Source organism: Dyella sp. LX-66 (assembly GCF_018599165.1).
Taxonomy (GTDB): Bacteria; Pseudomonadota; Gammaproteobacteria; order Xanthomonadales; family Rhodanobacteraceae; genus Dyella_D; species Dyella_D marensis.
Genome location: NZ_JAHFVJ010000004.1, coordinates 57,672 through 173,014 on the forward strand (window position 1 = coordinate 57,672; position 115,343 = coordinate 173,014).

General features: G+C 66.7%; 79 protein-coding genes (2 of these 79 cut by a window edge). 30 read left to right on the forward strand and 49 right to left on the reverse strand.

The genetic code is table 11. The features are described 5' to 3' along the window. The 5 genes from KK141_RS09420 to KK141_RS09440 form a co-directional block, all read left to right on the forward strand. Window positions 1-847 carry the final stretch of an IlvD/Edd family dehydratase gene (locus tag KK141_RS09420; protein WP_214570637.1) on the forward strand. Its footprint begins 878 nt before the window's first position, so only the last 847 of its 1,725 coding nucleotides appear in the window; its start codon lies beyond the left edge, outside the window; its stop codon occupies window positions 845-847. Window positions 848-1,266: 419 nt separating this feature from the next. After that, window positions 1,267-3,237 (forward strand): DUF6055 domain-containing protein, encoded by a 1,971-nt coding sequence (locus KK141_RS09425; protein ID WP_214570636.1) that lies wholly within the window; start codon window positions 1,267-1,269, stop codon window positions 3,235-3,237. 391 nt (window positions 3,238-3,628) lie between these two features. Next, window positions 3,629-4,753, forward strand: coding sequence for a glycoside hydrolase family 5 protein (locus KK141_RS09430; RefSeq protein WP_214570635.1), 1,125 nt, complete (start codon window positions 3,629-3,631; stop codon window positions 4,751-4,753). A gap of 191 nt (window positions 4,754-4,944) precedes the next feature. Then, window positions 4,945-5,424 (forward strand): VOC family protein, encoded by a 480-nt coding sequence (locus KK141_RS09435; RefSeq protein WP_214570634.1) that lies wholly within the window; start codon window positions 4,945-4,947, stop codon window positions 5,422-5,424. 43 nt (window positions 5,425-5,467) lie between these two features. Next, window positions 5,468-7,513 (forward strand): M13 family metallopeptidase, encoded by a 2,046-nt coding sequence (locus KK141_RS09440; protein ID WP_214570633.1) that lies wholly within the window; start codon window positions 5,468-5,470, stop codon window positions 7,511-7,513. A 63-nt stretch (window positions 7,514-7,576) separates the two neighbouring features. Here the strand turns inward: KK141_RS09440 and KK141_RS09445 are convergent, their stop codons facing one another. Next, a complete protein-coding gene (locus tag KK141_RS09445) occupies window positions 7,577-7,972 on the reverse strand; it encodes a RidA family protein (protein ID WP_214570632.1) in 396 nt (131 codons plus the stop codon). On the opposite strand from KK141_RS09445, the gene KK141_RS09450 reads away from it, so the two are divergent. Further along, on the forward strand, window positions 7,962-8,129 hold the full coding sequence (locus tag KK141_RS09450) for a hypothetical protein (protein WP_214570631.1): 168 nt from the start codon (window positions 7,962-7,964) through the stop codon (window positions 8,127-8,129). The two genes, KK141_RS09445 and KK141_RS09450, sit on opposite strands and share 11 nt — an antisense overlap. Before the next feature lie 45 nt (window positions 8,130-8,174). On the opposite strand, the gene KK141_RS09455 is transcribed toward KK141_RS09450, so the two are convergent. Continuing rightward, window positions 8,175-8,753 carry a TetR/AcrR family transcriptional regulator gene (locus tag KK141_RS09455; RefSeq protein WP_250901664.1) on the reverse strand — a complete coding sequence of 193 codons (579 nt, stop codon included), beginning with the start codon at window positions 8,751-8,753 and terminating at the stop codon, window positions 8,175-8,177. A 122-nt stretch (window positions 8,754-8,875) separates the two neighbouring features. Between KK141_RS09455 and KK141_RS09460 the strand changes: the two genes are divergently transcribed. The 3 genes from KK141_RS09460 to KK141_RS09470 all read left to right on the forward strand — a co-directional run bounded on the left by KK141_RS09460 (window position 8,876) and on the right by KK141_RS09470 (window position 12,347). Then, window positions 8,876-9,427 (forward strand): hypothetical protein, encoded by a 552-nt coding sequence (locus KK141_RS09460; RefSeq protein WP_214570629.1) that lies wholly within the window; start codon window positions 8,876-8,878, stop codon window positions 9,425-9,427. A gap of 478 nt (window positions 9,428-9,905) precedes the next feature. Next, window positions 9,906-11,186: an SGNH/GDSL hydrolase family protein gene (locus KK141_RS09465; RefSeq protein ID WP_214570628.1), complete on the forward strand. Its 1,281-nt coding sequence runs from the start codon at window positions 9,906-9,908 to the stop codon at window positions 11,184-11,186. Between the two features lie 102 nt (window positions 11,187-11,288). Next, the gene (locus tag KK141_RS09470) at window positions 11,289-12,347 is read left to right on the forward strand and encodes a sialidase family protein (protein ID WP_250901665.1); all 1,059 of its coding nucleotides are present in this window, start codon (window positions 11,289-11,291) and stop codon (window positions 12,345-12,347) included. 78 nt (window positions 12,348-12,425) lie between these two features. Here the strand turns inward: KK141_RS09470 and KK141_RS09475 are convergent, their stop codons facing one another. Then, a complete protein-coding gene (locus KK141_RS09475) occupies window positions 12,426-14,528 on the reverse strand; it encodes a CBM35 domain-containing protein (RefSeq protein WP_214587340.1) in 2,103 nt (700 codons plus the stop codon). Window positions 14,529-15,022: 494 nt separating this feature from the next. Here KK141_RS09475 and KK141_RS09480 point away from each other — a divergent pair, with 494 nt between their 5' ends. Then, on the forward strand, window positions 15,023-17,452 hold the full coding sequence (locus tag KK141_RS09480) for a glycoside hydrolase N-terminal domain-containing protein (protein ID WP_214570626.1): 2,430 nt from the start codon (window positions 15,023-15,025) through the stop codon (window positions 17,450-17,452). Between the two features lie 262 nt (window positions 17,453-17,714). Beyond that, entirely contained in the window at window positions 17,715-20,597 is a 2,883-nt protein-coding gene (locus tag KK141_RS09485) for a TonB-dependent receptor (protein WP_214570625.1), read from the forward strand. Window positions 20,598-20,674: 77 nt separating this feature from the next. On the opposite strand, the gene KK141_RS09490 is transcribed toward KK141_RS09485, so the two are convergent. Beyond that, window positions 20,675-21,451, reverse strand: coding sequence for a FadR/GntR family transcriptional regulator (locus KK141_RS09490; RefSeq protein ID WP_214570624.1), 777 nt, complete (start codon window positions 21,449-21,451; stop codon window positions 20,675-20,677). 91 nt (window positions 21,452-21,542) lie between these two features. After that, complete coding sequence (locus tag KK141_RS09495; RefSeq protein WP_250901666.1) at window positions 21,543-22,301, reverse strand: FadR/GntR family transcriptional regulator; 759 nt, start codon at window positions 22,299-22,301, stop codon at window positions 21,543-21,545. A 149-nt stretch (window positions 22,302-22,450) separates the two neighbouring features. Here KK141_RS09495 and KK141_RS09500 point away from each other — a divergent pair, with 149 nt between their 5' ends. Beyond that, a complete protein-coding gene (locus tag KK141_RS09500; RefSeq protein ID WP_214570623.1) occupies window positions 22,451-23,371 on the forward strand; it encodes an aldose 1-epimerase in 921 nt (306 codons plus the stop codon). Window positions 23,372-23,390: 19 nt separating this feature from the next. Next, a complete protein-coding gene (locus KK141_RS09505) occupies window positions 23,391-24,203 on the forward strand; it encodes an SDR family oxidoreductase (RefSeq protein WP_214570622.1) in 813 nt (270 codons plus the stop codon). A 12-nt stretch (window positions 24,204-24,215) separates the two neighbouring features. Here KK141_RS09505 and KK141_RS09510 read toward each other — a convergent pair whose 3' ends face one another. Further along, the gene (locus KK141_RS09510; RefSeq protein WP_214570621.1) at window positions 24,216-25,649 is read right to left on the reverse strand and encodes a sugar porter family MFS transporter; all 1,434 of its coding nucleotides are present in this window, start codon (window positions 25,647-25,649) and stop codon (window positions 24,216-24,218) included. Between the two features lie 156 nt (window positions 25,650-25,805). Between KK141_RS09510 and KK141_RS09515 the strand changes: the two genes are divergently transcribed. After that, a complete protein-coding gene (locus KK141_RS09515; protein ID WP_214570620.1) occupies window positions 25,806-28,049 on the forward strand; it encodes an alpha-galactosidase in 2,244 nt (747 codons plus the stop codon). A gap of 104 nt (window positions 28,050-28,153) precedes the next feature. On the opposite strand, the gene KK141_RS09520 is transcribed toward KK141_RS09515, so the two are convergent. Next, complete coding sequence (locus KK141_RS09520; RefSeq protein WP_214570619.1) at window positions 28,154-29,602, reverse strand: discoidin domain-containing protein; 1,449 nt, start codon at window positions 29,600-29,602, stop codon at window positions 28,154-28,156. A 501-nt stretch (window positions 29,603-30,103) separates the two neighbouring features. Between KK141_RS09520 and KK141_RS09525 the strand changes: the two genes are divergently transcribed. Further along, window positions 30,104-30,919, forward strand: a complete 816-nt coding sequence (locus KK141_RS09525; protein WP_214570618.1) for a nuclear transport factor 2 family protein — start codon at window positions 30,104-30,106, stop codon at window positions 30,917-30,919. 22 nt (window positions 30,920-30,941) lie between these two features. On the opposite strand, the gene KK141_RS09530 is transcribed toward KK141_RS09525, so the two are convergent. The 3 genes from KK141_RS09530 to KK141_RS09540 form a co-directional block, all read right to left on the reverse strand. Further along, window positions 30,942-31,700 (reverse strand): GNAT family N-acetyltransferase, encoded by a 759-nt coding sequence (locus tag KK141_RS09530; RefSeq protein ID WP_214570617.1) that lies wholly within the window; start codon window positions 31,698-31,700, stop codon window positions 30,942-30,944. A gap of 29 nt (window positions 31,701-31,729) precedes the next feature. Then, window positions 31,730-32,278 (reverse strand): hypothetical protein, encoded by a 549-nt coding sequence (locus tag KK141_RS09535; RefSeq protein ID WP_250901667.1) that lies wholly within the window; start codon window positions 32,276-32,278, stop codon window positions 31,730-31,732. A 504-nt stretch (window positions 32,279-32,782) separates the two neighbouring features. Further along, complete coding sequence (locus KK141_RS09540; protein ID WP_214570616.1) at window positions 32,783-33,391, reverse strand: ABATE domain-containing protein; 609 nt, start codon at window positions 33,389-33,391, stop codon at window positions 32,783-32,785. 93 nt (window positions 33,392-33,484) lie between these two features. On the opposite strand from KK141_RS09540, the gene KK141_RS09545 reads away from it, so the two are divergent. Continuing rightward, window positions 33,485-34,792: a glycoside hydrolase family 2 gene (locus KK141_RS09545; RefSeq protein ID WP_250901668.1), complete on the forward strand. Its 1,308-nt coding sequence runs from the start codon at window positions 33,485-33,487 to the stop codon at window positions 34,790-34,792. 60 nt (window positions 34,793-34,852) lie between these two features. Here KK141_RS09545 and KK141_RS22945 read toward each other — a convergent pair whose 3' ends face one another. The 4 genes from KK141_RS22945 to KK141_RS09585 are packed head-to-tail and all read right to left on the reverse strand — an operon-like array spanning window position 34,853 to window position 49,206. After that, window positions 34,853-44,719, reverse strand: a complete 9,867-nt coding sequence (locus KK141_RS22945) for a calcium-binding protein (protein WP_284733868.1) — start codon at window positions 44,717-44,719, stop codon at window positions 34,853-34,855. A gap of 58 nt (window positions 44,720-44,777) precedes the next feature. Next, window positions 44,778-45,542 carry a hypothetical protein gene (locus tag KK141_RS09575; protein ID WP_214570615.1) on the reverse strand — a complete coding sequence of 255 codons (765 nt, stop codon included), beginning with the start codon at window positions 45,540-45,542 and terminating at the stop codon, window positions 44,778-44,780. 53 nt (window positions 45,543-45,595) lie between these two features. Further along, window positions 45,596-46,993 (reverse strand): HlyD family type I secretion periplasmic adaptor subunit, encoded by a 1,398-nt coding sequence (locus tag KK141_RS09580; protein ID WP_250901669.1) that lies wholly within the window; start codon window positions 46,991-46,993, stop codon window positions 45,596-45,598. Window positions 46,994-47,013: 20 nt separating this feature from the next. Beyond that, window positions 47,014-49,206, reverse strand: a complete 2,193-nt coding sequence (locus tag KK141_RS09585; RefSeq protein WP_214570613.1) for a type I secretion system permease/ATPase — start codon at window positions 49,204-49,206, stop codon at window positions 47,014-47,016. A 327-nt stretch (window positions 49,207-49,533) separates the two neighbouring features. On the opposite strand from KK141_RS09585, the gene KK141_RS09590 reads away from it, so the two are divergent. Further along, window positions 49,534-51,330, forward strand: coding sequence for an alkaline phosphatase family protein (locus KK141_RS09590; protein ID WP_214570612.1), 1,797 nt, complete (start codon window positions 49,534-49,536; stop codon window positions 51,328-51,330). A 250-nt stretch (window positions 51,331-51,580) separates the two neighbouring features. Then, window positions 51,581-52,438: a DoxX family membrane protein gene (locus tag KK141_RS09595; protein ID WP_214570611.1), complete on the forward strand. Its 858-nt coding sequence runs from the start codon at window positions 51,581-51,583 to the stop codon at window positions 52,436-52,438. A 15-nt stretch (window positions 52,439-52,453) separates the two neighbouring features. On the opposite strand, the gene KK141_RS09600 is transcribed toward KK141_RS09595, so the two are convergent. From KK141_RS09600 to KK141_RS09745, 30 genes are all read right to left on the reverse strand, one after another. Then, complete coding sequence (locus tag KK141_RS09600) at window positions 52,454-54,043, reverse strand: DUF6519 domain-containing protein (protein WP_214570610.1); 1,590 nt, start codon at window positions 54,041-54,043, stop codon at window positions 52,454-52,456. Window positions 54,044-54,053: 10 nt separating this feature from the next. Beyond that, entirely contained in the window at window positions 54,054-56,291 is a 2,238-nt protein-coding gene (locus KK141_RS09605; RefSeq protein ID WP_214570609.1) for a hypothetical protein, read from the reverse strand. After that, window positions 56,288-59,443 carry a putative baseplate assembly protein gene (locus tag KK141_RS09610; protein WP_214570608.1) on the reverse strand — a complete coding sequence of 1,052 codons (3,156 nt, stop codon included), beginning with the start codon at window positions 59,441-59,443 and terminating at the stop codon, window positions 56,288-56,290. Before KK141_RS09610 ends, KK141_RS09605 begins: the two co-directional genes overlap by 4 nt. Further along, window positions 59,440-62,238, reverse strand: coding sequence for a putative baseplate assembly protein (locus KK141_RS09615; RefSeq protein ID WP_214570607.1), 2,799 nt, complete (start codon window positions 62,236-62,238; stop codon window positions 59,440-59,442). Before KK141_RS09615 ends, KK141_RS09610 begins: the two co-directional genes overlap by 4 nt. Further along, on the reverse strand, window positions 62,235-62,606 hold the full coding sequence (locus tag KK141_RS09620; protein WP_208399911.1) for a GPW/gp25 family protein: 372 nt from the start codon (window positions 62,604-62,606) through the stop codon (window positions 62,235-62,237). The genes KK141_RS09615 and KK141_RS09620 overlap by 4 nt, the downstream gene beginning before the upstream one ends. A 7-nt stretch (window positions 62,607-62,613) precedes the next feature. Beyond that, a complete protein-coding gene (locus KK141_RS09625) occupies window positions 62,614-62,937 on the reverse strand; it encodes a hypothetical protein (RefSeq protein ID WP_167258215.1) in 324 nt (107 codons plus the stop codon). 11 nt (window positions 62,938-62,948) lie between these two features. Further along, the gene (locus KK141_RS09630; protein WP_167258217.1) at window positions 62,949-63,455 is read right to left on the reverse strand and encodes a phage baseplate assembly protein V; all 507 of its coding nucleotides are present in this window, start codon (window positions 63,453-63,455) and stop codon (window positions 62,949-62,951) included. Further along, window positions 63,452-64,588, reverse strand: coding sequence for a hypothetical protein (locus KK141_RS09635; RefSeq protein ID WP_214570606.1), 1,137 nt, complete (start codon window positions 64,586-64,588; stop codon window positions 63,452-63,454). Before KK141_RS09635 ends, KK141_RS09630 begins: the two co-directional genes overlap by 4 nt. Continuing rightward, on the reverse strand, window positions 64,581-64,901 hold the full coding sequence (locus tag KK141_RS09640) for a LysM domain-containing protein (RefSeq protein WP_214570605.1): 321 nt from the start codon (window positions 64,899-64,901) through the stop codon (window positions 64,581-64,583). Before KK141_RS09640 ends, KK141_RS09635 begins: the two co-directional genes overlap by 8 nt. Beyond that, complete coding sequence (locus KK141_RS09645) at window positions 64,901-65,560, reverse strand: hypothetical protein (RefSeq protein ID WP_167258223.1); 660 nt, start codon at window positions 65,558-65,560, stop codon at window positions 64,901-64,903. Before KK141_RS09645 ends, KK141_RS09640 begins: the two co-directional genes overlap by 1 nt. Then, the gene (locus tag KK141_RS09650; RefSeq protein ID WP_214570604.1) at window positions 65,557-66,312 is read right to left on the reverse strand and encodes a CHAP domain-containing protein; all 756 of its coding nucleotides are present in this window, start codon (window positions 66,310-66,312) and stop codon (window positions 65,557-65,559) included. The genes KK141_RS09645 and KK141_RS09650 overlap by 4 nt, the downstream gene beginning before the upstream one ends. Window positions 66,313-66,364: 52 nt before the next feature. Further along, window positions 66,365-67,450 (reverse strand): DUF4157 domain-containing protein, encoded by a 1,086-nt coding sequence (locus KK141_RS09655; RefSeq protein WP_214570603.1) that lies wholly within the window; start codon window positions 67,448-67,450, stop codon window positions 66,365-66,367. Then, window positions 67,447-68,031, reverse strand: a complete 585-nt coding sequence (locus KK141_RS09660; RefSeq protein ID WP_214570602.1) for a hypothetical protein — start codon at window positions 68,029-68,031, stop codon at window positions 67,447-67,449. Before KK141_RS09660 ends, KK141_RS09655 begins: the two co-directional genes overlap by 4 nt. A gap of 27 nt (window positions 68,032-68,058) precedes the next feature. Then, window positions 68,059-69,366, reverse strand: a complete 1,308-nt coding sequence (locus tag KK141_RS09665; RefSeq protein WP_214570601.1) for a DUF4157 domain-containing protein — start codon at window positions 69,364-69,366, stop codon at window positions 68,059-68,061. Window positions 69,367-69,379: 13 nt separating this feature from the next. Then, on the reverse strand, window positions 69,380-71,224 hold the full coding sequence (locus tag KK141_RS09670; protein ID WP_214570600.1) for a DUF4157 domain-containing protein: 1,845 nt from the start codon (window positions 71,222-71,224) through the stop codon (window positions 69,380-69,382). 5 nt (window positions 71,225-71,229) lie between these two features. Then, on the reverse strand, window positions 71,230-72,711 hold the full coding sequence (locus KK141_RS09675) for a DUF4157 domain-containing protein (RefSeq protein WP_250901670.1): 1,482 nt from the start codon (window positions 72,709-72,711) through the stop codon (window positions 71,230-71,232). Beyond that, window positions 72,704-72,997: a hypothetical protein gene (locus tag KK141_RS09680; protein ID WP_214570599.1), complete on the reverse strand. Its 294-nt coding sequence runs from the start codon at window positions 72,995-72,997 to the stop codon at window positions 72,704-72,706. Before KK141_RS09680 ends, KK141_RS09675 begins: the two co-directional genes overlap by 8 nt. After that, window positions 72,994-75,150 carry an AAA family ATPase gene (locus KK141_RS09685; RefSeq protein ID WP_214570598.1) on the reverse strand — a complete coding sequence of 719 codons (2,157 nt, stop codon included), beginning with the start codon at window positions 75,148-75,150 and terminating at the stop codon, window positions 72,994-72,996. Before KK141_RS09685 ends, KK141_RS09680 begins: the two co-directional genes overlap by 4 nt. After that, a complete protein-coding gene (locus KK141_RS09690) occupies window positions 75,147-76,391 on the reverse strand; it encodes a DUF4255 domain-containing protein (RefSeq protein WP_214570597.1) in 1,245 nt (414 codons plus the stop codon). Before KK141_RS09690 ends, KK141_RS09685 begins: the two co-directional genes overlap by 4 nt. Beyond that, window positions 76,388-77,125, reverse strand: coding sequence for a hypothetical protein (locus KK141_RS09695; RefSeq protein ID WP_214570596.1), 738 nt, complete (start codon window positions 77,123-77,125; stop codon window positions 76,388-76,390). The genes KK141_RS09690 and KK141_RS09695 overlap by 4 nt, the downstream gene beginning before the upstream one ends. Beyond that, window positions 77,122-77,868: a hypothetical protein gene (locus tag KK141_RS09700; RefSeq protein WP_214570595.1), complete on the reverse strand. Its 747-nt coding sequence runs from the start codon at window positions 77,866-77,868 to the stop codon at window positions 77,122-77,124. The genes KK141_RS09695 and KK141_RS09700 overlap by 4 nt, the downstream gene beginning before the upstream one ends. Window positions 77,869-77,872: 4 nt before the next feature. Then, window positions 77,873-78,400 (reverse strand): phage tail protein, encoded by a 528-nt coding sequence (locus KK141_RS09705; RefSeq protein WP_167258246.1) that lies wholly within the window; start codon window positions 78,398-78,400, stop codon window positions 77,873-77,875. A 10-nt stretch (window positions 78,401-78,410) separates the two neighbouring features. Beyond that, window positions 78,411-80,045: a phage tail sheath subtilisin-like domain-containing protein gene (locus KK141_RS09710; protein WP_214570594.1), complete on the reverse strand. Its 1,635-nt coding sequence runs from the start codon at window positions 80,043-80,045 to the stop codon at window positions 78,411-78,413. A 34-nt stretch (window positions 80,046-80,079) separates the two neighbouring features. Further along, on the reverse strand, window positions 80,080-80,346 hold the full coding sequence (locus KK141_RS09715) for a hypothetical protein (protein ID WP_214570593.1): 267 nt from the start codon (window positions 80,344-80,346) through the stop codon (window positions 80,080-80,082). Window positions 80,347-80,523: 177 nt separating this feature from the next. After that, window positions 80,524-81,510 carry a sigma-54 dependent transcriptional regulator gene (locus tag KK141_RS09720; protein ID WP_250901671.1) on the reverse strand — a complete coding sequence of 329 codons (987 nt, stop codon included), beginning with the start codon at window positions 81,508-81,510 and terminating at the stop codon, window positions 80,524-80,526. 324 nt (window positions 81,511-81,834) lie between these two features. Continuing rightward, window positions 81,835-82,803, reverse strand: coding sequence for an alpha/beta hydrolase (locus KK141_RS09725; RefSeq protein WP_214570592.1), 969 nt, complete (start codon window positions 82,801-82,803; stop codon window positions 81,835-81,837). Between the two features lie 53 nt (window positions 82,804-82,856). Further along, complete coding sequence (locus KK141_RS09730; protein ID WP_214570591.1) at window positions 82,857-83,330, reverse strand: cupin domain-containing protein; 474 nt, start codon at window positions 83,328-83,330, stop codon at window positions 82,857-82,859. Between the two features lie 59 nt (window positions 83,331-83,389). Beyond that, the gene (locus KK141_RS09735; RefSeq protein WP_214570590.1) at window positions 83,390-85,258 is read right to left on the reverse strand and encodes a sugar-binding domain-containing protein; all 1,869 of its coding nucleotides are present in this window, start codon (window positions 85,256-85,258) and stop codon (window positions 83,390-83,392) included. A 42-nt stretch (window positions 85,259-85,300) separates the two neighbouring features. Continuing rightward, a complete protein-coding gene (locus KK141_RS09740) occupies window positions 85,301-86,170 on the reverse strand; it encodes a ribonuclease H-like domain-containing protein (protein WP_214570589.1) in 870 nt (289 codons plus the stop codon). After that, complete coding sequence (locus KK141_RS09745; protein ID WP_214570588.1) at window positions 86,167-88,575, reverse strand: DEAD/DEAH box helicase; 2,409 nt, start codon at window positions 88,573-88,575, stop codon at window positions 86,167-86,169. Before KK141_RS09745 ends, KK141_RS09740 begins: the two co-directional genes overlap by 4 nt. Before the next feature lie 275 nt (window positions 88,576-88,850). Between KK141_RS09745 and KK141_RS09750 the strand changes: the two genes are divergently transcribed. From KK141_RS09750 to KK141_RS09760, 3 genes are all read left to right on the forward strand, one after another. Further along, window positions 88,851-89,312, forward strand: coding sequence for a RidA family protein (locus KK141_RS09750; RefSeq protein WP_214570587.1), 462 nt, complete (start codon window positions 88,851-88,853; stop codon window positions 89,310-89,312). A gap of 86 nt (window positions 89,313-89,398) precedes the next feature. Further along, on the forward strand, window positions 89,399-90,334 hold the full coding sequence (locus KK141_RS09755) for a GlxA family transcriptional regulator (RefSeq protein ID WP_214570586.1): 936 nt from the start codon (window positions 89,399-89,401) through the stop codon (window positions 90,332-90,334). Window positions 90,335-90,468: 134 nt separating this feature from the next. After that, the gene (locus KK141_RS09760; RefSeq protein ID WP_214570585.1) at window positions 90,469-91,440 is read left to right on the forward strand and encodes a VOC family protein; all 972 of its coding nucleotides are present in this window, start codon (window positions 90,469-90,471) and stop codon (window positions 91,438-91,440) included. A gap of 55 nt (window positions 91,441-91,495) precedes the next feature. Here KK141_RS09760 and KK141_RS09765 read toward each other — a convergent pair whose 3' ends face one another. Together KK141_RS09765 and KK141_RS09770 are read right to left on the reverse strand one after the other, a co-directional pair. Continuing rightward, a complete protein-coding gene (locus tag KK141_RS09765) occupies window positions 91,496-92,785 on the reverse strand; it encodes a DUF4034 domain-containing protein (protein WP_214570584.1) in 1,290 nt (429 codons plus the stop codon). Between the two features lie 316 nt (window positions 92,786-93,101). After that, entirely contained in the window at window positions 93,102-94,406 is a 1,305-nt protein-coding gene (locus tag KK141_RS09770) for a DUF4034 domain-containing protein (protein WP_214570583.1), read from the reverse strand. 207 nt (window positions 94,407-94,613) lie between these two features. Between KK141_RS09770 and KK141_RS09775 the strand changes: the two genes are divergently transcribed. Further along, window positions 94,614-95,078: a hypothetical protein gene (locus tag KK141_RS09775; protein WP_214570582.1), complete on the forward strand. Its 465-nt coding sequence runs from the start codon at window positions 94,614-94,616 to the stop codon at window positions 95,076-95,078. An 86-nt stretch (window positions 95,079-95,164) separates the two neighbouring features. Here the strand turns inward: KK141_RS09775 and KK141_RS09780 are convergent, their stop codons facing one another. Next, the gene (locus tag KK141_RS09780; protein ID WP_214570581.1) at window positions 95,165-98,287 is read right to left on the reverse strand and encodes a TonB-dependent receptor; all 3,123 of its coding nucleotides are present in this window, start codon (window positions 98,285-98,287) and stop codon (window positions 95,165-95,167) included. Between the two features lie 72 nt (window positions 98,288-98,359). Between KK141_RS09780 and KK141_RS09785 the strand changes: the two genes are divergently transcribed. From KK141_RS09785 to KK141_RS09795, 3 genes are read left to right on the forward strand one after another with little or no spacing between them, the layout of a single operon-like run. Further along, window positions 98,360-98,857 (forward strand): hypothetical protein, encoded by a 498-nt coding sequence (locus KK141_RS09785; RefSeq protein ID WP_214570580.1) that lies wholly within the window; start codon window positions 98,360-98,362, stop codon window positions 98,855-98,857. Continuing rightward, entirely contained in the window at window positions 98,827-99,540 is a 714-nt protein-coding gene (locus tag KK141_RS09790) for a response regulator (protein WP_345777565.1), read from the forward strand. Before KK141_RS09785 ends, KK141_RS09790 begins: the two co-directional genes overlap by 31 nt. Continuing rightward, a complete protein-coding gene (locus tag KK141_RS09795) occupies window positions 99,525-100,691 on the forward strand; it encodes an ATP-binding protein (protein ID WP_214570578.1) in 1,167 nt (388 codons plus the stop codon). Before KK141_RS09790 ends, KK141_RS09795 begins: the two co-directional genes overlap by 16 nt. A 9-nt stretch (window positions 100,692-100,700) precedes the next feature. Here the strand turns inward: KK141_RS09795 and KK141_RS09800 are convergent, their stop codons facing one another. Together KK141_RS09800 and KK141_RS09805 are read right to left on the reverse strand one after the other, a co-directional pair. Further along, entirely contained in the window at window positions 100,701-101,729 is a 1,029-nt protein-coding gene (locus tag KK141_RS09800) for a sterol desaturase family protein (RefSeq protein ID WP_214570577.1), read from the reverse strand. Between the two features lie 93 nt (window positions 101,730-101,822). Continuing rightward, window positions 101,823-102,731, reverse strand: coding sequence for a PD40 domain-containing protein (locus KK141_RS09805; RefSeq protein WP_214570576.1), 909 nt, complete (start codon window positions 102,729-102,731; stop codon window positions 101,823-101,825). 966 nt (window positions 102,732-103,697) lie between these two features. Between KK141_RS09805 and KK141_RS09810 the strand changes: the two genes are divergently transcribed. The 5 genes in view from KK141_RS09810 to KK141_RS09830 are tightly spaced (at most 11 nt apart) and all read left to right on the forward strand, a layout consistent with a single transcriptional unit that may run on beyond the window. After that, complete coding sequence (locus KK141_RS09810) at window positions 103,698-104,075, forward strand: hypothetical protein (protein WP_214570575.1); 378 nt, start codon at window positions 103,698-103,700, stop codon at window positions 104,073-104,075. A gap of 7 nt (window positions 104,076-104,082) precedes the next feature. After that, window positions 104,083-104,580 (forward strand): hypothetical protein, encoded by a 498-nt coding sequence (locus tag KK141_RS09815; RefSeq protein WP_214570574.1) that lies wholly within the window; start codon window positions 104,083-104,085, stop codon window positions 104,578-104,580. Window positions 104,581-104,582: 2 nt separating this feature from the next. Further along, entirely contained in the window at window positions 104,583-108,221 is a 3,639-nt protein-coding gene (locus tag KK141_RS09820) for a hypothetical protein (RefSeq protein ID WP_214570573.1), read from the forward strand. After that, window positions 108,218-109,639 carry an endonuclease/exonuclease/phosphatase family protein gene (locus KK141_RS09825; protein ID WP_214570572.1) on the forward strand — a complete coding sequence of 474 codons (1,422 nt, stop codon included), beginning with the start codon at window positions 108,218-108,220 and terminating at the stop codon, window positions 109,637-109,639. The genes KK141_RS09820 and KK141_RS09825 overlap by 4 nt, the downstream gene beginning before the upstream one ends. Before the next feature lie 11 nt (window positions 109,640-109,650). Further along, a protein-coding gene (locus KK141_RS09830; protein WP_214570571.1) for a LysM peptidoglycan-binding domain-containing protein crosses the window boundary here: on the forward strand, window positions 109,651-115,343 show its 5' portion. The gene runs 4,576 nt beyond the window's last position; the window shows 5,693 of its 10,269 coding nt (coding positions 1-5,693); the start codon lies at window positions 109,651-109,653; its stop codon lies beyond the right edge, outside the window.

Sequence of the window (115,343 nt, forward strand, 5' to 3'; positions counted from 1 at the left end):
CCTGGACGACTGGGACCGGCTCGGCTCCCACCTGCCCTGCCTGGTCAACCTCAAGCCGTCGGGCGAATACCTGATGGAAGATTTCTACTACGCCGGCGGCCTGCCCGCAGTGCTGCGCGAGATCGCCCCGCACCTGGATCTGAGCGTGCCGACCGCGAACGGCCGCACGCTGGGCGAGAACATCGCCAACGCGCCGTGCTGGAACCGCGACGTGATCCGTCCGATCGAGGAACCGCTCAAGCCCGAGGCCGGCATCGCCGTGCTGCGCGGCAACCTGGCGCCGCACGGCGCGGTGATCAAGCCTTCCGCCGCCTCGCCGCAGCTGCTGCAGCATCGCGGCCGCGCGGTGGTGTTCGAGAACATCGACGACTTCAAGGCGCGCATCGACGACGAGGCGCTGGATATCGACGAAACCTGCGTGATGGTGCTGAAGAACTGCGGCCCGCGCGGCTACCCCGGCATGGCCGAGGTGGGCAACATGCCCTTGCCGCCCAAGCTGCTGCGCCGCGGCGTCACCGACATCGTGCGCATTTCCGATGCGCGCATGAGCGGCACCGCCTATGGCACCGTAGTGCTGCACGTCTCGCCCGAGGCCGCCGCCGGCGGCAACCTGGCGCTGGTGCGCGATGGCGATTTCATCGAACTGGACGTGCCCGGCCGGCGCCTGCACCTGGATCTGAGCGACGACGAACTGGCGCAGCGGCGTGCCGCATGGAAAGCGCCGCCGGCGCCCGAGCGCGGCTGGACGAAGCTCTACGTCGACCATGTGCAGCAGGCCCATCTCGGCGCCGACCTGGACATCCTGGTCGGCGGCAGCGGATCGGATGTGGCGGGCGACTCGCACTGAAGGCACCGGCGCGTACCGCGCCTTGCCGGATGCACGCCCGCGTTCTTCCTGGGGAAAGTCAGCAGCACGGTGAAGTGTGTCGCGGTTCCGGCCGGCGCTGTGCGCCGTCCGGAGGCGGTCGTGTGCGTGGCCTCACGACTCGCAAAGTCCGCGGCGCGCGGCCTGTGGCTGGCCCCAAATGACATACGGCTTCAGGCCTGGGAGCACTCAGGCTTTCGCGAATCAGGGGGAACACCGCGTCGTCATAGGGCCACATCATGAAGATGAAAACGGTACTGGCAGGACACCAGCTGTTTGAAAAAATCGTTGCAGCCATGACGCTCGACCCGTCATCGGCTTCCACGCACGAGACGATATCCGCGCACGCAGCGCACGCGCCAAGGCAGCCCGGATGGAAGCTGGGTGCGCTGGCCGCCGCCATGCTCGCATCGACCGCCGCCGTGCACGCCGCTACGCCGTCATGGGTGACGGTGGCGCGCGAGGGCCAGTCGTTCACCGTCAGCGGCACCAGCCAGGTCCGCTACGGCCTGGACACACACTGGGTCACCCGCAGCATCAGCGGCACGGCCCAGTGCACCAATGCCTACTTCGGCACCGATCCCTACCGCGGGCAGGTGAAGCAGTGCCAGGTGCCGAGCGCAACGCCGTCCGACACGGTGGACAACGGCACCACCGGCACCACCTGGCCGAACACCGGCGGCAGCAAGCCGGCCACCGTGAGCGGCACCTGGATCGCCGGCGGCCCGTCGCCGGATCACGCCGATTTCCGGCTGGTGAAAGAGTCGCCGCACTTCGCTTTCTATTCGAACGAAGCCATCTCCGACGCCGACCTGGCGGCCGCTGCCGACACGCTCGAGAACACCGTGTGGCACAACATGTTCGATGCCAACCTGTACATGCCGGAGCCGTTTCACGACACCGCCACCAAGATCAAGCCGTCCATCCATATCAGCTCGTCGTTCGGGCTGACCGGCGGCGGCTGGGATGCGGACCACGTCGGCATGTGGATCGGCCCTGGCACCCTGCTGGACCATTGGGGGCTGACGCACGAATTCACCCACGCCTGGCAGTTCTGGACCGGCTCGCACGGCGGCCTCGGCTGTCCGGACTCCGACACCTGCGGCTGGATCGCCGAAAGCCACGCCAACTACACCGCGCACCAGTTGCCCGAATACACCGCCAACCCGCACTGCACGGAGATGCTCGCCAACGTCTCCTATCTGTATCTGGGTTCGTCGCGCGAGCGCTACTGCAACTGGCAGTTCATGGAGTTCCTCAAGGACAAGTACGGCGCGGCGGCCACCACGGCGATCTACACGACCGGCGGCGTCGACCCGTTCACCAACCTCATGAGCTCGCGTGGATGGACGCTGGCCCAGCTCAACGATTTCTTCGGTGATTGGGCGATGCACAACGTGACCTGGGACTACAAGGTCTCGGCGGCCGGGTTTCGCAGTTCCTACGGCAACATTGTGGCGACCGACAAGGCCGAGCGCACGCACCGCCTGATGCCGATGGAAGCCCTGGACGCGGACTGGGCCAGCAACCATCGCTTCGTGTCGCCGTTCTACGGCGCACCGCAACGCTTCGGCTACAACATCGTGCGGCTCTACCCGACGGCCGGCGCAGGCACGGTGACGGTCAAGTTCCGCGGCGTCGACCAGCCGGGCTCGAATGCCGATTTCCGCTGGGGCCTGGTGGCCACCGATGCGCAGTTCACCACCTCGCGCTACAGCCAGCTGCATCGCGGCCTGGACGACCAGCTGACCTTCAAGGTCAATCCCGGTGAGCCGCTGTTCCTGGTGGTCACGGCGACGCCGTCGGTGTACCAGACCATCGTGGCCGAGCAGGCCTACGGAACGATCTGGCGCTACCCGTACATGATCGAGCTGGCCAATGCCTGGCCGCAGGGTTTCCAGAACGGCCAGCGCGACGCCTGCTCCGGCGGCCTGGTGCGCCACTCCAATGGCGGCGGCTGCGTGCCGCAGGGCACGCCCACGTCGGTGTATGTCGGCCCCTACGCCACGGTGATGCTGGGTACCCACGTGAGCGGCACGGCGCGCATCGAGGACGAGGCGGTCGTCGCCAACGGCACGGTCAGCGGCGGCATCGTCGGCGGCTTGAGCGTGATCGGCGAAACCGGCAGCGACTGGGGCAACAACAGCTTCTCGGTGTCTGGCTCAGCGCAGGTGCGCACCACGCACTATCCCCTGGGTTTCTTCGAGAGCGGCCAGGGCGCCTCGGGCAGCGTGAATCTGCTCGGCGACGTGGAATATCGCGGCGTGGGCCTGAATCTGCAGTCGGGTAATCGCTCGGGTTTCGTGGATGCCGATTCCACGGTCGGGACCAGTTCCGATATCAACACCCGGGCGCAGATCCAGTGGCGTTGAAAGGACGGCCCGTCCCTGGCGGGGCGGGCCATCGACCGGCAGGCCCGTAGTTCGAGTGAGTTGCAAGCAAGGCTCAACCTGGCGGCGCTTGCCGCCAGGTTTGCCGATACGCGCGGCCGCGTCCTGGATAAACGGACACCGGCATGCGGCGACTGCAAATGAATAAACATCAAGCGCCCCCGCCGATTTCGTAATTGCGCCGCGCGCGCGGCCTTCCCAGCATGCATGGCCGGCGAGTACGGCGATCGCCGTGCGCCGGACAGAACGCTTCTGTCCCCATCCACTGAGAGGGTTTCCCCATATGCATAGACGCCATTGGTCCGTTGCCCGAAACCAAGTTCTTTCAGCTGTCCGCTACCTGTCGACGAGAAGCCGGCCGAAGTTCCGGGCGATGCCCGCGCTGCTGCTGGCCGCCGGCTTGTCGTTGCTCCCGATCGGCGGACAGGCACAGCTGGCGAATCCCACTTACGGCTGGAACCTCGGCAATACGCTGGAGGCGACCTGGTCGGGCGCGGTGATGCCCACGCAGAAGCTGATCAACAACGTCGCGGCCGCCGGCTTCAACACCATTCGCATTCCCTGCGCGTGGGATCACAACGCCGATCCGAATACGCATGTGATCAATGCCTCTTACATGGCCACGGTGACGCAGGTCGTGCAATGGGCGCAGGCGGCCAATCTCACCGTGATCATCAACGATCATTGGGACGGCGGCTGGTTCGAGAATTCGAACTTCAACAGCTTCGACTCCAATATCAATGCGAAGCTGGTGTCCTACTGGACGCAGATCGCCAACAACTTCAAGGGCTACAACTCGAAACTGCTGTTCGCCGTGGCCAACGAACCGCAGGTTTCCTCGCAGGCACAGACCGCGGTGCTGATGCAGTACTACCAGAACTTCGTCAATGCGGTTCGCGCGACCGGGGGCAACAACAGCACGCGCTGGCTGGTGCTGCAGGGGCCGGGCGGCGGGAATATCGACAACACGCATGACTGGGTCACCACGCTGCCCTCCGATCCGGCCAAGCATCTGGCCTTCGAAGTGCATTACTACGCGCCTTATCAATATGCGCTGATGACCGCCGACGCCAACTGGGGTTCGATGTGGTACTTCTGGGGCAAGAATTACCATTCCTCGACGCTGACGACGCGCAATGCGACGTCCTCCAATGAGGAGTCCTATGTGACGGCGGAGCTGCAGAAAATGAGCTCGCAGTTCACCAGCAAAGGCATCCCCGTACTGCTGGGCGAGTTCGGCGCCATTCGCCGCACCGGCACGGCGGGCCTTTCGGGCAACGACCTCAATCTGCATCTCGCGTCGCGGACGTATTTCGACAAGAACGTGGTCAGCCAGGCCAACAGTCTCGGCATCCGACCGGTGTATTGGGACGATAGCAATAATGGCTCCGGCAATAATGCCTTCGGGATTTTCAATCGCTCCACCGGGGTGCTGACCCGCCCCGACGATGCGCGCGCCTTGACGGGCGGCGCGGCGCTGCCGCCAACCGGAGGCTGATGCCCGCGGGGCGTGATGGCCGATCGCGCCCCGCTCCTGCGCTGGAATCAGGCAGTTACGTCGATTTAAATCTCCTGGCCGCCGTCGGTATCGCCCGTTATCGGGCGATGTCGATTCGCGCGGTCTTCGTTCGTCGCATACAAGGGAGCGCGTACGCTTGCCTTGCATCGACCCGAACCAGGAGATATCCCATGAACAGCAAGAACACCATCTGCCTTTGGTATGACGGCACCGCCCTTGAGGCCGCCACCTTCTACGCCAAGACCTTCCCGGACAGCGCCGTGGGCGCGGTGCACCACGCGCCGGGCGATTATCCGGACGGCAAGCAAGGCAATGTGCTGACGGTGGAATTCACGGTCATGGGCATTCCCTGCCTGGGCTTGAATGGCGGGCCGATGTTCAAGCACAACGAGGCGTTCTCGTTCCAGGTCGCCACCGACGACCAGGCCGAAACCGACCGCCTGTGGAACGCGATCATCGATAACGATGGCAGCCCCAGTGCCTGCGGCTGGTGCAAGGACAAATGGGGCCTTTCCTGGCAGATCACCCCGCGCGCGCTGGTGGCCGCCATTACCGATGCCGATTCTGCCGCGGCCAAGCGTGCGTTCGACGCGATGATGGACATGACGAAGATCGATATCGCCGCCATCGAGGCTGCACGGCGCGGCTGAGGCGCGCTGCTGCAGAGCCGGTCCTCACCTCCAAGGAATACGCATGCCCTACCCGCGCCGCCTGGCTCCTGCCCTCCTGTCCGTGGCAGGGGCCGTTTTCGCCGCATCGATAGCCGCCGCTGAAATACCGTCATTCGATACGGCCGAACTGGACCGCTCGGCAGCGCCCTGCGTGGATTTCGACCGCTTCGTCAATGCGCGCTGGCTGGCGGCTCATCCGATTCCGCCGGACCAGGTGCGCTGGGGCGTGTTCGACCAGCTCACGCTGGAAAGCCTGCGCGTGCAGCACGATATCGCCGAGCGGGCGGCCGGCGCATCGGCTTCGGCGGGTGGCGATGTCGCTGCGCGGCAGATCGGCCTGCTCTACCGTTCGGGCATGGATACCGCGGCGATCGAGCGGGCCGGTCTCGCGCCGCTGCAATCCACGGTCGACGCCATCGCCAAACTGAAAACACCCGAGGATACGGCGGCCTTCCTGGCACGTGCGGCGGCGGACGGCCAGCCGTTCGCTTTCGCCTTCGACGTGCAGGGCGATTTTCGCGATACGCGGCGGCAGATCGGAGCGGCATCGCCCGCGGCGCTGGGTTTGCCTAACCGCGATTACTACGTCGATACGCGCTATGCGCGGGAGCGCCAGGCCTATCGCGACTACATGGTCCGCCTGTTCCGCCTGGCGGGCGATGCCGCACCGGATCGGGCCGCGGACGATGCGCTTGCGCTGGAAGCCGCGCTCGCGAAAGTGACGCTCTCGCCGGAGCAAGCCCGCCAGCCGGTCCATCAGTTCCACGCCATGCGTGCGGCCGAAGCGGATCGTCTTACGCCGCACTTCCGCTGGGCGCCGTTCCTCACGGCGCAAGGCTTGTCGGCGACGGCCGAATTCTCGCTGGCGCCGCCATCGTTCTTTGCCGGCTTCGATCGCCTGCTCGCCACCGCGCCGCCGGCGCAATGGCGCGCGTATCTGCGTTTCCACCTGCTGGACGATGCCGCACCTTATCTCGCACAGGCATTCCAGGAGGCCGCCTTCGATTTCCACGGCCGCGCGCTTACCGGCCAGCAGCAGGACAAGCCGCGCTGGCAGCGCGTGCTCGGCACCGTCAATGCGCAGATGGGCGAGCCGATGGGACAGCTCTATGTCGCACGCACGTTTTCTCCCGAGGCCAGGCAGCGCGCGCAAGTGCTGGTCACGCGCCTGCTGGCGGCGCTCAAGGCGCGCATCGAGGCGCTGGACTGGATGAGCGGCGCCACCAAGACGCGCGCCCTGGCCAAATGGCAGGCCTTCGTGCCGAAGGTCGGGTATCCGGATCGTTGGCGCGACTGGTCCGGCCTTGAGCTGTCTGCGGATGGCTACTACGCCAATGTGCGTGCGCTTGCGCGCTTCAATCACCGCGATGCGATGGCGCGGATCGGCAAGCCGACGGACCGCACCCGCTGGAGCGTCTTGCCGCAGACGGTGGATGCGTTCTATCGCGCGGAGGACAACAGCATCACGTTCCCGGCCGCGATACTGCAGCCGCCGTTCTTCTACGCCGACGGCGACGACGCCATCAACTACGGCGGCATCGGCGCCGCCATCGGCCATGAAGCCACGCATGGCTTCGACGACGCGGGCCGCCAGTTCGATGGACAAGGCAACCAGGCCGATTGGTGGACGGCCGAAGACAATGCGCATTTCAATCAGCGCGCCGATGCGCTGGTGCGCCAGTTCAACGCGTATGCGCCATTGCCGAACCATCCCGACGTGCATATCAATGGCCGCCTCACCCTGGGCGAGAACATCGCGGACCTCGGCGGCGTACATATCGCTTACGACGCACTGCAGGCCGCGCTCAAGGCCGACCCCGCGGAGGCCCGCCGCCGTATCGACGGCTATACCCAGGACCAGCGTTTCTTCCTGGCCTTTGCGCGGATATGGCGCGCCCGCATGCGCGAGCAGCAGACCCTGGTGTATCTGGCCAGCAATCCGCATGCGCCGCCGCACGAGCGCATCGTCGGCACGCTCGGCAATGTGCCGGCGTTTGCGCAGGCGTTTCAGTGCAAGGCGGCGGATGCCATGCTGCGGCCGGCGAAGGAGCAGGTGCGGATCTGGTAACGAAGAAGGCCGCGCCATGGTGGCGCGGCCTTCATGGGAGCCCAGGCTTTCGAGCGCCTCGGGTCAATCAATGACCGCGTAGGCATCCACCTCGATCAGATAGCCAGGCGACAAGGACGTCACGCCGAGCAGCACGTCCGCCGGCTTGTGATCCCCGAACAGTGTCTGCCGGGCTGCTTCGATAATCGGCAGGCATTCGTCGCGGTTGTAATTGACGACGTAGATGGTGATTTTCGTGACCTGCCGCGGCTCCGCGCCGGCAGCGGCAAGTGCGCGGCCGAGATTGGCGAATACCTGGCGGGCCTGGACGGCAAGATCGCCAGGGCCGACCAGTTTGCCGTCGATGTCTTCGGGCTCCTGGCCGGAAACGAAGACCAGCTTGCTGCCCGTCGCGACGACGACCTGGGTGTAGGTCTGCGGCGCCGGTAGTCCCTGGGGATTGATGCAGGTGAGCGTCATCGATTACGCCTCTTGGCTGTGGGAGCGGGAATCATGGCAAGGCATGGCCAGCGCCTTTCCCCGAGCGGCAGGCATGATTGCCCGGGTCGCGCTTCATGCCGTCTTGGATGGCCTGCATTTTCTGCTGTGGGCGCGCCGGCACGGTTTCAAGCGCTGACGCATTAATGCGGCCGCATTAATGCGGCACGGATCTGCGCTGTGCTTAACGCGCGACAGGTGGCGCGAGCCGCTTCAATGCTCCAGCCACGATGTCGCTGAAGACTTTCGCATCGCCATAGGCTCGCGCCGCCAACATGGCGCCATACACCATGGCCATGAATGCCTCGGCCTCCTGGCGCGCCGATCCCTGCAGCTGGAAGCGGCCCAATTGCGCGCCGCGGGTCATTACCAGCTCCAGCCAGTTGGACAGATCGCGGAAGTGCGCGCGCACTTCCTGGGCGAGATCCGCCGGCAGCGTCGGCAATTCGCTGGCGAGCATGCCGGCCACGCAGAACGGCGCGGATGCATCGGCGATGCATTTCTCCCAGTAGCCGGTGTACATGCGCAGCTGCGCATCGGGATCGAAGGCGCCGTCATCGAGGCGGCGCGTCTGCTCCACGATGACGGCGCGGGATTGCTCCACCACGGCTTTGGCCAGGTCGGACTTGGCGGGGAAATGGTGATGGATGCTGGCTTTGCGCATCTGCACCTCGTCGGCGACGTCGGCGTAGCTGAAGCCGTTGTAGCCGCGGGTCTGGATCAGGTGGCGGGCGGAATCGATCAGTTTTTGCTGGGTATTCATGTTTGGCATTCTACCACTAGGTAGGTCGGCCTGGCTCAATCACTGGCTTTCTATCGCTCCCTTGACACGGAAATCTACCTACTAGTAGGTTGTAACAACCTTCTCCGTGGACAATCCCTTCCATGCGCTCCCTCCGCAACTTCTATTTCCTCCGCGCCATCGCCGCCTTTGCGTGGGTGGCCCTGGCCTTCCTTTTGGCCGCCGCTCCAGTCCCTGTCGTCGGCACCCTGCTGGTGATCTATCCCGCCTGGGATGCGCTCGCCAACATGATCGACGCCCGCCGCAGCGGAGGACTCCAGGTCAACCCCGGGCAGAAATTCAATGCAGTTACCAGCATCGTCACCGCGGTGTGCATGGCGGTGGCCTTCGCCCTGCATGGCAATGGGGGTGGTGTGCTGGTGTTCGGCGTATGGGCGCTGCTCGCCGGCCTCTTCCAGCTGGCGGTCGGCATTCGGCGGCGCAAGCTCGGTGGCCAGGTCTTCATGATGATCAGCGGCACGCAGTCGGCCCTGGCCGGCGTGTTCTTCGCCGTCAAATCATTCGGAGCGGCACCTACGATTGCCCAGCTGGCTCCCTATGCCGCATTCGGCGGCGTGTATTTCCTGCTGTCGGCGCTCTGGCTCACGTTCAAGCACAAGCGCACGGATGCCGCGGTGGATACACCCGCCCGCTGACCTCCGCATCGTGACGAACTACACGCGCCGCCTGCGGGCGGCGCGCGAACAAGCTGCGCGGCCCGCGGGTATCGAACCGGCAAGGCTGGCGAAGAAAGCCTGATCGCATTGGCGATTATCCATTCGCCACAACCGCCTTAATGCATTTATGAAATAGCCTTCCTCATTAGAGGAATGATTTTCTCCATTGCGCAAGTTGTGGCGGAAATCTTTTTCCTGCCAATAAATGCGGCACTATTCGCATGAGCGATAAAAGGTGACCGCCATCGCAGGATTAAAATCAAGGTGCGCCATTAGCGCATAAATGCCGCGCGCCATAACAGAATCACCACGCGCCAGGCGATAGAAACGCCAGCGCCCCACAAGCAACAAAGAATGCTTTCCGTATAACCGCCCATCTCGATCGGGCGGATGGGGAGCTTCTGTCCGCGCCCTGCCCTCATCAACACACGTGCAAATCACCATGGGAGAAATGGTTATGAGCAAGCGCGTATTTCAGAGCGGCGTTCGCATCGTCCATCTGTTTGGAAAAACCATTGCCGGCGTAGCGCTGGCAGTGCTTTTGTCAGCAGCCTGCGTTCAACCGCCGTGGTTCGCGACCTGGTATGCCGCGCCGCAGGACTACAACATCCTGTTCCCCGGCACCACCGTTCCGCCGTTGTCGATCTCGAATCAGTCCATCCGCCAGATCGTGCACACCTCACACGGTGGAAACCTGATCCGCATCAAGCTCACCAATTACTTCGGAACCACACCCGTCACCTTCGGCGAAGCCCGCGTTGCCCGCAGCACCGGCAATGGCGGCATCGACCTTGCCACCGATCAGATGCTCCGCTTCGACGGCCGGCGCAGCTTGACGCTCGGGCCCGGCGAGGAACGCTGGAGCGACCCCGTCAGCCTGCCGTTTCCCACCCATGCGGATCTGGCGATCAGCCTGTTCGTGCCGCTGAACACGCCCGTCGTCACCACCCACACCATCGGCATGCAGACCAATTACCTTGCAGCGGGTAACCAGGCCGCCGCCGCGACCATGGGCAATGCCACCGCCACGGGCAAGTACTACTGGCTCAGCGAGGTGGATGTGTCGACGGCCGGCAACCCGGGCGTCACCGACCTGGCGGCGCACCCGTACAAGGTGGTGGTGGCCTTCGGCGATTCGATCACCGACGGTTACGGCTCCACCCCCGACACCAACCGCCGCTGGCCCAACGATCTCGATAACCGCGTGCAGGCCGCGGCGCATAGCCTGGGCCGCGCGAGCGTGGTCAATGCCGCCATCGCCGGCAATCGCTGGATCTACGATGGCGTCGGCCCCGCGGCGGTCACCCGCTTCGCCCACGACGTGGCCGGCGTTTCCGGCGCGACCCACGTAATGATCCTGCTGGGCATCAACGATATCGGCATCGGCGAACTCTATCCGCCGCAGAACGTTTCCGCCGACCAGATCATCGCCGCCATGCAGGCCACCATCGCGCAGGCGAAGGCCAGCCATATCAAGATCTACCTGGCGACGATTACGCCGTACAACGGCGCTTCGTACTACGACGCCGCAGGAGAAATGAAACGCGAGGCCGTCAATGCCTTCGTGCGCTCCGCGAACGGCGCCGACGGCGTGCTCGATTTCGACAGTATCGTGCGCGACCCGGCCAACCCCACGACGCTGCTGCCGGCTTTCGACAGCGGCGACCATCTGCATCCCAATGACGTGGGATACCAGGCCATGGCGAACTCCATCGATCTTGGCGTACTGGAAGACTGAGTTGCGGATTTCATAACCGCAACTGCTGTTTTGCGTAATGCAGCGCAAGCCCGCGTGGCGTTTCATGAGGAAGATGCCGGATGCACGGCGGGAGCAGACCTCATGCATTACACCATGCGAGCCGCGCTGCTGATTTCCTGGCTTGCGCTATCGGGAGGGCTGGCGGCAGAAAAGGCCGGCCCTTCTCCGCCGGCCGCCGTTCGCATCAGCGAATTCGTCGGAGCCAGCCAGGCGACGCCGCAAAGCCATGCGGCAACCCTCGTGGAGACGCCCTCCGGGCTGGTCGCCGCGTGGTTCGGCGGCAAGCAGGAGCGGGATCCTGGCGTGGGCATCTGGGTGGCGCGGCAACGCGCCAGGGAATGGTCGGCGCCAGCCGAAGTCGCCGATGGCGTGCAGGCTGATGGAACGCGTCTTCCAACCTGGAATCCGGTGCTGTTCCGCAGCCGCACCGGCACGCTGATGCTGTTCTATAAAGTGGGCCCCGATCCGCAGCACTGGTGGGGCATGCTCAAGACTTCCCGTGACGACGGCATGCACTGGTCGGCGGCGCGACGGCTTCCCGTAGGTGTGCTGGGGCCGATCAAGAACAAGCCTGTGCAGCTGGCCGACGGCGCCATCGTCAGCCCGTCCAGCACGGAGGGCGATCATTGGACCGTGCATTTCGAGCGCTCCACCGACGACGGCGCCACCTGGCGGATCGTCACGCCTCCGATCGGTACGCAACCCATCGAAGCGATCCAGCCAGCGCTGCTGGTCCATCGCGGCGGCGAACTGCAGGCCATCGGGCGCAGCAGGCAGGACAGGATCTTCAGCACCCGGTCCCGCGACGGAGGCCGCAGCTGGTCGCCGATGCGCCTGCTGGACTTGCCCAATCCCAACTCGGGTGTGGACGCCGTGGTTCTCGCTGACGGTCGCTCGCTGATTGTCTACAACCCCACCTTGCACGGCGCGCAATGGTGGGATGGCCGCGGCCAGCTATCGGTGGCGGTTTCCGATGATGGCGAGCATTGGCGCAGGGTACTTGATCTGGAAAACACGCCAGGCGCCGAGTTCTCCTATCCGGCGGTCATTCAAACCGCGGATGGGCTGGTTCATATCGCCTATACCTGGAAGCGGCAGCGGATCAGGCATGTCGTGATCGATCCACGGAAACTCGATTGAGCTGGATTCACTGCAGCCACACGCGGCGAGGGCCTGCGCCATAGCGCCTACCCTCGCTCATGGCCATGCGCTTTGCGATCAGCGCGGGCACATCCGGCTCACCGCCCCATCCGACGGTGCCACCACGATGCGGTCGAGATCCGGCCCATAGCCGGTGGCATTACCCAGCTGGATCGTATTGGTTCCCGCCTTCAATGCCACGCGAAGCAGCGTCGGCCGCGGATCGTCGAACGTGCTTCCATCCAGGGTCAGCGAAACCGGCGCGGCGTTATTGACCGCAACCGTCAGCCCGCGCGGCCCGTTGGTCGCATAGTCGATTTCGAGCTGGTAATTGCCTGCCGTGGGAACGGTGACATTCGAGAACGTCACCGTATTGGCCGGGCCATTGCCGACATTGCCGGCCTTGGACAAGCCCGAAGCGTAATTGCTGAAACCCGCGGTGACGGTTCCGCCCAGGCTGGCCTGCTCGGCTTCGTACGTGGTTGCCTGCGGCAGCACGGCGTCGCCGGTTCCGCTGATGACGATGCGGTCCAGGTCCGGCGCATAGCTGGTCGGATTGCCGAACTGGATGCTGTTGTATCCCGCCTTCAGGCAAACCGGCAGCGTGGTGCTGGAGGGAATGGAAAAGCTGCCGCCGCCGGAATTGAGCGTCTGGTAAGCGCCGCCATTAACCGTATACAGATAGGAACGCAGGGCAAAGGTCATCGAATCGACCTGCATCAGGTAAACGCCCGCCTTGCGCACATAGACATTCTGGAACGTCACCGTGTTGTTCGTGCCCAGGCCAAGACCACCCACCTTCTTGCCCGCCGAGCAGCCTGAGCAATCGGCGATGGACGCACTGCCCGCCAGCGTGGCGGAGGTGGCGGCGTAACTGGTGGAAGGCGTGGGCGGCGCATGGCCGACCCGCGCCGAGACTTTCAGCAGCCGCACGCCGTGGCCATCCAGCACGGTGGAAAATGCGCTCGCCGGTGCGCCCACCTCGGCCCTGGCCCACAGATCGCGCACCTGCCGCACGCCATCGAGCCCGATTTGCCGCCACGGCAAGGTGACCACCGCCGGCGTCGCATTCATATTGAACAAGGCGACGTAGTAGTTGCCATCGCCGAGATCGGAAACCCATACCGGCAGGTCGCCGCCAAGCACCTGCGTGGCCGGCTTGCCGGATTGGTCCACGGCCAGCACTTCATCCGCCGTGGCCAGCTGCTTGCCGAACGCGTCGATCCTGGTCAGGTCGCCGCCCAGATAGATCGGCGCATTGGCCATCGCCCACAAGGTCATGGCGGAGCGCTTTTCGGCATGCGACAGGCCATCGAGTTCGCCATCGCCGATATCGAGCGAGTCCAGGTCGTTCCAGCCCAGCGCGGGACTGGTGGCGCGCTGCCAGCCGGGCAGATCGCGGAAGCGCTTGTAGATGCGCGACCAGTCCGTCAGCGTGGCGCAGCGGCTTTCGCACTCGACGTCGTCGTCGATGCGGCGCGCGTTGGAAAACTGCTGCCATACGCCGAGATAATCCTGGTCGATTTCCCACGAGACCGTCAGCCACATGGGACGGCCGCTGTTCGCGATCGCCTTGGACCAGGCCGCGACATCGGCGCGGTTGTCGATGCGCAGGTCATCGCTGTACGAGCCGGGCGTCACCGCATCGAGCTTGATGAAATCGACGCCCCACGAAGCGAACAGCGCGACCACGGAATCGATATAGGCCTGCGCGCCGGGTTTGGTGAAATCGATCTTGTAATGGTACGGCGACGTGCCGGGGCCGCCGAAGGCATTGCCGGCGGTATACGGCACCGTGAGGATGTCCTGGATGTGGTACGGCGTGCCGAGAATCGGAGAGTTGGCCGTGACGGCGGGTTCCTCCACTCCGGGTATCCAGTAAATACCGGCCTTCTGGCCGTTCTGGTGGATATGGTCGATCAGCGCCTTGATGTCGGGAAACAGGACGGGGTCCGCAATGGGCCGGCCGTTCGCATCGAAGCCGCCATGCCAGCCCGAATCCATATTGATGTAGTTGTAGCCGTGCGCCTGCAACCCTGAGCTGAGCAGCGCGTCGGATTGCGTGATGACATTGGCCTGGGTAAGAAAGTTGGGATCGAGCGTCTGCTGACTGAAACTGCTCCAGCCCAGATAGGGACGCTGCGCCACGCCGTTGACTTGCGCGCTGGCGCTGGCCGCCATGGCAAACATGCCCAATGCGATGGCACTGCGCGACAACAGGCCACGCCCCTGCCGGCGACCTGCCGCTGTTTCTTGCCCGGATCGCGAATGCTTACTGCCGTTAGAGACAAAGGTATTCATGAACTGGCGACGCTCCCTTCATGGGTTAGAGGACAGCCGCGCCTGACGGGCAGGCGCAAGCCATGCCCGGGCGGACCGCGTAGGTGTACTCATGGATAGAAGGCGCGCCGGCGGCGCGCCTTCCAGGCATGCCCTGCACTCTCTGGAGTCAATCAACAGCCAAGCACCACCGATGAGGGCTAACGGACAGCTGCGTCCTCATCGGTGCAAACGCTGAAACAGGCCATAAAGCCCTGGACCCGCGCAATTGTCATATAATATAACCTATGCCCGCATCGCCGCCGGCGTCAAGGGCGGATGAGTGAAATACGGGCCGTCATCGCAAACTCGATGACGCGGGGATGGATGGCCAAAGACATGGGATGCGATTGCTCATGACCATCAAGCTCGACACCGATCCGCAGCATGCCGCACCAGAACAGGCGGCTCGCCGGCGTTTTCTGAAGATGACCGGCACCATGGCGGCGCTGCTATCCCTGCTAAGCGCACCGGGCATGGCCACTGCAGCGAGTTCGGCAGCCAAGTCGCGGCGCATGCGCGCGCCTTCGCTTCGCGGCCCCACACTGTGGTACCGCACTCCCGCGTCCGAACAGAATGTCATCCAGGAGGGAACTCCGATCGGCAACGGACGCATGGGCGCACTGGTGGGCGGCGACCCTGCACGGGATTTCCTGTACCTCACCGACAGCTCCATGTGGCTGGGCGGATCGAACGGCACCCTCGACGCAGAGGGGCAATTTCCTTACGAGGCGGAAAACTTCGGCAGCTTCACCATGCTGTCCAAGCTCTTTATCGAAGTGCGCGGGCACGAACTACCGGGCATTGCCGACTATCGGCGCGAACTGGATCTCGCCCATGGCTATCTGCGGATTTCCTATCGCAAGGATGGCATCCGCTATCTGCGCGAAATATTCGCCAGCCATCCGGACGACGTCATCGTCGTACGCCTCTCGCAAAGCGGCGGCGGTGCCTGGTCGGGTGCCATCCAGCTGCAGGGCACGCATGGCGAGACCGCGCAGTTGTCGCCGGAGACGGCAAGCAGCCATTTCACCGGCGCGCTCCACAACGGCCTGGCCTATGCAGCCAGCGTCAAAGCTATCGGCTCGCCCGGTTCGGTGTCGGCCGAAAACGGCACCCTGCATTTTACCGGCTGCGATGCGCTGACCATCCTGTACTGCGGAGGCACCAATTACACGCCGGATGCCGCGAAGGGCTATCTCGATACCTCGATCGACTGCCTTGCATGGGTGAGGCAGAAACTCGAAGCGGCGGCCGCACACACGGCAGATGCCCTTCTGCATACCCATATGGCCGACTACGCCGCCCTGTACGACGCCATGCAGATCGACCTCGGCGCCTCGACGCCAGCACAACGCGCATCGGATACGTGGACGCGGCTGCAGGCACGCGCGAAACCTGGCGCCGCTCCGGACCCCGAACTGGAAGCGGCGTATCTGCAATTCGGCCGCTATCTGACGATCGCAGGATCGCGCGACAGGCTGCCCACCAGCCTGCAAGGACTGTGGCTGAGCGACAACGCGCCCGAATGGATGGGCGACTATCACAACGACATCAACATCCAGATGAACTACTGGCTGCCGGATCGCGCCGGCCTGCCCGGCTGCTTCGATGCGCTGGCGAACTATTGCCTGTCGCAGCACGCGTCGTGGAGCGCCATCACGCAGCGGCATTTCAACGACCCGCGCAATGGCTTCCGCAATACCTCCGGCAAGCTAGCCGGATGGACGGTGGCCATCTCCACCAATATTTTCGGCGGCAACGGCTGGTGGTGGCATCCCGCCGGCAGCGCCTGGCTGTGCAACAGCCTGTGGCAGCACTATCAATACACGCTGCAGCGGGATTACCTGGTCCGTATCTACCCCCTGCTCAAAGGTGCGTGCGAGTTCTGGGAGGCACGCTTGCTCACGGTGCGCATTCCCGATCCCGCCACAGGGAAAGAGCGCGAGGTATTGATCGACGACAGCGACTGGTCGCCGGAGCATGGGCCAAAGGATGCGAAAGGCATTACCTATGCGCAGGAACTGGTCTGGGATCTGTTCGCCAACTATCGGGAAGCAGCAGAGATTCTCGACACGGATGCGCAGTACAGCGCGGTGATCGGCGAATTACAGGCAAAGCTCTATCTGCCGGAGGTCAGCAGCGAGAACGGCTGGCTGCAAGAGTGGATGTCGCCGCATAGCCTCGGCGAGCCGGGGCATCGCCACCTGTCGCCGCTGATCGGTTTCTTTCCCGGCGATCGCATCAGCTTGGACAAAAGCCCGCCCGCGCTGATCGAGGGCGTGACCCGCCTGCTCGATGCACGCGGCATGACCAGCTACGGCTGGGCCTGTGCCTGGCGCGCCACCTGCTGGGCGCGCCTGAAGCAGGCCGAACGCGCTTACCAGCTGATACTCAACAATCTTGCGCCATGGCAGATCCGCGGGAACGGCACGGCGATGAACCTGTTCGACATCTACCAGCTGACGCCGCATAAGAGCATTTTTCAGATCGACGCGAATTTCGGCACGCCCACGGCCATGCTGGAAATGCTGCTGTATTCCCGCCCCGGCAGGATCGAACTGCTGCCTGCCCTGCCCCATGCATGGTCGGCCGCGGGCGAAGTCACCGGCATCGGAGCGCGCAATGGATTCGTCGTGGATATGCGCTGGAAAGATGGCGCCGTCACCCGCGCCACGGTGCACAGCATCGGTGGCGCAAGAACGCAGCTGAAGTTCGGCGCGCATGTCTGCGAGATTTCGCTGCGCGCCGGCGAATCGATCACGGTCACGCCGGATTCGATCTGAACTCGTCGCACCAGCCATGTTGCAACGCAGCTTGATCTCGCGGCACGCCTGCCGGAGAGTCGCCATAAATCTTATTGTAAGATAATAAGATTCTGGGGCTGGGATCATCACGCACGAAACCAATCGGTCGACGACCGATGTGCGCTTCTCTGCCCCCGTTTTGAGTACAGCCGCAGTCATGGCGGCGCGCCCTGCATCACGGCGCAGTCAGGCTCGGCGAACGACTGGCTTCAGCAACTCATCTACTCATTGGGGATAGGGAATGCAGCGACACATCCTGACCAGCTCGATCCATCAAGCCTTGTTCGCCCTTTCCGGCATCGCCTGCATGGCCACCGGATTTGCCGTTCATGCGCAAGATGCGGCACCTCCCGCCGGCACCGCGCCTGCGCCCGCGCCCGCGCAGGCCCAGCAGGGCACGGATGCGGCCCCGGCGGACGGCAAGAAGAACGTCACCCAGCTCAGCGCGATCAGCGTCACCGGCCAGCTCGCCGCGATCCGCCGCGCCCAGGCTATCAAGCAGGATGCGGTCAATGTCGTCGACTCGATCTCGGCGGAAGAAACCGGCAAGTTCCCCGATCCCAACGTGGCCGACGCGCTGCAGCGCGTGCCCGGCGTATCGGTCAATCGCAGCGGCGGCGAATCCAGCCAGATTGCCGTGCGCGGCTTCGGCCCCGAGTTTGTGGCGGTGACGATCAACAATCGCCCGATGGCCACGGCCTCCGGTTCGCGCGCCTTCAATTTCGACGTGCTGCCTTCGGAAATCATCAGCGTCGCCCAGGTCAACAAGACTTCGTCGGCGGATATCCCGGAGCTCGACATCGGCGGCGTGGTCAATATCCAGACCGCGCGTCCCCTGGATTTCCACGGCTTCCATGGCGCGTGGAGCGCCGCGGGCGTCAACAGCAACCTGACCGGCGACTGGGAAGGCAAGACCACGCCCAAGGCCTCGGGCGTGTTCGGCTGGACCAATGCGGACCACACCTTCGGCTGGGTCGCCTCGGCCACGTATTACAAGCGCAAGGACACCCAGCTCAATACCCAGGCCAACTCCTGGTACGTCAACCAGGACATTTCCACGTCGACCGGCGCCAATGACACCCACGTCGCGGTGCCGGAAACCCTGGCCAGCAACATCATCGACGAAACGCGTACGCGCAAGGGCCTCAGCGGCGCCATCGACTGGAAGCCGATCGACCGGCTGACCGTGCAGTTCGACACCTTGTACTCCAGCTACAAGGTCGACCCGCTGGAGCACGAGTTCGGCGAGTACGGCAACACGGGCGATATCAAGTCGATCACCACCGACGGCAATGGCACGGCGCTCAACTTCGTGCGCAACGGCTCCGGCCCCAACGTCATGGCGAACGACTACGTCATGTCGTACAACCCGAGCTACGAGAAGAGCACGCAGAACGGCCTGAACCTCGGCTTCGATATCGACGAATCGACCAAGCTCAGTCTCGATATCTCCAATTCCAAGGCCTGGAACAAGCAAAGCCCGAACGGCTACTTCCTGGTGATCGGCACCAAGAATTTCGGCACCAATCCGACCTGGACCAACAACGGCGACAGCCAGCCGCCGACGTATTCGAACATCCTTTCCACGACCAATATGGGCACCTTGAGCGCGCACTGCTGCAATGCGGGTTCGGGGAACAATGTCACCAACCAGGTCAATAACTACGAGCTCAAACTGAGCAAGAGCTTCAAGGATGGCGTGCTTTCCCAGTTGGAGTTCGGCGGGCAGGTCACCAACAATTCGGTGAAGTCGATCAGCTGGGGCACGCCGAACGGTATTCTGTGCAACGCCTACTGCGGTTATGTCGTGAACGTTCCGGCCGATGCCGTGGGCGCTTACATCTATACGGCGCCCGACAAGATCAGGGGCGTTTCCTCGCCGGGCATGCCGGCACAGTGGATTCAGTACGACCCGCGCGCCTATCTGGCCTGGCTCACCACGCCGGCGGCCTACAACCAGATCACCGATCCCGCCAAGCGCGCCGCGCTGCTGGCCGGACTCGCCGCCAATGGCGGCACCTTCAATGCCGCGCCCAATCCGGGCAGCTACAACAAGGTGACCGAGAACGCGAAGTCGTTCTTCGCCAAGGCGGTGTTCGAAGGCTCGATGTGGGAGAAGCCCTGGGCGCTGGATGTCGGCGTGCGCTACCTCGACATCAATTCCACGTCCACGGCCGTCAACCAGCCTCCGATCAGCTATTACGTGGACCCGAACGACACCAGCAACGGCCAGGTCACCTACGGGCCGCTGGCGCCGCAGTCGGCCAAGGGCGGCTATCACAAGTGGCTGCCGTCGCTGAACTTCAAGCTCAGCCTGCTCGACAACCTGGTCTACCGCTTCTCCGCCTCCAAGACGCTGACCCCGCCCGAGCTCAGCAACCTTTACTACAACAAGAGCTTCGGCACGCGGCCGAACTCGCTGACCATCTCGCAAGGCAATCCGCAGCTCCAGCCTTACACGTCGCGCAACTTCGACATGGGCCTGGAGTGGTATATCGATGACGCCAGCTATATCGCGGTGGAAGGCTTCTACAAGAAGGTCAGCAACTTCAGCACGCTGGTAAGCACGCCGGTGCCGTACCTGACCAACCAGAATACGGGGCAGCCCTTCATCTGGTCGCTCACCCAGCCGATCAACCTGAATTCGTCGAACATCTACGGCGAAGAGCTCACCGTCAATTACCAGTTCACCCACGTGCTGCCGGATCCGTTCGACGGCCTGGGCGTGGCGTTCAACTACACCCACGTGTCCAGCAGCACCTCGCTGAGTCCCGGCGTGATTGCCACCTCGGGCAAGTTCGCCGTGCCCGGCATCGGCAATTCGGCCAACTTCAGTACGTATTATGAAAAGGGCCCCGTGCAGGTGCGCCTGGCCTACAACTGGCGCGGCTCGTACCTGGAGAGCATCTCGTATGGTTCAGGCGCGCAGCCGGCGACCCGCACTTCGTATGGCCAGCTGGACCTGAGCGCGAGCTATGAGCTCAACAAGCACCTCTCGGTGTTCCTGTCGGGCACCAACCTGACCCACCAGCACCTTTACGACTACTCGGTCTATCCGAACCGCTTCCTTTATGCCGAAGCGGATGGCACGGTGTACACGGTGGGTGTGCGCGGCACGTTCTGACCTGCCTGCTCCGGTACCCGCACGACGAAGACGCCAGCGCGATGCTGGCGTCTTCTTTTATGGAGCCTGCCGGTGGTTTAGCGAGCGCGCTTCGCGGCGGCGCTACGGGTCTTGCCGCGCGCCTTCTTCTGCACGTCGTCTTCGTGCGCGATCAGCGTACCAACCTCCGCGATGATGGCTTTCATCGCCGCGCTGGCGCGCGCTTCGTCGCGGTCCTTGATGGCATCGAATACACGCCGGTGCGCAGGGATACTGGCCGTATGCCCCTTGATGCGATTGGTCACGCGGATGGATATTTTCAGCGCGGTGGTAATCAGCTCGTCCAGCTGCGCATAGAAGGGATTATCCGTCGCGTACAGCACGGCCACATGAAAGGCGACGTCGGCCTCCAGGTGGTCGTCCTTGCCCTGCCCCGCGTCCACCATGCGCTGCAGCCCTTGCTCGATGGCGTTCAAGGCGGCCGGCGTCGCATGCCTTGCCGCAAGCGCGGCCGCCTCCGGCTCCAGGCCCAGGCGCATCTCGGTGAAATGGCGCAGCAGATCGTGCGAAAACTTTTTCTCCAGCATCCAGCGCAGGACGTCCGGATCGAGCAGGCTCCAGCGCTCCGGCGGCTGCGCGGTGATGCCGCTGCGCGGCCTGGCCTGGAGCATGCCCTTGGCGGTGAGCATTTTCACGGCTTCGCGGGTAACGCTGCGGCTGGTCTGGAACAGCTGCGAGATTTCGGCTTCGGTGGGGAAGCTGCCGGAGTCGAATTTGCCGGCCACGATCGCCTGCCCCAATTGCTCCAGCACCTGCTCCGTCAGGGTAAGGCGGCGGCCGCGGCGCGAACGATCGAACTTCGTGCTGATCTCCATGCCGGCGAGGCTAGCAACGCGAATAGCGCTTTACAATGAGGGCGATATGAAAACCCGGGCCGCCGGGATCATGGAACGCGCGGCTCCCGCATCAGCCGCGGGCCGAACTGGCCTTCTGCATATTGGTGCGCGATTCCTCGACCATCGTCAGCATCGCGCGGCGGGCCGCATCGGGCTCGCTGCGGCGGATCGCATCGAGCACCTCGCCGTGCAGCGGCAGTGCGTCCTTGAAGTTCTTGGCGGTGCGCGCGGACAGCACGAAGAACGTGGCGAGCGCGCTCTCGATCACCGAGAACAGCGACACCATCAGCTCGTTATTGGTGGCGCTCAGTACCGCCTCATGGAAGGCCAGGTCGGCGTCGGTCCAGGCATCGAGATCGACGGCGGCCTCCATCGCCGCATAAGCCTCCTCGATGGACTGCAGCTGCTCATAGCTGCGGTATTTCGCGGCGGCGGCAGCGGCCGAAGGCTCGATCACTTCGCGCATGTCGGCCAGCTTGCGTACGAAATCCTCGGTCGGCATCAGTTCGCAGCGCCAGGCCAGGATGTCCGCATCGAGCTGATGCCAGGCGCGCGCATCGCGCACGCGGGTGCCGACCTTGGGGCGCGATTCCACCAACCCTTTGGCGGACAGCACCTTCATCCCTTCGCGCAGTGCGGTGCGGCTTACCCGCAGTTCTTCCGCCAGCAGTTCCTCGCGCGGCAGCAGCTCGCCGGGTTTGATGCCGCCTTCGATGATGCGCCGGCCGAGTTCATGCACGACATGACCATACAGGCTGCGCGAAGAGGTAATGGAGGCCGAGGGGCGGCGCATCGGGATCCGCGGGGACGGAGCGGAACGTTTAGTCATGAGGTGCGCCTCTGCGCGTCGGCAAATCCAATTGTCACACAAGAAACTTTATCGCAAAGCCTTCAATGCGTGGAAGTTGATTTAATAATCATACAAAATACCGGTCGCACTGGCGACCCGTGCGACGACGGCATCCATAGAGACGCGACATGATCGAATTGAACGGCACGGCGCTGACGGCAGGCATCTGTCCTTCGTTCGGTGGCGGCATGGCTTATCTGGACGCCCTGGTCGATGGCGCCAGGATTTCGTTGCTGCGGCCGCTGCGGCCGCCGGCCATGTCGGCGGCGACATTCGAGCCGAACCGGCTGGCCTGCTATCCGCTGGTGCCGTGGAGCAACCGCATCGACCACGGCGGTTTCGAGATCGAAGGCTCACGCATCGCGCTGCCGCGGAACCGCGATGACGACGCCTACCCGATCCACGGCACCGGCTGGCAGCGCGCCTGGCGAATCGAACGGCAGACCATGGAAGAGACGCTGCTCGCGCTGGATGACGCGACGCCGGGCGCCTATGCCTACGAGGCGCAGCAGCGCTACATGCTGCGCGGCGACACCCTGCGCGTGGCGCTGGTAGTGCGCAACGCCGGTGAGGCCGCGTTACCGTTCGGGCTGGGCTTGCATCCGTTCTTTCTGCATCACGGCGACGTGCGCCTGCGCGCCGCGGCAACGCAGGTGTGGCTCAACGATGGCCATTCGCCGATTCCGACCGAACGCGCAGCCGTGCCGCCGGCCTGGGATTTCCGCGATAGCCGCAGCTTGCCGCACGAGGAACTCAACCACTGCTTCGTCGGCTGGGATGGCCATGCGACCATCGAGTGGCCCGGCCTTGGCCTGGCACTGGATATTGCCGCCGACATGGACGCCTTCATTCTCTACACTCCGCCGGCCACCGACTTCTTTTGCTTCGAGCCGGTCGACCACGCTATCGACGCCGTGCATCGCCCGGGTGGCGCATGTGCCAACGGCATGACACGGTTGGCGCCTGGCGAGCAGCTGGCCCGGCATTTTGCCTTCCGCGTGCGCTCGCTGGCGGTCACCGCTGCGCCGCTTTCTCCTTTCGCTCCTTGACGCCGCGAGGCCGTTATCCATGAACGCAAGCGCCCACGATTTCAACGCCACCGGCGCGCCGCGCCTGCAAGGCAAGCGCGCCCTGATCACCGGCGCGGGCAGCGGCATCGGCAGCGCCATCGCCGAGTTGTTCGCGCGCGAAGGCGCGGATCTCGCGCTGCTCGATCTCACCGCAGCGCCCGCACAGGCGGTTGGCGAGCAGCTGGCACAGGCGGCCGGGCGCCACGTGATCGCGGTAGGCGCGGATGTCTCCTCGCCAACCCAAGTGGAGTCCGCGTTCGCGCAGGCGCTCGATGCCTTGGGCGGACTGGACATCCTGATCAACTGCGCCGGCGTCAACGTCTTCGGCGATCCGCTGCACACCAGCGAGCAGGATTGGCGGCGCTGTCTCGATACCAATCTTGCGGGTGCATGGCATTGCATTCGCGCAGCGCTGCCGTCGATGCTCGCCGCGGGCTATGGCCATATCGTCAATATCGCCTCGGTCCACGGACACAAGATCATCCCAGGCGCCTTCCCCTACCCCGTCGCCAAGCACGGCTTGATCGGGCTCACCCGCTCCCTGGGCATCGAATATGCGGCGCGCGGCATTCGCGTGAACTCGATTTCGCCGGGACTGATCATGACGCCCGCGGCCGAGCGCTATTTCCAGTCCTGCCCCGATCCGGAAGCAGAGCGGCGCCGCCAGGCCGAGTTACTTCCGTGCAAGCGCATCGGCCGCGCGGAGGAAGTCGCCTATGCGGCGCTATTCCTTGCCAGCGATGAAGCCCGCTTCATCAACGCCACCGATCTGCTGATCGACGGCGGACGCAGCCAGATCTATCACGACTGAGCGCGCACCGGCTCAGTCGCCCCGGCCGGTCAATCGCGCTTCCATCGCCTCCAGCGGCACACCGGCGGTTTCCGGCACACGCCGCAGGATAAATACGAAGCCGGCCGTGCAGATCAGTCCATACGTCCAGAAACTGCCGGCCGCGCCCAGGCGCGCATTGAGCCAGGGGAAGGTGTAGGTCAGCACGAAGCACGCCGTCCACAGCGAGAACACACCCAGCGAGACGGCTTGCGCGCGGATACGGTCGGGGAATATCTCCGCCAGCAAGACCCAGGTCACCGGCGCCAGCGTGGTGGCGTACACCGCGATCGCCGCGAGCACGAGCAGCAGCACCGGCAAGCCCATCACATGCGCGGCGTAGGCGCCGCCGATCAGTGCATAGATCACCGCCAGCGCGCCCGCGCCCACCAGCATCAGCCGGCGGCGCCCCCAACTGTCGACCAGCTGCAAGGCAAGCACGGTAAACACCAGGTTCACCGCACCGGTGGCGACGATGGATTTGAGCGCATCGTTCACGTCGAACCCGGCCGACGCGAAAATATCCTGCGCATAGTTGAAGATCACATTGATGCCGCACCATTGCTGGAACACCGCCAGCACCACGCCGATCACCAGGATCGGCCGCAATTCCGGCGCCCATAGCGAACTACGGCCGGCACCGACCTTGCGGTAATCGTGCGCCGCACGGATCGCGGCCAATACGTCGCGTGCGTAGTCCGCACCGCCGATACGTTCCAGCACGGATGCGGCCTGCGCGTCGCGGCCTCGGCGGCTCAGCCAGCGCGGCGATTCGGGAATGGTCAGCGCAAGCAGCAGGAACAGCACCGCGGGCACGCCGCCGGACAGGAACATCCAGCGCCAGCCATGCTGCACGTTCCACGACTGCAGCAGCGCCGCGGCATCCATGTGCGGCGGCACCGGGCGCGCGATCCACAGATTCACCATCTGCGCGAGCAGCACGCCGATCACGATGGTCAGCTGGTTGACGGCCACCAGGCGGCCGCGGCTCGCGGCCGGACTCACCTCGGCGATGTACATCGGCGACAGCCCCGAGGCCAGGCCGATGCCAAGGCCGCCGACGATGCGGAACGCTGCAAACGCGAATGCACCGTTTGCCATCGCGGCGCCGATCGCGCTGGCCACGAACAGGATCGAGGCCACGATCAAGGCGGGACGCCGGCCATAGCGGTCGGCCAGCATGCCCGCACACATCGCGCCGGCGATGCAGCCGACCAGGGCCGAACTCATCAGCCATCCCGACATCGCCGGATCGTGCACGCCGAAGTAAGCCTCGTAGAACGGCTTGGCGCCACCGATCACTACCCAGTCGTAGCCGAACAGCAGGCCGCCGAGCGCCGCCACCAGGCAGATCAGCCACAGGTAACGGGTGGGCGCGGCGGTGGCGTGCTCGGGCAGCGCTCCCGGCGTCGAGAAATCACTATGCATGAGGCATCGGTTCCGCGGTTGGGGCGCGCGGTAAATTGTCATACAAGTAGACGGGATGCAAATGCGCCCCAAGGCTTTCGTGCTGCGGAGCGCCTTGAGAATTATCATACAATATGCTTGCATCCCGGTTCGACTCGGATCGGGGACCGGCGGGTGATGCGATATTCCATCGGCAAGGTGTACGGCGCGGCGCTGGTGCTGGGTTTACTGCTCGGCGCTGCCGCACCTGTTGCAGCAAAGGCGGCAAACACCGCGCCGACGATCCGCTACGACGCGACGCGCAAGCTGTTCCGCATCGACGCGGCACAAGTCACCTACGCCTTCGGCGTCGATCCCGACGGCATGCTGCAGACGGTCTACTGGGGCTCGCGGCTCGCCGCCAACGACCCGCTGGGTCCGGCCCGCGTTTCTCCTGGCCACGCCTCATTCGATTCGCCCGGCAGCACCTCGCCGCAGGAATACGCCGGCTGGGGCGGACGCATCACCATCCAGCCGGATCTCAAGGCGCATTTCGCCGACGGCAACCGCGACCTGGTGCTCCATTACGCCAGCCATCGCATCGACGGCGACGCACTGGAAGTGGAGCTGCGCGACATCCGCCTCGACGTATCGGTGCGGCTGCGCTACACCGCCGATGCGGCCACCGGCATCATCGGCCGCTCCGCGCGCATCGAGAACCATACCGCGCAGGCGATGACCGTCGACGAAGCCTCCGCCGCCAGCTGGAACCTGCCGGCCGGCGACAACTATTCGCTGCGCTACCTCACCGGCGCCTGGGCGCGCGAATGGCGCCTGCAGACTCGCGCGATCGTGCCGGGCGCCATCGACATCGGCAGCCGCCGCGGCAGCACCGGCGACCAGAACAACCCGTGGTTCGCCATCGAGCGCGGCGGCCAATGGGACGAGGAGCACGGCGACGTATGGTTTGGCGCGCTCGCCTGGAGCGGCTCCTGGCGCATGCGCATCGACCAGGACGTGCTGCACCAGGTGCGCATCACCGGCGGTTTCAATCCCTTCGACTTCGCTTATCGGCTCGCACCGGGGCAATCGCTGCAGACGCCGGTGTTCTACGCGGGCTATACGGCTGGCGGTGCCGGCGAGGCATCGCGGCTGATGCATCGCTTCGAGATCAATTCCGTGCTGCCCGCACGCGCCGAAACCAAGTTGCGTCCGGTGCTCTACAACTCCTGGGAAGCCACCGAGTTCAAGGTCGACGAAGCCGGCCAGGAAAAACTGGCCGAGGCTGCGGCCAAACTCGGCGTGGAACGCTTCGTGATCGACGACGGCTGGTTCGGCGCACGCAACAGCGACCACGCAGGCCTGGGCGACTGGACCGTCAACCGCGACAAGTTTCCCCATGGCCTCACGCCGCTGATCGGCAAGGTGCACGGCCTGGGCATGAGCTTCGGCCTGTGGGTGGAGCCGGAGATGATCAATCCCGACAGCGACCTGTATCGCGCCCACCCGGACTGGGCGCTGCATTTCGACGGCCGCCCGCGCAGCGAAGGCCGCAACCAGCTCGTGCTCAACCTGGCGCGCAAGGACGTGGCCGACTACGTCTACGGCGTGCTCGACCGCCTGCTGTCGGAAAACGATATCCAGTTCCTCAAGTGGGATTACAACCGCAACTGGACCGAGCCGGGTTGGCCGGAAGTGGCGCCCGAGGAGCAGCAGAAGGTCTACGTCGCCTTCGTCGACAACCTGTACGACATCATCCGCCGCCTGCGCGCGCGGCATCCCGGCGTGGAAATCGAATCCTGCTCCGGCGGCGGTGCGCGCGTGGACCTGGGCATCATGGGCCTGACCGACGAGGTGTGGCCGTCGGACAACACCGATCCATCCGATCGCCTGTCGATCCAGGACGGCTTTACCTACGCCTACGCGCCCGGCGTGATGATGGCCTGGGTCACCGGCTCGCCGAACTGGGTGAACCAGCGCAGCAGCTCGCTGGATTTCCGCTTCCTGTCTTCGATGCAGGGCGGATTGGGCATCGGCGCGAATATCCTCGAATGGACGCCGGAAGAAAACGCCACGGCGCAGCGCTACGTGGCCGAATACAAGCGCATCCGCGCCACCGTGCAGCGCGGCCTGCTGTACCGCCTGCTGTCGCCGCGCGACGACTCGCCGCGCTCGGCCACCGAGTCGGTAGCGGCCGACGGCAGCCAGGCCGTGCTGTTCGCGTTCCAGCGGCAAGGCCATGAAGCGGAGGCCTACCCTGCCCTGCGCCTGCGCGGGCTGGATCCGAAGGCGCGCTATCGCTACCGCCTGATCCACGGCGAAACCGTGGAAGGCACCCCGGCCGAAGCCAGTGGCGCGTATTGGATGAACCAGGGTATCGAGCTGAAAATCCGCGGCGACCTGCAGGCGGCAGGAGTGGTGTTCGAACGGACAGGAAGCTGATGGCCCGAAGCCAGGGCAAAGCATCATGCAGCCGGTCTGCAGGCCATCATCCGCATGGTAAGGGCGCCGGCCCGTATGGCACGGGCCGGCGCTTTTTCAGCCGATCAATGCTCGATCAGGCTGAGGCTGGTGCGGTAATACGAATCGCTGGTGTAAGGCGACTTGCGCCCGATCCCCAGCGACACCGACACATTCTGCCCCGCCGTCAGATTGCTTAGCGGGAAATAATGCGTGGCGATAATCCCGCCCGGGCACCAGTTGCGCGGATTGCTGCTGGTGTTGTTCTGGAAGATGCCCGGATTGCCGTCGGGGCTGTACTGCGCCAGATCCGAGCAGTTCACCGCGGTATTGAGGCTGCCCACCTGGGTGCCGTTGACGGAAACGGTGACCGTGGTGTTCGAGTATTCCTCGCCGCCGTTGGACGAACCATAAGCACCGATCACCAGGGCCACGTCGCCGCTCTTGTGCGCGACGCTCTGCGTGGTAGTGCTGGCACTGACCTGGTTGGTGGTCTGGTTGGAGCCGGACAGCATGGTGTCGATATGGCGGTCCATCACGGTCTGCGTCTGCGACGACACCAGGTCCAGCGAATAGGTGAAACCCACCGCCTTGAAGTCCGTGCTCAGCCCGCTGTGCGAATCGCAGGGGTCGCCGCCATAAGGATTGGAGCCGCTGCCGATGCCCACCCAGATATCGCGGTCCGGATCCGACATGGCGTCGGCATACGAGGACAGGTCGCCGTCGTTGTAGACATAGGTGGCCTTGGTGCCGCGCCAGTAATCGCTGAAGGGCGTGATGAAGTCCTGCAAGGTGATGCGCGGCGTGGTGGCGACCGGGGCCTGGCCCTTGGGCATGCTGATATAGAACACGGTGCCGATACGGTCGTAGTTGTCGCACTGCGCGTGATAGGTCACCCGCGCGCGCAGGTCGTCGCCGATCAGCGCCTTCTCCGTATCGCTCAGCTTGCGCGCGAATTCGGTGCCGCGGTTCCACATCAATACGCCGGATGGCGGCGTGTAACCGGCCGGGTCGGTGCTGGTGTAGATGCCGTACATCGGAATGTGATCGAACACCGCGACCGATCCACCCGGCTGCGTGCCGTTGCCATTGACCTGGAACTCGTAGATGCGCGCGGCCGTATCGGTGTTCTGCGTCGGCGTGGTGATGTTGAGCTTTGCGTAGCGCGCGGTGGACGGCGTGATCGTATGCGTGCTGGTATTGGCGGTGTTGTTGCTCACCGTGACCACCGTGAACCAGTTCTGGCCATCCTGCGACAGCTGGATATTGAAAGCCTTGGTGTTGTAGGTGCTCGATTCGCCGCCCGCGCCGGCATGGGCGATGGTGAAACTGTCGACGGTAACCAGCGCGCCCAGATCCACCTGCAGCCAGCGGCTGGAGGCCTGCGTGCAGAACTTGTCGTAGTTGCCGAGGTTGGTGCTGCCATTCACCGCGCGCTGCGGGCCTTCGGTGCTGCCGCACGGAGTCGAGCCCGTGGCCAGATGATTGAGCGCGAGATTGACATCGGCGGCTGAGGCCGAGGATGCGGACGACATCCAAATCATGGCGACGGCTACCGCCAGCAAGCTATAGCGATATGGCAGGCGCCGGTGCGTGACGCTTTGATTCGAGCGACGGACTTCAGGCATGCGATTGACGAACATCTCGATTTCCCTCGATGTGGGTGCCGACAGCGCGGCACGATCATTCCCCTGGCTTACGCCCGCTCCGCGGGCGACCTAACGAAATGCAATCAAGAGCTGCGCCGGTCACGCCCGCGTGGGCGTGACCGGTCATGCGTACCGCTACTTTTTCCCCGCCGGGCCGCCGATGGGCGAAGCCGCTGGCGCCGTGAATGTTCACTCGCGAACGGATAGTTCATATTTACTTGGATCGAGGCAAGTTGCGCTGCGATAGGAGAATTTCCTATTTGTCGGACGATGTGGGGCGCGCGCCGCCATGGCCACAAAATTTGTTTGGCCATCCGCGGAAAAGATTCGACTTACCCGCTCGCCGTGGCGAATGCAGACTGCCCCGCATTGCCACGGAGCCTCTTTATGCAGTCCCTTGTCTCGCTTTTTATCTGGGCGGCCGTCGCTAGCTCTTCCGCCGCTGCGGTTTCGAATCCATCCGCTGATGAAGCCGCGATCCGTGGTGCTGTCGACGATTATTTCCGCGCCAATGACGAAAGACGGCCCGAGCTGCTCTATCAGGCGTTCCAACCCAGCCTGGTGATGTACAGCGTGAAGCCGGACGGCTCATTGACCGGGCTGGATCTGGGGCGATGGGCGGCGAGGCTTGCCGCGGCGTCAACCGTGAAACCCGCGCAGAAGCGCAGCATCGAGTGGCTCGAAGTGCACGGCGATGCCGCGAGCGCGGAGACGCTGAGCGTCTTTGAAGACCATCAGTTCCGCGATTTTCTTTCCCTGCTCAAAGTGCAAGGCCGCTGGCGCATCGTGGGAAAGGTCTATGTGAGCCAGCCCGCCGGCACCGCCGCAGCCGAAAATCCATCCGATGTCCAGGCGGTGCGCGCCCTTATCGAAGCCCAGTTCCAGGCCATGGACCGCCAGGATGGCCAGCGCCTCGCCCCGCTGTACGACCCTCGCGCACTCAGCTACTCCGTCACCCGCGGCGAGCTGGTCGCGGTGGCCATGGGCGAATGGGTGGGCCGCTTCGACGAAGCCGCGGCGCGCAAGGAGTTTCCGCAAGGCGTGGTGCGCACGATCGACCGGGTGGTCGTGCGCGGCGATGTGGCGTGGGCGCGATTCAGCCATCGCATGGGCAAGCGCGTGGTGGTGGACAACGCGCTTTTCGCTAAGGTGCATGAAAAATGGCAGGCCGTGAACTTGACCTATGTCGTAACCGCTCAGTAATGCCGAGGCATCACGCCGGCCATCATAAGGGCATTGCCTGGGCGAGGTCCGGGATCGTCGCCGCAGCGAAAGGCGCAACGACTTTCCAGCCCAGGCTTTCATACAAGCCACGGCCATCCTCCGTCGCCACCAGGAGCTGAGGCGTGGCGCCGGATGTGACCGCCGATCCGAGCGCGCTCATCACGGCGTTGCCCAACCCTTTCCGCCGATGATCCGGCGAGGTTTCGATGCGGTCGTAGATAAAGACCTCCTCCGTCTCCGCCGCGCAGCCGCCGGCGGCCAGGCTTCCATCCGGGGCGATAATCGCGGCGCGGATCAGCGCACCCACACGATGGAGTTCCAGCCCGTATCCATCCGGCAAGGCCCTGCTGGCGCCGCCGAACACCGTGGCCTTCATGAAGTAATTCGCCGGCTGAATCTCCCAGCGCGCAGGCAGCACGCCGCGCAGCTGGCGATCGGTCCCGCACAGTTTCAGAAAATGGCGCGGCGCGACGATGTCAGCGCCAAGCTCGCGCAGCCCTTCGCACAGCTGCGGAAAGACCCAGCGCTTCGTTTCCTTTTCGGAGTGAGTGTCCACCCGGAATCCGCCGCGGTCGTGCACCGGCGGTGGGGACTGCCTTGCGATGGAGTGCGCGGCCTGCCACGCAAAAACCAGTTCCGGCTCGATGCCGGTATTGCCTGCCCTCAGTCTCATGCACCGTTTGCTCATGGCGACGTCGAGGCAAGCGTCTCGCTCCGCCGTCTCGCGGATTGAGATCGGAACATCGGAAAGACGCGCCATGCCATGGCATGGCGCGCCAACCACCAGGCTTACTTCTGGTCGGCCCCGAACTTCGCGCTCACGCCGCCGTTGAACGGCGTCGGATCGCTGGTGACCAGGCAGTTGTAATCCTTGCCCTCGTTGAGCACCAGGATCGAGGACTTCGCGCCCTTGAAGTCCGTGCCCATGGAATACAGCACATAGGTATCCGGCATCGCCGTCGGACGGAACGCACCGAACGCGTACTGCCCTTCGATGCCCAGCGGCGCCAGCTTGATGGTAAGCATCACCGGCTTGGTGGCCACCGGGGACGGCAGCATCGACGAGGCGCTCATGATCAGCGACTGCGGGTCGACCGAGTAATGCGTGGTGACGGTAATGCCCAGATAGCGGGAAGTGGGCGACGACACCTGCTTGCGGCAGGCGGCGACGTCTTCCGGCTTCGGGTCGATCTGACCGGTCTGCAGCGTCGCGAAGACGTGGGTCAGCTTGACCTTGGCCGTGCCGGTGACCGGCGCCGCGAAAGCCGCACCCGCGGCGGTCAGCGACAGCGCGCCGCAAGCCAGCAGGTAAGCGAGGCGATTATTTTTAATGCGCATATGGGCTATTTCCTTGTTGTTGAAATGCTGTTGTCGGCTCTATTTCGATGATATTCGAGCGATCGCAGGCCCAGTGCACCGACAGTCTCATTTGCCCGCCTGCCCGCTTTTGCACAAAGCAGACATCCGCAGCCGATCGGACTTCCCCCGATCGCCGCAAAAGCACGATGAAAACACGCCGACGCAGAGCCGGAGTCAGGCCAGCCAATGGAAACGCCAAACGGACGCCGGACGATCCGGCGGCCATGATGCATTGCAGAAAGTGGCCGATCCTGGCCGATGAAAATGAGTTCCTGGATTCCCCGAAAAACGGCGGGACGCTATCACGCAACTATGTATAAATGGCGTGAATAATCGAGCGGGCGATAACGCCCAATCCCGAAAGAATCCAATGGCAAAAAAGCCTCATAAATGACCCGCCCAATAACCATCGCGGCGACCTGGCAGCTTGCCGGTCAAAATCGCAAAACTTCTCAATATGCCGGTCTGGCGAATCGCACCCGGCTAACTCCGGCGATACCGCCCCATCTTGAATTCCGTGCCGCAGGTTTCCATCGCGCACCAGCGCCTGCGCTGGTTCTTGCTGGTATCGAAGAACAGCCAGCCGCAGGTGGTCGTGTTATCGCAACGGCGCAGCTGCGCCACCGACGGCCCGCTGAGCAGATCCAAGGCATCCAGCGCGATGCGCTGCAGCGGCAGCAGCACATCGCAGGCATCGCTGCGCCAATGCATCCTGCCGTCGGCGCCGAGCACCTGATTGGCCCAGGCGCGATGCAGCCACTGGTCGACGCCCTGCACCGCCTCGTCCGCCGGCACTACGCCATCGATCCGCGCCGCCAGCAGCACATGCAGGTGATCGCGCAACGGCCGCAGCTTGCGCATCAAGGCAGCGCGCAGCCCGGCGCCGGCCGGTGCGGCGATGTTCTCTCCGGAGCGAATGGCGCCGGCACGCAGGCACCATTGGATAAAGCGCTCCGGATCGGCGATGTAATCCTCCGCCGGCACCGCATAGCGGTCGTGGATGGTATTGACGAAATCCAGGCACAGCCGCCCCCCGTCCAGCCGGACGGCGGCGACCGGACGCGGTTGCGGAACACTGTTTTCGATCGGCATGCGGCGCTGCGGTCTCTTGCGGCAAGAACTTGACGTTACCGTCTAAATTAGTTTAGACAGTAGCCCGCCTTGGGGTCAATCCGGAGAGTGCAGATGGGCAGTGCCACCGCGTCCAACGAGTCCACCACCGCTCGTGCAACACGCCGCACGCTGGTGGTCTGGATCGTCATCGCCAGCCTGCTCGCACTGATCGGCACCACGGCGGTTATCGCCATCGGCGGCCAACCCGACCCTGCCGAAGTGCGCGCCGCCTCCCCCTTGCTCGGCGGCCCATGGCGGTTCCATCTGGGCGACGATCCACGCTGGGCCGGCGCCGATATCGACGACAGCGCCTGGGAGACCATGGACCTCAGCGCGCCGGCAAGCAGCATCGATGGCGATGTCGGCCTGCCCAATTATGTGCGCGGCTGGATGGCGCACGGCCACCCCGGCTATCAAGGCTATGCCTGGTACCGGCGCACCGTGGCGGTGCCGGCAGGAAACCGCGCCTGGGACATCGTCGGCCCTACCCTCGTCGAAGACGGCTACGAGCTGTATTGGAACGGCAAGCTGCTCGGCGGTTCGGGACAGATCGGCGCATCGCCCAGGGTCGTCGGCACGCGGCCGCTGATCTTTGCGCTTCCCGCCGATGCTGCAGGCACCCAGGACGTGCTTGCCATCCGCACCTTCATGCAACCGGGCAACGATGCCAGCGCCGAAAGCGGCGGTATCCACGTGGCGCCGACGCTGGCGCCGCGTCCGGAGAGCCAGGCGCTGTACCGCGCGGAATGGTGGCGCAGCATCGCCGGCTATATCGTCGAAGCAGTCGAGCCGCTGGCGATGTTCGCGCTGATCGGCTTGGCGCTGGCGATCCGCAGGCGCAGCAGCCATCAGGCTTTCATCGCATTCATCGGCATCGCGCTCGCGCTTTCGGGCGTGAAGCGCCTGGACAACGCGATCGTCTCGTGGACCGACCTGATGAGCCTGCCCACTTACGCATGGCTGTCCAAGGTGCTGTGGATGCCGCTCAGCCTCGCCGCGTGGGCGCTGGCCTGGAATCGCTGGAATGCACGCGCGTCGCGCGCCATCGATGGCGCCATTGCTCTGCTTACTCTCGTCGGCATCGCGGGCGCACTGATGAAACTCCCCTTGATGACGCACATCTTCCGGCTCGGCGTACTCGCCCTGTTCGCAGTGATCGCCGAGCGCATGATCCGCAGCGGCCCGATGCGCAACCTGGCCATCGCCACGCTCGCCACCATCCTCGTCTCGCAATACGCCGGCGAACTGGGCTCGCTCGGTGTGCCGACCATCTGGTTCCCGTTCGGCATCGGCGTGACGCTGACGCAATACGTCTATGCCCTGGCGATACCGCTGCTCGCCGTGCTGATCGTGCGGACGCTGCAACCCAGGAACGGCTGACGATAGAAAACAACAAGGCGCCCAGGTCTCCCTGGGCGCCTTGCCGTCAACGCCAGGCCATCAGCCCAGCGCGGCGTGCCTGGACAGCGACTGCGGACTGCTGACCAGCGCCGGCATCTGCGACAGATCCAGCGGCGCCTCCGGCAGCAGGCCCACGCCACCGTCCTCACCGCCGAACTGCGCCATCGCCTGCACCAGCTGATCCAGCGCCGCCGGAGCCTGCCAGGTCTGCGCCACATCGGTTGCCTCGAGGCTGGCGGCCTTGAAGCCGGTCGATGCCGGCGTGAACCCGGTAGGCAGCGGTTTCAGCAGCGCACCGATCGCCGAAGCGGGAATGCCATTGCCATCCGCCGGTTGCACATAGGCAATCGCCTTGTCGCCACCCAGGAAGTGGTTCTGCACCCGCACCTGCTGGTTGGAATCGCCATCGACCAGCACGATCAGATCGTCGCCGCTGCGGTGGAAGCTGAGCCGCGAGCGGTTGACGCCGTCGAAGATCAGCCAGTCGGTGCCGCCGCCGGCGTTGTCGATCACGTCCTTGCCGTTGGCCGCGCGGTAGACGTACTGGTCGTCGCCCGCGCCACCCTGCAGGTAGTCGTTGCCATCCTCGCCCACCAGGGTGTCGTTGCCGTTGCCGCCGACCAGGATGTCGTTGCCCGAACCGCTGAACGAGCCGTTGCCGCCGGAGAGGTAATCGTCGCCGTCGCCGCCGACCAGCTTGTCGTCGCCGCCCATGCCGAACAGCGTGTCGTTGCCGCCCAGGCCCTTGATCAGGTCGCGCGCGGAATTGCCGACCAGCTGTTCGCCCGCCGCGGTGCCGGTGACGGTGCGGGTGTAGTCGGCATCGTTGCCCGGCTCGCCCGGCGTACTGCCGCCACCGCCCGGATTGGTGCCGCCGCCCGGGTTGCCGCCCGTGCCTACCAGGGCGTTGATGGCCGCCGTATCGAGCATCGAGCCGGAAGCCGGCTGCACGTAGTCGAGCGCGGCATCGCCGCCGAGGAAGTGGCCGGTGACCGTCACCGTCTTGTTCGCGTCGCCGCCCACGGTGATCACCAGGTCGTCGCCCGAACGGGTGAACGTCAGTTGCGCGGCGGTGATGCCGTTGTTGAAGAAGACGCCGTCGAAACCGCCGCCGGTGTTGTCGATCACGTCCTTGCCGCCGCCATAGACGTACTTGTCGTCGCCGGCGCCGCCGATCAGCGTGTTGTTGCCGTCCTCGCCGTTGAGCTGGTCGTTGCCGATGCCGCCTTCCAGGCGGTCGTCGCCGGAACCTGAGCCGCTGCCATTGCCGCCGGCGAGATAGTCGTCGCCATCGCCGCCCTGCAAGGTGTCGTTGCCACCCATGCCGAACAGCGTGTCGTTGCCGCCGAGGCCGCGCACCAGGTCCTTGCCGCTGCTGCCCACCAGCTGCTCGCCCGCGGCGGTGCCGTCGATCACCTGGTCGTACTGGCCGCCCGTGCTGCCGCCGGCCACGATCTGGTTGATCTCCGCGGTGGTCAGCGAGAAGCCGCCATCGGGCTGCACGTAGTCGATCGCCGCATCGCCGCCCAGGAAGTGATTAGTGACGCGCACGGCAGGCGTGGCGCCGCCGCTGACGAAGATCAGCAGGTCGTTGCCGTCGCGGCTGAAGCTCAGCTTGTCGCGCGTGATGCCATTGGTGAAGAACACGCCGTCATTACCGCCGCCGGTGTTGTCCACCACGTCGGAACCGGAGGACGCATCGAACACGTACTTGTCGTCGCCCGTGCCGCCGACCAGGGTGTCGTTGCCCGCGCCCGCCACCATGGTGTCGTTGCCGCCCATGCCGTAGAGCTTGTTGTCGGCGCCGTTGCCGGCGATGTAGTTGTCCAGCTCGTTGCCGGTGCCGTCGATGGCGGCGGTGCCCATCAGGAACAGGTTCTCGACGTTGGCGGCCAGGGTGGCGCTGACGGTGGCCTGCACCTGGTCGGCGCCGCCGCCGGCCGCTTCCACCACCACGTCGTTGGCGTCGTCCACGATATAGATGTCGTTGCCGGCGCCGCCTTCCAGGCGGTCCGCGCCTTCCTCGCCGTCGAGATAGTCGTTGCCGTTGCCGCCGTACAGCTGGTCGGTGCCGGTGCCGCCCCACATCGCATCGTCGCCGTCCAGGCCGTACAGCACGTCGTCGCCGTCGAGGCCGGCCAGCTTGTTGGCGCCCGCGTTGCCGGTGATGACGTTGTCCAGGCCGTTGCCGTTGCCGGTCTGGATGCCGGCGGCCAGCAGCAGCTTGTCCACGTTGGCGGCCAGGATCAGGTTGGTCTCGTAGCGGCGCTCGACGGTGTCGATGCCTTCGTCCGCGTTCTCACGCACGCGGTCGCCGCTGGATTCCTCGATGTAGTAGTCGTCGCCCAGTCCGCCGGCCAGCGTGTCGTTGCCCAGCCCGCCCTCGAGGCGGTTGTTGCCGTCGTTGCCGACCAGCAGGTTGTCCTGGTCGTTGCCCAGCCCGTCGATATCGGCACTGCCGGTCAGCACCAGGTTTTCCAGCGTGGCGCCGAGCGTGTAGCTGATCGAGGACTCGACCGTATCGTTGCCTTCGTCCTCCAGCTCCACGATGACGTCGCCGGCCTGGTCCACCACATAAGTGTCGTTGCCCAGGCCGCCGGTCATGGTGTCGGCGCCCGCGCCGCCGTCGAGGCGGTTGTCCTGCGCATTGCCGACCAGGTCGTTGTCGCCGGCATTGCCGGTGCCGTCGGCAGCCCAGCCCTCCTGTGTGAGCACCAGCTTCTCGATGTTGTCCGACAGCACGTAGCTGCTGCTGGCATACACCACGTCGTGGCCCTCGCCGGCCAGCTCGACGATCACGTCGTCCGTGGCATCCACGAAGTAGGTGTCGTCGCCGGTGCCGCCACGCAGGGCGTCGCTGCCCCAGCCGCCGTCGAGCTGGTCGTCGCCCGCGCCGCCGATCAGGGTGTCGTTGCCGCCGTTGCCGTACAGCGTGTCGTTGCCGTCGCCGCCGTCGAGCCGGTTGTCGCTGCCGTTGCCGGTGAGCGTGTTGTCCAGCGCGTTGCCGGTACCGTCGATGGCGGCGACGCCGGTGAGCTCCAGGCGCTCGACGTTCGCCGACAGCGCATGCGTGACGCTGCTGCGGACCAGGTCGTCGCCGCCATTGGCCTGCTCGGTCACCGTGTCGCCGGCATCGTCGACGATATAGATGTCGTCGCCCGCGCCACCGGCCAGGCGATCCTGTCCGGCACCGCCATCGAGCAGGTCGTTGCCGTCGCCGCCGTCGATGGCGTCGTTGCCGGCCTCGCCCAGCAGCGTGTCGTTGCCCGCGCCGCCGCTCAGCGTGTCGTCGCCCGCACCGGCATACACCGTGTCGTCGCCATCCAGCGCGTCGATGCGGTTGGCCAGGGTGTTGCCGTAGATGACGTCGGCCAGCGCGCTGCCCTTGACCGCTTCCACGTCCAGCAGGGCCGGCGTGAGGTTCCAGGTGCCGCCGCCGATCTCGATGCGCAGGTCGCGGCTGGCGACGCCAGTCTGCGCGTCGAAGTACTGCTCCAGGCGAAGGCTGTCGCCGGCGGCGTTGGCAAAGCGGATCACCAGCGCGCTGCCGTCGCGGCGCATGATCAGGTCGCCCTGGTTGATGCCCTGCAGGGCCAGGATGTTGAGGCCGTCGGCATCGACGATGACGTCGTTGCCGTCGCCCGCCGCATAGACATAGCGGTCGTCGCCCAGGCCGCCGCGCAGCGAGTCCGTGCCGCGGCCGCCGTTGAGCGTGTCGTTGCCCTGGCCGCCGTCGAGGCTGTCGTCGCCCGCGCCGCCGGACAGGCTGTCGTCGCCCGCTTCGCCGTACAGCTGGTCGTTGCCGTCCTCGCCGGACAGCGTGTCGTTGCCGTTGCGGCCATAGACGACGTCGTTGCCGCCGCCGGCCGCGATGGTGTCGTCGCTGGCGTAGCCGACCAGGTACTGCGCATCGGCCGTACCCTGCAGCACCATGGCCTTGAGCTGCGCCACGCTCCAGCTGGTGCCGTCGGCGAAGCGCACTTCGCGCAGCGCGCGCTCGGTGCTGGCATCGGTGGCGAAGTAGGCAGACACGCGCACCGAATCGCCGCCCGTGCCCACCGTCAGCAGCAGGTCGTCGTTCTCGCGCCGCGCGCTCACATTGGCCGCCTGGATGCCGGCGCCGAACACCAGCGTATCCGTCGGCTGACCCGTGCCATTGCCGCTGTTGTCGATGACGTCGTTGCCGCCGCCCAGGCCGAAGCGATAGATATCCTCGCCCGCGCCGCCGGCCAGGCGGTCGTTGCCGGCGCCGCCGTCGAGCACATCGTCGCCGTTGCCGCCATTGAGCGAATCGTTGCCGGCATCGCCGTTCAGCGTGTCGTTGCCGCCGTTACCGAACACCACGTCATCGCCGCCGCCGGCGGCGATGGTGTCCGCGCTTTCGTAGCCGTAAAGCGTCTGGCTGGCGTCGGTGGGCTGCAGCACCATCGCCTTGACGGTGTCCACGTTCCAGCTTGTGCCGTCGGCGAAGCGGATTTCCTTCAGCGCATTGCTGGTGCCGGCGTCGTTGCTGAAGTAGTAGTTGACCACCACCGAATCCGTGCCGCCCGGCAGCTGCAGCACCAGGTTGTCCGACTGGCGCGAGACGGTGACGCCGGCCGGCAGGATGCCGCTGCCGAACACCAGTGCGTCCGCCGCGGCGGCATTGCCGTTGCCGGTGTTGTCGATGACGTCGTTGCCGTCGCCGGCATTGAACTCGTAGATATCCGCACCGCTGCCGCCGTAGAGCCAGTCGTTGCCCTTGCCGCCGGCCAGGCGGTCGTTGCCGTCGCCGCCGTCGAGGCGGTCGTTGCCGTCGTCGCCGTGCAACACGTCGTTGCCGGCATAGCCGTACATCTTGTCGTCGCCGCCGCCGGCCGACAGCGTGTCGTCGTTGGCATAGCCGTAGATCTCCTGGGCGGCGTCGCTCGGCGCGATCACCATCGCCTTGACCGCTGCGGGCGTCCACGAGGTGCCGTCGGCGAAGCGGATCAGCTGCAGAGTGTCGCTGCCGTTGGCGTCGTCGTAGAAGTAGTTGCGCACGCGCAGCGTGTCGGTGCCGACCTTCAGCAGCAGGTCGTAGCTCTGGCGCGATGCCGCCACCTGGGCGGCCTCGATGCCGGCGCCGAATTCCAGTACGTCCTGGTTCGACGCGCCCCAGCTGCCGGTGCTGTCGATGGTGTCGCTGCCGTCGCCCAGCGCGTAGCGGTAGGTATCGTTGCCGCCACCGCCGAACAGCTGGTCGTCGCCGGCGCCACCGATAAGGATGTCGTTGCCGTCCTCGCCGTAGATGCGGTCGTTGCCGGCGTCGCCCTGCAAGGTGTCGTTGCCGGCCTTGCCGTACATCTGGTCGTCGCCGCCGCCGGCGGACAGCACGTCGTCCGTGGCATAGCCATGGATTTCCTGCGCGCTGTCGTTGGGCACGATCACCATCGCCTTGATCTGCTCGACGCTCCACACCTTGCCGTCGGCGAAGCGGATCTCGCGCACGGTACGTACCGTGCCGGCATCCTGGGTGAAGTAGCCGTACAGGTTCAGGCGGTCGGCGCCGATGTTCAGATACAGGTTGTCGCCCTGGCGCGCGGCCGCCACCTGGCCGGGCAGGATGCCCTCGCCGAACTCCAGCACGTCGCTGTCCTGCGCGCGGTTGCCATCGTTGTAGATGGTGTCGCTGCCGTCGCCCAGCGCATAGCGGTAGATGTCGCTGCCCGCGCCACCTTCGAGGCTGTCGTCGCCGCCGTCGCCGACGATCACGTCGTTGCCCTCGCCGCCGTACAGGCGGTCGTTGCCGGCGTCGCCGTGCAAGGTATCGTTGCCGTCGTTGCCGAAGATGGCGTCGTCGCCGTAGCCGCCGGACAGCGCCTCGTCCGTGGCATAGCCATGGATTTCCTGCGAGCTGTCGTTGGCGACCTGCACCTGGGCCTTGATGTAGTCGCGGCCCCACACGGTGCCGTCGGCGAAGCGGATCTGGTCCACCGCGTAGCTGGTGGCGTCGGCATCGTCGAACTGGCCCTGCACGCGGATGGCGTCGTTGCCCTGGCCCAGGTGCACCAGCAGGTCGTTGCCGCGGCGCTCGATCCACACGCTGGACGCCGCGATGCCGGCATCGAGCACGATGGCGTCGACGTCGCCCACCGCATCCGCCGGGTCGTAGTTGACGATCAGGTCGCTACCGAAGCCGGCACCGAAGCGGTAAGTGTCGCTGCCAGCGCCGCCGGTCAGCACGTCGTTGCCGGCGCCGCCTTCGAGCACGTCGTTGCCGCTGCCGCCGATCAGGTTGTCGTTGCCGGCATCGCCCTGCAGGCGGTCGTCGCCGGTGCCGCCATCGAGGGTGTCGTCGCCGGCGCCGCCGATCAGCACGTCGTTGCCGCCACGGCCGCGCAGCACGTCATTGTCGCCGGTGCCCACCACGCAGGAGCCGCCGTCCAGGCCGGTGTAGTCGCGGTGGCCGTAGCCGATGTCGCTGAGCGTGCCGGTGAGCAGGTCGCGGAAGATCGAAGCGTTGGCATAGCCGGCCAGCGCCGCGGCCAGGGCCGCCTCGTTGACGCCCAGGTCGGCGCGGAACTGCGCGTAGACCTCGCCCAGCACCAGCGCATGGTCCGGCGAGGTCATCGCCTTGGCGTAGGCTTCCAGTCCGGCCGCCAGCCGCGCGGCGTCGGTCACTTCCAGCTTGTTGCTGCTGAGCGAATACACCGTGCCGGCGAAGGCCTGGCCCAGCGGGCCCTGGGCCAGGAAGCGGTCGGCGAAGTGCATGGACAGCGCATTGAAGCGCTCGTCGATATAGGCGGCGTTGATATTGCTGATGTAGGGATTGCGGTGCGCCGCGTAGTCCTGCTCGATCACGCCGCGGTACTGCGAGATGCCGGAGAACACCTCCAGGATCCACAGTTTCTCCGCGCTGCTCAGCGGCTCGGACTTGCTCAGGCCCGCCTGGCCGCGCAACGCGCTCAGGCCGGACCAGTCGGCCATCAGCCATTCGAACTGCGCATACACCGTGGCCGGCGCGGCCTGCGCCAGCGACTGCACGCGGGCCAGCACCTGGTCGTCCTGCGCATAGACGGTCTGCAGGTCCTTGGCATTGCCGAAGCCGCGCAGCATGGGCAGTGCGATGCCGCGCTCCAGCAGGCCCTGCAGCACGGTCTGGTTGATCGAATGCGAACCCGGATCCTTGGTGATGCGGTTGTCGAACTGCAGGTCGAACGCCGCGGCATACGACTCCACGCCGTTACGCACGAACGAGCCTTCGCCGATGATGCGGTTGCCGTTGCTGTCCTTGTTGACCGCGTCGTAGCCCAGCTTGATCGCGTCGATGCCCAGTTCCTGCAGCGTATGCAGTTCGCCGGCCTGGCTCAGGCCGTCCTGGTTGGCGTCGATCCACACGCGCAGCTTCTGGTAGATCGCGTCCTGCGCGTCGATCCGGCCGTCCTGGTTGTCGTCGCCGGCATTGCGCAGCGCCTCGAAGCCGTTGGAACCCGGGCCGCCGAACAGCTCGTTCAGGCCGTCGATCGAGCCATTGCCGTTGACGTCGTTGACCACCAGGCCGTCGCCCGGATTGATCCAGCCGGTGTGCTCGGCGATGCCGTCGTTGTCGATATCGAAATACGCATTGGACGAGGCCATCGCGCTGGTGAGGATCTTGCCGTCGCCGTCCAGGTCCAGCGCCAGCGGGTCGCGACGCACCACGCTGTTGTTCGGGTCGTGGGTGGGCGGCGGCGGCGGATCGTCCTCGGTTTCCAGGCGGATGCCGAGATCGCCCTTGTGGTAATCGTTGATGGTCAGGCCGCCATTGATGACCAGGGTGCTGCCGTTGAGCAGGTAGGTGTACTGGCCGTCCAGGCTCTTGTACTGGTTCTCCGGGTCGCTCTTCTTGCGCGTGCCGCCGACCAGGGTCGTGCCGTCGAGCTTGACCGTGCCCTTGCCGTCCTCGTCGCTGATCACGTCGGTGGCGTCGGCCTTGTAGCTGTCGAAGCCGGTGCCGCCCTGCATGCGGTCGCTGCCGCTGCCGCCGTCGAGCGTGTCGTCGCCATCGCCGCCCTTGAGCTGGTCGTTGCCGTCGCCGCCGTCGAGATTGTCCTTGCCGGCGCCGCCGTCCAGGGTGTCGTCGCCCGCATCGCCGATGAGCTTGTCGTCGCCGTCGTCGCCGTTGATGGTGTCGTCGCCGGCCTCGCCGTAAAGCTCGTCCTTGCCCGCGCCGCCCTTCAAGGTGTCCTTGCCGTCGCCGCCGTAGAGCTTGTCGTCGTCCTCGCCGCCGTCGAGGTCGTCATCGTCGTCGCCGCCTTCGAGGCGGTCCTTGCCCGCGCCGCCTTCGAGCTTGTCGCGGCCGGCTTCGCCGTAGAGCTTGTCGTCGCCGTCGCCGCCGAGCAGGTGGTCCTCGCCCTCGCCGCCCTTCAATTCGTCCTTGCCGGCGCCGCCGTCGAGCTTGTCGTCGCCCGCGTCGCCGTAGAGGAAATTGTCACCGTCGCCGCCGGCGATCTCGTCGTCGTACTTGGTGCCCTTGATGGTCTCGGCGTGCTTGACGTCGAAGCTGCCGCCGTCGAGGTGCAGCGTCACCGCGCTGTCGCCGGCATCGGTGACGTTGGCGCCCTTGTCCATGCCACTGAGGTCCAGCGTATCGCCTTCGTCGCCGCCGTCCGCGCCCAGGTCGATCCACTCCAGGCCTTCGAGCTTGCTGGCGTCGGGCTTGGTGATCTTGAGCGTGTCGTCGCCCGAGCCCAGCACGACGCGTTCGACGCCGTAGATCAGGTCGGTGGCGATCGGGCCGTGGGCTTCCACGCGGTATTTGTACGGGCCGCTGCCGTGCAGGTCGGTGTCGAGGGTCAGCTCGATGTCGTAGCTGTCCTCGTAGCGCATCGTGTCGGTGCCTTCGCCGCCATCGATCAGGTCGGTGCCGCTGCTGCCGAGGATGGTGTCGTTGCCCTTGCCCGCATTGATCACGTCGCTGCCGGCGCCGCCGCCGATGCCGGAGTCGTCGCCGAGCTTGCCCACGGTGTAGGTCTCGCCGCCTTCGGAGAAGGCACCGTTGAAGACCAGCGCGCGGCCGGGGTCGAAGATGCTGTCTTCGTCCAGGCCATAGTAGTCGCGGAAGAACTGCGTGGCGGCCTGCATCAGGTCGTTCTGGTCGGTATCGGGCACCGACGGGCCGAACAGGTTCTGGATCGCCTCCAGCATGTTGCTGATGCCCGCGCTGATCGATGCGGAGCGCGCGGCCTGGATCGCGGCGAACAGGTCGTAGGTGCCTTCGATGTTCTTGACGGTGATCGTGCCCTTGCCCTCGATGTTCGCCACGACCTGGTCCTTGTTGAGGATCAGGTCCTTGAAGAAGCCATCGAAGCCCAGGTACGGAAACAGCAGCGTGCCGGCCCACGGCGAGTAGTCCGGGTTCGGGCTGCCGGGCAGGCCCTGGAACACCGTGCTCGCCGCGGCGCCCGCGTCGATCGCACCCAGGCCGGTGATGCCGGGCAGGTTGCCGTTGTGGCCCAGGATGTCGTTCACCAGGTTGAAGGCGATCAGGTTGGACGCCGTCTGGTTGAGCGCCTCGGCTTGCGCCGCGTCGCCACCGCGCAGGCCGTACTGGATCTTGGTGTAGTCGCGGATGAAGTCGGCGAAGAAGCCGGTGCCGCTGTTGACCTTGGTGGCGCCGTCGATCCAGCGCCACACCACCGGATCCACGCCCGCCATGGGCACGCGCGTCACCGTCTGCACCTGGTAGGGCACGCCGAACTCGTCATGGCGCGTCTCGGTGGTGACCTGCTCGTCGCTGATGAAACTCAGCAGCAGCTCGTACATCGGCGTACCCAGCGCCAGGGCCGCGTGATTGGCGTCGAACTTGCCCTGCTGGGTACTGCGCAAGGCTTCCAGCTGGGCAAGCTGCGCCGCGGTGAGCGTGATGCCGCCGTTGCCGCGCTGGTAGCTAACGTTGACCGTCATGAGTTTCCTTCCTTGAACGTGGATGACAGAGATCGATGGGTTCGAACGACAGCGGACTTCAATGTTGCGGATGCATCAGCAGGCGCTGGACGCCGGCGCGGATGGCTCGATCGAGCTCGATCATCCGCGCGGCCGGAACGAGGTCGCGGTTGAGCTGGTAGCTCAGCACCAGGCGCTCGGAGAACTGGTAATGGACCTGGCAGTCGTGGGCCCAGATACCCGGGCCGAAGCCGCAGGTGACGATGAAGGGGTGGCCCAAGGGCGTGCCGTAGACGGATGCCTGCGAGGACAGCACGGAGCCGCCCTGCTTCTGGTCCGCATGGCCGGTGCATTCGACCAGGCCGCTGCCAACGTCGCGGCAGGGATGGCGCTTCACCATCATCGCCAGCGTGTTCATGGCGGACAGCTCGCCATACGGGCTGTTGCCGACGCGGGCGACGTTGATGGCTGCCGCGGGTTCGGGCGGCAGGCCCGGCAGCTGGTCCAGCAGCGAGGACTGATGCAGGGAGAGGTTGAGCGTGAAAGCTTCGGCCGGATGATCGGGACAACCGGGCGGCGCATCGCCTGCTGCAGCGGGCGCCGCTGTGCCGGGCTTCGGATAGGGCATCGGATAGATGCCGACGCGATCCGGCGTGCCCGGCACGCGGAACACGTCCTGGCCCAGCGCCACGTAGATCGCATCGTTGGCCTGGCCGTGGCAGGTGCGCGGCATCACGGCCACTTCCGGATCGGCCGGCGCGGGCGGCTCCGCGGCGTGGATCGGCGCACCGCACGCCAGCCCAAGCAAGGCGCTGCACAGCCGATATGAAATGTGGATTGCCATCAGCCCCTTCCCCTTTGACTGCATGCAAGAGCGCCTTGCCGCGCCCGTCCCGATCACCGCTCGCGCATCGCCTCGCTGCCCGCCCTCGTCAACGGCCCGGACAGGTATTCGGCGATCGTCCGCTTGCCGGTGCGGATCTCCGCCGCCAGCGTCATGCCGGCGCCGAGCGTCACGCGCACGCCGTCGGCCATCAGCGACGACTTCGCCAGCTTCACCCGCGCCTTGTAGACCAGCCCCAGCTTCTCGTCCTGGATCGCGTCGTGCGACACGCTGGCGACGGTGCCTTCGAGATAGCCGTAGCGCGTGTACGGAAAGCTGTCGATCTTCACCGCCACGGACTGGCCTTCGCGCACGAAACCGATATCGGCGTTGAGCACAGTTGCTTCCACTTCCACCGGGTCGTCGTCCGGCACCACCGAAAGCAGCTTCTGCGCCGGCGTCACCACGCCGCCCACGGTGTGGATGTCCAGCGATTGCACCGTGCCGTCCACCGGCGAGCGCAGCTGCATCAGCGCTCGGCGCTGCGCGGTGCGCGCCACTTCCGGTTCGAGCTGGCCGATCTGCTCGCTGGCCTTGCGGCGCTCGTCGAGCAGCTGCTGCCGCGTGTCGCTGCGATGCAGGGCCAGCTCCTCGCGGGCGCCGACGATGGCGGATCTCAGCTCCTGCCGGCGGCTCTGCTGCTGGGCCAGGTCGCGCTCGGCAGTGATGCGCTCCTGCTTGCGCAGCAGGTATTCCTGGCGCGGCACATAGTTCTTCGACAGCAGGCTTTCGTAGTCGGCGACCTTGGTGCGCGAGATGTCGAGGTATTGCTCCAGCGGCACGATGGCCGATTCGACCGTGCGCAGCTCCGCTTCGCGCTGGGCCAGCATCGCGTCCAGGCCATGCACCTTGGCGTTGTAGGCGGCGTACTGCCCGTTGGCGAGCTGGCGCGCGGCTTCCTGCCGTTCCGGCGGAAGTTCGGCGGCGGATGCCGCGAGCGGCGCGCCGCTCTCAATCGCAGCGATCAGCGCCGTGGTGCGCCACACGGTGGCGCGCGCATCGAGCAGCGCCTCGCGGGCCTTGTTCGACTCCGCATCGGCGGCGGTGGCGTCCAGCTCCACCAGCAGCTGGCCCTTGGCCACGTGATCGCCATCGGCCACCAGGATGCGGTGCACCACCGCCGTCTCGATCGGCTGGATGGTCTTGGTGCGCCCGCCCGGCACGGTGCGGCCCGGCGCCACGGCGACGATGTCCACCTTGCCCACGCAGGCCCAGATCGCCGTGCAGGCGAACAAGGCCATGATCAGGCGCAGCGTCCAGCGCGGCGCGGCCGCCAGCGGCGTGTCGATCAGTTCCAGGTGCGCGGGCAGGAAGGCGGCTTCTTCAGCGGTGCGGTCCGCCGGCGGCTGTTCGTTGCGGCGTGCCCAGGCTTCCTTCCACACCTCGCGGTAGCGGGCCAGCATGTTGTTCATGGCTTGCATCGTCGCGCCCCTCAACCCTGCTGCAGCCGGTGCAGGCGTGCGAAATGGCCGTCCATTGCCAGCAGCCGGTCCGGCGCGCCGCTCTCGACCACCTTGCCCTTGTCGATCACCACGATGCGGTCGGCCTGCCGCACGGTGGACAGCCGGTGCGCGATGATCAGCACCGTGCGGCCGCGGCAGATGGCGCGCATGTTGTCCATCACGGCGCGTTCGGACTCGTAGTCCAGCGCACTGGTCGCCTCGTCGAAGATCAGGATGCGCGGATCGCCCACCAGCGCGCGCGCGATCGCCACGCGCTGCCGCTGTCCGCCCGAGAGACTGGCGCCATGCTCGCCGACCACGGTGTCGTAGCCCTGCGGCAGGTCCACGATAAAGTCGTGCGCACCGGCCAGGCGCGCGGCCTCGATCACCCGCTCCATCGGCATGCCCGGATCGGCCAGCGCGATGTTCTCGCGCACGCTGCGGTTGAACAGGAAGTTCTCCTGCAGCACCACGCCGAGCTGCCGGCGCAGCCATTCCGGGTCGACCAGGGCCAGGTCGTGCCCGTCGACCAGCACGCGTCCGCGTTCCGGCACGTACAGGCGCTGTACCAGCTTGGTCAGCGTGCTCTTGCCGGAACCCGAACGGCCGACGATGCCGATCACCTCGCCCGCCTTCACGTCCAGGTCGATGCCGGCCAGCACTTCGGCGGTATCAGGCCGGTAGCGGAAACCGATGTTCTCGAAGGTGATGCGGCCCTGGATCGAGGGCAGCGCCATGCGGCTGCTGTCGCCCGGTTCGGTGCGGGTATTGAGGATGTCGCCCAGGCGCGCCACCGAAATGCCGACCTGCTGGAAGTCCTGCCACAGCTGGGCCAGGCGCACGATCGGCGAGGCCACCTGCCCGGCCAGCATATTGAAGGCGATCAGCTGGCCCACCGTCAGCGAACCGTCGATCACCTGCCGCGCGCCGAAGAACAGAATCGCCACACCCACCAGCTTCTGCAGCAGCTGCACGCCCTGCTGGCCGACATTGGCCAGGCGCGTAACGCGGAACGAGGCGCTGACATAGCCGGCCAGCTGGTTGTCCCAGGTGCGCGTCATACGCGGCGCCACCGCCATCGCCTTGACGGTGCCGATGCCGGACACGGTTTCCACCAGGAAGGACTGGTTGTCCGCGCTGCGCGCGAACTTCTCGTTGAGCCGGCGGCGCAGCACCGGCGTGATCATCGCCGACCAGATCGCATACGCCGGCAGAGACAGCACCACGATCAGGGTCAGCCAGCCGCTGTAGAAGAACATCACCGCCAGGAATACGAAGGTGAACAGCAGGTCCAGCACCGAGGTCAGCGTCTGCCCGGTAAGGAAGTTGCGGATGTTCTCCAGCTCGCGCACGCGAGCCACGGTGTCGCCGACGCGGCGCGATTCGAAATAGGCCAGCGGCAGCGCCAGGATATGGCGGAACAGGCGCGCGCCCAGCTCTACGTCGATGCGGCTGGTGGTGTGCGCGAACACGAAGGTGCGCAGGCCGCTCATCAAGGCATTGAAGACGGTGATCACGATCAGGCCGACGGTGATCACCGCCAGCGTGGTCATGGCGTGGTGCACCAGCACCTTGTCCATCACCACCTGGAAGAACAGCGGCGTGACCAGCGCGAACAGCTGCAGGAACAGCGACACCAGCAGCACTTCGCCGAGCAGCTTGCGGTACTTGACGACGGCGGGAATGAACCAGGTGAAGTCGAAGCGCGCCAGCTCCGCCACCAGCGAGGCGCGCGAGGCGGCCAGCAGCAGGCGGCCCTGGTAGCGCAGCGCGAACTCGTCCTCGCCCAGGATGGTGGTGCGGCCGGTGGCCGGGTCCTGGGTCAGCACCCGGCCTTGCGCAACCTTGGCGATCAGGAAAGCCGCGCCGTCGTCGCGCAGGGCCAGCGCCGGCAAGGCCTGGTTCGCCACGCGCGCCGCCGGCACTTCCAGCACCTTGGCCTTCAGGCCCAGGCGCTTGGCGGCGAGCAGCAGGTCGTTCTCGGTAAAGCGGGCGCCGCCGATGCCGGCCTGATGCCGCAGCTGCGCCTCGTCGGCGGCGATGCCGTGGAATTGCGCCAGCAGCACCAGTCCGCGCAACGCCGCATCGGGTGCGCCGGCTTCGGGTTCGCGGTCTGAATGGGCCGGGGTATCGGCGGCACCGGCCGTAGCTTCCCCGCCGGCCTCGCTCGGCAACGCTTCCATGCACCCTTCCCCTGGTGAAAGCGCCGCCCCCAATGACGGCGCGACTGAAGCAGCCTGCTTCAGCCCGGCGCAAGATTATTCGGGCTTCGGGGTGCTTGTCGAGATTCCTTGCGGAATTTTGCCCGGCTCGTCACAGAGCCCTGCCGGAGCCCTCCCTGGCGGCCTCCGGCAAAGCTTGACCCGTGGATCACGCCCCAGTGCACAGGCCCGCGCAAAGCCTTGCCATGAAAAGGTTTACCTCGCGCCTTGTCACGCCGCTGTTGCGGGACAGTCACCGAGCATCCCCACCCTGCGCCGCTTTTTCATCCCAACAACGGAGGTAGACCCATGCGTGGAAAACGTGCTTTGGCTCTGGCGAAATTTCCTGCGGCGATGGCGCTGTTCGCCCTCGCGGCCAACCCGGCCTTCGCCGCTACCAGCGGCAACCTGATCGTGGGCGGCGATGGCGAGGCGGGCACCTGCACCACCGATTGGTCGGCGGTGACCACGGTGCCGGGGTGGATGGTGACCCAGGGCAATCCGTCCGTGGCCTGTTACAGCGTCGGCGGTTTCAGCACGCCGGCCGGTGGAACGCCGGGGCGTGCGTTTATCGCGGATGGTCCGTATGGCGATTCGGCGCTGCGCCAGGTGGTGGATGTGTCGTCGGCGGGTGCGGCGATCGACGGCGGTGGCGTGAGTTTCAATCTGTCGGGCTGGCTTGGCGGTTACGGCGCCTATAACGGCCAGGCTGTGCTGACGGCCAGTTTTCTCGATGCCGCGGGCAAGCCGCTCGGCAATCCGGCGCAGCTGTCCGGCGTGAACGCGTCGGCGCGCGGCAGCCAGACCGGATTTCTTGCACGAGCCAGCACCGGCGCCGTGCCGGCCGGCACGCGTTCGATCGCGGTGCTGCTGCAGTTCACCAACACCTCGGCCTCGTACAACATCGGCTATGCGGACAATCTCTCGCTGACGTTGTCCACGCCGGTCACTGCGCCGTCGCTGCAACCGCCGACGTCGAGCGTGCCGGCCTTCGACCATGTCTTCGTGATCATGATGGAGAACACCGACTACACGCAGGTGATCGGCGACACCACGAACGCGCCCTATATCAACAGCCTCGCCAACCAGGGCGTGCTGCTGGTCAACCACAGCGGCGTCTATCACCCCAGCGACGAGAACTACCTGGCCATCGCCGGCGGCGACACCTTCGTCAAGGGCGCCATCTACTACCCGAACATCCACGTGACGGCGCCCAGCATCGCCGACGAGATCGAGGCCAAGGGCAAAAGCTGGAAAGCCTACGAGCAAGGCATGGGCACGCCCTGCAACACCAGCAACAACAACGACAGCTACTACGAACCGGACGACGCGCCGTTCATCAACTTCAGCAATATCGCCTCCAACCCAACGCGCTGCGCCGCCCATCTGGTCGACACGACCCAGCTGAGCGCCGACCTGCAGTCCGCCGCCACCACGCCGAACTTCGCCTGGATCGCCGCCGACGACTACTACGACGGCGAAGCGTCGGGCAACGGTTCCGCCGCCAGCCTGAAGACGCAGGACGGCTGGCTGAAGCAGACGCTGCAGCCGATCTTCAACTCGCCGGCGTGGACGACGCAGCGTTCGCTGGTGGTGCTGACCTGGGACGAGTCGGCATCCAGCAGCGGCAACCATATCGCCACCGTGCTGCTCGGTTCGCAGGGGCTGGTGCGTGCGGGCAAGACCAGCAATGCCAGCTATAACCACTACAGCATCGGGCGCACGATCGAAGCGGCATTGGGCCTCGGTGCGTTGACGGCCAACGACCAGTATGGGCAGCCGATCAACGACGCCTTCGTCGCGACTTCCGGCACGGGCACGGCATCGTTGTCGACCACCATGCCGTCGATCACCAAGGGCCAGTTCATCGCGTTCGCCTTCGACACGCCGTTCGCCCAGGTCAGCGCCAAGAACTGGATCGGCATCTATCCGCAGGGCGGCAGCCCGGGGCATGGTTCGTCCACCAGCTGGCAGTACACACCGGCAGCGAGCGGCACGGCCACGTTCGATACCTCGGGACTGGCGCCGGGCAATTACACGGCGTGGTATTGCAATAACGATGGCTACACCGTGATCGCTGGGCCGGTGTCCTTCACCGTGCACTGAGCAAACGGCAAGCTTTTTCCGTTTCGCCTGTAGAAGCCAGGAAGAACTTTGCGAAGTGGAAGCGCAACTTCGCAGGGTTCTTCCCGCTTGTTTTCGCCGCAGCTTTCTTTCTCTCGAAGCGTATTGCATCGACCCCGCGAATCCGCCTATAACGCGCTTCGCGCAGGCCGTCGTGTCCGTGTGCGCAAGTCCGATAGCGATCCATCTTTCAGCCACTGCCGTGCGCCGCGCGCCACCAGGGAGACAGGGTATGGAACGATCGATTCAAGCTGGCAGCGGCGCTTTTGCCGCAAGCGCATCCGATGCCAGCCCGATGCGTCCGGCGTATATCGCATTCGCCCTGGTGATGGCGGCACTCGGCATCATCGGCCTGGTCTACGGCGACGTCGCCCTGGTGTGGCAACGCATTCCGATCGAGAACATGCCCGGGCAGCATCTGCTTGCCTATGCATTTGCGTTGATCGAACTGCTCACCGGCATCGGTCTGCTGATCCGCTCTTTCGCCAGGCCTGCAGCCGCCGTGTTGTTCGTCTACATGGCGCTATGGGCCGTACTGCTGAAACTGCCGGCCGTGGTCGCCGTGCCGCGGATGGAGGCGACGTGGCTGGGCTTCGGCGAGATTGCCGTGGTCCTTGCCGGCGCCTGGGTGATCTACGCCTGGCTGGCGAACGGCAAGGCCTTCCTTGCCGGCCCCAAGGGCATCCGCAACGCGCGCCTGCTGTTCGCCCTTTCGCTGCCGATGATCGGCCTCTCCCACTTCTTCTACAGCCAGCAGACCGTGGAATTCGTCCCCGCCTGGCTGCCTTCGCCGCTGAGCTGGGCGTACATCACCGGGGCCGGAAGCATCGCGGCCTGCCTGGGTGTCCTGTTCGGTGTCTTTCCGCGGCTGGCCGCGATGCTGGAAGCGGCCATGCTTGCCGTGATCACGCTGCTGGTGTGGGGGCCGAAGCTGTTCGCGATGCCGCTGGATCGCACGGCAATCACGGCGTTTGTGATTTCCGCGGCCATCGCCTGCGGCGCGTGGCTCGTCGCCGAGTCATACGAAGGCCTGCCGTGGCTGGCCACCGGCGCGCCCGCATGGAAGACACCGTCCGCCGCATCGGCGTGACGGTGTCTCGATGGGCTAAGTCCCTTTCTTCTTGGCCGTCGCCGCCTTCTTCGCCGCCGGCGCCGCCACCGCCATCGGCTTGAGATCGACGGCATTGGTCGCCCGCCGGTCCGACTGGTCCATGATCAGCGAACACAGCGAATCGAAGCGGCAGCAGCATTCGTTGTAAGCGCCCTGCACGCCGAGGCAGCCCAGCACCGCCTGGTGATGCATGCCGCTGGAGCGGACCAGCGCCGCCGTGCCATCCGGCGCCTGCGGCCAGTCCAGCGTGCCGTTGCCGGCGACCCTGGCAGGGATCACCCAGTAATCGCCGTTGGCGTAGAGGCCGCCGGCCTGGAAGCTGATCTGCACGCCGTCTTCCAGCTCGATGGTCTGGCCTTCCAGCAGCGGCACGCAGCCTTGGCCGTCGAGATCTTCGCTCTGATCCCAGCGGCGCAGCAGCGGATGCCGCGCAGGGTCGTTGCTGACGGCATACGGCGTGACGTTCTTGGGTACGGTCAGCGTCACGATGCCCTGGGCCACGTCGATCGCCATGACCTGCAGCAGCGGCGCGGCCATCTGCGCCAGCGTGTACTCGTCGTCGACCAGCTCCACCCAGTCGTTCACCGCCAGGCCCAGCCGCTGGTCGCGGCCCAGCGTGGACAGCGATACCGCCAGCTGCGCGCTGCCATCGTTCTGCGGCGTGCTGATGGCGCCGATGATCGGGAAGATCACCGAACCGTTCTCGCGCGACCATTTGACATTGGTACCGGACGGCGAACCCACCGTACCCGCGGCGCCGCCCTGGTGGATCTCCACGCGGTACAGCTGGTTTTCGCAGCCGCGGTAGCGTGCATCGGCGGCGATCACGCAGGGATCGCTGTCGGAAGGGATCGGGCCCAGTTGCGCGCGCAGCTGCGGCCACGCATAGGCGGCGCGCGCGCCGAGCAGCTGGCGCAGCGAAGGACATGGGTCGCCGTTATTGGTGGCGCCGCCGCCGGCGGCGATGCTGTTGCGCAGCTGGGCGACGTCGGTGATCTGCTGGTTGATCGCCGCCTGGTCGGTGCTGCTGACCGCCGCTTCCAGGCGCACCTTCAGCGCGGCCGTCACCGCATCCAGGCGGGCGGTCAGTGTCGCCGGGTCGAGATTGAGCAGGCGCACCTGCCACACCGTCTGCGCACGCGAGGCGGTGTCCACGCCATTGAGCGCGAGGTCGGCGATCTCCGACGCCTCGATCGCGCTCAGGTGCCGCTCCCATACGTCCAGCCACAACGCGAAATTGTTCGGCGGCTTGTTCCAGTCGCCGCCGGAATCGGCCGGCGCCGGCGCATACGGCTGGCTATCCAGCGTGCACATCGCCTCGTTCTGGCACAGGATGCCGTCCACGTAGAAATGGCCGGGCGCCAGTTGCCAATCCGCCAGGTGCTGCTGCGTGGTGATCGCAAAGCCGCTGCCCGGCGCCCAGCAAGGGCCGACCAGGTCCGCGATCATCGTGCGCAGCAGGAACAGCTGGATGCCGGCCTGCTCGTTCCAGTCCGCTTCCAGCGTCACCCGGCCCTGCTGCTGCATGACCTGGCTGTAGTGTCGTGCCGGGTCGAACGTGACACGCGCAAAGTCGCCTTTCATGGTCGATCTCCTAACTTGCGAAAAGAATTCCGGCATCGGTATCGGCGGGTGTGTATTCCTGCAGCCGCCAGGCCAGGTTCGCCTCGCGCTGCGGCTCGTACAGGTCGTGGTACACGCCCATCGCGGACTGGTCGGACGCACCCGCGCGGATCTCGTCGCAGGTGCCGTCGTCCAGGCGGGCGTAGTCGGGCGTGCCGTAGCGCAGGCTGCGGAACTGCGGCACCACGCGCAGCGTTTCCTGCGGCTGCTGCGCCTTCGGCACGGCATCCAGCGCCAGGTCCGGCTGGCAATGGAAGCGCTGCGGCGTGCGCGAACCCGGCGGCACGTAGCAGAAACGCACGCAGCCGAACTGGCGGCGCAGCACGCGCACATGGCTGGCGAAGATGCAGTCCTCGGCCAGCGGGATGGTGTGCGCCTGCACCTCGCCGATCACCGTGCAGCGCTGGAAACTCGCCTGCACGTAGGCCACCGCCTCGTCCGGCGCACCGAGCGCGATGCGTTCGATGCCGGTGGCGTCCACCACGCTGTCGCAGATCTGCAGCGCGGGCGGCTCGCCGCGGCGTACCGGGCTGACCACCGAGATCGCGCCGACGATGCTCTGCTCGATGCGCAGCGAAGCGCGCGTGCCGTCCAGGGTCACGCTGGGTTCGCCCGGGCGCTTCGGATCGCAGTCGCATTGCAGCGCCCAGCCGGGCACCAGGGTGCAATGGCGGATCACCAGCTCGCACAGGTCCGGCTGCGGCTCGGTGCCTTCGGTGTCTTCCGGCCCGTGCACTTCCACGCCGCGGCCGACGATCAGCAGACCATCGAGCAGCACGCGGCTGCCGTTGGCGCCGCCGATATTGAGCGCGTCCGGCTGGCTGGCACGTACGTCGAGCAGGCGCAGGATCGGCCGCGTGCGTTCCGCGGCGCGCAGCTGGATCGCTTCGCCGGCGTCGAGCTGCAGATCGATCGCCCCTTCGTAGATGCCGCTTTCGGCCAGCTCGATGATCAAGGCGCGCAGCGACGGATCCACCGCCTTGGCCTGCGTCCATGCGCCCAGCGCATCGGCGATGCTGGTGAAATGCCCTGGCGGCAGCGGCGCCGGATCGGCCACGGGCAGCACGGTGTGCACGATGTAACGCGTGGCGTTCTCCAGCTCCGGCACCAGCCGCGCATACTCGCCGCCGCCAAGATCCGCGGCGAAGCCGTAGTTGTAGGAAACCCATACGCCGCGCTTCGGCCGCTGGTTCGCCGGGAACAGCAGGCGCCCGGTTTCCGGATCGACCGCGACGCGCCCGCGCGGCACCTGGTAGCGCCAGGCGGAGAGGTCGGCCGGGATCAGCGCCTCGATCGGCACCGGCATGCCCTGCCCCTTCGCCGGCCAGTCGGGCGCGTAGACCAGCACGCTCTTGCCGGGGCCGTATAAGGCTGGCGACACGCTGGCGTAATCGGCCATCGGGCCGCGCTGCGCAAAACGGTAGCGGCGCAAAGGCACCGGCAGGTTGTGCTCGCGGGCGATATGCGTGGGCTGCGTTTCGGCATCGGGCCGCTGGAACAGCGGCGTGTCGTTGCCGAGCACGCTGAAGCTGAAGCACTGCGGCCCGCGCTCTTCCAGGCAGTACGCGGGCGTCGTGGTGACCGGATAACTGCGCAGGCGGAACACGAACAGGCCGACATCGGGAATGCCGTAGCGGCCACGCTGGTGGGCGCTGCCGAACCGGCGAACGTCCACGCTGTGCGCGAGCGGATCGAAGGCGCCGCCCGCCCAGGTAATACGCTGCATCACGCCAGGGTCGCGCAGATCGGCGGTGCCGCCGCGGTGCGGATGCTGATGGTCCAGATGCTGCGTCCAGCCCAGCAGGCGGTAGAACTCCACCGCGCGCGCCGGCCAGCCGGCGGCGTCGCGCGCTAGGTCTTCCAGCAGCGACAGCGTGCCCTTGCGGCGGCGCGCATCGATGGTGTTGGCCACGTCGGCGCGCGGCGCCAGCACGCGTCCCAGCCGGGCGCCGTGCACGCTGCCGTCGGCCAGCGTCGCCGCTTCCGGCAGCAGCGAGTAGCCGAGCAGGTCGCCGATATACGGCACCACCCAGTCGTCGCAGGTTTCGATAAACCAGTTGTCGTACAGCCGCGTAATGTCCTGCTCCAGCACATTGGCCTGGGTCGACAGCACGCGCAGCAGGTCGCGCAGCGGATAGCCCTGATCCGCATCGCGCATGCGGTACACCACAGGCATCAGTTCATACAGGCGGTCGGGGTTGGCGCTCATGGCGTGGCCTCCTGCAGCAGCAGCGTGTCGGGCACGGTGGGCAGGAAGTAGGCGATCTGCGCCGGCAGCGGCAGGCCGTCATCGTCGTAGCGCGCCGGCAGCGCCTGCACGCGCTGGTTGACCAGGGACTGGCTGCCGGTGCCGTTGGCCGAACCGGTGGTGTTGAGGAACGACAGGTTGCCGATGCTCTCGCCCTTGTCGCCGTTGTTGTCGCCGCCGACGCCGAAGCCGGCCAGCACCGCCGCTTCGTCCAGATGGCCGAACGCATCCGCGTCCACCCAGGCCACGCCGCGCACCGCCTGGATGCAGGCGACGATCTCGCTCAAGTACACGTTTTGCGCCAGCCCGCGCCGCTCGAAGCCGAAGCGCTCCAGCAGAGCCGCGCGCACCAGCGGCTCCACCGCCTCCCAGTTGTAGTCGGGCGCCAGGCCGATCTTTGCGCTCAGCGTCAGCGCCAGCAGCTCGCGCACGTCCAGGCTCACCGGCAAGGACGGATCGCCGTACTGGCGCAGCGCCTGCAGCAGGTTGCGGTACAGATCGGAGGTGGCATCCACCGCCACGTCCGCCGCGCCGGCGATGGTCACCCGCACCTGGGTGCCCAGCTTCGCCGCCGCGGCCTTGCCGACGCCGCCGAAGGTGCGGGCGAAGTCGGCGTAGTCGGTGATCGACACCAGCCGGTCCAGCGCAAGCACGGCCAGCGGCACGTTGCCCCGCGCCTGGTCGCGGGTTTCCGGATCGGCGCCGCCGGACGCGCGCAGCGGGTTGATCACGTTCTTCACGCCCAGCGGCTTGGTGGTGAGCAGACTGATCTGCCCGGCCTGCACATTGCCGCTGGCGCCGATGCCGTTGCGGTACACCGCGGTGATGTTTTCCACCCCGGTGGGCAGGCGCGCGCCGTGCGCACCGTCGCCGAAGATCACGCTGGTCTTGCCGCTGTCGTCGGTGGCGGTGACGAAGCGGCGCGCATTGCCGTCGACAAAGGCCAGGTTGCGCACCTCGTGCCATTCCACCTGGTTGACGCGCACGGTGAGCGTGCTCAGCACGCCGTCCACGGTTGCCGCGGATACATAGGTAAGCGGCGGCTGCTTGAGCGCGAACGCCTGCATCGGCACGCTGCCGTCGCCGCTGCCCAGCACCTCGTTGCGCGTCTCGCCGTTGGTAGCGCGCACCACGTTGGCGAAGATCGACACGGTGCCGCGCTGGTAGGTATAGGCCAGGCCCTGGTTGGCGAATACCAGGGTGCTGTGCACGGTGTCGCCCGGCAGATCCGGCGGCACGCCCTGCTCCACCGCCAGCAGCATCACCAGTTCGGAGGCGATGACCGCGTCGGTGCCGGGCACGTCGGTGCGCTGGCCTTGCACGATCACCCAGCGGCCGGGCTTGAGTCCATCGACCGGCGCATCAAGCGTGACTCGCGTGGCGCCGTCGTTCGGAATGCCGGCGCTGGTGGCGTCGACGTTGCCCATGTCGTCGGCAATCGACAGCACGGCCAGCGGCAGCAGCTCGCTCTGCGCATGTACCAGGCTGCTGCGCAGCGTCGCTTCGCTGGGTGCCGGCCAGGTCGCGCCGGTGGCGTTGGAGGAACCGGCCAGGACGACCTGGGTGCTCTTGCCGCTCATGCCGTAGTCGCTGTGCGGCAGCGTGTGCGCCGCCTGGACCTGGCCGATCACGGGCAGATCCTTGCCCGTGGTGTGGATCATCACGTAGCCGCCGGCGCTGACGCCGTCATAGGCATTGTCCAGCCACAGCACGTTGTCCTTCTCGTCCATGCTCAGCGTGCCGGGCTGCGGCTTGGAGATCCATTCGCTGTTCGTGCTGTCGTAGGTCTGCACGATGCTCACCGGCGCCGGCGCGTTGTAGCCGAACAGCGGCGCGGCCACGCGCATGGCGTAGACCCCCTTCAAGGCAGGCGAAGGCTCGCCGTGCTGCACCTGGGTCCAGGCGTTGTAGAAGCTGTCCATCAGCGGCCGGGCGAAGTTCAGCAGCAGCTGCGGCCGTGCATCGCTGGCCAGCCCCAGCGCGGTGGCCAGGCTGCGCTGCAGGCGCAGGCTGTTGGCCGGCTGCAAGGTCACCGGCTGGATCAGCGCCGCGAACAGCGCACCGAAATCCGCATAGTTCGAACCGCCATTGCCGCTGTTGCCGAAGGCCTGCTGCACGGTCTGCATGAAATCGATCACCGGCTGCGGCGCGGTCTGGTAGCCCTCCAGTTCGCTGAAATCGTGCGCGAAACTGGTGAAACTTCCGGTGTTGCTCACTTCGAGCAGCAGCTTCTGGCGCACCGATTCGATGCTCTCCAGCCAGCCGGTGTTGGTATAGGCCAGCAGGCCGATCGCCTTGTTCGCCGCCGTCAATATCTGCACGGTCACCGCATCCACCGACTGCAGCACCACGCGGCTGCGCTGCTGTTCCGGCGGCAGCACGGCGCCGGTGGCCGGGTCGCGCTGCTGCACCTCCACCGACTGCACCCGCCGTATGGCGCTGACGCCGGTGCTCAGCTCGCCGAACAGGAACAGCAGCGGGTCGTTCAATTTCAGCTGCGTATTGGCGCTGGCCACCCACAGCTCGCCGAGGCCGCCGATGGTGGCGAGCGAGATGTTCTGCGGCTGGGTCAGGCGCGGCCGCAAGGTGTTCCACTCGCGGCGCGCATCCAGCGCTTCGGCGGTCTCGAAGGTCTGCATCTGCTCGCCCGGCGCCGGCACCGACTGCGCCTTGGCGCCCAGCGGGATGGTCACCGCGGTCGAGTTATCGTCGATGGTGTAGGCCAGGTAGACGCTGGCCGCCACGCCGGGGCGCAGCCGGTAATCCACCAGCCGGCCCAGCTGCAGCACGGAGCAGCGCTCCGTGGCGGTGCGCAGATAGCCTTCGTTGGCGATGCGCTCCTGGTAGAAGCTCAGCACGTCGGCGCCGATGGCCCAGGCATCGAGCAGGGCCATCGAGGGATCGTCCAGCTCGCGCGTGCGCAGGCCCTGCAAGGCGGGCAGCGCCGCATCGCTGAGATCCAGCTGCATGGTGGCGCGGAAATCGGCATAGGTGCCGACGCGATAGACCAGGCTGTCCAGCCCGGGCCGGTTGTAGAGGGATCGCGGCGTGCGCGCGCCGGCGCCGCATCCGCAGGCGCAGGCGTGCTGGCCGCAGGCGCTGCAGCAACTCATCGGCCACCTCCCATGATGAACGCGATGCTGCCGTGGTCGGGATGGTCCGGATCGTTGTCGACCTGGGCCAGTTCGGTGCCTGCCAGATGCAGCAGGCCGTCGTCCGGCGCGCCGCTGCCGCCCGACATAGCGGTGTCGTCGTCCATGCGCTGCAGCGTGCGCACTTCGACGTGCGCCACGCCGACCACCGCCTGCGCCTCGGCCATCAGCGCGCTGACGCTGACGGCGGCGCCCAGGCGCAGCCGGTCCGGATGGAAGAACCCGGGCGTGCCGTCGCTGCGCAGGCCGGCGCTGAAGCGCTCGATCAGCGCCGCCTCCACGTGCGCCGTGAGGAAATCCGGCAGCACGCAGACGAACAGTTCGATGCGCAGCGGCACGTAGCGCGCGGGCAGCACCGCCACGTCGTGGCCGATGCGGCGGTACGGCTGCAGGTCGGCCAGCACGCGTGCGGCGAGGCTGGGCGGCAGCGTGTCGCGGCCCAGCGGATCGATCACCACGTCGGCCTCGTACCAGCTGCCGTTCCAGGCCATGGCGCAGGCGGCGCCTTGCACGGCCGGCTCGCTCGCCGCGAACTGCGCGTAGTCGTTGGCCACGATCGCCCGCAGCGGGTGGGCGCGGAACGCACCCGGCGCATAGAGCTTCACTTCAGCCAGCGTTTCCGCCGCCTGTCCGCCGCCGGCCGCCAGCGGATTGCGCGGCACCAGTCCGTCCGGCACCACGCCGTTGCGCAGCGCTATCCACACGATGCTTTCGCGGCCGACATTGCCCGCGGTGCCGTTGCCGATGCGCGTGCGCGCGCGGAAGAAATCGCCGGCCTGCGGCTGGCGGCCGAGCACGCCATCGCCGAAGCGCAGATGCGCCGCGCCGTCGTCGTCCACCTCGACCACGAAGTGGCGCTCGTCCGCGCCGCTCTCCAGCAGGTCCTGGCGCGAATCCCAGCGCCATTGCGCATCGGGCGTGCCGGCAATAAGGATGTCGCCGAGCGCCCCGCCGTAGACGTCGAGCTGCGGCAGCGCGGTGCGCGGATCGCGCGCCAGCAGCTGGCAGACCGGCGCATTCGGCGTACCCGGCAAGGGCTCGGCCCAGGTCAGCGGCGTGCCCGGCACGACATGGCCGGTCTCCGAAGGCGGGCGCCGCACGTCCAGCACCGCGCCCTCGCAGCGGCAGCAGCCGTACTCGGTGCTGCCGGGCACCAGCCAGCAATCCTCGGCCAAAGCATCGCAGCGCTGGCAGGCATCGGGCATGGCGGCGCGCGCGGTGGCCAGCCCCGGATAGTCGTCGTCGCCCTGCCCGGGCGGCGTGCACAGCGCCGAGCAGTCGCACTTGCCGGGCACGTGGTCGCCATGATCGACCAGCAGCACATTGCCGCGCGCCAGGCTGACATCATGCAGCCACGCGCAATCGGGCGATGGCTTGCGCACCGACAGGCACAGGTCGAACGGCAGCGCATCGCAAGGATCCCAGCCCACCTGCAGCAGCAAGGTGCCGTCGAGCGGGTCGGCAATGGGCTGCACGGAGGTGAGCCGCACGGCGTGGCGATGTTCCGGGTTGGCATCCGCCGGATTGCCGGTGACCGGACCCAGCACTTCCTCGAAGATCAGCAGATCGCCGACCTGCAGCGTCAAGGCGCGCTGCGGCGCGGCCATCGCCGCGCGCGCCACGTCGACCGTCGGCGTATTGCCGCCATCGCCGGTCCCGGTTCCGGGCGTGGTCGCGGGACCCGACGGCACCGCCAGCGGATCCACCAGCACCACCTGCGTGCTTCCGCGCGGCAGGCAGCACAGCTCGTCGCCCCAGGTGTAGAAGCGGATCGCGCAATTGGCGGCGCTCACCGTGATCGTGGTGGCCCCATCCAGCGCCATCGGCTCGAACACCAGCGCCCCTTGCGCCCGCGCCTTCTCCAGCTGGTCGGCATTCAAGCCGCCCGGCGTGGCATCGGGTTGCGCGGGCGGCGGCACCAGCAGCAGCAGATTGTCGAGATCGAGCGTCGCCTCGCCCGCCGGCAGCTGCAAAGCCACCAGCGCGCGCGCATTGCAGCCTTCGTGCATGCGGTAGTCGACCAGCCGCGCATGCCGCCGCACCGAAATGCGCCGGCGCGCGGTGGCGAGATACGCCTCGGTCGCGACGGCGTCCTGGTAATAGCTCAGGTAATCGGCGGTATAGGCCAGCGTCTCCACCAGGGCGATGCCGATATCCGGTACGTGGCGTTCTTGCCACGCGGGTGCGTCCAGCGCCATGCGGTCGAGAAACAGCTGGCGGAAGCTCGCATAGTCCTTCGCCAGATAGTTGATCTCCGGCGGCGGCTCGGGCGTTTCCACGCAAGGCGTGACGGCGGCGCAGTCCAGCTCCTTGGCGCAGCCCAGGCGGAAGCGCAGGCCTACGCAGGCATAGCGCGGATCAAAGCCGGGGTACGCCATCCACTCGGCAGGATCGTTGCCGGACGCGGCATCGACCAGGCACAGGCAATACGGCGAATGGTCGCCTTCGCGGTCCAGCACCACGCGCAGGCAGGCGTCGTCGTGCATCTCCGGCTCGTTCTCCTCGCTTACCGCGAGCACGCGCAGGCCGGTGATGCGGTCGCCGCCGCTGATCCGCACATTGGCGACGGCCATACCTTCGGGTATCGGCCCGAACAGATGCACGCACAGCGTGACTCCGTCATCGCCGACTTCCACAAAGTCGATGCCGTTGAGCTGCCCACCCAGGCGCAGCCGTTCGCGCCGCGCCTCCAGCGAACAGGACGGCGGCAGGCCGCAGCCGATGGGGACCGGAAGCAGCGTCGCGTCGGTGCTCATGTCGCGCTCCCGCGGATGCTGGCGGTGCGCACGTCGCCGGTGGCCAGCACGGTGTAGCTCAGATCCACCTGCAAGGTGGCGTCGTCGCTGGTGACCTCCAGCGAACCCACATTGATCACGTCGCCCAGATAGCGCTGCAGCGCCGCCTGCAAGGTGAACTGCAGGGCCGCGGCGATCTCCGGGCTGTTCGGCGCGAACACCATCTGCAGCAGGCCGCTGCCGAAGTCCGGCCGGTTCACCCGCTCGCCCGGACGGGTGAACAGCAGCTGCTCGATCATGTCGCGCACGTGGTCGTCGTCATCGGTGAGCGCGGTGCGGCCGCGGCGGTCGAAGGCGAACGGAAAGTCGATGTTGATGGCGGGATCCATGACGTCCTCACATGGCGGTGACGCGCATCTGGCTGGCGACGATCAGCAGCGGCGTCGCCGTCGGCGCGCACAGCGCCTGGCTGTCGAAGCACAGCAGCGGCTGTCCGTTGGAAGTGACCCGGGTCGCGCTGGTCATGAACTGCGCGCTGACGCAGGGGCCGTTGGCCGCGGGCGGCGGCGGGAAGGTGCAGCCGGCCACCACCCATGGCCCGGGCATGGCGACCGTGGGCTGGCCGCTCACCGTCACGCGCGGATTCGGCACCGTGGCCTGCGCCTGCCCGCCGTGCGAGCAGAGCACGCTGGCGCCGACATGGATAAGGAAGCCCGGCATCCTTCTTCTCCTCAGGTCACGACCAGCGCGCCGTTGTTGATGGTGACGGTGGGCCCCGCCAGCACGATGGTGGCGCCCTGCCCGTTGGAGATGGTGATGCCGATCTCGTTGACCATGATCATCGCGCCCGTTACGGCCTTGAGCAGGATGCCGCCGGTGGGGCCTGGCAGGTCGCTGATCGAGATCGTGTTCTGCAGGCCCGACTGCAGCACCACGCTGGGGCTGGCGGGATTGCCCGCCAAAGCCAGGGCCGGCACTTCCGCGGCGATGCCCCAGAAACCGCCGGTCCAGATCGGGTAATCCGGATCGCCCTGTTCGAATTCGATCCACACGCCCGCGCCGATCTGCGGCACCACGTACACGCCGTTCTGCTTGCCGGCGAACGGCACGCAAGGCATGGCCCAGCTCGAAGGCAGCAGGCCGGACACGTCCGGCACCGTCGCCTGGATGCGCCCGAGCTGTTCGGGGTCGATGTTCTGCAGCACGGTGCCGCGGTATTTGCCGTAGTACTTGGTCATGACGGCACCCGCGGCACGGTGGAGATCAGGCCCTTGCGCGACAGGCTGAAGCTCTGCTTGTACTCGCCGCGCTTGATGGTGTGGCGCACTTCGCTCACGTAATGCAGGCCATCGAAGGCCGGCCCCACGCCGCGCACGCCGACCAGCTGGCGCGCCTTCAGCACGCGGCCGTAGCGCGACACGTCCAGGTTGCCGCGGCCGGTGACGGTGTCGGCGGATTTGGCCGCTTCCGCCATGCCCAGCAGCAGCGCGCGCACCGGCGAATATTTGGCGGTTTCGGTGAGCGGGTTGAAGCGCTGCGGCGGCGGGTCGAGCAGGCCCAGCGGCGGATTGAGCGGGCCGATGTCCGGGATCGGAATCGGGATCGGAATCTTGGTCTGCGGATTCTGGATATAGACGATCGGCAGGCTGCGCGCATTGCCGTTGTAGCTGAAGCTGAGGCTTTCCACGTTGCTGGCCGCGTCCATGTCGGCATTCAGCGCCGGCTGCGGCACGCCCACTTTAATCTTCGGCCCCCAGTACGCGGTGCTCATGCCCGGCGCGGGACCGGGTTCGATATAGAACACGTAGCCCACGCGGCTGGCCAGCATGCGGATGTATTCCAGGTCCGTGCCCTGCTGGGTGGGAATGCGGTCGGTGGGAATCGGCACGTCGATGGCGATGCTGGGAATCACCAGCGGCACCACGCCGAGAAACGCGTACTTGGCCAGCAGCAGCGCCACGATGCCTTCGGCCGGCATGGCCGGATACGGCAGCCCCGGCAGGCCGGAGAACTCCAGCTTCTGCATCACCGTGGTGAGATCGTCGCCGCTTACCTGCAAGGTGGTGTGGCGCTGGTCCGCGCCGGGCATCACTTCGGTCTTGGTCACCACGCCGTCGATCAGCACCTCCGGCGTGCCGTTCACCGTGACGATCACGATCACCCGCAGCAAGGGCACCACGTCGCCGCCGCTCAGCAGGAACAAGGTATGCAGCGGCGACTGCACGCTCAGGGTGAACTGCAGGGTGAAGGCGCCGGCCTGCTCGTCGGGCTGCACCACCTCGATCTGGGTCAAGGCGTCCAGCACTACCTGCGGCACCGGTACCGGCACCATGGGCCCGACCAGCAGGGTCAGGTGTACGCCCTTAAGCACGCGGCACCCCCGGAATACCCTCGGGCAAGGTGATGGCGAGCTTGCGGCCGATGGTTTCGGTCAGCTCGTCCGGACGCAGCGCGCGGTTGGCATCGCACAGCCGCCAGAACTGCTCGGGATCGCCCAGGTAGTGGGCGGCGATATTGTCCAGCCGCTCGCCCTGCACCACGCGATGCCACTGCAGCAGCGCGAACTTCTCCGGCGCCGGCACGAAGCGGCGCTTGAGATAAGTAATCGGCGTGCCGTCGGCGCGTACGAAGGTGCCGGTGGGCGTCAGCGCGTAGCGGCTGGTCGGAGGAAAGGCGATGGCCATCAGGGCACTCCCGTTATGCCGAGCGCGGACAAGGGCATGGCCGGCGCCATGCCGGACAGCCGTTCCTTGTTCTGCAGATAGCTCATGAACAGGCTGGCCGCCTTGTGTCCCGGCGGCACGTCGTTCACCGACAGCACGCGCAGGCCCAGGCTGACCTTGGCGCGGATCGGATTGAGCGCGGTGTCGAAGGCTTCCTCGGTGATGCTCAGCTCCGTGACGCGCACCGGCAGGATGCGCGTCTGGCTCCATACGAACAGGGCCAACGGCGTTTCCATCGGAATGATTTCCAGCGTGCCGGCCTGGGACATCGCATCGTTCGCGTTCAACTGCGCGCTGGTCGGATAGATCATGGTTTCCAGCGCGGCGAGCTGGGCGAACACGCCGGTCTGCGTGGCGACGCGGTTGCGGTCGGGAAACTCCAGCTGGTCGGTGGCGTCGATCTCCGCCTCCAGCTTGATGGTTTCCACCGGCGGCCCTTTCAGGCGCAGCACTTCGGAGCGGTCGCCGCCGTCGGCGCTGATCGCCTGCACCTGCAGCGAGCGGGTGATCGAGTCGGGGTTGTACTGCAGCGCGATCACGCGCAGCACGGCGGAGGTGTCCGGGTCGATCAGCACCAGGCCACCCTTGAGGATGCGCGGCGAGCCGGGGAATCCGCTCATGGCACGTGTCCGTAGCCGAGCAGCTTGTCCATGCGGCTGAGCACATAGGAGAAGCCCTGCACGTTGGGGCTGCGGTTGCCTTCGATGGTGTAGAGCATGCCGTCCTGCACCGAGTGCACCAGGCCGGTGTGGCCCAGCCAGCCGGCCAGGCTCACGCGCCACCACACCACGATGTCGCCCGGCTGCGGCACGTAGCCGTCGCCCGGCGTCGAGGCCCAGCCCTTGTCCTTGAATTCCGCCAGCAGGCTGCGCGCGCTGGCCACGTAGGGGAACGGCATCTTCGCCTGGACGCCGCCCGCGCCCTGCAGGAAGCAATAGCTCACGAAGGAAGCGCACCACGGATTGCCTTCCGATAATCCTGCCGGCGCCAGGTACTTGCGCACGAACGGGCCGCGGTTGTCGCCGCCCTGCTCGCCGGCGCCGGCCTTGAGCTCCACGATGGCCGAGGCTAGCGCCGCCCTGCCCCGCGCGCTGCCGCCGGTGGCCGGCAGCACGGTGTAGTCGACCGCGCTCGGCGTGACGATGCTCGGCTTGGGATTCTGCAGGCTCCACCAGGTCAGCGGCCCGGCCACGCCGTCCACCACCAGCGGCTGGCCGTGCTGGTCGAGGTTCTGGATCTGGAACGCGCGCAAGGCCTGCCAGGTGCGCGTGTCGAACACGCCCGTGCCCGGCGCCGCATAGCCGCGCTGGGTCAGCAGCTGCTGCAGCTGGCTGACCTGTGGCCCCTGGTCGCCTTTACGCAAGGTGTCCATGCTCAATGCTCCATCCCGATGGCGCGTGCGACCGCGCAGGATTGATCGTGTTTCAAGCGGTATCTCCGTTGACCGGATCCCAATGCGTGGCCGCCGGCGCGCTCAGGTCCATCGCGCCGCCCGGCAGCGCCGCATTGCGGCAGGCGGTGTCGCAGTCGTCGCCGTTGCTGCCGAAGCCGCGGCCCAGCCGCTGGTTGTTGATGTCCTGCGCGTAGCTGTCGTGCGGGCTGCTGTCGATGTACTCGCGGTAGAACTCGCGCGAACTGCCGGCAAGCCTGGCGGTGAAGGCGCCGCAGCGCTTGGTCGAGGCGCAGGCGATCCAGCAGTGGCCGAAGGCGTCCCACACATTGCTGGAGATCGGCGCGTGGGTCTGGTTGTAGTACCAGAGCCGGAAGCCGCCGGCGCGATTGACCGGATCGCCGAAAGTGGCGTCGTACATCGGACGCTCCAGCGGCGTGAGGCAGTGATACGCCCATGCCGCATAGAGCGCGGCGCCGACGCCGACCACGCCGGCCGCCACCAGCGGCCAGCCGCGGCGCAAGGTGGCGGACGGATCGGTGCCGACCATCGGCGTCACCGACGACACCGGCCGCGTCAGCACGTCCATCGCCGTGCGGTCGGCCTCGTGCTCGAAGGCGTCGTTGCGCTGGCCGATCGTCTGCGGACGGAGGTCCTGCTGGCGCTGCTGCATCACGTGCGACAGCTCGTGCGCGAGCAGGAAGCTGCCCATCAGCGATTCCGGCGCGTATTTGCCGTCGGCGAACACGATATGCCGCCCGGCGGTATAGGCCTGCGCATCCACGTCCCTGGCCGAGCGCGCGGCGCTGCCGTCGGTGTGGATGCGCACGCCGCCGAGATTGCGGCCGAAGCGCGGCTCGAAGAAACGGCGGGCGCGATCGTCCAGCGGACGGCCGCCGCTGCCCAGCGCGTCGTGGACGGACGCGGGCACCTGTTCGGCGGCCGCGTGTTCCGCATGCGGCTCGGCCTCGCGCTGGCTGCAGGCGCGGCACTGGCCGCCACCCGGGGTGTGCGTGCCGCAGGCGCATTTGCGCTGCAGCAGCTGGCCCGCCGCCGCACCGTTCGCCGCCGCGGTCTTTACGGCCTGCGCGGCCTGGCCCTTGGCGACGCGCTCGCTCATGGCCGGCCCTCCTCGTGCAGCAGCTGGTCGAGCAGCCGCGCGGTGGCGGCATCGGCCTGGCCGGACTGCTTCCATTTGAGCAGCAGCGCCTGGTCGCGCGGCCTGGGCACATAGGCATAGGCATACAGCGCGTACAGGCTCAGCGGCAGCTTGCCCAGGCGGATGAAATGCTCCAGCGATGCGCGCACTTCGGCGGCGATGGGACGCTGCAGCAGCAACAGCGGGAACGGCTGGCCGGTGCTGGTCATGCCCACCAGCTCCCTCGCCAGCGCAGCCTGATCCACCGGCAGCAGCCACAAGCCGGCATCGCAGGCTTCGGTCAGTTCCATGTCCGCGCGTTCCAGCACGGCCAGCAGGCGCCGGTACAGCGGATCGGTGAGGCAGCGCGAAAGCAGGATCACCGCGACGCGCGCGAGCGCAGGCTCGGGCTGGTGTTCCAGATAATCGAGCAATTGCGCGCCGGCCGTGCCGTCGGCGAGCAGCTCGCGCACGCGGGGCAGCGCAAAGAACGCATCCAGCCCCGCCCGCATGACGAACGGATCCGGCAAGTCCTGTCGCAGGACTTCCAGGCGGGCTTGCATGGATGCCGGTGCGTTCATGGCTGCGCCTCAGGGCCGCTCGCGTGCGGCGCCGCCGTAGTCGTCGGGGCGGCGCGGCAGGGCCGGCGAGTGCTCGGCGGCAATATCGCGTTCGACGTCGACGGCGTGCTGTTCCGAAGGAGGCGTGCCGCCCGGCGGCGTCGGGCCGCGTGCCGCATGCGTGCCCTGCATCTTCGGCAGCGCGTGCCCGCAGACTTCGTGGGCAAAGATCAGGTGGAACGGAATATCCACCCAGCGTCCGTTGATCTTGTACTGGCCCTGGAAGCGCGGATCGACATTGACGGTCGGACTGGTGCGGCGCCCCGCTTCACCCTGCACGCGCCCTTGCTGATCGACCGTGCGGCTGGTGCCCGGCGGGCCGGCCTGAAAAGCAATCGTGGTGGTTTCGGTGTTGTTGATGACGTCGCACAGACAACGGCAACCCACCGGCGTGCTGGAATTGGCCGGCGATTTCGCCGGAGCGGCCGGCGCCGGCGTGGCGCAGAAATTCGCCGCGCCCGCGCTGGCCACGCCGGTCGCCGGATCCACCACGAACTGGCCGTCGGGACAGACCTCGTGCATCAGGTTCTGCACCGCATTGGTCAAGGGTTGCGCCGGCCCGGCCGCGCCCGCCGGCATCGGAATCGAATCGCCGGGATTGACCACCAGCCGCCGGCGCAGGATCGGCGAACGCGCCAGGCTCAGTGGCGCTGCAGCCAACCCGGCACCCGTACCCGCGCCGCTCATCACCCGATGCGCCGCCGCATCCGCCTCGCCTTCCAGCGGATCGTCCGCGCTGCCGATGCGCAGGCCGCTGCCACCAGCCATCGAAGGCACATCGCCCGCCTGCCCGCCGGAGCGCTGCAGGCTCTGCGCACCGCCTTGCTGCACCACGTGCGCCAGTTCATGCGCAAGCAGCTGGCGGCCCGTATGCGTGGACGGCGCATAGCTGCCCTGGCCGAACACGATATGCGGCCCCACCGTGTACGCGGAGGCGCCGACGTCGGCCGCCGTTTCCGCGGCCTGCGGCGAGGCATGCACGCGGACGTGGCTGAAATCGTGTCCGAAGCGCGGCTCCATGAAGCTGCGCGTGGCGCGATCCAGCGGCTGTCCGCCGCGGCCCAGTTCCGCATGCACGCTGGCCGGGGCGACGCCGCTGGCCACGTCGCGCTGCGCGCGCCGCTGCAGGCTGGCCTTCTTCTGCGCGCATTCGCTGCACTGGCCGCCGCCCGGCGTGGATTTGCCGCAGCCGCATTTGCGGTGCAGACCTATGGGTACGCGGGTGAGCGCAGGCGTGAAACTCTGCCTGGCGATCGCTGATTTGTCGGCGCTTGGCATCGTGGCGGCCCTCTCAAGGCTTGGTGGTTTCGACCACGGTGGACGGCGCGATGCCGAAGGCCTTGCGCGCCGCATTGATCACTTTCTCGTCGCACGCGATCGGGTCGCGCATGACTTCCTCGGGTTTTGCCGGCTTGAACTCCTGGGTCACCTTGCTGCCGACCATGGTGATGTCGGCGCGGCGCATGAAGTCGAAGGCCTGGTCGCGCTGCGCCTTGAACGGCTGCGCCTTGAACGCATCGCGCTCGGGGCCGGCCTTGGGCGCCGTCGGATCGGCGGTGCTGCCGGGCTTCTCGCCCAGGTATTCCTTCACCGCGTCCTCTTCCATCGGGCGGCCCACCGGCTCGGGCTTCTGCTTGCCCTGCAGCGGCGGCAGTTCGCTCTGGCCGTCCGCCTTGACGCCCGAGGTATCGCAGTGCGGGCATACCTTCGGATCCTGCAGCCAGCGGATCGCCGCTTCGGCGCGCTTCACCGACAAGCGGTCGTTGCCGATAAAGGCCGGCTCGTGCTCGCGCCCGCGCGGACCTTCCGGCGAGGTGAAGCCCTGCACCGCGGTGATGCGATAACCCTTGGCGGCCAGCGTTTCGATGTCGTCGGGCAGGTGGAAGTCCTGGCGGATGGTGTCCTTGGCGTAGTCGAAGTACACCCGCCGCACCTGCGGATCCGCCCCCTTCAGCTCGGGCTGCCCGGGGTCGGCCGGCTTGCGCGTGACCTTGGCGCAGGCCAGGGTCACGTAGTGGCGCACGGTATGGCAGTCGACGTTTTTGGTCTTGTCGCCGGGTGTGTAGCTGAAGCTGATGCCGCCCTGTTTCTGCTCGGCGTCGTACTGGCCCTGGGCGCCGAAGCCGCCATACGGCGTCTTGACCTGCACGCCGCCACCATAGGTCGGCTTGCCGGACACGCCGGCGGTGATGGTGGGGCCGATGGTCACGGTGACCTTGTCGCTGACGGCGACCTCGATGCCGAGGCCCGCGGTGAGCCGGCCGCTCTTGACCGGGTCCTTGCCCGACAGCACATTGCCGATCGCCTGCGCCACGGTGGCCGGCAGACTGGCGGAGGGCGAGATGGTGACGCTGGTCTTGCCGCGGCAATAGGTGATGTCGACGTAGACGTTCTGCGAGTTGTAGCCCGGCACCGCGGAAATCGTGGTCTTGGGTTCGGGCTTGTCGGTGGAATCGATCAGGTTCACTTCGGTTTCCGACATATCCGGACAGCGCACCACTTTCTGCATGTCGTCCTTGCCGGCGCTGGCATAGCACTCGGCGATCTGCCGGCGGATCACGCCGCCGGCCGCCGGCGCCACGTAAGCGCGCTGGCCTTGCGCCACCGCATCGGCGGCGCGGTCGGCGGCATGCTCGCTGGCGTCGTCGGCCGCCCCCAGTTGCAGCTTCGGATGCAGTCCGCCGCCGCCGGCGTCTTGAATGGTATGGGCCAGCTCGTGCGCGAGCAGATGCCGGCCGGCTTGCGTATGCGGCGCGTACTGCCGGTGGTCGAACACCAGGTGCTGGCCCACGGCATACGCCCGTGCGCCGACGGAACGCGCGGACGCCGCGGCCTGCCCGTCGGTATGCACGCGCACGCCGCTGAAATCGTGGCCGAAGCGCGGCTCCATCCAGGCGCGCGCCGTGGCATCCAGCGGCCGCCCGGGCGTGCCCAGCACGTCGTGCACGATCCCCGGCACCGCCGTCTGCTGCGCGGATTCCCCGGCGCGCTCCTTGCGATGCAGGCGCTGCTTGCAGCTTTCGCATTGCCCCCCGGCCGCATGGCTGCCGCAGGCGCATTTGCGCCGCAGCACAGGGCTGGCGACACCGGCGGACGGAGCCGATGCGAGCTTTGCGTTGGCCAGATGCCGTGCCATGCCGCCTACCTCCGCGCCTGCAGCGAACGAGGCCAGAAGCCGGGAATGAAGTCGGTCATCGCCCGCTTGAACTCCAGCCGCTCCGGGTCCGTCCAGCCGGTACTGGCCTGGGTGAATACGTTCTCGACGAAGCGGTCCACCGTGGCGCAGGAGCACACGCACTGCATGTCACGGATATTGCCCAGGATGTTCTCGTCGCCGCGGCTGGCGATGTCGTGCTCGGCGGTCTGCATGGCGAAGCGGCTGGAGCGGCTCGGGTTGCTGACCGAGTTGCGGAAATACACGTCGAACTCGCCGATCTCCGCGCTGATCTCGCTGAGCAGGGACTGGATCGGCCGGTTGCCGGAGTTGGGCACCGGCGTGGTGACGTTGCAGTCCGCCGCGGCCGGCACGATGGTCGCGGCGTTGGCATCGAAGCGGTTGTGCTGCGATTCGTGCGCCACGGTGGAGGTGATCCACAGGAACTCCCGCAGGTCCGCATCGCCCAGCGGCCTGGGCTGCGCGCGCAGCCGGATGGCCAGGTCTTCGTCGGTGGTATGCAGTTGCACGCAGCGATGGCTGGGATTGGTGCCGGCCGGCGCGCCGCCGGGAAACTGCGAGCACGGCGCGTTGTTCGCGCCGTCGTTGGCCGACAGGCAGGCGTTGATGAAGAAACCATCGATGCCCGGCGCGATGGTCGCGCCCAGGCCCGCGGTGGTGGCCAGCGTTTCGAAGTTGGTGGCGCGCGCGCCATGGCGCGGCAGCGTGCAGCCCGCATGGCCGTTCGCGCCGACCACGCCACCGCTGGCGATGGCGTTCTGCTCGCTCTCCGCCTCGACCCGGTCGCCGAACTGCACCGCATTGCCCTGGCTGGGCGCGGTGCACTGCGCCGCCGAGCGGCAGGCCCGCTGCAGCGCCGGTGCGGGCGCGCCGCCCTGCTGCACCACGTGGGTAAGTTCATGCGCGAGCAGATGGCGGCCGCTGCGCGTATGCGGCGCGAACTGCCCGTCGGCGAAGACGATGCGCGAACCCACGGTGTAGGCGTAGGCATCGACGTCGCGCGTGGACCGTTCGGCGAGCGGTCCGGAATGGATCCGCACGCGGGAGAAATCGTGGCCGAAGCGCTGTTCCATGTCGCCGCGCAAGGCCGGCTCCAGCGGTGCGCCAGGGCCGGCGAGCGCGCGATCCACGCTGGGCGGCGCTACGCCGGCCTGCGTGTTTCCTTCCGCGGAGAAGCGCTGAATGTGCGGCGCGATGCGATCGGCGGCGACGTTTGCACCGCCAGCCAGCACCTGATCGGCGACGCGATCGGCCTCCTGCTCGTAGCTGTCGCCGGCATCGTTGATCCTGAGCCTGGCCTGCATCCGCGACTGCTTCTTGCTGCACTCGCTGCACTGGCCGGTACCGGCGGTATGCGTGCCGCAGGCGCACTTGCGCTGCAGCAGGGCGCCGATGCCGCGCTGCGCGGGTGCGCGGGTGCTGGCGGCGCGCAGGGTGGGCTCAGCCATGGCGCGGCCCTCCTCCGTCCTGCGCCATGGAGGCGGCACCCAGGCTCTGCCCGACCGCCATGGCGAGGCGCGAACCCAAGCGCTCCTGTCCGCGAGCCGGCGCGGGCAAGGCCGCAGCCGGCAGCGCGGTCACCGCGCCGGTTCCGCGCAACGCATCCAATGCGCCCGGTTGCGCGAGCTGACGCGCCAGCTCTCTTTCGAGCAGCAGCCGCACGTCGGCGGCGCGTTCGCCGCCCAGCACGGCCTCATCGATCACCAGCCGCTCGATATGCAGGGCGATGCTCACGACTGCCCTCCCGCGCTGCCCAGCCAGCGGAAGTCCGCTTCGTTGACCGGCTTCTCCAGCTTGCGGAACTCGTTGCGCGCGGCGTCCAGCAGCAGCGGCATGGTCACCTGCACGCCGTGCTTGGCGGCCAGGAACGCCGCATTCAAGGCGATGCCCTGGATGCTGCCGCCGGTCAGCGCCAGCTTGGCCAGGCGCTCGATATCCAGTGCGGCGGTGACCACCTTGGCGGGGAAGGCCGAGGCCCACATCGCCTTGCGCTCGGCCACGCCGGGGAACGGGAAGTTCACCACGAAACGGATGCGGCGCAGGAAGGCGGTGTCCAGCGCGCTCTTCATATTGGTGGCCAGGATGGCCAGGCCGCGGAAGCTTTCCAGCCGCTGCAGCAGATAGTTCACTTCGATATTGGCGTAGCGGTCGTGGCTGTCCTTCACTTCGCTGCGGCGGCCGAACAGCGCATCGGCCTCGTCGAAGAACAGGATCGCGCCGCCCTCTTCCGCCGCGTCGAACAGCTTGCGCAGGTTCTTCTCGGTGTCGCCGATGTACTTGCTGACCACGGCCGAGAGATCGATGCGGTACAGCGGCAGGCCCAGTTCGTTGGCGATCACTTCGGCCGCCATGGTCTTGCCGGTGCCGCTCTCGCCGGCGAACAGCGCGCTGATCGAAAGCCCGCGGTTCATGCGTTCGCGAAAGCCCCAGTCGTCGTAGACCACGCTGCGCTGCGCGACCTGGTCGGCGATCTCGCGCAGCAGATTCTTTTCGCTGTCCGGCAGCTTGAGGTCGTCCCAGCCCGCCTTGGGTTCGATGCGCTGCGCCAGCTGGTCCAGTGCCGGCCGCGTGCGCGCCAGCGCGCCCTGCCACAGCGCCTCGCCCAGGCCTTCGGCCTTCTGCTCGGTCGCGGCCAGCGCGGTATGCGCGATCTGCCCGATCTTGCCGAGATTGAAATCGAAATGGCTGGCGAGCTGGCGCGAATGCTGGTCTGCGCCCTCGCCCAGCAGGTGCTGCCACAAGCTGCGCTGTTCCAGCGAGGTGGGCCGGGTCACGTCGGCGCTGAGCGCATGCGTGCCGTTGTCGTTCCATGGTTCGCGCGTATCGACGAACAGCAGGCCGCCGGCGCGCGCCAGGAAACGGCGGATCGGGCCGGAGGCCGCATCGGCGCCGTCGATGGCGGACGCGTCGATATACAGCGCCACCGGCATCAGCAGGCTCTCGCGCCGCCACAGGCGCACCAGGGCTTCCTGTTCGGCGATGCCCTGCGGCAGCAGCTGCGCCGACAGGCGGAACGCCTGCGCGCCGAAGCCCGCCGCCACCGTCTGCGCGATCGCCTGCTTGCTGGTGCTGTCCACGCCGACCAGCTGCACCGTGGGCAAAGGCTCGCCGAACGGCATGTGGCGCAGGTTGTCGAGCAGGCGGTCCGCCACGGCTTGCTGCGAAGGCGGCAGGCTGTCCGTGTTCAACGGCGTCAGCAGCGGCATCAGGCGGTCGTCGACGTAGTTCAGGCCCTTGGCGAAGTTGACGATGCGCTCGTCCGCGCTCAGCGCGGCGCCGATCAGCGGCTGCGGCCCCGGCTGGTGGATCTCCAGCAGGCGCCAGTAGCGCAGCGGGCGTTCGGGCGAAAGCGCATCCCAGCTCGGCTGGTCCAGCACGGCGAAGGCGAGTGCGAAGGTCGGCCAGGGTTTGGCGGGATCGTGCTGGGCCTGCGCGCACAGCGCGGGCATGCGCGTATCCAGTTCCATGCCGATGCACAGCAGCAGCAGGTCGCGTTCGAAATCGGACAGGCCCAGGCGCTGGGCCAGCAGTTGCAGCGCGGGGGCGAAGGCCGGCGCCTGCGCGGCATCGGCCGCGGTGTCGACGGCGATCGCCGCGGGCGACGGTTCGGCCGCCTGCGCATCCGGTGGCGGCGTGTCCGTCGTGGCCACGGGCGCAGCCTGCGCCGCCGGGTGCTCGCCGAACACGCGGGACAACCATGACGTATGCCTGGCTTCAGTGGCCTCCGGCGCAGGCGCTACCGTCGCGGGAATCGCCGGCACGTTGCGCGCACCATTGGACGGCGCTGCCTCCTGCCCCGCGGCGCGTTGCAGCCGCGCGCGCAGATCGGCCAGCGCATCGGCCAGATATTTATCGTTCTCGGCGAGCCATTGCGCGTAGTCGCTCATGACACCACCACTTGCTGAAGGCTGTCGAAGACCGGCAACGGGCCGGTGAAGTCGACCGGAATGCTGTCGGCGCCATCGACGCGCAGACGCACCGTGTAGGTGCCGGCGGCCACGCCGGGCACGTCGAAAACCAGCGCCGTGGGCTGCGTCGGATCGGCCGGGTTGGTGATGCTCGTCGGCGTTACCAGCTGGTCGCCAAACAGCAGGAACACGCGCTGCCCGTCGCGGATGCGCGGCAGGCAGGTCAGATTCAGATGCTGCGTGCCGGGCGAACCGGTGCGCGGCGTCAGCCCGATCGTCGGCGCCAGCGCCAGCGGCAGTTCGTTGCTGAGCAGCGCGGGCAGGCCCGGCGACTGCACCAGCAGCGACAGCGTGTAGATGCCCGGCGCCCAGCGCGAGGGCGCCTGCGCATCCTCGGCACTGTCGGCCAGATGCACCTGCAAAGTGCCCGCTGCCGCGCCAGCCGTCGGCACCACGTCCACCGGCGCATCGAGCCGCAGGCTGTTGAAGCGCGCCACCGCGTTGGCGGTGCTGAGCTGGCTGCCGCTGAGCACCAGATCGTCGCCCAGCCTCGCCGCCGCCTGCGCATTCGGCAGGGCCACGCTGCTGAGTGCCGGCGCCGTGGACGCCGTGCTGGTCACGCCGCGATCCTGCGGCCCGCGGCGCAGCACCGGCAGGCTGGCGCGCGACGGCGCCTGGCTGTCGATCAGCAGCACGGTCGCCTCGTAGGCGGCGGAGACGCGGTAGTTGGTCTGGAACGCGGTCCACAGCTTGGAGAGTTCTTCCACACTCTGCGGCAGCGGCGTCAGGCGCACGCGCTCGATCTGGTCGGCCAGGTCGTTGCCAAGCAAGGCGTTGCGGATGTCGTCGGCGTCGAGCAGCGGGCGGTCGTGCAGCGTGCTCATCGCCGCCGCCAGCACGCGGTGGCTGACCGCGTCGTTGTCGCTGTCGCCGCGGCCCCAGGCGGTGATCAGGTAATGCAGGTTCAGCGCCAGCGCCGGCTGCGCCGTTTCGCCGGGGCGCACGCGGCCGGGCATGTCCATATTCCGCCAGCCGGCGTTGTAGATGACCTGATACAGGAACAGGTTGAGCTGGGCCTTGGTGATGCCCTTGCGCGCGACATCCAGCGGCTGCAGGGTCACTTCCAGGTCGCCCAGATCGGTATCCAGCAGCGGCATGCGGGCCAGCAGCACATTGCGCAGCGTGCGGGTGGCGGCGGCGATGGCGAGGACATTGCTCATGGCGTGGTTCCGCCGCGCTGGCGCAGATAGTCGTCGAGCGCGCTGGTGCGTGGCGGCGCCGCGGGGCGCGGCGCCGTGGCGTTCGTGGGTGCGGCGCGCACTTCGAGCCGGCCGATGCTGACGTGCACGGCGGGCTCGCTGGATGGCGGCGCCGCGCCGGACAGTGCTTTCGCCGATGAAGGCGACGATGCGTTCGCGCGCCGCGCGTCGGCTTCGGGCCGGGTGGCGAAGACGGGCTGGCTCGGCGCCAGCAGCTCGCCGGGCGGTTCCTCGTGCGAGGTCTCGATGGTGGTGCGTTCGCGCAGGATGCGGGTTTCTTTCAGCGGCTGAAGCTCGCCGGTGGAGGTGGGCTCCTGGCGCGAAGCCATCCGTGGCGATGGCGGCTCGACAGCCGCTTCGCGCATGGACGGCTTGCTGGAAGAGAACAAGCGCACTTCTTCCGTAACGATGCTGCGCTCGTGCGTGTCGGCCTGCGCCATCGGCTCGTGCGCAGATGAGCGCACGGGCGCGAGTTCCGGTGTCTCCGCGATCGCTCTGCTCTCGATCCGGCGTACGTTCGGCAATGCTTGGTCCTGCGTCCGCTCGACCGCCGGCGCCGCCTGGATCTGCACCGACTCCTCGGTGACGGCCGCCCCGCCCCGCCCCGCCGGCTCGAACAACGACGGCAGCCGCGGCGACAGCATCGACTCGCTGCCGAGCGCGCGCGTAGCCACACGGTCGAGGAAATCGCTCACGGCGCGCATTGCTCCAGGTAGGCCTGGCGGCGGCGCGGCGTCATCGCGAGGATGTCCGCTTCGCTCCAGTGGTAGTGGCGTGCCAGCGTGTCCACGTCGCGCAGCAGGCGCAGCGCCCAGGCGTGCAGTTCCTGCCACAGGAAGCGGGCGATATCGAAAGCCGGCTCCCAGTCGTGTGCGCACTCGGGGCAATGGAAGGCCAGTTGCAGGTCGGCCTGCGGATCGGCGGCGGCCATGGCCTGGGCCAGCTCCGCCTGCAGTGATTCCGGCAGGCTGGCCGGGGCACCGTTCGACAGGTTCGCCGTTTCGATCACGCAGCGCTGCAGCAGCAGGCGGCGGGCATCCACGACGTCGGCGCAATCCTGCAGGGCCAGCAGGTCGGCGCAGTTCACCGCGCGAAAGCGCACACGCAGGCCGTGCGTGGCCGATTGCAGTTCGAATACGCCGGTGGATGTGTCGCCGTCGGCTTCCGGCCCGGTCAGCAACGCATGCGCATCGAAGCTGACCTCAACCACCGCGTTGCACGCCGGGCAGCGCGCCACGCCATCCAGCCGCCGCCCGAACAGCCTTGCGTGCAGACGCAGCAGCAAGGCATCGCGCTGCCCCAGCGGCAACTGGAGCAACGCGTCCTGGTCCAGCGCTTCGTCGCCCGCACCGAGCAGATACAGGCTGCGCGCCGCGGCGGAGGCATCCCCGCCGCGTTCCCAGGCGCGCAACCAGTCGGCGGCGGTGGGCGTGCGCATGGCCTCAGCCCGCCGGCACCGTGAAGCTGGGTTCGGTCGGTTCCTGCACGCTGACGTCGCGGTCCCAGCCTTCGTTTTCCAGCTTCAGATGCTGGATGGCCACGGCGTTGGCATTGGCGTCCAGGTCCGGCAGCGCCTGGTATTCCGACACCCAGCAGCGATACAGGTGATAGGACAGCACCAGCTGGCCGGCCTCGTTGTAGACCTCCAGGATCAGGTCCTTGCGGAAGTCCTTGAGCGACACTTCGGCGCCCAGGCCGGCGCCGAAGTGCCAGACCTTGTTCGCCCACTTCTCGAATTCGAGATCGTGGGTGACGCCGCGTTCGATGGTGATCGCCTCGTACTCGGTGCGCCCCGGCGACTTGCGGCTGCTGCTGGGGTCGCCGCCTTCGCGGTGCTTCACCACTTCGGTGGTGCGCTTGAGGCCCGAGACCTTGCTGATGCCGGCCACGTAGCGGCCGTCCCACTTCAGCCTGAACTTGAAGTTCTTGTACGGATCGAAGCGCTGGGCATTGACGCTGAACTGAGCCATGGTGTTGTCCTCAGGTCTGGATCTGGCCGGCCATCTGCTGCAGCTGGATGACCACGAACTCGGCGGGCTTGAGCGGCGCGAAGCCGACCACGATGTTGACGATGCCCAGGTTGATGTCGTTCTGCGTGGTGGTTTCGCCATCGCATTTGACGAAGTACGCGTCGGTAGGCGACTTGCCCTGGAACGCGCCCTGGCGGAACAGGTTCTGCATGAAGGCGCCGACGTTGAGGCGGATCTGCGCCCACAGCGGTTCGTCGTTGGGCTCGAACACCACCCACTGCGTGCCGCGGAACAGGCTCTCCTCGATGTACAGCGCCAGGCGCCGCACCGGGATGTATTTGTAGTCGTCGGCCAGCAGGTCGGCGCCGCGCAAGGTGCGCGAACCCCACACCACCGGCCCCGCGTTCGGGAAGTTGCGCAGGCAGTTCACGCCCAGCGGATTGAGCATGCCGTTCTCGGCATCGGTCATCACCGTGGACAGGCCCTGCACGCCGTTCAAGGATGCATCCAGGCCTGCCGGTGCCTTCCACACGCCGCGCTGCGTGTCGGTGCGCGCCATGATGCCCGCCACGATGCCGCAGGGCACGAAGGTGTCGAGCTGGCCCTGCCGTGCCGGGTCGGACTGGATCACCCGCGGGAAGAACAGCGCCGCATTGCGTGCCGCAGTGCCGGTCAGGCCCAGGCCGGACACGGTGCCGGCATTGATCGCGCTGGGCGTGGTCCATGCGCCGGGCGCATCCACGATCAGCAGCGCGCGGCGGTCGACGCACAAGGCCATCGCCGCCTGGTACACGCCGTTGCTGGTATCGCTGCCGCGCACGTCGGCGGGGATGCACAGCAGGTTGAACAGGTCGACCTTCTTCAGCGCATAAATGCCGGTCTTGGCGTCCTGGTTGCCGAGATAGTCCGCATCGGCGGACAGCTTCTCGCTGTCCTGCGCCACCGTGGTCACGGCCACCGAAGTGGCAGCGGCGGGCGTGCTGCCGTTGTCGTCCCAGATGGTCTTGCCGGGGTCGGTGGTGTCGGACATCGCCGACGGCGGCTTCGCGCCCAAGGTGGCGCCGGCCTGCAGGCGCAGCAGCACGGAGCTGGCCTTCAGCACGCGGTCGACGCGGCGCGGGCTTTCCACCACGGTGACGTTGAGGAAGCTTTCCTGCGCGCCGCTGGCCATGTCGCGCACGGTGAGGTTGAACAGGTCGGCGGCGGTGAGGCCATACAGCGCGGCCACGTCGGCCGACACGTGGCTGTCCACCCGCACGCGCAGCTTGTTGGCCCAGGCGCCGGGCGAGGCCGCTTCCAGCAGCAGCGCGACGGCGGGCGGCGTCAGGCCGGGCGCGGTGATCTGCGCCTTGGCGCCGGCCGCGCCGGCCTTGTACAGGCGCACGATCACCGCCTGCGCACCGCCGTTGAGGAAGAAGTCGCGCACCGCGTAACCCATCGGATACGCCGGATCCAGCGCGCCGAAGATGCGCTCGTAGTCGCCGTAGCTGTTGATGGTGACCGGGCCGTCGGCGTCGGCATCGACCGGCCCTTTCGCGGCGCGGCCGACGAAGGCGGCGATCGAGGTGGCCACGCCGGTGATGGTGCGGACACCGCTGGGAATCTCCTCGATATAGACGCCTGGATAACTCAGGGTGGCAGGCATGGCTGTTTCCTCAAGTGTTGGCGGGATGCGTCGGTCAATGCAGCGGCGCCGGGTCCGCGCGGTTCAGTGCGTACAGCACGGCGCCGCCGGGAAGGCGGTCGCGCCGCAGCTGGCCGCGCTCGACCAGGTGGCTCAGCGCTTGCTCGATGCGTCGGCGTTCGGTGACGTAGCGCTGCTGCGGCAGCCACCAGCTCACGATGCCGTCGAGCGTGTCGGCGGCATCGGGATGCTGCGTGAGATAAGCCAGCACCGCGCCTTCCACTTCGCGCCAGCCGTTCTCCGGGTTCTGCCGAGGGCTCATGCGTCACCTCCACGTCGCCGGTGACTGAGGCAATCGCCGTGCCAGCGCTCGCCCGGCGCGAAATGGCTTCAAACAAGGGATGTGCGCGTGGGCCTGGAAGACAGCCGGGTGAGCTTTGCCCCGGTATGCGGGCGCGGGTGGGTCAAAGCGCACCCGAGCTCCGCGGCACGCCGTGAGCTAGCGGAAGCCGCCGGTCTCGATACCGTGCTTCTTCAGCAGCTTGCCCAGCTGCCTGCGCTCGGTGCCGGAAAGGCGCGCCGCGGCGCTGATATTGCCGGCGGTGCGTTTCATCAGGCCGAGCAGATAGCTGCGCTCGAACGCGCACATGGCGTTCTTCTTCGCGGACAGGTAATGCAGGTCGCCGTCTTCGAGGAAGATGTCCGCCGACTCCTCGGATGAAACATAGGCCGCCGGCGCGATCAGCCCGTCGAGGATGGAGGCGCCGATCGTCGCGCCCTCGGTACCGAGATAAGCACGCAGCACCACGTTCTCCAGCTCGCGCACATTGCCCGGCCAGCTGTGCGCGTCGAGCACGCGCAAGGCTTCGTCGGTCCAGCGCTTGGCCGGACGATCCAGCCGCTGCGCCAGCTGCGCCAGAAAGTGCTGCGCCAGCATCGGGATGTCACCGGCGCGCTCGCGCAGCGGCGGCAGGCAGACGTGCAGCGCATTGAGCCGGTATTGCAGATCGCGCCGGAACAGGCCAGCTGCAACACGTGTATCGAGGCAGGCATTGGTCGCTGCCACCACGCGCGCGCTCGACACGCGCGCCGCACCGCCGCCGACGGGACGGTATTCGTTGTTTTCCAGAAAGCGCAGCAGGGTCACCTGCGCCTTGCTCGACAGCGAATCCACTTCGTCCAGGAACAAGGTGCCGCCGCGCGCATGGTCGATCAGCCCGGGCTGTGCGCTCTTGGCGTCGGTATAGGCGCCGCGCTCGTGCCCGAACAATTCGTTCTCGATCAGATTGTCCGGCAGCGCGCCGCAATTGACCGGCACGAACGGCCGCTCGCTGCGCGCGCTGGCGTAGTGGATTTCCCGTGCGGCGAGCTCTTTTCCGGTACCCGTCTCGCCTTCGATCAGTACCTGCACATCGCAGCCCGCGTAGCGATGCAGCTGCGCACGCATCAGCTCGAACGCCTTGGATTGCCCCAGCATGGCCGGCATCGTCCCTTCTCCCTAGGATCCCATCGCCGTCGACACGTCGCGCCGCCCGATGAGTTTTACTCCCCGGAGATCAAGGGCTTGGGCGGCCACCTCGGCGAGTATGCGCGGCAGCGCGCAGCGTTTCCCATCCGTAGAAAGTTATAGGAGTGTGCGCTGGTGTGCATTTACTCCCTGGCCGTGTTTGCTAGTGCTTTGCGGCGATGTAACGCGGTTTTGTGCATGCCACGTCAAGACATCGTGCGGCGCTTGCGTCTGCCTTGCGACGATAAACCGATCTTCGCCGGCATGACGATTTCAAGACACGCATGAATGCCGCTGGGGCGCTCAGGCCTTGCCGCCGGATGCCGATCCGAGGCGATCCAGCCACTGTGCCGCCATCGCCTCGAACAAACCCGCCTGCTCGATCGCCAGGCCGTGCCCCGCCCCATCCAGCACCGCAAAGCTGCCGCGCGGATAGTTCTGCAGCAGCTTCCACTGGTCGCGATAGCCGACGTCGCTGTCCTGATGTCCCGTGACGATCAGCACCGGCTTCGTAAAGGGCGTCTTGAGATCGTCGACGTCGAACGACAAGCCATAGTGCTGCGAGATTTTTTCCAGCGCCGGCTGATTGGCTTCGCGGATACCTGGCAGCAGTTCTTCGCGAAAGCGCTTCCACACTGGCTCCGTCTGCACCACGAAGTTCGGCGTGAAGGCTTCGGCGTCGGTGCGGCTCAGGGTCGCGAGCCACTTGTCGTCCTTGCTCACCACGGTGCGCGGCGGCAGGTCGCGTTTGGCGCGTTCGGCGACGGCCACCGGCACGATCAGCGCCATGCCGTCGATGCTGTCGGCCTTGCGCGCCAGCACGCCGCGCGCGAGATAACCGCCATACGACTGCCCGACCAGCGCGAAACGTTCGCCGGGAATCACCGCATCGATAAACGCCAGGATCAGCTCCAGCATCTCGTCGGAACTGGTGACGGTATCGGAGGCCGGCGTCCTGCCCATGCCCGGCATGTCGAAATAGATCCGCCGCCATCCGCTTCTGTGCGCGCCGCTTCTGTGCGCGAAGACCGGCTCCATCGCGCCCATCAGCGAATGGCTGTCGACGACGAAGCCATGGATCATGATGATCGGCCTGCCTTCGCCGCGCACCTCGTAGTGAACGGGAACGCCCTTCACCGTCACCTGCCCTTGCCTGGCCAGAGGCTTCGGCGGCGGACTTCCACGCCCGGCTTCGCCGGGCTGGCTGCGAACGAGCGGTGACAACGAGGCCGCGAGGGCGGCCAGCATCAACTTGCGGCGCGACAGGGACACGTTCGCTCTCCTGGGGACGGGGGCGGGCGGCGCATCATAGCCCGGCGCGGAACTTACTTCGGCGCACCCTTGGGCGCCGGCACCAGCACGTCGTCGTCCTTGCTCCACGCCGGTGTGGTGATGGCGTAGAACTTCAGCACTTCGCCCTTGCTGGCGCGGATGGAACGCACGACGGCGGGCGGAATCAGGATGTAGTCGCCGGGGCCTACCGCGTGCGCGACGCTGCCGGTCCAGACTTCGCCATGTCCTTCGAGGATGAAGAACGATTCCTCGCCGGCTTTGTTGTGGCTCCACGCGCTGGCATGGCCCGGATCGAGCTCGAACAGCGCGACGCTGCCCAGCGTGGAGCGTGCACCGGCCGGCGCGGCGCGCCCGGTAAGTTCCTTCAGCCGGACGCCTTCGGAGACCTTGATAAACGGCAGCTCGGAGGGCGCGATGACTTTCGCGCCCTCCTCGGCCATGGCGGCGGCCGGAACGATCGCGGCCAGGGAAGCGGAGAGTGCCAGCAGTGCAGCCTTGCGCAGCATAGGTGGGGACCTTTGAGCTCGTGGGGCGGCAAAGAGTAGCGCACTCTCCGGCTCATGCCTCAGGGCTGCGCTCCCGCACGGATGACCGCCTGGTTGATCTCGCGCACCTTGGCCTCGTCCACCTTCTCGACCTTGCGGTCGTAGGTGTACAGGCCGTTGTGCTCGCCTTCGACGTCGGTGATCTGCGTATACACGCTGCCGGACATGCCCTTGGGCACGCCCTTGTCGCGCAGCACGGCGGTGTTGGCGACGTAGCCAGCGTTCAGCGCATCGCGGTCCTTCACATCGCCGTACGGATTGATGGCGGTGTTGGGCCACACATGGCCGGGCACGCCCAAGGTGAGGCCGCCGTGCTCGCCGTCGATGGCGGCGCGTTCCGCATCCGGGCTGGGCAGACCGGGGCCTTGGTAGTCGTGCACGTCGTAGACGTCGCCCGCATGCGGGTCGCCCTTCATATCGCAGCAGTTGGCGCCGCTGCGCGCGTCGACCAGGCGCGAGGGATCGAGCTGCTTGATCTGCGCGGACAGCTCGGCGGCGGCAGGGATGCTCCACTGGCCCCAGCCTTCGTTGAACGGGATCCAGCCGACGATCGAGGTGACGCCGCGCAGCTGCTCGACGATGGCGGAGACGTCGGCGCGGAAGCTGGCCTTGTCGGCCTCGCTGAGCTTGTCGTTGCGGTCGGTGGGCAGCGCCGGCATGTCCTGCCACACCATCAGGCCGATGCGATCGGTCCAGTAGTACCAGCGCGCCGGCTCGACCTTGATGTGCTTGCGGATGGTGTTGAAGCCGAGGTCCTTGGTCTTCTGGATATCGAACTTCAGCGCCGCGTCGGTGGGCGCGGTGTGGATGCCGTCGGGCCAATAGCCCTGGTCCAGCGTGGCGAGCAGGAAGGTCGGCTTGCCGTTCAGCACGATGCGGTTGCGGCCACCGACCTTTTCGACCGCGATGGTGCGCAGGCCGGCGTAGCTGGTGACTTCGTCATGCTGGTCGCCCTGGATGAGCGTGGCCTTGAAGGTATAGAGGAAGGGATCCTGCGGGCTCCACGGATGCGGATGCGCGATGGCCAGCCGCAACGGCTGGCCGGCCGCGCCGTTCGCCTCGCCCACGGCCTTGCCGTCGGCATAGGCGGTGACGTGCAGCGTGGCGTCCTTGGCCTCGCCCTGCAGCTTCGCGGTGACGTTGAACGCATCGAGGCTGCGCGCGGGCGTGAATTCAAGCTGCGCCAGGCTCGTAGCAGGCACCGGCTCCAGCCATACCGACTGCCAGATGCCCGAGGCCGCGGTGTAGAAGATGCCGGAGGGCTTCAGCCGTTGCTTGCCGACCATGATGTTGGCGGCATCCACCGGCGCGTGCACGGCGACCACGATCTCCTGCGGCCCCTTCGCGCGCAGCGCCGGGGTGATGTCCGCGCCGAAGGACGTATAGCCGCCCGTATGCTTTGCCACCTGCGTGCCGTTGACGTACACGGTGGCCTCGTGGCTCACCGCGCCGAAGTTCAGCCGCACGTGCTGGCCGTGGGCCGTATAGGCGGCCGGAATATCCACCGTGCGGCGATAGAACATGTAGTCCGCATGCTGCTGCACGCCCGAGAGCACCGACTCGACCGGATACGGCACCAGCACCTGCGCCTTCAGCGCCTGGCCGAACGGCGGCTTGCCCTGCCCGTCATCCGCCGCGTATTGCCACAGGCCGTTCAGGCTCATCCATTGCGGACGCTCCAGCGACGGGCGTGCGAGTTGCGGACGCGGATAGTCGGGCAGCGCGTTCTTCGGCGAAACAGAGGCTGTCCACGGCGTGGCCAGGGGCGCCACCTTGCCGTTCCACACTTTCGTCGGCTGATCCGCCGCCATCGCCGCGGAAGCGAGGCTCATTGCCGCGATCGTGCCGACCCAGGCGCCCGCGCGCCGTACCAGGAGGTTGTTCGTCATCCGCCCTTCCCTCATCGGTTGCGTTGGAGATCGGGAGAATGACTAATTGTCGGACAAATGTCCAAGCGTGCCGCCGCACGATGTGAAACCGCTCGCAGCCTGGTCCAGCGCCACCATATGGCTGAGCACACCGGCGAGGCTGCGCAGGTCCTGTGCGTTGTGCTTCAGCACGCGGTAGAGATCGGTGGGATCGCCCGCGCGCAGGAAGCGCAGCCATGCGGCCGGTGCCTGCGACCCCGGCAGATCGTCTTCGCGGACGACGCCGAGCAGCTGGCGTTCGGTGGTGGCGAGCTTGCAGTTCGGCCAATGCGCGCGCCAGCGCCGGCGCACGGGATGCAGCAGGTCGATATGCCGCAGCCCTTGCAGCGGACTGCTCATGCGTTCGAGGCGGAAGCGCGTATTCAGCAGAGGCGCGTCGTAGCTCTTGCCGTTGTAGGTGCCGAGCACCGTTGCCGGCGCGATCCATGCGCGCAATTGCTCGAGCATCGCGGCCTCGCCGGCCAGCGCGGTGATGGTGAGCTGGCTCAGCACGAACCGCGCGCCGCGCCAGCGCGCCACGCCGATCATGAAGGCGCGGGTGCCGGTGCCGCCGGCCAGTCCGGTGGTTTCCGTATCGAGGAACAGCATGTCCGCGGGGTCGATCCGCTCGGGAACCTTGGCGAACGAGGCATCGAACGGCAGCGGCACGCAAGGCCAGTCCGTCGTTGCTTCGGCGAGCCACAAGCCCGGTGCCAGCTCGCGGCCCAGGCCAGTGGGCGAGTTCGTGGCAGGCCGCTGGCGTATAGGCGCGGAACGGCGAACCGCAAGCAGGCGCGACAGATCGGCAGGCAAGCGCGGCGCCGGAACGGCGGCGATGCCGGCAACACCCGCCTGCCCGCGCAGCCGCCGCAGGCGTGCGGCGAGATCCGTCACAGGTCGGCCAGCAAGGCGAGCACCATCGCGCCCAGATCCTTCATGGAACGCGCGGCGGTTTCGTCCGAAGCCAGCACCGGCCCGACGCAGGCGGGACAGCCGAGCCGGCAATCGCACAGCTCGATCAGCTGGCGCGCCTTCTCCACCAGTTCGGCGCGGCGGTCGAACAACGGTGCGCTAAGACCCACGCCGCCAGGGAACGCGTCGTACAGATAGAGAGTCGGAATAAACGGCGCGTGCGGGTCCGGCACTTCCTCGTCCCATCCCGTATGCACGCGCGCATGCCCCGAGCTGTCCGGCACCGCGAACCACGCGCCGTCGCCGCTGCCCACCGCCTTCTGCAGATCGCGCCCCTCGGCCATCACCGCCACGGTGGCGACGGTATGCAGCGCGGTGGCGGCGGCGAGAAAACCATCGAGCGCGTCCTGGCGCCGCTCGAAGGCGTCGTCCAGCGTGCGCTGCGCCAAGGCCCACCACACCGACGTCGTATGCAGCTCGCTGTCCGGCAGGTTGACGTTGCCGTAGCCGATGTTCTCGTGCGTGTAGTAGCGGATCTTCTTGTAGCCGGCGACGCGCCGCACCACGTGCACTTCGCCGTGGTGGCATTCGCCGCGCCCGGAAGCAGAGGCATCGAACCGGTCCAGCACTTTCAGCCTGGTGTAGTCGATCGCATCCGTGTAGTAATCGGCTTCGGTACGCGTGACATAGGCCTTGCGCCCGGTCCAGTCCAGGCGCTCCACCTGGTACGGCACCGACTGCACCATATGGATGGCGCCTTCGTACAGCGTGAGCGGTGCCGCGCTGTAGTCGACCTCGGCGATGATGGTCTGGCGTCCGCCGGTGCGGTTGACCACCACGAAGTTGCCTTCTGCCACCGAGCGCAGCGACACCGCATTGGCCGGATAGCTGTCGGCGATCCACTCGAAGCGCTCGCCTTCGCGATGCAGCACGCCTTCTTCGGCCAGCACTTCCAGCCACGGCTCCACCATCTGGCCGCCGAAGGCATCGCCGGCGCGGAACGGCAGCTCGAACGCCGCGCAGCGGATATGGTCGAGCAGGATCAGCGGCTGATCCTGCGCAATGCGCGCGTGCTCCGGCGAGGCATCGCGGAAATATTCCGGATGGCGCACCAGGTATTGGTCCAGCGGCTCGCTCGAGGCCACCAGGATGCCCAGCGAAGGCTGCTGGCGCCGGCCGGCGCGGCCGAAGCGCTGCCACGTCGCTGCCACCGAACCCGGATAGCCATTGAGCACGGTGACGTCCAATGCACCGATATCCACGCCCAGCTCCAGCGCCGAGGTGCTGACGATGCCGTCCACCTCGCCCGCGCGCATGTCGCGCTCCGCCTGGCGGCGTTCGGTGGGCAGATAGCCGCCGCGATAGGCGCGGATGCGCGGCCGCTTGCGCGGGTCGTGGTCGAACACGTCCTTCAGGTACTTGGTCAGCACCTCGACCATCAGCCGGCTCTGCGCGAACACCAGGGTCTTCAGGCCCGCGCGGATCGCCGTGCGCGCAATACGGTTGGTCTGGCTGCGCGCCGAGGCGCGCAGGCCGAGATCCGCATTGATCACCGGCGGATTCCACAGCAGCACGTGCTTGGGGCCCGACGGCGCGCCGCTTTCCAGGATCGGCGTCACCGGCTGCTCGATCAGCGCCGCCGCATGCTCGGCCGGGTTGCCGATCGTCGCCGAGCACAGAATGAATTGCGGCGACACGCCGTAGAACGCGCAGACCCGGCGCAGCCGTCGCAGCACATTGGCCACGTGCGAGCCGAACACGCCGCGGTAGCTATGCACTTCATCGATCACCACATAGCGCAGGTTTTCGAAAAACTGCGCCCATTTGGTGTGATGCGGCAGGATGGCCTGGTGCAGCATGTCCGGATTGCTCACCACCACGTCGCCATGCAGGCGGATGGCCTGGCGCGCATCGCCCGGCGTGTCGCCGTCGAAGGTGAAGGCGCGCACGCCCAGTTCGCCCGCCGCGTTGAGTTCCAGCAGCTCGGCCACCTGATCCTGGGCCAGCGCCTTGGTCGGGAACAGATAGAGCGCCTTCTTGCCCGCCGTCATTACCGAAGTCACCACCGGCAGAGTGAAGCACAGCGATTTGCCGGAAGCAGTAGGCGTGGCCACCACGATGTTTTCGCCGCGCGACGTCGCCGCCCAGGCCCGGCCCTGGTGCTCGTACAGCCGGGCGACGCCGCGGGCGAGCAGCGCGGCGGCCAGCGGCGCGGGCAGGTCCTCGGGCAGCGGCACATAGCGGCCCTCCTTGCCCTCCACCACGAACTGGCCGGTGACGCGGTCGCCGTAGCGCTGGACCAGCCGCCCGGCCAGCTCCGCGCCGCTCAGTTGCAGCAGACGCTGGTCGTCCTCGTCCGCGATGGGGGCCGGCAATGGGGCGCGCATGGGTAGTCTCCGGGGAAAGCCGCCGCATTCGAATGCCCCGCCGTCTCACGGATTGAGACCGGCGCCGGAGACCAGGCCGACCGGGACTTGAAGGCGGCGAAGCGCCTGCGGCAGCATCGAATTCAAGCCACCGCCGTAGGTTGGGGTGAGCGCAGCGAACCCCAACGGACCCCGCCGGATCGCCAGCCGACGCCACGTTGGGGTTCGCTGCGCTCACCCCAACCTACGCCGCGCTTCGATGCATGCGCTTCAACCCCACCCCCGAGGAGTTTGCGATGAAGCTATCTACCCACGTTGTCGCTTCGACCATCCTGCTGTTGGCCACCCTGCCCGCGCTGGCGCAGCAGGATGGCCGCAAGCACATCGTCATCGGCCGCACGCCGGCGGAAGTGGCCAAGTCGCCGTGGAGCGATGCGGTGCTGGTCGGAAATACCTTGTATCTGTCCGGCTATATCGGCGTGGATGCGCACAACCAGGTGCCGAAGTCCGCGGAAGAGGAAACCCGGCTGGCCCTGGAGGAACTCAAGCACACGGTGGAAGCGGCCGGCATGAGCATGGACGACATCGTGAAGATCGACGTGCTGTGCACGGACCTGAGCCTGTTCCCGCAGTTCAATTCGGTCTACCGCACCTATTTCAAGAACGGTTTCCCGGCGCGCACTTTCACCGGCAGTTCCCAGCTGCTGCTGGGCGCGCATTTCGAAATCACCGGCGTGGCGATCAAGACCGGGAAATAAGCCGCCGCGGCGGGCCGTCGACTTGACGCCCGCCGCGCCCTTGGGCCACTTTCCGGCCATTGCATCGAAGCCAAGCCACTGCCGCCATGCGCCGCGAGATCGCCATCGTCGTTTTCCCGGGATTCCAGCTGCTGGACGCGGCCGGCCCGGTGGCCGTCTTCGAGATGGCGGAGCGCTTCCGGCCGGACAGCTATGCGATCAGCGTGCTGTCCCCCGGCGGCGGCGTGGTGCGCAGTTCGTCGGGGGTGAGCCTGGCGGCCACGCCGATCGAACCCAGGCATTTCGACACGGTGATCGTCTCCGGCGGCAACCTGGCGCAGGTGGAGGAAAGCCACGCCGACATCGTCGCCTGCCTGGGCGCCGAAGCCTGGCGCCGCGTGGCGGGCGTCTGTTCGGGCGCGTTCTTCCTCGCCCAGGCCGGCCTGCTCGATGGCCGGCGCGCCACCACGCATTGGGCCGCCGCCGAGCGCTTCCGCCGGCTGTATCCGCAGGTGAAGCTGGATGCGGACCGCATGTTCGTCCGCGACGGCGAAGTGTGGACCTCGGCGGGCATTGCCGCCGGGATCGACCTGGCACTGGCCCTGGTGGAGGACGACCTCGGTCCCGGCATCGCACGGCGCACGGCGCAGCAGCTGGTGGTGCATCAACGGCGCCACGTCGGGCAGTCGCAGTATTCGGTGCTGGTGGAACAAGGCGGCAAGACCGGCCGCTTCGGCGACCTGATCGGCTGGATCCGCACGCGCCTGGCCGAACCGATGACGGTGGAACGCCTGGCCGCGCGGGCCGCGATGAGTCCGCGCAACTTCGCCCGCGCCTTTACCGCGGAGATCGGCGCCACGCCCGCCAAAGTGGTGGAAGGCCTGCGCCTGGAAGCCGCGCGCGTCGCGGTCGAAACCAGCCATATGCAGCTGGACCATATCGCCGCCTCCACCGGCTTCGGCGATTCCAGCCGCATGCGCCGCGCCTTCGTGCGCAGCTTCGGCATGTCGCCGCAGTCGCTGCGCCGCAGCGCGGGCGCCTGAAAGCCGCTGGCGGTTTTTGTCCGGAAATTGTCCTTGCCGGTGCCGGCCGGACCGACCATAAAGAGCGCCACCGGGCGGCCCCGATAACGCGGCGCGCCCGCAGCATCGCTTTATTCTTCCCCATGAGGTTCCGCATGCGCCTGACCCTGATCGCCTCGGCCTGCCTGCTGTCGGCGGGCCTGGCCCACGCCGCCCCCGCAACGGCCCCCACCCGGCTCGACCATATCCTGCTGTGGGGCCACGGCATCGACCAGATCACCTCGGTGATGGCGGTGAAGCTGGGCTTCCAGGTCCGCCCCGGGCGCGATCCGGAGGGTGTCGCCAACCGCTATATCCGCCTGGCGGACAGCAGCTTTATCGAAATCCTCGGCATCACCAAGCCGAATCCCAAGTTCGATCCGGGCATGAAGGAAGACCAGGAAGCGCTGAAGGGCGGCCCCGGTTCGCGCGCCTTCGGTTTCCGCAGCTCCCAGCTCGACGCCATCCGCAGCTCGCTGCAGGCCAAGCAATATGCGGTGACGCCGTTCTTCTCCGGCCCCGACAGCGCCAAGCCCGGCTGGCGCCTGTTCGCCTTCGACAAGGCGCCGCTGTCGAGCAATACCTTCTTTATCGATTACAAGGCCGATTACGCGCCGGATCAGTTCGACCCCGCCAATACCGCCGATTACCGGGTGACGCGCGAACACCCCAATGGCGCGCGCGAGCTTTCCTCGATCTGGCTGGTGTCGGCCGATGCGGATGCCGATCGCAAGCAGCTGGAGAACATGGGCTTCGGCCATGCGGTGCCGGTGAAACTGCCGCAGCTGGGCGCGAAGGGGTTCTGCGTGCCGGTGGGGCCGACGGCATTGCTGGCGTTGCAGCCGGATGGTGCCGGGCTGGCGGCGCAGGCGATGGCTGCGGGCCCGCGCATTCTCGGCGTGAGTTATGGGGTGACCGATCTTGGGCGTGCGCAGCGGTGGGTGGAACGTGGTTATCAGCAGAAGCTGACGACGTATCGGGGACTGTGGGGAGAATCGGTGCTGGCGCCTACCGTCGACGACCTGGGCCTGTCCATTGAATTCCACGCAAAGCAGCAGAATGCTTCGCCTTGCCCGGCGGCCAGCTGATAAGCCTGCCGCCGACCATGCTTTTTGATGATGGCGTCCATGTGGGACTCGCCAGCTACCTTCCCTTCGGACGAAGTTCGTCCATCTTGGCGAAGGCTTTCTTGACCGCCTCCTGGTCACCGAGCGACATATAGACCTGAATCAGTGCCGACACGGCGGCGGGGTCTGCAGAGGGTTTCGCCAGCAAGTCGTCGCCCTCCTTTTTGGCCCAAGTCTTTTCTCCGGACGCGATCAGGTTCGGTATGCGCTTCACCCTCAACATGTCGTCCGACTGACGAAAACGAAGCACTTCGGACTGATAAACCACCGCGAGCTGCGTTTTCCCAGCCTTGTCTAGAGCGCTTGCCGAGGCCGCGAGAACCTCCACGGTAGGCATTTGATCCAGGATCCTGCGATATGCACTCAACTTGGCCGCATCATCGCAATCGCAACCGGAGAGGTTAGCCGCATAGGCCGCTGGCGCAGGCAACAGGAGCTTCAATAGTTCGTTGTCCTTGGCGTGTGTCTGGGCCTCCTGAACGATGCGCTTCATCTCGTCGATCGAACCGCCCCATTTCGGTTCCGCGACCAGCACGCGCACGCCATAAATGTAAAAGTTGCCAGGTTGCACAGCCAGAGCCCTGCGAGAGGCGTTCGCGACGTACGCCTGATCACCCTCCAGCATGCCGATGCTCATCATCGCCGAATAGGCAGCGATGATTTTGGGGTCGATGGCAATGGCCTGGTCCAGATCCTTGCGGGCAAGCTGGAGCCAATGCTCCATGCGCGCGAAATTCTCGGGCGGCGTCTGGCTCGCATATTGGCCTCCGCGATCCTGCCAGGCCCGCTCCAGATACACGCGCCCACGCGCCGTCAGAGCGAACGCACTCTTCGGTTGCTGGCGGTGCCAGGCCTCGATCAGGTTGAGGGCTTCCGTCGAGGGATCGAGGAAGCGCGAAAAGTAGATGTAATCGAGCAAGCTTCGCGAGTCGGCGCGAGTCAACTGCTTCTGCTGGGCATGCTTCAGGTAGGCATCGAGTTCCGCAGCGCGCCCCGATTCGACCAAGGCCTTCATGTCCTGATAAGGCATCACAGGCTGCATGTGGTAGGCGCAATTGGCCTGCGCCACGGCAGCAGACCAATGACTGCCTGGCGGCGCCGGATAAGCGATGCAGCGCTGGAGAGGATCACTGATGGCTTCCGCGCGATGCACCTGCTGCAGAAAATCGTGCACTTCCCCGTCCGAGAAGGATGGCGCCCCCTGGCCTGCCGCCAACTGGTGTGCCGCGTTTACCGGCTTTCCTTCGTATCCCTTCGCCGACGCCGGGTGGATGATCACGCCCATCGACATCAGCGCGATCGTCAACACCTTCAAGCATGGTGACCGCATATCCCTACCCTTTTCTTAAATGAAATACCGGGCCGCTACTGCCGATCGCCGATCGACAGGTGTCGATATCGATCTCATGCAGTTCGCGAGGCTCCGCCCTGGGTGTTTAGGGTAACTCGATCGGCGATATCTGGGCAGCTGGCTGGCCCTGGCCACGAACCTTCCAGGAGCAATACCTTCTTTATTGATTACATCGTCGGTGGAATTCCACGCCTTGTAGCAGGCTGGTTCACTCTGCCCGGCCGCGTAAGCCTTCGAAACGTCGGCGCCCCAGGGACGGGGCGCCGGTCGGTCACTCGCCCCTGGCGTGAAGCTCGTCCAGCCTGGCGAAGGTTTTCTTGACCGCTTCGAAATCGCCGACGGTCATGTAGACGTTGTTCATGGCCTCCAGCGAACGCCGATCGAGATCGGGATTGGCCGACAGCGCGTCGGCATCCGATTTGCTCCAGGCCTTTTCCCCGAATGTAATCAGGTGACGCATGCGCTTTGCCTTCACGGTGTCCGCCCAGGGATAGAAGCGAATGACTTCGGACTGGTAAACGACCGCCAGATCCGCCTTGTTGGCCGAGTCGACAGCATTCGCCGCACCACTCAAGAGTTCGCCGGAAGGCATCTGGTCCAGGATCCGGCGGTAGGCAGCGGGGTCGGCGCAGTCGCAGTCGATGAGCTTCGCCTCGTAGGCATCGGCCAGAGGCAACAGCAGTTTCAACAAGCCGTTGTCCTTCGCATGGGCCTGAGCCTCGCCGGCGATTCGCTGCATCTCACCCAGCGAACCACCCCACCTGGGTTCGGCCATCGCGACCAGCTGGCCGTATATCGCGTAGCTGGCCGCATCCACCGCCAGCCCCTTGCGGGCGGCCGCTCTCTCGTACTCCCGGTCCACATGGGCCTTGGCCAGATTGATCATCGCCGAGTAAGCGGGGATCACCCGTGGATCCAGTGCGACAGCCTGTTCCAGATCCTTACGCGCGAGCTTGAACCATTTGTCCATGCCCTGGAAATTCTCTTGCGGCGTTTCGCTCGCGTAATCGCTGCCGCGGGCCCGCCACCCCATCACCAATGCATAGCGACCGCTTGCCGCCAGCGCGAATGCGCTCTTCGGCCGCTGGCGTTTCCATGACTCGACCAAGGCATGGGTTTCGGCCGAAGCGTCCGAGAAATAGGAAATGTAGATGTGATCAAGCAACCCCGCCGATCCCGGCTGGGTCAGCTGCTTCTTCGCGGCATCGCTCAAGTAGGCATCCAGTTGCGCGGCCTTGCCCGATTCGATCAGGCCTTTGATCTCTTCATAAGACATCAAGGTCTGCATGTGATACGTGCAATAGGCTCGCGTCGCCGCCGGCGACCAATGGCTGCCCGGCGGATCGGGATACGCGATGCAGCGCTGCAACGGATCGGCAATGGCTTCGGCGCGATGCGCCCGATCGAGAAACTCGTGTATTTCCGTGGCGGAAAACGACCCCTGGTCCGGTGCCGCCGCCGATGGCGCAGCGGGTTTGGCAGCAGCTTCTTCGTAGCCCCGCGCCAATGCGGGCTGCATGGCCATTCCCGCCCATGCCAGCGCCACTGCCCATCCTTTCAAGCACAGCCTTTGCATATCCTTGCTCCTTCCGTAGATGAAATCCCTGGCGGCCATCCTTGCCCCGTCACCGGCCGGCCTGCTCAAGCGTAGCGCGATTGATCGTGGCGCGCGCACTTATTTCTAGCCGTATATAACCGGCCGTCGTTTCAACCATAGGCACGCTATTTCAAATTTCGCGACCGTCCTCGTCGACAAATTGCATTCTTCCGTCGGAGGTCGCCGATGTTCCAGCTAGCCACGCCACCCGCTGACCATCTATTGGACTGCGCCAGCGCCGACCCCTATGCGGTGCGTTTTGCCGTGGTGGGCGGCAGAAACGATCCGGACGAAGCGCCGCGGCTGGCGATCCGGCTGCCGGTGTCGACGGCGAGCGGCTCCAGTGAAACCTTCCTGCTCACGCTGATGGCCGCTTCGTCCCGCCGCACGATCTGGACGCTGCGCCACGTGCCTACCTATTGGCGCATCGCGCCGCTGGATATTCCGGTGTTCCGTTCGTGCCAGGCGGCCATGTCGTCGTTGCGCGCGGCAAAGGCCCAGGTGGAGTGGCTGCTGGCGCCCGCTCCGGATGCGGCGGACGGCCCGGCGATGGCGCTGTATTTCCAGGAAGCGCCCAATGCCCCATTCGTGCTGCTGTCGAGAAACGCCGCCAGGCCGGTGCAGGAGTGGCAGCTCTCGTACGCCGAGTGAGCGGCGCCGTGCGCGAACGGAATGGGTGCAAACGAAAGCCACCACCGTTTCCGGTGGTGGCTTTCGGCACATCGGCAAGAAGCCGATTAGAGCGAGAAGTCGTACTGCGCCGAGATCCGCACGTAACGCGGCTCGGTATAACCCTGGATGCCTCCGTACATATTGTTCGGCGAACCGCCCAGCGAACTGCCGTCGGCATTGCTGCCCACCTGCCCGCCCACCGAACTCTCGTTGATCGAGACGGCGCGCTGCTGGTTGAACACGTTGAACACGTCCAGCCCGAAGGCGAGCTTGTGGTCGGCAAAAGCCGGGCGCCACTGCGCACCCACGTCCAGGCGATACGTCCATGGCAGCGTGCCCTTGGAACCGCGCGACGACACCTGGCCGTAGCAGACGTGGTAGGCGCCGTTATCGCCGTCGCGGCCCATATAACCGGCCGGATCGGTGTAGACGCCATCCGGGCCGGCGAACCAGGGACCCAGGCAGTTCTTCGGGCGTCCGGACGTCGCCGTCACCGTGCTGCTGATCAGCCATTCCGGCGTGAGCTGCCAATAGCCGAAGGCACGAATCGCATGGCGGCGATCGTTCGGCAGATTACCGCTGGCGTAGCGCATGAACTGCGGATAATCCCAGTCCTGCGAAGCGGCCACGTCTTCCTGCACGATGTCCGATTTGATCTGGCCTTCGGTATTGCCCCAGTTGTGCGACCACACGTAGTCGACGCGGCCATACCAGGTGCCGTCGAACGGATGCTCCGCATACAGGTCCAGCGCCAGGTATTTGCGCTTAGGCTTGGGCATGCCGAAATCCTGCGCGCTCAGCTGCACGTGGCGCAGCACCGGCGTGGCGCCCGGCTTGGCCACGTTGACGTCGAACTCCGCGCCGCGGCCGGGATTGAAGATCACGCCCGGATAGGTCAGGCGCCCCAGGCAGTCGGCGACGCTGCTGTAATCCTGGTAATGGCTGGCCAGATACGCGCACACCGGATGCGGATCGGAAGTGTCGTCCACCTGCGATTTCAGCTGGCGATAGGTGGCGCGCGCACCGACGGTGAGCGAGGGCGTCAATTGCTGGTCCGCGCCCAGGATGAATTCATCCTGGTAATGCGAGCGCAGGTCCTTGATGTGCGCGGTGCTGGGATCGCGCGGCTGGCCGAACTCGCCGTTCGGGGAAAGCGCGGGGCCTTGTGCGACCAGGTTGAGCGGCAGGTCGGTCTTCGGATCGATGCCGCTATAGGTAAACGTCTGCTGTGTATTGAGCGAACCGCCGGCACCGCGGATCGCCACGCCATTGGGCAGCGCCAGGTAATAGCGGCCGGCATTGGCGTAGATCTTCAGGCTGGCATCGCCGTGCACGTCCCAGCTCACGCCCAGCCGGGGCGCCCACTGGTTGCTCTGCTTCATGAATACCTGGCCGGCGCTGTTGTAGTTCTTGAACGCCTCGTTGCGCACGCCCAGATACGCCAGCCAGCGATCCGACACCTGCCAGTGGTCTTCGAGGTAATACGCGTCCTGTTCGAGCTTGTACTGGCCGCCTTGCTTGTGCGTGATCAGCTGGACGGTATTGCCCACGCCATAACGCCAATAACCGCGGTACTTGTCGGAATTGACATAGGCCTCGCCGGCCGCGGTATGCAAGGTCTGCCGGTCGATACCGCCGCGCAGGTCGTGCGCGCCCAGCCGGTATTCCAGGTCCAGGCGCCAGCCCTTGGTCTTGTTGGTGGTGTCGTAGGGCACCACGCTGAGCGGCTGGTAGGCATGATATTGATTGCGCACCGCAGCCGGCGCATTGGGCGAGACGCGCACCAGCGGATAATCGGGGATATTCGCCAGGTTCGGCTGGTAGGTCTTGCTTTCGCCGTACAGCGCGGTGACGGTGAAATCGTCGGTGATATAGCCGGTGTATTTGCCCAGATACAGTTCGTTATTGTTCTTCAGGCGGCCGTCGGCGCTGGCGTTGTGGTTCAGCGGCGACAGCGTGGCATTGCTCCAGCCGTAGTTGCGCTGCGTGCTCTGCGCATTGTCCTGCAGCGCGGTCAGTTCCAGCAGATGGCTGTCGGTGATGTTCCAGTCGAGCTTGGCGTACCACTTGGTGGCCTTGTCGTGGCTCTTCTGGAAACCGCCGTTGGGGTTGTTCGCGCCCGACGGCGTAAGCCCACCGGTGGGCGTATAGGCCGCATCGCTGGTGGACAGCGTGCCTTGCTGGTCGGTCTTGGTGAACTCGGCCGCGCCGAAGAAGAACAGGCGGTCCTTGATCAGCGGGCCGCCGATCCAGGCCGAATAATCGAACTGCCCATAGGTGTTCTTGGCGCGATAGCGGCGCAGCTTGCCGTTGGAGCCGAACGGGCGGTTGATGCCTTCTTCGTCGGTCAGCAGGTTGCCGTTGTCGTCGCGGTGATTGAACGGACCGGAGCCGAGCGCCAGCGACTGGGCATCGGGATGCTCGGGATAATAGTAATTGCGCGGATCGCCGCGCAGCGAATCGGGCCGCCAGAATGCTGCCACGCCGCCCTTCCATTCATTGGTGCCGCGCTTGCCCACCAGGTTGATGAAGCCGCCGGTGCTGTGGCCGAACTCGGCGCCGGCGCCGCCCAGCAGGATCTGCTGCTGGTCGATCGCGCCGAACGGAAGCTCGAAGAAGGTCTCGTTGTTCAGCGGATTGGTGACGTTGTAGCCGTTGATCGAATACGCGTTCTCGGAAATGCCGGAACCGCCGATAGCCAGGCCCGCATTGGCGAAGCGGTTGTCGCCCGGCACTACACCCGGCGCCAGCAAGGCCACGGCCAGCACATTGCGCGCCACCGGGATCCTGGCCAGCTGGTCGGAGGTGAACACCGTGCGCGTATCCACCGACGACACGTCGATGCTCGGCAGCGCCGACGCCACCACGGTCACGCCTTCGAGCGTCTTGGGGCTGCCGCCGCCAAACGACACTTCCGAGTTGCCCGCGATGGTGACGTTGATGCCGCCGCGGCTGTCGACCTGCTGCCCATCTTTAAGCAGGCTCACCTTGTAATGGCCGACCGGCAGCGAGGACGCGCGGTAGCGCCCGTCGCTGTCCAAGGTCACCGTGCGCGTCATGCCGTTGTCGGTATTTTCGATCTGCACCGTACTGCCGGCGCCGCCGGCCACCTGGCCGTAGATCGCGCCGGAGGTATTGGACTGCGCCCAGGCGGCATCGCCGAACGCGAAGGCCAGAGCCAAAGCCATGGCGGTATGCCGCAAGACGAGCTTGCGCTGCATCGGATACATAGTTCTCCCCTCGTTGAAACTGGATCAGTGATGGATGGCTCCGGACCTCTCCTGGCCCGTGCGCCTGACTGCTCGATCGATTCGGACGCGGACCGGCTCGCCCTCGCGCTCGGATGTGCGCCGGCCATCCGAAGGGCTTTCGTATTTATGGAAATTCAACATAAGCGCCTGGATGGAGATTCGATGGATAAAGCGTGTAAGCCGCGTGGATCGCGGCGACTGCATCGCTTCATCCCCATGCGCCCGCAGAAAAAAAATAAGGCCGCGGGGGAAGCCGTCGGCCCAGGGGATGATCCGTCGATCGTGGCGACGTTGTTGTTGTCGTTGTTCGAAAAGCCGGCAACTACACCCGGCGACACCTGCAAGCTACTCGCGGGAATGGACGGCGCGTGCAGGTTTTATGGAGATTCGATGGAGAGATTTGATCGCTGGCGTGCACGGCTGGAATGCGTCACGATGATTTTCTGCAAGAAGGACTTTGTCGTAACTCGCGTCGAATCGAAGCTATCGTGGCAAACGCACCTCTGATTCTTATCGTTGAAGACGAACCGGATATCGCCGACGTGCTCGACAGCTATCTGCGGCGCGACGGCTACCAGACCCAGCGCGCACAGGACGGCGAACGCGCGCTGCAACTGCACCAGCAGATGAAGCCCGACCTGGTGCTGCTGGATATCCGCATGCCTGCACTCAACGGCATGGACGTGCTGCGCGAAATCCGCCGCGGCTGGGATACGCCGATCATCATGGTCACGGCGCTGGCCGACGACATGGAGAAGCTGGTCGCCCTGCACGTGGGCGCGGACGACTACGTGGTGAAACCCTTCAATCCCGGCGAAGTGGTGGCGCGGGTAAAGGCGGTGCTGCGGCGGCAGCAGGCATCCGTCCGCGCGGCGCGTCCGACCCAGGTCGGGCGCATCCAGATCGATCACGACGCACATCAGGTCAGCATCGTCGGCGATGACGGCCAGGCGCAGCCGCTGATGCTGACGCGCACCGAGTTCCGCCTGCTCGCCTATATGGGACGCCATCCCAGGCGCTGCTTCGCGCGCCAGGACCTGATCCAGGCCTGCCTGCCCGACAGCGATGCGCTGGAGCGCGTGATCGACTCGCACCTGAGCAAGCTGCGCCAGAAACTGCAGCAGGCCGGCGCCGGCCCGCTGATCGAAAGCGTGCGCGGCGTGGGGTATCGCTTATGGCCCGAATCCTGAAATACACCTGGGTGCGCCTGGGCATCTACGTCACCCTGGTGATCGCACTCACCGTAGCGGTGCTGCTGTCCAGCCTGTGGGCACTGCAGGCGCTGCAACTGCATGAGTTCATGGCCACGCTGCCGCCCGGGCTGCGCGCCGAAATGCTGGCGATCGACAGCTCCGGCCAGGATGGCAGCCTGCGCGCGCTGCAGATCTACGGGCATTACTGGAAGAACGACCCCTTGTATGGCGACGCGGCCGCCGTCGTGTTCACCCTGATCATCTGCACCGTGCTGGCCAGCGTGGTGGCGTTCCTGCTCGCCCGTGCGCTGACGCGGCCGATGTCGTCGATGGCCGATGCGGCCATGCGCATCGCCAGCGGCGACCTGGCCGCGCGCGCCGATCGCGTCACCGGCAGCGGCGAACTGGTGGAACTGGTCGCGCATTTCAATCAGATGGCCGCGTCGCTGGAATCGCTGGAGCGCGAGCGCAAGGAAACCGCCGCCGCGATCGCGCACGAACTGCGCACGCCGCTGGCGATCCTGCAGGGCCGCCTGCATGCCTTGTGCGATGAAGTGATCGAAGGATCGTCCGGCGAATACCAGAAGCTGCTCGGCCAGGTGATCCACCTCGGGCGGCTGGTGGAAGACCTGCGCGTGCTCTCGCTGTCGGAAGCCGGACGGCTCTCGCTGCAATGCGTTTCCTTTGACCTTGCCGCGCTGGTGGAGGAGCACCTGCAAGCCTATGTCGCCCTGGCGCAGCGGCGCGGCATCCGCAGCGACCTGCGCACCGAGCGGGCGATGGTGACGGCCGATCCCGACCGCATCCGCCAGATTCTTTCCAACCTGTTCGACAACGTGCTGCGCTACGCCGCCTCCGGCGGCCTGCTGCGCGTGGCGGTCAGCAGCGACGAGCACTGGGCCATCCTGCAGGTGCGCGATGCGGGGCCGGGGCTGCCGGAGCGGCTCAAGGCACGGCTGACGGTATCGGCTTACCGCGAGCGCGCGACGCTGGCCGCGAAAGTCGATCCGCAGGCCGAAGGCTCGGGACTGGGCCTGGCCATGGTGCGCAGCCTGGTGCAGCAGCATGGCGGCCGCCTGCAGGTGCGCAATGCGTCGACGGCGGGTGCCGTGTTCACCATTTCCTTGCCGCTGGCAGCGACTCGCTGAAGCGCTGGATCAATCCGCGGAAGCGGCGGCGGGTTTTATCGCGGGCATCTCGCCCCTTTCCTGCGCCAGCAGCGCAGCCTTCGCCACCTTGGCGGTGTGGTGGTCGCCATCGTGGCTCCAGCCCGGCGGCATGATCAGGTACAGCAGCTTGTTGTGCAGGCCGGGGGCGCGCCACACGTCGCGGCCGAGCAGCCAGAATTCGCCGAGATAGGCGTCGAGCACGCTGTAGCGCTTCACCGGCCGCGTGATGCCGTATTCGATCTGGATATCGTCGCGCGCATCCATGTAGGTGCCGAACGCGCGATCCCAGATCGGCAGCAGATTGCAGAAATTCGTATCCATGTAAAGCACGTTGCGCGCGTGGTGCACACGGTGATGCGAGGGCGTCAGCAGCACGCGATGCAGCAGGCCCAGCTTGCCCTTGGGCAGCACGTTCTCGCCCAGGTGGATCAGCTGTCCCCAGAAGCTGTCGATGATCATGATCAGGATCAGCAGCGGCGGGCTCACCCCCAGCAGCATGCAGATGCTGGTGCGCACGAAGTCCGCATACGGGCCTTCCAGAAAGATATGCGCGTAATTCACCGACAGGTTCATGGCCACCGGCGCGTGGTGCGTCGAATGCAGGCACCACAGCAGCCGCACCTTGTGCGCCAGGAAGTGATAGACGAAATGCGCCAGCTCCCACACCACATAGCCGTAAATCAGCCCGTACCAGGTCAAGCCCGCCTGGAACGGCGCGAAGCGGTTGAACAGGCCGATGCAGAAACCGACCATGGCGATGGTGAGGAAGCTGCCGATAAAGCGGTTCAGCACCATCACCAGCAAGGGCACCTGGTAATCCTCGCGCCGGGTGCGGCGTAGGATCACGCCGCGCACCAGCTCGAACACCAGCAGCAGCGGGATGATCGGACCCAGCAGCCTGCCGAAGCCGTCGACGGTGAGCAGGCTCTGGTAGTTGCCGGACGCGATCACGTCCAGCCAGGCGCCCAGGCCGAAGAAATCGGCCAGCTGATTGCGGATCCAGTCCAGGATAACCATGCAGCCCCTCGGCGGTGACGGCTCAGACATCGATCGCCGCCGAATTTGTCACGATCCAAATGCATATACAAGCAGGCCCGTCCCTGTGCCCCATCAATGCGCGCGGAGATAGGCCTGCAGCGGGACCTGGAAAATCCGGCCATGCGTCGCCGTCGCGGAGGCGGCATCCGCCTGGAAATAGAGCGTCTTCAGATCGGGGCTCAGGCGCGCCTCCAGCCCCTCGAGCCGCGGATCGAGCGCTTGCGGTTCGCTCCACTGGCCGTGGCGCTTGAACGAAGCGAACAGCAGCGACTGATCCTTCGCCGCCGGCGCACGGCTGGCGGAGAACACGAGGAAAGATTCATCGGGAGCCACCGCCACGTCGTAGCCCGGATGCGTGCCGTCGCTGATCGACAGCGCCACCGGCGCATCGAAGCCGCCGGGCCGGGCCTGGGCGCGATAGATATGGCTCTTGCGCGTCACCGGATCCGGCTGGTTGAAATAGATGCTGCCGTCGCGCGCCAGCGCAGGCGAATAAATCGCCGAGCTGGCGTTGACGATGTCCGGCAAGCGCACCGGCTCGCCCCAACCGTCGCCTTTGCGGTCCACGCGCCAGATATTGCCGCCGCGGCCGGGCTGCACCTGCCCGCCGAAATAGCCGTCCAAAACCGCCCCGCCCTGCTGCGCCGACCGGTTGGAGATAAACACCAGATAGGAGCCGTCCGGCGCCATCGCCGGTTCGATATCGCGCCAGGTTCCAGAGAACGGCGCTACTTGAGGCGCGGACCAGGCGCCATCGCGCAGTGTCGCCTGCATGATGCTGGAGGCGGCGCCATGGCGATGGGCGAAGAACACCGTCCTGCCGTCGGGTGTGAATGCCGGCGCCGAATCGTCACCCTCCGGCCAAGCGGCCTCGGGCTGAAACAGCGTGGGTGCCGCTGGCGTTCGCAGGGTCGATGCCGCGATCGGCAACAGCCCAAGCACCACGAACATGCCGCCGATCGCAAACCAGCGATGTGCCATGCGTATCCCGCCTCTGCAAAGCCATGGTGAACCAGGCCAACCATCGCGCCGGCTCCGCCTGCGCGAAAAGCACCGGGTGACAAAAAGCCCCTTGCGCGGGACGAGCGGCATCCACCAGGCCGCAAGAGGCTGTGCCGGGCAACGTGACGGAGACCCGATGATTGGCCAGGCGGCGGATTATCAAGAATAGGCAACCCGCAAAAACCCGTATGACAGTATGAGGTAATGCCCATAACCGCACCGCAATATGAGATGCAGCGTATAAAGTCAGCCCCACGTAATCCGCACATTAAGGTTTATCCATACAGAGCATTTTCATTTTCTTCACGCGCCATCTGCAATGTTCGGCGAGTGATCGGGAAGTAACCGCGCATTTTGGAACCGGCCATTCCCCGCCCACATTCCTGGATATCACTCCAGGCAAGCGACCGATTGCAGCTACGCATAGGCAAGTCTCCGGCCGGTGGAATGCGGCCTGGGGCTGCGAACCATTCGTCATGGAATGTACGTCTGTCAGTTCGCAACAGGGGGCAAGATGCATAGATACCAGCGATTCGTTTCGCGCCGATGTTCCATGCCCGGCGCGCATAGTCCGTTGACCTAGAGCAGGTTTTTCGCCGCCAGGCGATGCCGACCGCCTCCATCCGGGGCGGCGTTGCCGCAGTGCGCGCGAATACGCTCGCGGCCGGACCGCATTAATGCGGCATCGCGCTGCAAAACTGCCATGCGGATAGCCGCAGGGCAGCGTATTCCCGCTATCGGCGATTAATGCTCGATTAGGCGCCTCATAACGAGGCGACGGGAATGTTTTGCCCTTATTCCATAACCGAAAAACTAATGCCGCGGACAACGGCTGATTTCACCGAATCCAAAAACTCTACGCACGTGCTCGCACCCTTTTCGGCGGCCATGTTCGAGTTCGCGGATACAGGCCCACCGAAGCGTCACCACTCAACAGGAGCTGTCATGAACGCCCAAGTCAAAGTCACCGATTTCGAAGCCGGCCAGACCGTCAATACCAAGCTGACGCCCAATTCCAATTGCGTCGCCAGCGCCAGCGGCGACGACAACGACGACACCCAGCTGGCCTTCCAGTACGACAACAACATCTCCTACTGGAGCCCGGCCGTGTCCTCGGGCAGCGACGTGGCGGTCAACGACCGCGACCGCGGCAACACCACGGTGCGCTTCCTCAAGGGCCTGACGGTCACCTACCTGGCGCAGTCCGGCGGCCTCTACACCGTCGTGCTCGACGGCGAGATCCGCGACAGCGGCACCACCTATGTGATGACCGGCAAGACCCTCGGCACCTTCAGGAGCCGCACGCCGGCTTCGAAGCGCTAAGCGCCAAGTGGGCAAGCAAGCCGCCTGGAGGATCGCGGGACTCGCCCTCCTCCTGGCGGGTTGCATCAACAAGGTGCCGGCCTGCCTGCCGGCGCCGCCGGCCGCTGCCGTGCCCGCGCCGCGCGCGGCCGCGCTGCAGGGCTCCTTGGCCGGCACCCTCGACCGCACGGTATGGATCACTCCGGAAATACGCGCCGACACGCATGTCCAGGAAGACACCCAATCGGCCCAGGTCACCTTCGTCAGCGGCGAGCAGGTCATGCTGACCATCGCCTTGTCGCAAGGCGCCAACCACGCCGTCGCCGGCCGCGGCGCCACCGTCGGCAATGCACGTATCGATCCCGGCCTGCAGCTGGATTTCCAGATCGCCACGGCGCTGCAGGACGGCGCCGTCTATCTCGACGGCCACTTCGCCTCGTCGAATCTCCCGGACGTCCACTTCCAGGGCGCGCTGGCGACCTGGAGTGCGCCGCCGCCCACGCCCCCGACCGCCACGAAGGAATGACCATGCCCAGCCCGGTGGAGTACCAGCAAGTTGGCGGCAGCGCGGTGTACGAGATACCGGCCGGAAACCAGGTGGCCGGCTGGTCCGGCTACGTGCTCAAGGGCAGCAGCCTGCCGCCGGCGATCGGTTTCAAGGCGGCCTTCGACAATCAGGGGGGCAGCTATCTGTTCGCGTCGGCGCGGCCCGCCGCACTGGACAGCGACCCGAAGAAATTCGCCGAGGACGCGCTGCGCTACTTCGCCGTCAACGCGCCCAATGTGCGCGGCGCGGCCTGGCTGGCCAGTTCGGCGCCGACCGTGTTCGGCGCCTTCGGCGAATTCGGCTTCGCCTTCATGTGGGACCCGATCCAGAAGCTGTACCAGCTCACTTCGAACCTCAATGTCTCGCTCGGCTCCACGCTCAACTTCTTCGTGCTGCGCAATCTGTATATCCGCGCCGATGAAGCGGCGGCGACCCTGGTGCTGGCGATCCGGCGCGGCACACAGGAGTTCATCGGCTTCCAGCGCGGCCAGCGCCCGGTCGGCATCGTGGTCAGCCCGGGCGTGCAGCAAGAGGCACGCATCCCGGTCACCGGCGCCAATGCCGGCGGCTTTCTGTTTACCGCCGAGATCACGCCGGCCATCGCCTTCGCCGCCAGCATGCTGCCGGTCGGCTGCACCTATGCCGTGCGCGCCACGCAAGGCGGCGGCGCCGATACGCGGCTGGACTATCCGATCTTCGGCAAGCTGCCCGACAAGCTGGCGACCATCGGCGTGGTCGACCCCAGCGATCCGTACAACCGCACGCTCGGCGCCGCCGCCTTGGCGGCCGGCGCGTTGCGCACCGCGTTCGGCCTGAGTCCGTCCGTCGCGCTGGCCAGCCAGTTCCGCACCGCGCAGGGCCATGCGCTCGACCTGCTGCCGCTGGGCAGCGATCCGGCCGTGACCGCGCTGCCGCTGGCAGCCGGCGCACTCGCGCTGGCCTCCGCCTCGCCGGTGGATACCCTTACCCGTAACTGCGTCGCCTATCTCGCGCCCGCCGGCAGCTACGGCGTGGTCGCGGGCGGCACCGACGGCAAGGAAGACCTGCTGTGCGGCCTGTTCGGCTCCGAGCGCCTGAGCTTTCTGCCGGCGGTCGGCGGCGCCACGAACGGCAACCCGATGCGCTGGTTGCCGTCGCAGCCGGGTTATGCGCCGGTGTATCCGTTCGCCACGGTGGACCTGGACAATCCCTCCAGCGGCTGCGTCAAGCCGCGCCTGGATCCGCGCTATCTCACGTCGTGGATGACGCTCGGCGGCACGCCGCAGGCGCAGTACCACGCCGAACCCGAAGGCGCGCCGCTGTACGGCAAGCCCACCGCCGAGGGCCTGCTCAACGCCACGCCGCCGTCGGCCGAGGTGTCCGGCGATCCGGCGCACAGCTTTCCACTCGTGCCGTATGCCGGCGTCAGCACCGGCGCGGGCGTTACCGCGGACCTGATCACCGGCATGGAAAGCGAGATCATCGCGCCCACCCGCCGCACGCTGATCAACGAAGGCGCCACGCCCACCTGGCAGCTGCGCGCCGCCGCGCTGCGGGTGGATGCGGCAAAGACCGACACCAGCACCACGCCGCAAGGGCTGCTGGTCACCATCGACCCGGCCTCCGGCGCCTACCAGGAGGTGCTGCTGGCGCAGTCGGAACGCGACGACGGCAGCCTGCTGCCGTTCGCCTTCGAGCAACCGACCATCGAAGTGCAGCAGGCGCTGCAGACCAACCAGCTGTTCGTGGTGGCGGTCAATCCCGATCCGTTCGTGCGCCCGCCCGCTGCATTCGCCAACGTCGCCGATATCGCCGGCTGGACCATGACGGCGAATGTCGGCCGCGGCGCCACGCCCACCTCGTACAAGAACGTGATGATCATGAAGTACTGCGCCGGCAGCCTGGCCGAGCGCGTCACCAATCCCAACCGCTGGACCGACCCGGAAGTGTTCTCGCTGCTGCCGGAAGCGAACTTCTCGGTGTCCGGGCGCGCGCCGTCCACCGCGCGCAGCCTCGGCTCCGTACGCGCCGGCGGCAGCTGCCGCGAGAACGACGCGCTGGCCTATACCGGCCTCTCGCAATGGCTGCAGGACTACATCGCGGCGGCGATCGCGCTGGCCGACGGCAACAGCTCGGCCGCGCCGTTCTACCAGCGCTTCAAGCAGATCGTCACCGACCCGAACTGGAACGGCGTGATCGTGCTGGCCGCCGACCTCGCCCCGGGCGACCTGCCGCCGCAGATCCAGGGCCTGGCCGCGGGCATCGACCTGAGCCGCTTCAACTCGCATCACTTCGGTTTCAATGCGAGCCGGGTCAAGGTGAAGGACAAACAGCTCAGCCTGGAGGGGCCGTCGAGCTGGTTCGGGTTGGTCGACTACAGCAATCTCGCCTATGAGCAGGGCGTGCTCGCCGGCGCCTCGCCCGAGCTGCCGGTGCCGTTCACCGTCAGTGCGGATTTCGGCTTTACCGTGCTGCAACTGCGCAGCCTGTTCGAGAACAGCGCACTCACGCGCTTCGAAAGCCGCATCCAGCTCACCTGCCGCCGCCTGTTCAGTTCGCGCGTGACGGCGGCCTTCCGCAACGGCGAAGGACTGCCGGAAACCGCGGTGGTGCTCACCGGCAGCTATATCGCCCAGGGCGACAGCGGCGCCTATGTGTTCGAGCAGACCACGCCGAGCATCTTCGCCACCGACAGCAACGTACTGAGCGCGGTGGCCTTCAATCGCGTGCAGTTCAACACGCTGGGCCCGCGCGACGGCGGCGCCACCGTGGCCAGCCGCTTCCTGATCTGGGGCATGTTCGATTTCGTCCAGCTCGATGCCGCCGACGGCTCGCTACTGGACGTGCTTTCCTTCGGCAGCGCGCCCGGCACGCCACCGCCGCAGCTGGGCCGCGGCCTGGCCTTTTCCAATCTCAGCATCGACATGAGCTTCCCCGCCGTCACGCCGAACGCCGTGTCGTTCGTGCTCAACACGGCCAACCTCGCCTACGACACCACCGCCAGCCAGGCGCGCGATGACAGCCTGTACCGCGGCTTCTCGCTGCAGCTGAAGAGCTTCGTGCAGGTCACCGATGCGCAGACGCCGGCGCAGCTCGGCTTCCTGCCGGTGTCCTCGCCGCTGGTGCTCGAACGGCTGGCCGAGCCGTGGTACGGCGTGGTGTACGAAGTGACGCTCGGCGGCCCCGGCGCACTGGCTTCGAATGCGGGCTTCAGTTCGAACATGCTGATCGCGTGGTCGCCCAAGTCCACCGCCGGATCCGGCACGCGCTCGCTGTTCATCGGCCTGAGCCTGCCGGGCGCGGCACCGGGCGCACGGCTCTTCAGCGTGCAAGGGGTGTTCAAGATCGCGGTCGGCGCGATCGCGCTGTCGCGCCAGGAAGTGCCCGACACCGGCCAGCAGCCGCCACCGCCGCCGCGGCATTACTACTGCCTGAGCCTCAACGACATCGCGCTGAAGATCTTCGGCATCGCCAAGCTGCCGCCCAGCGCCACCATCCGCTTCTTCCTGTTCGGCGATCCGGGGCGGCCGGGCAGCCTGGGCTGGTATGCGGCCTACGTCGCCGACGATCTGAAGGCGGCGCCCGCGCTGCCGCCGGCGCCATCCGCCGCACTCATCTCCGCCGGCGAGGAACGCCCATGACCCGCTGCCTGTTCTGGAACGTCGAGCATTTCGGCGAGAAGCGCTTCTACAACGCCTCCAGCGATACCGACACCGATGCCGGCATGACCTGGGCGCTGTCCTCGACGGCGCGCAAGGATCTGCTGTACCGCGTGATCGAAGCGGCCAACCCCGACATCATCGTGATCGTCGAGACCGTGGCGCAATCGACCAAGGGCAGCCGCATGGCGCAACGCATCACCGCACCGGTGGAACTGCTCAACTGGCTGCGCACCACGGCGCCGACGGTAAGAAGCGCCGGTTGGCGTCTGGTGCCGCCGCTGGTGCTTGCCGGCCAGCCCGGCAACGTGGGCCAGGAAGCGATTGCCGTGTTCTATCGGGGCACCACCGGCACCACTGAGCGCTACTTCACCGGCCCGAACATCTGGCCCGGCGGCGTGGACGGTCCGTCGCTGCTGCCGGGCACGCGTCCGGCGGCCGCCTATGGCACCAACAAGCGGCTGGGCCAGAACGTGGACCTCAACGCCTTCCTGGTGCCACCGACCACCACCGCGCGCACCATTCCCGCCGGCGCCCTACACAACGGCAACGGCACCACCGCCGAGAACACGGTGGGCGCGCGCATCCAGCTGCGCGTGCTGACCAGCGGCGCGGCTGGCGCCAATCTGGACTTCGGCGTGGCGCGGCCGCCCTTCATGGTCAGCTTCACCGAGCAGGCCAGCGGCGGCGCGCTGCGCAACCTCACCCTGTTCGGCGTGCATGCACCGGCGAATGCGCCGGGCGCGGCCAGGTACATCACCGACCTGTCCACCGCGTTCGAAGTGTCCGGCGCGCTGGGCACCCACGAAACCCGCATCATCGGCGGCGACTTCAACGCCAACCTGCTGCAGGACGACGGCACGCTCACCACCACCTTCGATCCGCTGACCAAGGACAACAGCTATCGCCAGCTGCTGCGCCCCACCGCCGGCGCACCGTCGACACCCGGCGCGCTGGAGGCATGGAAGGGCTACTTCGGCACGCATATCAATCCGCTCGACGATCCGCCGCTGGTGAGCAACCGGCAGACCTCGCGCTTCCTGTGGTCGAATGGTTCGACGGCGTCGTATTACCCGCCGTACCGCTATCAGTCGGCGGCCTATTATTCGATCGACAACGTGCTGATATGGCCGCTGGACGGCAGCCGCGACTACCAGACCACCATCATGAACACGGTGGTCTCCTCGCCACTGTCGGCCGTCACGCCGGTACCGGCGGGCGCATCGGCGGGCAGCGTGGCCGTCGCCGCCGAGATCGAGCCGATCATTCCCTTTGTGTGGCCGCAGGCGCCGGACGCCGCCGACTACGATGCCGGCAACGCTACGATGCTGCTGGCCTGGGAACGCTACGGCCACATCGTCAGCACCAGTGACCACTTTGCGCTGTTCACCGACGTCTAGGGGAAATCTCGATGGCCAGCACCGCGATCCAGAACCTGCAGGCGGCCCTCAAGGCCAGCGTCGATGCGAGTACGCCCTTCGCGCTCGATGCCGCCTACCTGACCGCCGGCATGGCGGACCCTGCCGTGCAGGTGCCGGCCTCGTACGACGCCGACCTCGCCAAGGCCTTCCAGGTGAAGACCGCCGCGGACTTCAAGGTCTCGGCCAAGCCCGGCAGCGTCGGCCCGATCGGCAATGACAGCTTCAGCGTGCAGAGTGTCAGCCTGCCGTTTATCGGCGTGCAGCTGAGCGGCACCGGCAAGCTTACGTTCTCGCTGTCCGCCGACGGCGCCACCCTGGTCATCGCGATCGAGAGCAAGCCGGCCGGCTGGACCTGGACCACCTCGTTCCCGCGCATGACCGGCTGGCAGTTCAAGGTGCTGCCGGTGAGCTCGGCGACCTTTACCTTCCTCAGCTCCAACGGCCCGCGCCAGAGCGCGGCCATCGGCTGCGGCGTGCCCGCTTCGGCGACGCCGCTGTTCACCCTGTTCGATCCGATCATCAAGCCACCGGCGCTGGTCACCCTGCGCGGCGACCTGGACCTGTCCACCTACAACAACACCAGCGTGCTGTTTCCCAGCGGCGACCTGCGCGGCTCGGTCAGCGACGGCAGCTTCTCGCTGATCTACCTGCAGGTGAGCAAGCCGGCCATCGCGCTGAAGATCCCGCCGCCGGCGGATGCGCAGGGCAAGCAGATCGCCGACACCCAGCAGACGCCGCAGCTGTCGATCTCCACCGAATTGAAAGTGGACGGCGCCAGCTCCGCCTTCCTGCTCGAAGTGGCGCTGCCGCAGCAGGCCGACGGCCGCGTGCCGTTCGACATGTCGCTGCGCGCGCTGGCGGATTCCAACGGCCCGCAGCTCACACCTTCCACCATGCTGGCGCTGGCCGGCGGCGCGCAGAGCGGCGGCCGCAGCTATCTGTCTTCGGTGCCGCCGGTGCTGCAGCAGTTCATGACTTCGGTGAGCCTGCGCGGGCTGGCGCTGGCCGGCATCGTCGGCTCGCCGCCCGCGCTCTCGCGCATCGGCCTGCAGATCGGCAGCGTGCCCGGCATGCACTGGACGCCGCTGCCCGACGCGCCGCCGGGCCTGGATTTCACCTTTACCTCGTTCGCGCTGGACTGGTCGCTGATCGATCCGTTCAATGCGGCCACCCGCCAGCAGGCGTTTCAGTTCTCCACCCAGTTCACCCTGGCGCCGGCGATCTTCAAGGGCAAGAAGCCCGGCACCGACGGCCTGTTCACCGTCAGCTTCGGCTCCGACCTGCAGTTCGCCGCGGGCTTCGCCGGCACTGCCTCGCTGCGCGACTTCGTCGACGTGCTGTCGGGCGGCTCGATCACCCTGCCCGACGGCGTCAATGCCAGCGTGTCGGACATCACCGCCACGGTCGATTATCCCGAGCGCAGCTTCACCTTCGGCAGCGGCTTCGACGTCGAGGTGAGCTTCCTGGAAGTCGGCGGGAAACCCATCCTGGCCATCTCCGACGGCCGCATCGACCTGGCCGCGATGACGCCGACCCAGGGCGACACGCAGAACGCCAACGGCGACCAGACGCAGTGGCAGGCCAGCATCGGCGGCACGCTGTCGGTGGGACCGGTGGGCGCCAATGTCCTGCTCGCCTACGACGGCTTCAGCACGCCGGCCAGCTGGGCGCTCAAGGCGCAGCTGGCCGAGTCGGTCAAGATCAACGCGGTGATCCGGCAGTTCTTCGACCCCTACGGCAGCTACGACTTTCCCGACTTCCTGCCTGGCGACGTGGAACTGAAAACCTTCGTCATCGATGCCAAGCTGGCCAGCAAAGGCGGCAAGCCGCCGACCACGTACACCATCGACACCACCTTCTCCTGGCTGTTCGACCTGGGCGAACAAAGGGTGGGCATCAACCCCGCGCACCTGATGATCGCCTACGACGGCGCCAAGCCGGCCAGCCAGCAGTTCTCCGGCCTGGCCGAAGGCACCTGGGTGTATACCGCGATCAATCTCGAACTGAAGATGGGCTACCAGTTCCAGCCCACCGCGGAAGGCCCGAACGACACCTTGTACCTGGAGTGGGAAGGCTTCCGCGCCACCTACGAAACCGGCAAGGAGCAGATCACCTTCTCACTGAAGGGCTGGACCGTCGGCACCTTGATCCAGGCGCTGGTGCGCACGCTCGGCGACCCCTACTTCACGCTCGCCTCGCCGTGGGACCTGCTCAACCAGATCTCGCTCGATGGCCTGAGCCTGATCGTGTCGCTGAAGTCCGGAGTGAAGAACCGCCTGTCGGCCGCGTACACGCTGTCCAGCCCGCTCAATCTCGGCTTTATCGTGATCAAGAGCCTGATCTTCCGCCGCGACACCGACGGCAAGGTCACGCTGGCGATCGACGGCACCGTGCCTTCGCCGCTGCAAGGCACCATGGGCGACCTGCTCGATCCGGCCAAGGGCCAGGACGTGCAGAACATGCCGTCGGTGCCGGGCGCGGGCCAGGAATACTTCAAGCTGTATCTGCTGGCGCTGGGCCAGCGCATCGGCATCACCGGCTACCAGGGCTTCGCCACCACGCAGGAGGCGATCCTCGCGCTCGAAGGCGTGCCCAACACCATCGCCAAGCAGAACCCGGTCAATCCCACCGCGAACGAAGGCACGAGCAAGGGCATCCCGTATTACGACCCGGCCAACCACTGGCTGATCGCCGGCCATATGGGCGTGCTGAAGATCGCTGGCGTGTGGACGGTCGACGTCAAGGTGGTGTTCAACGATCCGAACCTCTACGGACTGCGCCTGGCGCTGGCCGGCCCGCGCGCCGGCGGCCTGGCCGGCCTGGTGGTGGACATCATCTACAAGAAGATCACCGACGACATCGGCCTGTTCCAGCTGGAGTTCACCTTCCCCGATTCGATCCGCAACCTCAATTTCGGCGCGGTGTCGGTGGTGCTGCCGCAGATCGGCATCCAGGTCTATACCAACGGCGATTTCCTGATCGACATCGGCTTCCCGTACAACCTGGATTTCCGCCGCTCGTTCTCCATCTCCGCCATCGTCTACGGCGTGCCGGTGCTCGGCTCCGGCGGCCTGTACTTCGGCAAGCTCAGCGGCGCCACCGCCACGCAGGTGCCGCGCACGGACCTGGGCACCTTCAATCCGGTGATCGTGTTCGGCTTAGGTTTGCAGCTGGGCCTGGGCTACAACTTCGTCAAGGGTCCGCTGCAGGCGGGCTTCGCGCTCACCGTGTTCGGCATCATCGAAGGCGTGATCGCGGCCTGGCATCCGTACAAGCCGGCGCAGTCCGCCAGCCGCGAACTGATGCAGGCCGGCTCCGGCAGCCTGCAGGACGAGTACTACTTCAAGATCAGCGGCACGGTCGGCATCATCGGCCTGCTCTACGGCAAGGTCGATTTCGCGATCATCCAGGCCTCGGTCAACGTCAACATCACCTTGTCGCTGAAGATCACCTACGAGTCGTACCGCGCCATTCCGCTGATCGCCACCGCGCGCGTGGACATCAGCCTGAAGGTGAAGATCAACCTCGGCCTGTTCTCCATCTCGATCTCGCTGTCGTTTGCCATGACGGTCACGGCCAGCTTCGTGATCGGCTCCGACAGCAAGGCGCCCTGGGACAGCCCCAGGCTCACCGCCGCCGCGCATGCCCGCCGGCGCCAGCTGCTCACCGAAGGCCCCGCCGCCATCCGCGCCCGCGCCAAGCAGCTGCGGCCGCAGCCGCGCCGCCTGGCCGCGCATCTGGCCGCCGCGGCGGACAAGCCGACGCTGCACGTGGTCACCGCGCCGCAGTACACCGTGCTGGCCGCGGAGAAGGCCACCGATCCGTCGACCCAGCAAGGCGCCTTCGTGTTCCTGTTCGCGATGGATGCGCCCACCATCGACGGCGCGGCCACCGGCCAGACCTCGTTCGACCTGTTGTGCAACGCCTACTTCCCCTGGCTGATCGACGCGCTCGGCGGCGATCCGGCGAAGCTCAGCCGCGCAGATCTCGAGACCTTCATTGCGCGCATCGCCGACCTGGACGATCCGGCGCTCAGCACCAAGGACCTGCTCGGCTTCCTCGCCGACCACTTCACGTTCGACATCGCCACCACCCAGGCCAGCACCCAGCAGACGCGGGACGCGCTCGCCGCCGGCGCCATGCTGTTCCCGGTGTTCGACGGCCTGTCCCTGAGCGTGCCCGACCCGGACGGCGGCAGCGGCAGCAAGCCGATCGCGTTCGAAACCTATGCCACCGCCACGCCGACGTACCGGCGGCAGGTGTCCGAGACGTTCGCCAAGGTCGCCGTGCAGATCGGCGAGGAACAGTCGGCGCTGCGCGCCACGCTCACGGCGGACACGCCGGAGTCGATGGCCTCGCTGGTGTTCGGCGACACCTTCTCCATCGTCGGCCGCCAGCTGCTGCAGGCCGCTCTCGACGCGCTGGACGCCTACGTCTACAAGCTGAGCAACAGCAGCGCCTCGCCGGATTCGATCGGCTGGATCATCGACTGGGCCAACCAGCGCGGCAACGACCTGCTGCCCGAGGACGTGGCCCTGCCGAACCAGGACCATCCGCTGAACGCGTCCACGCGGCTCACGCTGGCGGGGCTGAGCAGCACCATCCAGGCCAGCGACACGCTGCGCTCGGTCGCCACGCGCTACTCCGACGCGGCCAACCCGGCGCGCTGGACCACGCCGGCCGCATCGCTGGTGACCGGCAACGGCGACGCGCGCGTGCTGCGCATCGGCGTGCCGCTGAAGCTGACGGACGCGGACAACCAGACCGTCGACTACACCACCACGCCCGGCGACTCCTTCGCGGCCATCGCCAGGACGCTGCGCATCACGCTCGATGCGCTGTCGACGCAAGCCAACCTGCTCGACGCGAGCGACCTGCTCGCACCCGCCGCAGCATTGGCGATCCCGTCGTTCGCCTACACCTGCGCTGAAGGCGACACGCTGGCCAGCATCGCCACCCAGTTCGCCACCACCGTGCCGGTGCTGGCCGACAGCAACCTGCAGGTGGCCGGCCTGTTCTCGCTCGACGCCAACGGCGGTGCGTTGTCGCTGGCCAACCTCAGCATGCTGCCGGCCGCGGATCTGTGGACCGCGATCCAGGCCACCGACCAGGTGGCGATGACCGCCGGCATGGTCTCGCGCTTCCTGATGTTCGGCCTGCGCCTGCCCACCGGCGCGGGGCTGAGCCTGTCGCAGTATTTCCTGTATCTGAGCGGCCAGTCCGCCTATGGCCTGTACCAGCTCACCGGCCAGCAGTTCCCGGTGCCGGCCAAGCTCAGCGACGGCAATTACAAGATCCAGGTGTTGCGCGCCGACGCGTCGCACGAGGTACCGCTGACCTTCGTGCATTTCAATGGCGCGCCCGGCAAGGACGCCGAGGTCGAACTGAGCTCGGCCTGGAACCTGCTCGATATCGTGGTGAGCTGGGCCAAGACGGGCGCCTTCCAGCCGGCGCCGGGCTTCGAAGCCCTGCCGCTGGCCGACACGGCGCCGCGTGCGGTGTCGCTGGGCAACCCCGCGCTGTGGTCCACCTCCGATCGCACCGCGCTGGGCCTGCTCACCGACCGCGGCCAGGGTCCGGGCAACCCGCTGGCGCAACCCACCTGGTGGTCGCTGCCCGGCGGCTTCGTCGCCGAGACGGCGGCGCGCCAGGCCGCGCTGGCGCCGGTGTTCCCGACGCTGAC

Coding starts and splice junctions, on each gene's coding strand:
- KK141_RS09425 (WP_214570636.1), top strand. CDS start 1,267: ATGCTCGCATCGACCGCCGCCGTGCACGCCGCTACGCCGTCATGGGTG.
- KK141_RS09430 (WP_214570635.1), top strand. CDS start 3,629: ATGCCCGCGCTGCTGCTGGCCGCCGGCTTGTCGTTGCTCCCGATCGGC.
- KK141_RS09435 (WP_214570634.1), top strand. CDS start 4,945: ATGAACAGCAAGAACACCATCTGCCTTTGGTATGACGGCACCGCCCTT.
- KK141_RS09440 (WP_214570633.1), top strand. CDS start 5,468: ATGCCCTACCCGCGCCGCCTGGCTCCTGCCCTCCTGTCCGTGGCAGGG.
- KK141_RS09445 (WP_214570632.1), bottom strand. CDS start 7,972: ATGACGCTCACCTGCATCAATCCCCAGGGACTACCGGCGCCGCAGACC.
- KK141_RS09455 (WP_250901664.1), bottom strand. CDS start 8,753: ATGAATACCCAGCAAAAACTGATCGATTCCGCCCGCCACCTGATCCAG.
- KK141_RS09460 (WP_214570629.1), top strand. CDS start 8,876: ATGCGCTCCCTCCGCAACTTCTATTTCCTCCGCGCCATCGCCGCCTTT.
- KK141_RS09465 (WP_214570628.1), top strand. CDS start 9,906: ATGAGCAAGCGCGTATTTCAGAGCGGCGTTCGCATCGTCCATCTGTTT.
- KK141_RS09470 (WP_250901665.1), top strand. CDS start 11,289: ATGCATTACACCATGCGAGCCGCGCTGCTGATTTCCTGGCTTGCGCTA.
- KK141_RS09475 (WP_214587340.1), bottom strand. CDS start 14,528: ATGGCGGCCAGCGCCAGCGCGCAAGTCAACGGCGTGGCGCAGCGTCCC.
- KK141_RS09480 (WP_214570626.1), top strand. CDS start 15,023: ATGACCATCAAGCTCGACACCGATCCGCAGCATGCCGCACCAGAACAG.
- KK141_RS09485 (WP_214570625.1), top strand. CDS start 17,715: ATGCAGCGACACATCCTGACCAGCTCGATCCATCAAGCCTTGTTCGCC.
- KK141_RS09490 (WP_214570624.1), bottom strand. CDS start 21,451: ATGGAGATCAGCACGAAGTTCGATCGTTCGCGCCGCGGCCGCCGCCTT.
- KK141_RS09495 (WP_250901666.1), bottom strand. CDS start 22,301: ATGACTAAACGTTCCGCTCCGTCCCCGCGGATCCCGATGCGCCGCCCC.
- KK141_RS09500 (WP_214570623.1), top strand. CDS start 22,451: ATGATCGAATTGAACGGCACGGCGCTGACGGCAGGCATCTGTCCTTCG.
- KK141_RS09505 (WP_214570622.1), top strand. CDS start 23,391: ATGAACGCAAGCGCCCACGATTTCAACGCCACCGGCGCGCCGCGCCTG.
- KK141_RS09510 (WP_214570621.1), bottom strand. CDS start 25,649: ATGCATAGTGATTTCTCGACGCCGGGAGCGCTGCCCGAGCACGCCACC.
- KK141_RS09515 (WP_214570620.1), top strand. CDS start 25,806: ATGCGATATTCCATCGGCAAGGTGTACGGCGCGGCGCTGGTGCTGGGT.
- KK141_RS09520 (WP_214570619.1), bottom strand. CDS start 29,602: ATGTCGTCCGCATCCTCGGCCTCAGCCGCCGATGTCAATCTCGCGCTC.
- KK141_RS09525 (WP_214570618.1), top strand. CDS start 30,104: ATGCAGTCCCTTGTCTCGCTTTTTATCTGGGCGGCCGTCGCTAGCTCT.
- KK141_RS09530 (WP_214570617.1), bottom strand. CDS start 31,700: ATGGCGCGTCTTTCCGATGTTCCGATCTCAATCCGCGAGACGGCGGAG.
- KK141_RS09535 (WP_250901667.1), bottom strand. CDS start 32,278: ATGCGCATTAAAAATAATCGCCTCGCTTACCTGCTGGCTTGCGGCGCG.
- KK141_RS09540 (WP_214570616.1), bottom strand. CDS start 33,391: ATGCCGATCGAAAACAGTGTTCCGCAACCGCGTCCGGTCGCCGCCGTC.
- KK141_RS09545 (WP_250901668.1), top strand. CDS start 33,485: ATGGGCAGTGCCACCGCGTCCAACGAGTCCACCACCGCTCGTGCAACA.
- KK141_RS22945 (WP_284733868.1), bottom strand. CDS start 44,719: ATGACGGTCAACGTTAGCTACCAGCGCGGCAACGGCGGCATCACGCTC.
- KK141_RS09575 (WP_214570615.1), bottom strand. CDS start 45,542: ATGGCAATCCACATTTCATATCGGCTGTGCAGCGCCTTGCTTGGGCTG.
- KK141_RS09580 (WP_250901669.1), bottom strand. CDS start 46,993: ATGAACAACATGCTGGCCCGCTACCGCGAGGTGTGGAAGGAAGCCTGG.
- KK141_RS09585 (WP_214570613.1), bottom strand. CDS start 49,206: ATGGAAGCGTTGCCGAGCGAGGCCGGCGGGGAAGCTACGGCCGGTGCC.
- KK141_RS09590 (WP_214570612.1), top strand. CDS start 49,534: ATGCGTGGAAAACGTGCTTTGGCTCTGGCGAAATTTCCTGCGGCGATG.
- KK141_RS09595 (WP_214570611.1), top strand. CDS start 51,581: ATGGAACGATCGATTCAAGCTGGCAGCGGCGCTTTTGCCGCAAGCGCA.
- KK141_RS09600 (WP_214570610.1), bottom strand. CDS start 54,043: ATGAAAGGCGACTTTGCGCGTGTCACGTTCGACCCGGCACGACACTAC.
- KK141_RS09605 (WP_214570609.1), bottom strand. CDS start 56,291: ATGAGCGCCAACCCCGACCGCCTGTATGAACTGATGCCTGTGGTGTAC.
- KK141_RS09610 (WP_214570608.1), bottom strand. CDS start 59,443: ATGAGTTGCTGCAGCGCCTGCGGCCAGCACGCCTGCGCCTGCGGATGC.
- KK141_RS09615 (WP_214570607.1), bottom strand. CDS start 62,238: ATGAGCACCGACGCGACGCTGCTTCCGGTCCCCATCGGCTGCGGCCTG.
- KK141_RS09620 (WP_208399911.1), bottom strand. CDS start 62,606: ATGGATCCCGCCATCAACATCGACTTTCCGTTCGCCTTCGACCGCCGC.
- KK141_RS09625 (WP_167258215.1), bottom strand. CDS start 62,937: ATGCCGGGCTTCCTTATCCATGTCGGCGCCAGCGTGCTCTGCTCGCAC.
- KK141_RS09630 (WP_167258217.1), bottom strand. CDS start 63,455: ATGACCAAGTACTACGGCAAATACCGCGGCACCGTGCTGCAGAACATC.
- KK141_RS09640 (WP_214570605.1), bottom strand. CDS start 64,901: ATGGCCATCGCCTTTCCTCCGACCAGCCGCTACGCGCTGACGCCCACC.
- KK141_RS09645 (WP_167258223.1), bottom strand. CDS start 65,560: ATGAGCGGATTCCCCGGCTCGCCGCGCATCCTCAAGGGTGGCCTGGTG.
- KK141_RS09650 (WP_214570604.1), bottom strand. CDS start 66,312: ATGGACACCTTGCGTAAAGGCGACCAGGGGCCACAGGTCAGCCAGCTG.
- KK141_RS09655 (WP_214570603.1), bottom strand. CDS start 67,450: ATGAGCGAGCGCGTCGCCAAGGGCCAGGCCGCGCAGGCCGTAAAGACC.
- KK141_RS09660 (WP_214570602.1), bottom strand. CDS start 68,031: ATGCAAGCCCGCCTGGAAGTCCTGCGACAGGACTTGCCGGATCCGTTC.
- KK141_RS09665 (WP_214570601.1), bottom strand. CDS start 69,366: ATGCCAAGCGCCGACAAATCAGCGATCGCCAGGCAGAGTTTCACGCCT.
- KK141_RS09670 (WP_214570600.1), bottom strand. CDS start 71,224: ATGGCACGGCATCTGGCCAACGCAAAGCTCGCATCGGCTCCGTCCGCC.
- KK141_RS09675 (WP_250901670.1), bottom strand. CDS start 72,711: ATGGCTGAGCCCACCCTGCGCGCCGCCAGCACCCGCGCACCCGCGCAG.
- KK141_RS09685 (WP_214570598.1), bottom strand. CDS start 75,150: ATGAGCGACTACGCGCAATGGCTCGCCGAGAACGATAAATATCTGGCC.
- KK141_RS09690 (WP_214570597.1), bottom strand. CDS start 76,391: ATGAGCAATGTCCTCGCCATCGCCGCCGCCACCCGCACGCTGCGCAAT.
- KK141_RS09700 (WP_214570595.1), bottom strand. CDS start 77,868: ATGCGCACGCCCACCGCCGCCGACTGGTTGCGCGCCTGGGAACGCGGC.
- KK141_RS09705 (WP_167258246.1), bottom strand. CDS start 78,400: ATGGCTCAGTTCAGCGTCAATGCCCAGCGCTTCGATCCGTACAAGAAC.
- KK141_RS09710 (WP_214570594.1), bottom strand. CDS start 80,045: ATGCCTGCCACCCTGAGTTATCCAGGCGTCTATATCGAGGAGATTCCC.
- KK141_RS09715 (WP_214570593.1), bottom strand. CDS start 80,346: ATGAGCCCTCGGCAGAACCCGGAGAACGGCTGGCGCGAAGTGGAAGGC.
- KK141_RS09720 (WP_250901671.1), bottom strand. CDS start 81,510: ATGCCGGCCATGCTGGGGCAATCCAAGGCGTTCGAGCTGATGCGTGCG.
- KK141_RS09730 (WP_214570591.1), bottom strand. CDS start 83,330: ATGCTGCGCAAGGCTGCACTGCTGGCACTCTCCGCTTCCCTGGCCGCG.
- KK141_RS09735 (WP_214570590.1), bottom strand. CDS start 85,258: ATGACGAACAACCTCCTGGTACGGCGCGCGGGCGCCTGGGTCGGCACG.
- KK141_RS09745 (WP_214570588.1), bottom strand. CDS start 88,575: ATGCGCGCCCCATTGCCGGCCCCCATCGCGGACGAGGACGACCAGCGT.
- KK141_RS09750 (WP_214570587.1), top strand. CDS start 88,851: ATGAAGCTATCTACCCACGTTGTCGCTTCGACCATCCTGCTGTTGGCC.
- KK141_RS09755 (WP_214570586.1), top strand. CDS start 89,399: ATGCGCCGCGAGATCGCCATCGTCGTTTTCCCGGGATTCCAGCTGCTG.
- KK141_RS09760 (WP_214570585.1), top strand. CDS start 90,469: ATGCGCCTGACCCTGATCGCCTCGGCCTGCCTGCTGTCGGCGGGCCTG.
- KK141_RS09770 (WP_214570583.1), bottom strand. CDS start 94,406: ATGCAAAGGCTGTGCTTGAAAGGATGGGCAGTGGCGCTGGCATGGGCG.
- KK141_RS09775 (WP_214570582.1), top strand. CDS start 94,614: ATGTTCCAGCTAGCCACGCCACCCGCTGACCATCTATTGGACTGCGCC.
- KK141_RS09780 (WP_214570581.1), bottom strand. CDS start 98,287: ATGGCTTTGGCTCTGGCCTTCGCGTTCGGCGATGCCGCCTGGGCGCAG.
- KK141_RS09785 (WP_214570580.1), top strand. CDS start 98,360: ATGGATGGCTCCGGACCTCTCCTGGCCCGTGCGCCTGACTGCTCGATC.
- KK141_RS09795 (WP_214570578.1), top strand. CDS start 99,525: ATGGCCCGAATCCTGAAATACACCTGGGTGCGCCTGGGCATCTACGTC.
- KK141_RS09800 (WP_214570577.1), bottom strand. CDS start 101,729: ATGGTTATCCTGGACTGGATCCGCAATCAGCTGGCCGATTTCTTCGGC.
- KK141_RS09805 (WP_214570576.1), bottom strand. CDS start 102,731: ATGGCACATCGCTGGTTTGCGATCGGCGGCATGTTCGTGGTGCTTGGG.
- KK141_RS09810 (WP_214570575.1), top strand. CDS start 103,698: ATGAACGCCCAAGTCAAAGTCACCGATTTCGAAGCCGGCCAGACCGTC.
- KK141_RS09820 (WP_214570573.1), top strand. CDS start 104,583: ATGCCCAGCCCGGTGGAGTACCAGCAAGTTGGCGGCAGCGCGGTGTAC.
- KK141_RS09825 (WP_214570572.1), top strand. CDS start 108,218: ATGACCCGCTGCCTGTTCTGGAACGTCGAGCATTTCGGCGAGAAGCGC.